This window comes from Archangium sp., assembly GCF_045802675.1.
Lineage (GTDB): Bacteria > Myxococcota > Myxococcia > Myxococcales > Myxococcaceae > Archangium.
The window spans coordinates 56,558-158,357 of record NZ_JBJMQO010000047.1 but is presented as its reverse complement, the minus strand read 5'-3'; the positions used below and the strand labels follow the sequence as shown (position 1 = coordinate 158,357).

At 70.1% G+C, this 101,800-nt stretch carries 73 protein-coding genes and 1 pseudogene (1 of these 74 only partly in view); 38 read left to right on the top strand and 36 right to left on the bottom strand.

Translation table 11 applies throughout. The features are described from left to right. Positions 1–111: 111 nt before the first annotated feature. On the bottom strand, positions 112–732 hold the full coding sequence (locus tag ACJ8AN_RS14905) for a hypothetical protein (protein ID WP_407756007.1): 621 nt from the start codon (positions 730–732) through the stop codon (positions 112–114). A 217-nt stretch (positions 733–949) separates the two neighbouring features. Further along, the gene (locus tag ACJ8AN_RS14900; RefSeq protein WP_407756006.1) at positions 950–3,034 is read right to left on the bottom strand and encodes a neutral/alkaline ceramidase; all 2,085 of its coding nucleotides are present in this window, start codon (positions 3,032–3,034) and stop codon (positions 950–952) included. A gap of 195 nt (positions 3,035–3,229) precedes the next feature. Between ACJ8AN_RS14900 and ACJ8AN_RS14895 the strand changes: the two genes are divergently transcribed. Then, positions 3,230–4,525, top strand: coding sequence for a DcaP family trimeric outer membrane transporter (locus tag ACJ8AN_RS14895; RefSeq protein WP_407756005.1), 1,296 nt, complete (start codon positions 3,230–3,232; stop codon positions 4,523–4,525). On the opposite strand, the gene ACJ8AN_RS14890 is transcribed toward ACJ8AN_RS14895, so the two are convergent. From ACJ8AN_RS14890 to ACJ8AN_RS14860, 7 genes and pseudogenes are all read right to left on the bottom strand, one after another. Continuing rightward, positions 4,519–5,757: an aminotransferase class I/II-fold pyridoxal phosphate-dependent enzyme gene (locus tag ACJ8AN_RS14890; protein ID WP_407756004.1), complete on the bottom strand. Its 1,239-nt coding sequence runs from the start codon at positions 5,755–5,757 to the stop codon at positions 4,519–4,521. The genes ACJ8AN_RS14895 and ACJ8AN_RS14890 overlap by 7 nt on opposite strands. 230 nt (positions 5,758–5,987) lie before the next feature. Next, the gene (locus ACJ8AN_RS14885; protein ID WP_407756009.1) at positions 5,988–6,233 is read right to left on the bottom strand and encodes an effector-associated domain EAD1-containing protein; all 246 of its coding nucleotides are present in this window, start codon (positions 6,231–6,233) and stop codon (positions 5,988–5,990) included. A 1,884-nt stretch (positions 6,234–8,117) separates the two neighbouring features. Next, positions 8,118–8,408: pseudogene (locus ACJ8AN_RS14880) on the bottom strand (hypothetical protein); the annotation flags it as partial. Next, positions 8,408–9,268: a hypothetical protein gene (locus ACJ8AN_RS14875; protein WP_407756003.1), complete on the bottom strand. Its 861-nt coding sequence runs from the start codon at positions 9,266–9,268 to the stop codon at positions 8,408–8,410. The gene ACJ8AN_RS14875 and the pseudogene ACJ8AN_RS14880, both read right to left, overlap by 1 nt. Further along, positions 9,255–10,211 (bottom strand): TRAFAC clade GTPase domain-containing protein, encoded by a 957-nt coding sequence (locus tag ACJ8AN_RS14870; RefSeq protein WP_407756002.1) that lies wholly within the window; start codon positions 10,209–10,211, stop codon positions 9,255–9,257. The genes ACJ8AN_RS14875 and ACJ8AN_RS14870 overlap by 14 nt, the downstream gene beginning before the upstream one ends. Then, a complete protein-coding gene (locus tag ACJ8AN_RS14865) occupies positions 10,208–11,539 on the bottom strand; it encodes a GTPase-associated system all-helical protein GASH (protein WP_407756001.1) in 1,332 nt (443 codons plus the stop codon). The genes ACJ8AN_RS14870 and ACJ8AN_RS14865 overlap by 4 nt, the downstream gene beginning before the upstream one ends. A gap of 74 nt (positions 11,540–11,613) precedes the next feature. Then, positions 11,614–12,948, bottom strand: coding sequence for an effector-associated domain EAD1-containing protein (locus ACJ8AN_RS14860; protein WP_407756000.1), 1,335 nt, complete (start codon positions 12,946–12,948; stop codon positions 11,614–11,616). Between the two features lie 131 nt (positions 12,949–13,079). Here ACJ8AN_RS14860 and ACJ8AN_RS14855 point away from each other — a divergent pair, with 131 nt between their 5' ends. After that, a complete protein-coding gene (locus ACJ8AN_RS14855) occupies positions 13,080–13,859 on the top strand; it encodes a hypothetical protein (RefSeq protein ID WP_407755999.1) in 780 nt (259 codons plus the stop codon). A gap of 18 nt (positions 13,860–13,877) precedes the next feature. On the opposite strand, the gene ACJ8AN_RS14850 is transcribed toward ACJ8AN_RS14855, so the two are convergent. The 5 genes from ACJ8AN_RS14850 to ACJ8AN_RS14830 form a co-directional block, all read right to left on the bottom strand. Further along, positions 13,878–14,978, bottom strand: coding sequence for a hypothetical protein (locus ACJ8AN_RS14850; protein ID WP_407755998.1), 1,101 nt, complete (start codon positions 14,976–14,978; stop codon positions 13,878–13,880). Positions 14,979–14,993: 15 nt separating this feature from the next. Next, entirely contained in the window at positions 14,994–15,458 is a 465-nt protein-coding gene (locus ACJ8AN_RS14845) for a hypothetical protein (RefSeq protein ID WP_407755997.1), read from the bottom strand. A gap of 84 nt (positions 15,459–15,542) precedes the next feature. Next, a complete protein-coding gene (locus ACJ8AN_RS14840; protein WP_407755996.1) occupies positions 15,543–16,370 on the bottom strand; it encodes a methyltransferase domain-containing protein in 828 nt (275 codons plus the stop codon). A 16-nt stretch (positions 16,371–16,386) separates the two neighbouring features. Continuing rightward, the gene (locus ACJ8AN_RS14835) at positions 16,387–17,415 is read right to left on the bottom strand and encodes an alpha/beta hydrolase family protein (protein WP_407755995.1); all 1,029 of its coding nucleotides are present in this window, start codon (positions 17,413–17,415) and stop codon (positions 16,387–16,389) included. 70 nt (positions 17,416–17,485) lie between these two features. Further along, on the bottom strand, positions 17,486–19,387 hold the full coding sequence (locus tag ACJ8AN_RS14830; RefSeq protein WP_407755994.1) for a metallophosphoesterase: 1,902 nt from the start codon (positions 19,385–19,387) through the stop codon (positions 17,486–17,488). Positions 19,388–19,623: 236 nt separating this feature from the next. Here ACJ8AN_RS14830 and ACJ8AN_RS14825 point away from each other — a divergent pair, with 236 nt between their 5' ends. The 5 genes from ACJ8AN_RS14825 (at position 19,624) to ACJ8AN_RS14805 (ending at position 24,395) form a co-directional block, all read left to right on the top strand. After that, positions 19,624–20,349, top strand: coding sequence for a TetR/AcrR family transcriptional regulator C-terminal domain-containing protein (locus ACJ8AN_RS14825; protein ID WP_407755993.1), 726 nt, complete (start codon positions 19,624–19,626; stop codon positions 20,347–20,349). A gap of 73 nt (positions 20,350–20,422) precedes the next feature. Then, positions 20,423–20,974 carry a Tfp pilus assembly protein FimT/FimU gene (locus ACJ8AN_RS14820; RefSeq protein ID WP_407755992.1) on the top strand — a complete coding sequence of 184 codons (552 nt, stop codon included), beginning with the start codon at positions 20,423–20,425 and terminating at the stop codon, positions 20,972–20,974. Continuing rightward, a complete protein-coding gene (locus ACJ8AN_RS14815) occupies positions 20,971–21,381 on the top strand; it encodes a hypothetical protein (RefSeq protein WP_407755991.1) in 411 nt (136 codons plus the stop codon). The genes ACJ8AN_RS14820 and ACJ8AN_RS14815 overlap by 4 nt, the downstream gene beginning before the upstream one ends. Further along, positions 21,378–22,460 (top strand): PilW family protein, encoded by a 1,083-nt coding sequence (locus tag ACJ8AN_RS14810; protein WP_407755990.1) that lies wholly within the window; start codon positions 21,378–21,380, stop codon positions 22,458–22,460. The genes ACJ8AN_RS14815 and ACJ8AN_RS14810 overlap by 4 nt, the downstream gene beginning before the upstream one ends. Continuing rightward, on the top strand, positions 22,461–24,395 hold the full coding sequence (locus ACJ8AN_RS14805) for a hypothetical protein (RefSeq protein ID WP_407755989.1): 1,935 nt from the start codon (positions 22,461–22,463) through the stop codon (positions 24,393–24,395). Between the two features lie 8 nt (positions 24,396–24,403). On the opposite strand, the gene ACJ8AN_RS14800 is transcribed toward ACJ8AN_RS14805, so the two are convergent. Further along, entirely contained in the window at positions 24,404–25,105 is a 702-nt protein-coding gene (locus tag ACJ8AN_RS14800) for a YqiA/YcfP family alpha/beta fold hydrolase (RefSeq protein ID WP_407755988.1), read from the bottom strand. A gap of 328 nt (positions 25,106–25,433) precedes the next feature. On the opposite strand from ACJ8AN_RS14800, the gene ACJ8AN_RS14795 reads away from it, so the two are divergent. The 4 genes from ACJ8AN_RS14795 to ACJ8AN_RS14780 all read left to right on the top strand — a co-directional run bounded on the left by ACJ8AN_RS14795 (position 25,434) and on the right by ACJ8AN_RS14780 (position 32,469). Continuing rightward, positions 25,434–26,231 (top strand): SDR family NAD(P)-dependent oxidoreductase, encoded by a 798-nt coding sequence (locus ACJ8AN_RS14795; RefSeq protein ID WP_407755987.1) that lies wholly within the window; start codon positions 25,434–25,436, stop codon positions 26,229–26,231. 55 nt (positions 26,232–26,286) lie between these two features. Beyond that, positions 26,287–27,078, top strand: a complete 792-nt coding sequence (locus ACJ8AN_RS14790) for a PhzF family phenazine biosynthesis protein (protein ID WP_407755986.1) — start codon at positions 26,287–26,289, stop codon at positions 27,076–27,078. 364 nt (positions 27,079–27,442) lie between these two features. Next, positions 27,443–28,687, top strand: coding sequence for an exonuclease SbcCD subunit D C-terminal domain-containing protein (locus ACJ8AN_RS14785; protein WP_407755985.1), 1,245 nt, complete (start codon positions 27,443–27,445; stop codon positions 28,685–28,687). Further along, positions 28,684–32,469, top strand: a complete 3,786-nt coding sequence (locus ACJ8AN_RS14780) for an AAA family ATPase (protein ID WP_407755984.1) — start codon at positions 28,684–28,686, stop codon at positions 32,467–32,469. Before ACJ8AN_RS14785 ends, ACJ8AN_RS14780 begins: the two co-directional genes overlap by 4 nt. A gap of 18 nt (positions 32,470–32,487) precedes the next feature. Here the strand turns inward: ACJ8AN_RS14780 and ACJ8AN_RS14775 are convergent, their stop codons facing one another. Further along, positions 32,488–33,300 (bottom strand): TIGR02266 family protein, encoded by an 813-nt coding sequence (locus ACJ8AN_RS14775; protein ID WP_407755983.1) that lies wholly within the window; start codon positions 33,298–33,300, stop codon positions 32,488–32,490. A 282-nt stretch (positions 33,301–33,582) separates the two neighbouring features. Between ACJ8AN_RS14775 and cglD the strand changes: the two genes are divergently transcribed. From cglD to ACJ8AN_RS14760, 3 genes are all read left to right on the top strand, one after another. After that, positions 33,583–36,909: an adventurous gliding motility lipoprotein CglD gene (gene cglD / locus ACJ8AN_RS14770; RefSeq protein ID WP_407755982.1), complete on the top strand. Its 3,327-nt coding sequence runs from the start codon at positions 33,583–33,585 to the stop codon at positions 36,907–36,909. Positions 36,910–37,037: 128 nt separating this feature from the next. Further along, positions 37,038–37,790: a YceI family protein gene (locus ACJ8AN_RS14765; protein ID WP_407755981.1), complete on the top strand. Its 753-nt coding sequence runs from the start codon at positions 37,038–37,040 to the stop codon at positions 37,788–37,790. A 45-nt stretch (positions 37,791–37,835) separates the two neighbouring features. Then, a complete protein-coding gene (locus ACJ8AN_RS14760; protein WP_407755980.1) occupies positions 37,836–38,834 on the top strand; it encodes a c-type cytochrome in 999 nt (332 codons plus the stop codon). Positions 38,835–38,919: 85 nt separating this feature from the next. On the opposite strand, the gene ACJ8AN_RS14755 is transcribed toward ACJ8AN_RS14760, so the two are convergent. The 6 genes from ACJ8AN_RS14755 to ACJ8AN_RS14730 form a co-directional block, all read right to left on the bottom strand. Further along, complete coding sequence (locus ACJ8AN_RS14755) at positions 38,920–39,309, bottom strand: DUF2914 domain-containing protein (RefSeq protein WP_407755979.1); 390 nt, start codon at positions 39,307–39,309, stop codon at positions 38,920–38,922. A 25-nt stretch (positions 39,310–39,334) separates the two neighbouring features. Beyond that, positions 39,335–42,673: an ATP-binding protein gene (locus ACJ8AN_RS14750; protein ID WP_407755978.1), complete on the bottom strand. Its 3,339-nt coding sequence runs from the start codon at positions 42,671–42,673 to the stop codon at positions 39,335–39,337. 69 nt (positions 42,674–42,742) lie between these two features. Beyond that, the gene (locus ACJ8AN_RS14745) at positions 42,743–44,500 is read right to left on the bottom strand and encodes a M14 family zinc carboxypeptidase (RefSeq protein ID WP_407755977.1); all 1,758 of its coding nucleotides are present in this window, start codon (positions 44,498–44,500) and stop codon (positions 42,743–42,745) included. A 35-nt stretch (positions 44,501–44,535) separates the two neighbouring features. Next, a complete protein-coding gene (locus ACJ8AN_RS14740; protein WP_407755976.1) occupies positions 44,536–45,135 on the bottom strand; it encodes a head protein in 600 nt (199 codons plus the stop codon). Positions 45,136–45,148: 13 nt separating this feature from the next. Beyond that, positions 45,149–45,697, bottom strand: coding sequence for a hypothetical protein (locus ACJ8AN_RS14735; RefSeq protein WP_407755975.1), 549 nt, complete (start codon positions 45,695–45,697; stop codon positions 45,149–45,151). A gap of 52 nt (positions 45,698–45,749) precedes the next feature. Beyond that, positions 45,750–46,688, bottom strand: coding sequence for an MBL fold metallo-hydrolase (locus ACJ8AN_RS14730; protein ID WP_407755974.1), 939 nt, complete (start codon positions 46,686–46,688; stop codon positions 45,750–45,752). 250 nt (positions 46,689–46,938) lie between these two features. On the opposite strand from ACJ8AN_RS14730, the gene ACJ8AN_RS14725 reads away from it, so the two are divergent. The 6 genes from ACJ8AN_RS14725 (at position 46,939) to ACJ8AN_RS14700 (ending at position 57,014) form a co-directional block, all read left to right on the top strand. Then, on the top strand, positions 46,939–49,437 hold the full coding sequence (locus ACJ8AN_RS14725; RefSeq protein ID WP_407755973.1) for a hypothetical protein: 2,499 nt from the start codon (positions 46,939–46,941) through the stop codon (positions 49,435–49,437). A gap of 99 nt (positions 49,438–49,536) precedes the next feature. Then, positions 49,537–50,934, top strand: a complete 1,398-nt coding sequence (gene sthA / locus ACJ8AN_RS14720; RefSeq protein WP_407755972.1) for a Si-specific NAD(P)(+) transhydrogenase — start codon at positions 49,537–49,539, stop codon at positions 50,932–50,934. A gap of 10 nt (positions 50,935–50,944) precedes the next feature. After that, positions 50,945–51,532, top strand: coding sequence for an RNA polymerase sigma factor (locus tag ACJ8AN_RS14715; RefSeq protein ID WP_407755971.1), 588 nt, complete (start codon positions 50,945–50,947; stop codon positions 51,530–51,532). A gap of 59 nt (positions 51,533–51,591) precedes the next feature. After that, positions 51,592–52,977, top strand: coding sequence for a hypothetical protein (locus ACJ8AN_RS14710; protein ID WP_407755970.1), 1,386 nt, complete (start codon positions 51,592–51,594; stop codon positions 52,975–52,977). Beyond that, positions 52,964–54,322 (top strand): hypothetical protein, encoded by a 1,359-nt coding sequence (locus tag ACJ8AN_RS14705; RefSeq protein ID WP_407755969.1) that lies wholly within the window; start codon positions 52,964–52,966, stop codon positions 54,320–54,322. The genes ACJ8AN_RS14710 and ACJ8AN_RS14705 overlap by 14 nt, the downstream gene beginning before the upstream one ends. A 208-nt stretch (positions 54,323–54,530) precedes the next feature. Then, a complete protein-coding gene (locus ACJ8AN_RS14700) occupies positions 54,531–57,014 on the top strand; it encodes a heavy metal translocating P-type ATPase (protein WP_407755968.1) in 2,484 nt (827 codons plus the stop codon). Between the two features lie 48 nt (positions 57,015–57,062). On the opposite strand, the gene ACJ8AN_RS14695 is transcribed toward ACJ8AN_RS14700, so the two are convergent. Beyond that, positions 57,063–60,344 carry an NAD(P)-binding protein gene (locus ACJ8AN_RS14695; RefSeq protein WP_407755967.1) on the bottom strand — a complete coding sequence of 1,094 codons (3,282 nt, stop codon included), beginning with the start codon at positions 60,342–60,344 and terminating at the stop codon, positions 57,063–57,065. A gap of 47 nt (positions 60,345–60,391) precedes the next feature. Between ACJ8AN_RS14695 and ACJ8AN_RS14690 the strand changes: the two genes are divergently transcribed. The 3 genes from ACJ8AN_RS14690 to ACJ8AN_RS14680 all read left to right on the top strand — a co-directional run bounded on the left by ACJ8AN_RS14690 (position 60,392) and on the right by ACJ8AN_RS14680 (position 69,607). Continuing rightward, on the top strand, positions 60,392–61,570 hold the full coding sequence (locus tag ACJ8AN_RS14690) for an NAD(P)/FAD-dependent oxidoreductase (RefSeq protein ID WP_407755966.1): 1,179 nt from the start codon (positions 60,392–60,394) through the stop codon (positions 61,568–61,570). Between the two features lie 192 nt (positions 61,571–61,762). After that, positions 61,763–68,659: an FAD-dependent oxidoreductase gene (locus ACJ8AN_RS14685; RefSeq protein WP_407755965.1), complete on the top strand. Its 6,897-nt coding sequence runs from the start codon at positions 61,763–61,765 to the stop codon at positions 68,657–68,659. A 135-nt stretch (positions 68,660–68,794) separates the two neighbouring features. Then, positions 68,795–69,607 (top strand): phytanoyl-CoA dioxygenase family protein, encoded by an 813-nt coding sequence (locus tag ACJ8AN_RS14680; protein WP_407755964.1) that lies wholly within the window; start codon positions 68,795–68,797, stop codon positions 69,605–69,607. Between the two features lie 90 nt (positions 69,608–69,697). Here ACJ8AN_RS14680 and ACJ8AN_RS14675 read toward each other — a convergent pair whose 3' ends face one another. The 5 genes from ACJ8AN_RS14675 to ACJ8AN_RS14655 all read right to left on the bottom strand — a co-directional run bounded on the left by ACJ8AN_RS14675 (position 69,698) and on the right by ACJ8AN_RS14655 (position 73,356). Then, the gene (locus ACJ8AN_RS14675; RefSeq protein WP_407755963.1) at positions 69,698–70,159 is read right to left on the bottom strand and encodes an NAD(P)/FAD-dependent oxidoreductase; all 462 of its coding nucleotides are present in this window, start codon (positions 70,157–70,159) and stop codon (positions 69,698–69,700) included. Positions 70,160–71,036: 877 nt separating this feature from the next. Next, entirely contained in the window at positions 71,037–71,588 is a 552-nt protein-coding gene (locus tag ACJ8AN_RS14670; RefSeq protein ID WP_407755962.1) for a YaeQ family protein, read from the bottom strand. Positions 71,589–71,889: 301 nt separating this feature from the next. Then, positions 71,890–72,795, bottom strand: a complete 906-nt coding sequence (locus ACJ8AN_RS14665; RefSeq protein ID WP_407755961.1) for a YHYH protein — start codon at positions 72,793–72,795, stop codon at positions 71,890–71,892. Positions 72,796–72,876: 81 nt separating this feature from the next. Then, positions 72,877–73,062, bottom strand: a complete 186-nt coding sequence (locus ACJ8AN_RS14660; RefSeq protein ID WP_407756008.1) for an RNA polymerase sigma factor — start codon at positions 73,060–73,062, stop codon at positions 72,877–72,879. A 72-nt stretch (positions 73,063–73,134) separates the two neighbouring features. Continuing rightward, positions 73,135–73,356 carry a hypothetical protein gene (locus tag ACJ8AN_RS14655; protein ID WP_407755960.1) on the bottom strand — a complete coding sequence of 74 codons (222 nt, stop codon included), beginning with the start codon at positions 73,354–73,356 and terminating at the stop codon, positions 73,135–73,137. A 102-nt stretch (positions 73,357–73,458) separates the two neighbouring features. Here ACJ8AN_RS14655 and ACJ8AN_RS14650 point away from each other — a divergent pair, with 102 nt between their 5' ends. From ACJ8AN_RS14650 to ACJ8AN_RS14630, 5 genes are all read left to right on the top strand, one after another. Further along, complete coding sequence (locus ACJ8AN_RS14650) at positions 73,459–74,763, top strand: hypothetical protein (RefSeq protein WP_407755959.1); 1,305 nt, start codon at positions 73,459–73,461, stop codon at positions 74,761–74,763. Between the two features lie 95 nt (positions 74,764–74,858). Then, a complete protein-coding gene (locus ACJ8AN_RS14645) occupies positions 74,859–75,941 on the top strand; it encodes a Rieske 2Fe-2S domain-containing protein (RefSeq protein ID WP_407755958.1) in 1,083 nt (360 codons plus the stop codon). A gap of 120 nt (positions 75,942–76,061) precedes the next feature. Continuing rightward, the gene (locus tag ACJ8AN_RS14640) at positions 76,062–76,664 is read left to right on the top strand and encodes a DUF2378 family protein (RefSeq protein WP_407755957.1); all 603 of its coding nucleotides are present in this window, start codon (positions 76,062–76,064) and stop codon (positions 76,662–76,664) included. 165 nt (positions 76,665–76,829) lie between these two features. Then, positions 76,830–79,445, top strand: a complete 2,616-nt coding sequence (locus ACJ8AN_RS14635) for an Ig-like domain-containing protein (protein ID WP_407755956.1) — start codon at positions 76,830–76,832, stop codon at positions 79,443–79,445. 106 nt (positions 79,446–79,551) lie between these two features. After that, the gene (locus tag ACJ8AN_RS14630; protein WP_407755955.1) at positions 79,552–80,415 is read left to right on the top strand and encodes an SDR family oxidoreductase; all 864 of its coding nucleotides are present in this window, start codon (positions 79,552–79,554) and stop codon (positions 80,413–80,415) included. A 2-nt stretch (positions 80,416–80,417) separates the two neighbouring features. On the opposite strand, the gene ACJ8AN_RS14625 is transcribed toward ACJ8AN_RS14630, so the two are convergent. After that, the gene (locus tag ACJ8AN_RS14625) at positions 80,418–81,389 is read right to left on the bottom strand and encodes a slipin family protein (protein ID WP_407755954.1); all 972 of its coding nucleotides are present in this window, start codon (positions 81,387–81,389) and stop codon (positions 80,418–80,420) included. A gap of 119 nt (positions 81,390–81,508) precedes the next feature. On the opposite strand from ACJ8AN_RS14625, the gene ACJ8AN_RS14620 reads away from it, so the two are divergent. The 6 genes from ACJ8AN_RS14620 to ACJ8AN_RS14595 all read left to right on the top strand — a co-directional run bounded on the left by ACJ8AN_RS14620 (position 81,509) and on the right by ACJ8AN_RS14595 (position 89,252). After that, the gene (locus tag ACJ8AN_RS14620) at positions 81,509–81,955 is read left to right on the top strand and encodes a hypothetical protein (protein ID WP_407755953.1); all 447 of its coding nucleotides are present in this window, start codon (positions 81,509–81,511) and stop codon (positions 81,953–81,955) included. Positions 81,956–81,959: 4 nt separating this feature from the next. Then, complete coding sequence (locus ACJ8AN_RS14615; protein ID WP_407755952.1) at positions 81,960–82,556, top strand: hypothetical protein; 597 nt, start codon at positions 81,960–81,962, stop codon at positions 82,554–82,556. A gap of 413 nt (positions 82,557–82,969) precedes the next feature. Then, the gene (locus ACJ8AN_RS14610) at positions 82,970–87,334 is read left to right on the top strand and encodes a DEAD/DEAH box helicase (RefSeq protein ID WP_407755951.1); all 4,365 of its coding nucleotides are present in this window, start codon (positions 82,970–82,972) and stop codon (positions 87,332–87,334) included. 41 nt (positions 87,335–87,375) lie between these two features. Then, complete coding sequence (locus ACJ8AN_RS14605; protein WP_407755950.1) at positions 87,376–88,467, top strand: restriction endonuclease fold toxin-2 domain-containing protein; 1,092 nt, start codon at positions 87,376–87,378, stop codon at positions 88,465–88,467. 14 nt (positions 88,468–88,481) lie between these two features. Further along, positions 88,482–88,841 (top strand): hypothetical protein, encoded by a 360-nt coding sequence (locus tag ACJ8AN_RS14600; protein WP_407755949.1) that lies wholly within the window; start codon positions 88,482–88,484, stop codon positions 88,839–88,841. A gap of 39 nt (positions 88,842–88,880) precedes the next feature. Continuing rightward, complete coding sequence (locus ACJ8AN_RS14595) at positions 88,881–89,252, top strand: hypothetical protein (protein ID WP_407755948.1); 372 nt, start codon at positions 88,881–88,883, stop codon at positions 89,250–89,252. 25 nt (positions 89,253–89,277) lie between these two features. On the opposite strand, the gene ACJ8AN_RS14590 is transcribed toward ACJ8AN_RS14595, so the two are convergent. The 7 genes from ACJ8AN_RS14590 to ACJ8AN_RS14560 form a co-directional block, all read right to left on the bottom strand. Then, positions 89,278–90,045, bottom strand: a complete 768-nt coding sequence (locus ACJ8AN_RS14590) for an HNH endonuclease (RefSeq protein WP_407755947.1) — start codon at positions 90,043–90,045, stop codon at positions 89,278–89,280. A gap of 123 nt (positions 90,046–90,168) precedes the next feature. After that, positions 90,169–91,929, bottom strand: a complete 1,761-nt coding sequence (locus ACJ8AN_RS14585; RefSeq protein WP_407755946.1) for an ABC transporter substrate-binding protein — start codon at positions 91,927–91,929, stop codon at positions 90,169–90,171. A gap of 34 nt (positions 91,930–91,963) precedes the next feature. Further along, the gene (locus tag ACJ8AN_RS14580) at positions 91,964–92,242 is read right to left on the bottom strand and encodes a DUF2160 domain-containing protein (RefSeq protein WP_407755945.1); all 279 of its coding nucleotides are present in this window, start codon (positions 92,240–92,242) and stop codon (positions 91,964–91,966) included. A 6-nt stretch (positions 92,243–92,248) separates the two neighbouring features. Continuing rightward, positions 92,249–93,040, bottom strand: coding sequence for a carbohydrate ABC transporter permease (locus ACJ8AN_RS14575; protein ID WP_407755944.1), 792 nt, complete (start codon positions 93,038–93,040; stop codon positions 92,249–92,251). Then, positions 93,037–93,903, bottom strand: coding sequence for a carbohydrate ABC transporter permease (locus tag ACJ8AN_RS14570; protein ID WP_407755943.1), 867 nt, complete (start codon positions 93,901–93,903; stop codon positions 93,037–93,039). Before ACJ8AN_RS14570 ends, ACJ8AN_RS14575 begins: the two co-directional genes overlap by 4 nt. After that, complete coding sequence (locus ACJ8AN_RS14565) at positions 93,900–94,988, bottom strand: ABC transporter ATP-binding protein (protein WP_407755942.1); 1,089 nt, start codon at positions 94,986–94,988, stop codon at positions 93,900–93,902. Before ACJ8AN_RS14565 ends, ACJ8AN_RS14570 begins: the two co-directional genes overlap by 4 nt. Beyond that, positions 94,975–96,093 (bottom strand): ABC transporter ATP-binding protein, encoded by a 1,119-nt coding sequence (locus ACJ8AN_RS14560; protein ID WP_407755941.1) that lies wholly within the window; start codon positions 96,091–96,093, stop codon positions 94,975–94,977. The genes ACJ8AN_RS14565 and ACJ8AN_RS14560 overlap by 14 nt, the downstream gene beginning before the upstream one ends. 184 nt (positions 96,094–96,277) lie before the next feature. Between ACJ8AN_RS14560 and ACJ8AN_RS14555 the strand changes: the two genes are divergently transcribed. From ACJ8AN_RS14555 to ACJ8AN_RS14540, 4 genes are all read left to right on the top strand, one after another. Next, entirely contained in the window at positions 96,278–98,692 is a 2,415-nt protein-coding gene (locus ACJ8AN_RS14555; protein ID WP_407755940.1) for a S8 family serine peptidase, read from the top strand. 139 nt (positions 98,693–98,831) lie between these two features. Then, positions 98,832–99,449, top strand: coding sequence for a biliverdin-producing heme oxygenase (locus ACJ8AN_RS14550; protein WP_407755939.1), 618 nt, complete (start codon positions 98,832–98,834; stop codon positions 99,447–99,449). Continuing rightward, positions 99,430–101,667: an ATP-binding protein gene (locus ACJ8AN_RS14545; RefSeq protein WP_407755938.1), complete on the top strand. Its 2,238-nt coding sequence runs from the start codon at positions 99,430–99,432 to the stop codon at positions 101,665–101,667. The genes ACJ8AN_RS14550 and ACJ8AN_RS14545 overlap by 20 nt, the downstream gene beginning before the upstream one ends. A 37-nt stretch (positions 101,668–101,704) precedes the next feature. After that, positions 101,705–101,800, top strand: the start of a protein-coding gene (locus ACJ8AN_RS14540) for an ATP-binding protein (protein ID WP_407755937.1). 1,080 nt of this gene lie beyond the right edge of the window; the window shows 96 of its 1,176 coding nt (coding positions 1–96); the start codon lies at positions 101,705–101,707; its stop codon lies off the right edge, out of view.

The window sequence follows — 101,800 nt, the reverse complement described above, 5'->3', positions numbered from 1 at the left end:
CGCCGGGTAGCTCCAGGCGATGTACACGCTCACCCGGCGCCGGCCGCTTTTGTAGGGTCGGGCCTTGTGGTCCTGGTTGTAGGTCCGCGCGACCGTTATGTCTCCCATGGCCTATTGCATCTGCTCGAGCATCTCGGAGAGGGCGGCCTTGATCTTCAGGGCCTTCTTGATCTCGTCGCTCGTGAAATAGGGATACTCCCCGTATTCCAGGAAGCTGGGGCACTGGTGGTCCCGAAGGAACGTGATGAACGCGGGCGTGTTCGTCTTCCAGTCTATCGGAAACCCTTCGAGGTTCTCGAAGGCGGTGTCGAGGCCTGCCTTCCGGAACAGGACGACGGCGTCCTCGGTGTACTTGTCGAATTCCGTGTCGAAGATTCCCTGGTACATGAACCGGGTGTCGTTATCGAAGAGGACCCAGCGCAGGTAGTGGAGCTTGAGGGGGGCGAGGAGGTATGGGTCAGGCTCGAGCGCCTTCGCCAACCTCTCGCCGTAGCTGCGGATTGCCTCCGCCCTGCCCGGCTTGACGTTCGCGATGATGGTGAATCCATGACACGCGGGCGTCTTGGGGTAGATGGGGCCGTACTTCCCCTTTTCGAGGTGGTCGGCCGACTTGGGGAGCGCGACGGCCTTGGGGTTGATCTCCATATGGGAGTGTTGGGCTTGGGGGAGCCCGCTGACAAGGGGCGGCTCTCGCAGGTCGATGGCCTCTTGGACAGGAGGAGTGGGGAGCATCGGCCCAGCACTCGCCTGGCTTTTTGACAGCCTGAGGGACCGCGGCCTGAGGCATTCCCCATTCGTGCGTGCTGGCGGGAGAGCGGTCACCCGTTGGCCAGGGAAGGTGTCAAAGCATTCGAACGGCGCCTGGGCACGGTGCCCCCCGGAAAACAAAAGGCCCCAGGTTCCGGAGAACCTGGAGCCCTGAAGATTGCCAGGACTGGAAGGGAGGGCCTCAGTTGACGGTGAACTCGCGCGAGTAACCGGTGTACGGGCGGATGAGCCCGTCCCAGCCGGACTTCCAGTCCCCGTCATGGCGGATGCGGTAGGTGCCCGGCGTGGCGTCCGCCGGAATCGTCCACTCGGTGGTGACGTGCGAGCACCCGTACGTGGGCGCGCAGTCGTAGCGCTGCCAGCGGTACTTCGTCTCCCAATCCCAGTCGTTGGCCACCGTCACCCACGTGCCGGTGCTCGTCTTGCGCTGCACCTGGAGGAAGCTGCCCTGGCGGCGCAGGTTGTTCTTCGGGTGGCCGCTCCAGAACTCCACGCCCACCGTCTGGCCCCGCGTGTACGAGGCGCTCGCGTCCTTGAAGACGCCGCCGAAGCTCACCCACAGCAGCTTGTCGTCGTACACCACGCCCGTCTGCACCGTGGACTGCTCGTTGCGCAAGTCGCGCGGGGTGGGGCCCGCCGCCACGCTCGTGCCCGTGCGCATCGCGATGGCCAGCTTGTCCACCTCCTGCTGCACCGCCGCGAGCTGCCACGGGCCGAAGTGCGTGGAGGCGCCCTCGTAGTCCTGCTTCGCGTACTCCTCGCGCGTGGTGAGGTAGCCCGCGTACGCGTTGGACAGGCCGGCAATCACCACCTGGTCCACCCCCAGGGGAGACAGCTGCGCGAGCACCTGCTGGCGCAGCCTCCGGCCCGACATGGTGGTGGGCTCGAAGGGCACCGCCACCAGCGCCACGTTGCCCAGCTTCACCACCTGCAGGGGCAGCACCTCGGGCGTCCAGGGGTAGGGCGTCATCGAGCCCGTCTCCAGGACGATGGGCTTCTCCCCCTGGCACGGCGTGGTGGACAGGGCGCAGTTGAAGACGCTCCACGTGTCCTTGAGGCTCTCGCAGGTGGAGCCCTCGGAGCCGTAGCCCGGGCCGTCCTCGGCGCCGGCAATCATCGAGTCCCCGATGGCCGCCGTGCAGGTGGTGTGCGCGAGGCCATCCGCGTACTGCGGCGCCACCGGCACCGCGTCGAACTTCACGTACGCGTGCCGGTAGTCCACCCCGCCCGTCAGCTTCACCGTCGCCGAGTCGTAGAGCGTCTTCGCCAGGGTGTACTGCTTGCGGCCCGACAGCTCCGTGCTCTCGAAGTCGTTGGCGCCGCCCCCGTTGGTGCCGCCGTAGATGTTGGGCGTCACGTCGCCCTCGTTGCTCTGCGCGAAGGCCGCCACGAACGTCTTCTGCGCCGTGTAGCTCGTCCCCTTGAGCTTCTCGAAGAGGTACGAGGCGTACCCCTTGTTGTCGCCGCTGATGAGCAGGTTGTCGTTGCCCATGGACGTGCCGTGCACGGCGAACCAGTTGATGAGGCCCAGCTCGCGCCCGTCATCCCCCTGCAGCCGCAGCAGCGTCATCTTCTTGTCCGTGTCGTAGCCGAACTGCCCCCGCTCGGTGGTGGGGTTGCGCAGGTAGGCCTCGGGCGAGCGGTTGATGCTCGCGTCGAGCAGGTCCCCCGACGCGAGCCGGATGCTGCCCGGCGCGAGGTTGTCGTGGGCCCGGACGATGGACTGGTAGATGCCGTCCACAATGGCGTCGAAGTTCTGCTTGTCGTAGCCGAGGATGGTGAGGTTGTAGAGCGCGTAGTGCGAGAAGCCTCCCGGCCCCGAGTGGGTGTGCGTGGCGCTCAGCAGCACGTTGTCGTCCGTGTAGAGCGTGCCGTACTTCGCGCGCAGCTTCTCCACCACCTGCTGCCGCACGCCCTGGAACACCTGGCCCAGGTCCGCGCTCACGAACACCGCGCGCTTGCCATTGCAGGGCGAGGAGATGATGAAGGCGCGCGCGCGCAGGCGCTGGTGGATGCCCGCCGTCTTCTGGTCCACCATGGCGTAGCCCATCATCCCCAGCTCGGCCGCCGGGCCGGTGATGTCATAGATGCCCGCGCCCAGCTGGAAGCCCTGGTTGGTGGCGCACACGTCGGTGAGCGCGGCGCTCTGCGTGGAGACGGAGGGCGTGGCCTCGTCCGCGGTGGGCTCCGGGTTGCACGCGCCCAGGGAGAGGGCGAGCACCGCGGCCGCCAGCAGGTGGGGCGAGGAAAGAACACGTCGTTGCATGAAAGCTCCTGTTTCGGGGATTCCGCGATTGTCGGCCAGAGGACGCCCTTGTTGCTGGCTTCCCGTGTTGGCGCGGTGCGTTGGGGGGGCGTTTCTGTCCACGACCATGAATCCGCCCCGGGCCGGTGTGCTGGGGGCTCGCACGGCGCGTCATCCTGCCCCGTCGTCGGACCGTGCCGCGAGGGGGCGTGACGCATGGGGAGGCAGAGCCGTCTCGGGGTGCTGCTGGGCGCGTGGCTGGCCGCGGGGAGCGCGCTGGCGCAGTCGAAGGACGTGGCCGTGCCGGAGGCGCCCGAGACTCCGGGCGGCGTGAAGACGCCCGAGACGCCCGAGCCGCCGGGTGGGGAGTCCCCCGAGGAGCCGTCGACGCCCGCGGTGGTGGACCCCAGCCTCGCGGGAATCGTGATGAAGGTGGGCCCCGCCACCGAGGAGGACCTCAAACGCGGCTACGTCTCCTTCCGCGCCCGCCTCAAGGTGGACATCAACTACGACTTCCGGCGCATCCAGAACGAGGAGGACTTCGTGCCCTCCTCCATCCCCGTGGGCGCCGAGCAGCGCGGGCCCAACCTCAACTTCAACGCCCGGCAGAGCCGGCTCTTCTTCGAGGGCGGAAAGCTCACGCTCCTGGGCCCTCTCGTGGGCCACATCTCCGCGGACTTCTACGGCGAGGGCTCCAGCGGCGGCGACTTCCGCGTCTACGAGGCCTACGCCATCATCGGCCCGCTGCTCGCGGGGCGGAAGTGGACCACGTTCATGGACCTGGAGGCCGTGCCGGACACCATCGACTTCCAGGGGCCGGGTTCCATGGCCGCCTCCCGGCGCGAGGTGCTGCGCTACGGCAACACCTTCGGCCCGCTGCTGGTGCAGCTCGCGCTGGAGCGGCCCCTCCCCGACATCACCCTCTTCAACCCGGACACGCAGGAGGTGCGCAAGCCGCTGCCGGACGTGGTGGGCGCGCTCGAGTGGAGCCTCGGCACGGGTCGGCACGTGCGCGTGGCGGGTCTGGCCCGGTGGCTCTCGTACTACGAGCTCGGTGGGGTGAAGCGCGCGGTGCCGGGGTGGGGCGGCCTGCTCAGCGGGCTGTGGACGTGGGGCGAGCGGGGCTCGCGTGTCTCCGCGCAGGTGCACTATGGCTCCGGCGTGGGCGCCTATACGAGCGACCTGGTGGGGCTCGGGCTCGACGCGGTGGTGGCGCCCTCCGGCCAGCTGGAGGCGGTGCCCTCGCTGGGCATGTTCGCCTCGCTCGAGCCGCATTGGAGCGAGCACCTCGCCTCCTCGTTCGTCTACGGCTACCTCGAGGTGTACCCCCGGGCCGCTCAGCCGGGCACCACCCTCAAACGCACGCACTACGTCTCCGGCAACCTCCTCGTCTCGCCCGTGCGCTCCGTCACCTTCGGCGCGGAGCTGCTCTTCGGACGGCGGGAGAACCTGGACGGCGCGGGCGACAACGCGGTGCGCGTCATCTTCTCCACCCGCTTCTTCTACTACTGAGTGAGCGCGCGGTGGACGCGGCCCATCGCCGAGATGAGCTGCTCCACCTCGTCCCAGGTGTTCGCCACGGTGGGCGTGGCACGCAGCACGCCCTTGTCCCTCGGCACCAGCGGGTAGCCCTGAAGCGTCACGTTGAGGCCCTCCTCGAAGAGCAGCTGGCCTCCGCGCTCCACGTTCTCCGCGCCCCCCACGTAGGCGCTGACGATGGGAAAGGCCGTGTCGTTGTCCGTCGGAATGCCCTGCTCCCGGTACGCGTCGAGGATGGCGCGCGTGTACTCGTACAGGGTGCGGCGCCACGTGTCGCCCTCACGCGCGTTGAGCTCCAGCCCGGCGAGCGCCGTGGCCAGTGACGCCGTGGGCACCGGGCCCGACACGAGGTAGCTCGTCACCGTGCACTTGAGGAAGGGCTTGAGCTTGCTCGGACAGGCGATGAAGGCCGCCAGCGACGAGTACGCCTTGGACAGCCCCGACACGTACAGCACGTTGTCGTAACCGAGCCCCAGGTGGCGGATGACGCCGTTGCCCTTGTGGCCGTAGGGGTGCTCGGGCGAGGGGTTCTCTCCCAGCACGCCGAAGCCGTGCGCGTCGTCCACGTAGACAATAGCGTCGTAGCGGCGCGCCAGCTCGATGATGCGCGCGAGATCCGGCAGCCGCCCCGTCGTGGACAGCACCCCGTCCACCACCACCAGCCGTACCGTGGCGCTCGCGCTCGCCGCCAGCCCCGCCTCCAGCGTGGAGGGCTCGTCGTGGCGGAAGGAGGTGAGCGTCGCCCCCATGTCCCTCGCCAGCCGGCAGCCGTCGTGGTTCACCTTGTGCACCACCTTGTCCGCGAAGATGGCCGCCCCCTTGCCCGTGAGCGCCGGGATGAGGCCCATCCCAATCAGGCTGATGGTGGGCAGCACCAGCGCGTCCTCCGTGCCCAGCAGCGCCGCCAGTTGTGCCTCCAGCCGCTCGTACAGCTCGGGGCTGCAGCACATGCGCGCCCACGAGGGGTGCGTGCCCCAGTCGCGCACCGCCGGGCCGATGGCCTCCATCACCTCGGGCCTCAAATCCAACCCCAGGTAGTTGCACGAGGCGAAGTCCGTCAGCCACCGGCCTCGCACCCGCACCTTCCGGCCCCGAATCTCCGTGGCCACGTTGTCGTAGAGCCCACTGCGCTGCAGCAGCTCGTACACCTCGCGGTTCTTCTGGCTCAGCACCCGGTCGATGGCCCGGTCGAAGACGTCGCTCATGAGAAGGCTCCTCGGGTGGCCGTTTTAACCAATGCCCGTCCCGGGTGTTGGGGGTGGGGCGCTGTCCGGGTTTCTGGCTCTTCCACACTTCGTGTGGTTCAGGGGCAGCGAGCCGGCGAGCCTCACTCGTACAGTCGTTCGCATGCACCCAGGATTCACACAAACAGCGGGAGAGCCACGTAACCGGGGCAAGCCCAACAGGCCTTCCATCCTTCCTATGCTCTCCAGCGTCAACGCGTGCTGGCCAGCATCGCCGACAGCTCCTGCAGGTCGGGATTGTGTGGGAACTGGTCTCGCAACTCCTGAACCAGTGCGGCCAAGCCGCCTGGCAGTGAACCGTTCCTCGCGAGAGTCGCAGCTTCTCGCCAGCGAACATCGGGCCTTTCGTAGGTCTTTAGGCGCTTGCGCTCTCCACCTGCGCGTTCCCAGAAATAGTCCAGGAGATCCGGAGCAAGGCCTGCACCCAGCTCGGCCACGCGGCTCACCAGGAGGTTATCTACCGAGCCTGTAGAGGGGTCCGGCCGCCTGTTCCACGAAAGCCTGAAGCGCTCCCAAGTGGGGAGTAGCTCCTGGCACGCCTCCACAGCAGGTCGTAGCTCAGGCACGTTCCTGTAACGGTCGTAGAGCATTCTGGCTGCGCGTATCCATTTCCTCGCTAGCACGGCTTGCCCCACGGAAGCCGTGACCAGTGCCCAGTCAGTGTGCACGAAGCACGCCATCCACTGGATCGCCTCTTCTTCGCTTGGTGGCACGTCCCAGTTCAGGAGCGCTGCAAATACCCTCGCGGAGGGACGTGCCCGGCGAGCCCAGCTCAAGACGGCTTCGGCCAGCGGGCGCTCAACGTTCGGAACCGAGTGGCCCTCCTCGCAGCGTCGGACGAGAGCTTCAGCCACCCGAGGAAGCAGCGCAGCTCGTCCCGTGCTGCTCAACGTCGCCCACAAGGAAGATCGCTCAGGGTGATCGAGAGCGATGCCGGCCAGGCCCTCAGCCAATGAAGCAACAAGTCCTTCCGGCTCGTCTCCGGCGAGAACCGCATCCAGGAGACTCCGCCCGAGTGATTCGCGATTCACACCTGGGGGCCAGTTCGCTCCCCCTGCCCGCACGTGCGCGGCCCACAGCGCTCTCCACCTCGGCTGGCCCGCGTCCAGGGGGCGTAACAGTTCGGGTTCTCGTGCCGTTCGAAGTGCTACCAGCTCGAGGAGCTTCGCACTGGCTGACGAGACCGCTTCCTGGACAACCACCCCCCCCGGCAAGCGTTCGACGAGGAGTGTCAGGCCAGCAGACGAATCGCCCGGAAAGGTCAATTGGGCCTGAAAGGCTTCATGCGGCGAAGACGTCTGCATCGCCGCCCATGCGTGCAACCGGGGCCATCGGCGTTCCACCGCCTGTTGCCGAAGCTGCCGTAGCTCCGTCTGACTCAACCCCGCGCAGGAAGTGACGGCGAGCAAGCGTTGCTCGACTCTTTCGGTCGGGGGAAGAAGCGCCCGGAGGGACTCTGCAGCATGGGGGAGTGCCACCCAATGAAGCGCTGCCGAGGCCCAGCGAGCGTCGAGCTGGGCCAGCCCAGACGCAAGGCTCGCGTGCACCGCCTGTCGCCACCAGTTCTCTGCTTGGCCTGGAGACAGCAACTCCAATATTTGCAACGCCTCCTCGGCAGGTAGCCCTGGGGCTTCGCGGCTGATCCAATCTTTGACCGCGTTCTCGAGGGCCTCCCCTTCGGGGAGATGTGCCAGAGCGAGGTTCGCGAGCGACCGCACAAAGGTGGGCGGTGCCCCGGTGAGGCCCCGCACCAGGGTACTCAGGCCTTCTTTCTTCAGAGCCACTGCGGCTTCAGGCCCGGCAGCCAGGGTCAACATCGTTCGCAGGAGGTTCAATGCTTGCTGTGGCTCGTGAGCCTCGCGCAGCCGATCCAAGCGCTCGGCGGCACGCGCTACTCGGACAATGCTTCCCAGATCCGCCGGTAAAGGGAGGCAGGCCGTGCGCACCTCATCGAACGTCGGATCTCTTTCTCCCACGAGCCATCTGGCTGCGCGGCTGAGCTGGAGATCGGGCGGCACAGTGATCAACCGATGTCCCCTCCACTGGAGAACTCGTTGCGAAGGAACGCCGAACATCCAGGGAGGGGTCACCGATTCGCCACCCTGAGGTGGGCTGATTGCCACCCGCGCGGAGAATGCACGCCGGGCCTCTGGCCAGAGTCGGTCCCAGAGGGCCGCGATGAGCCCCGGCCATACGTCCAGATCCGCCAGAACGGGCGGTCCTGGATTCGGATCCAGCAGCGCCTCTGCCACGGCTCCCAACAACGCGGATGCGGGCAACGGGATCGGACCCTGGCCACTGAGCGTCTCCAGCGCAGGGAGCAGACTGTCGACGGCCCCTACTTCATCGAGGCGCCACAGCAAGACATCGCTGCGCACCATTCCACCCCGGAGGGCCTGTTCGTCCGGTAGCGTCCACCAAAGGGCCCACCAGTTCTCCACCGGTCCACACCCCACGGAGGGCCACCACCGCTCTCCGGGGGCGTAGGAACCAGGAGGTTTGTCGGTCAAGCCCAGTAGCGCTGCGGGCGGGCGGGCTGGATGACCCTCCCACTTCATCAGCCCATGCATGTTGTCCTGGGCGCCGTACCGAGCTCGGAGAGGGCGAATCATCATGCTCCCACGAGCCATGCCAGGGGCCGGCTCAGGTCTGGATCCGGGGTTCCTCCTTCCGGAGGAATGACCCATCCCTGTTTCTCCGGCCCTTCGTCGATGAACGTCTCCGCGGCGCCGTTGCGCTCCAGGGGGCGCCCTAGCGCGGAGAGTCCCCAGATGCTCAGGACGTCGGTGGCCCAATTGCTCTCGATGAATGACGACACAAGGGGAAGGTGATCAGCGAGTGCCTGTCGGGGAGGTGCCCAGACCTTTCCGGGTTCGGCCTTCTCGAACTCGTCGTAGCAGGAGAGCAGTACGGCCAGGCGAGGCCGTCGGATGCGGTCGATCTGGCCCACTCCAGCGACATGCAGCAAGAGCTGCAGGAGTTCCACCCAGTAGGCGTTGGCGTCCCACTCAACCGCGCGTTTAGCGGTATCGCTTCGATTCTCTAAACGCTTGGTCAGCTCACTCAAGGCATCAGGATAGGTGGTCTCGCTCTTGAGGCGGATGAGCAATACCCAGCCCTCCGCTTGAGTCAGGCGCGACCTCCAGGCCTCCGGAACTGCGCGCTGCTCGAAGACCTGACGCAGCTGTTCACCGCCGTAGTCCGGCCAGCGGAGGTCCATGGCGTTGCCGTGCGCGTCCGCAAGAGGCAGCAAGACCTCGGCCCATGTGTCGGCGGAGGTGTGCTGTGCGGCACGGCCTTCTTCCAGACAGCGAAGGACCTCCTCCAACGCACTGAGATTCGACGGCGTGCCCCGGTCATTTCGGAGCCGAAGCAGTCCCGGTCGCCGCCGCACCCGGCCGTAGAGCTGGCCGGCGTAATGGGTCTTCCCGCTGTGCGGACCGCCGAGGAGTACCAACTCAGGAGTGCGCACGGGTCCCCCGAAAGGCTGCGAAGGGCTGGTGCTGGAGAACCGGCTCGAGCACGGGACTGGCTCGGGGAGGGGTCCACGCCTCGCGGAGCACCGCCTCCAGCACGGTCGCTAGCGTCTCCCGTGAATCGGTGCTGCTCTCGACCTGGGTTGCGTGGGGGATGTGCTCGGTCAACGTGCGGCTGAGCGCTTCGCGAATGCTCTCACCGGGCTTGTGGTCCGCCTTGGACCACACCAATACGGTGGGTCTGCGGCCCACGTGATTGCCCAGCCGCTCCAAGAGCTGGCGAACTTCATTCCGAGCCTGTCCTCGCGTGGGACCACTCAGGCGAGCGGAGTCCGCGAGCACCAGGAAGACATCCGCATGCCGGACGATCCACCGAGCTCCATCGGCGTCTGGAGCGTCTTCCTGGATCGACCAGCGGGTGAACCACTCCCCAGGAGCATCCGTGAGCAACACGTCGCGGAACTCATCCTGCGGGCCTCGAAGCGCGAGGTGCAGCAGCCCCGGAACCCGGCTGGTGCCCCGAGGGGTGTGGGGTGGAAACGATGGCGCGCGCGCAGCATCATCGAAGCGTGTCCAGGCCGCCAAGGACTCCCAGGCTCCCATGGTTCGGGAGCCGGCGAAGCGCGCTTCCGCCAGCGTGCGTCCCCGAAGCAGCTGGAGGTAGTTGCCGACCAACAGGGTGGTCTTTCCTGCGTCGTGAGCGCCCAGCACGCCTACCAGGATGGAGCGGCCTCGCGGAACCAGGTTGGAGAGATCCGACAGACCCAGGGCGCTGCCTGACCAAGGAACCCTCGCCGACGTCTCGGGCGGTGAGGCAGCATCCTCGGCCTTGGAGTCGGCTGCGGACCAGGAAGAGCACTCGGAGTAACGCACGTGTCCCAGGGCGCAGGCCTCGCCATCGTGGACGAAGCAGTTGACGTTCGAGCAAGGCCCCATCATCTCTCGCTCCCTGCGAGGCGCACGGCCTGCTCCTGCCGGAACAGGGCGCGCGCGAGTTCTGGGAGGCTCATCGAGATTTCGCCAGAGAGCCCGGCACGCTTAACGGACTTGTCGAGGTCCAACTCCCGATCCCCCAGTGTCAGGATGACCAGATCGCGCAAGCTCAGGCGGCCTTCAGTCGGCGGAGGGCTCAGTGGCTCCATCCAGTTCCTGGGGAGTCGCTCTCGGGACTTTCGGAGTGTACCGAGCAGCTCCGGCAACACCTGTACACGACGGAAGTCTGCTTCGGGGAGCCGGCTGACTGTCTCCGAGAGCAGGTAGCTGACGCTGGCAGGAGTGGGCATCGTGACATGGTCAAGGAGGTCGATGGCCATGACGACCGCGGCGAGGTTGGGCGGCAGTTCCCTGTAGCTGCAACGCACGGACTCCGAATAGAGCGCTTCGGACCACCAGAGGACGTCCAAGCGGAGCCGCGCGGATTTCTGGCGGGCTTCACTGGCCTCCAATGCGTCCTGAACCCAGCGCTGCTGCGAGGTCAGGGCGTTGCCGAGAGTCCCAACGAGTTCGGTCTGGGAGTCATTGACCCGCTGGCTGAGCTGACCCTGGTGCTTGCTGATTGCGGCTGCCAATGCATCGAGTTCATCGGCGAGCACGACGTGCATCCGGTCAGCGAAGTCATACGACCAATTGGGTGTTTGGGCGTAGGGCCAAGTGGGATTTGCATTGGAGAGTGCTGGGGTGTTGTTGCGGTAGCCGGGACCCACTGTCGCCGCGACCCGCAACAGCAGGTCCTGTCGGTTCACCTCATGAGGCGCCGGAGACTGCGCCGCAGGCTTCGCCTCGACCTTGGGTATGGCCTGCCGTTTGTTGGCAGGTATCGAGGGGATCACGAGTGCCAGTTCTTCGGTGCGCGTCGCCACCGCCTCAAGCATCCTGCGCACCGTCGGCTCCTCTTTCCCCATGCGCACGAGTGGTAGCGTGTCGGCGGCAGTCAGCCACAGGATGGCTGCGTTCTTCCCCTCCGCAGCCTGGGCGCAGGCCTCAAGCAGGATGGCCCGGAACAGCTTGATGGGGGGGTTGGTATGCACGGAGTTCATGGACTTCCACTCGTGGACCAACGCTTGTGCCGCCTGCACGATGTCGGGCTCCTCCGCAGGGACGTCGGGATCGAGCCCCGCGAGGATGGCGCCGATAAGCCTTGAGGGAGTGGCACGGAACTCCTCAGCGACCGCCTTGGCAGCGCGCTCCACTTTCGCGAAGCGCTCGTCGTCCCCGCCAAGGTTCTCGATGAGACCTGCAGCCAGCAGATCGGTCAGCAATCCAGTCATTCGAGTCTCCGAGTGAGCACGGCGACCGTACCAGTGGAGGCGGAGTTCCGCAGCACCGCGTTTGAACAGGCCGACTACCCGAGCATCTTGATGTAGCGCAGGAGCACCGTGTTACCGGGAAGGTCCTCCAGGGCCGCTCGTAGCAGTGCCTCGGGACGAACCGAAGCCCCTTGCGTGCTCCGCATCCAGAGCCGCTGCCACAAATCCTGCGGCCGCGAGATGTTCTCCACTTCACTCGCCTTGCCGCCGGCGCGCCCCCAGAGGGCACGAGCATCCTTCACATCTGGGTACTCCTCGGCGAGCAGGAGGATCAGGTCACGGGGCAGCTCAATGCCGGGCCGGTTCGCCCGGGGAGGAGGTGCGTCGGGTTCCCCACGGACTTCCTTGGGCTCTGTCGAAGTCGCCGCATTCCGGCCAGGGAGCAGATCGGCCGAGTTGCGCAGCAGGGTGATCAGGCACTCGGCTGATGCTCGCGCGGCGAAATGGCGGTAGCGATCGTCCTTGAAGGTGTCGCCGTAGTCCGAGACTCCTTTGGCCACCACCACCGGCACATCGAGGAGTTCTCCCAAGGCCCCCAGGGCGCTGGCTTCCATCTCTACCCCCAGTACGGTGCGCATGGAGTCGGCGAGGCGCGGGAAAATGCCTGCATCCTCGGTGACGGAAGGGCCCGTGGCGATGGGAGCGACGTGTACCTGGAAGGCGCTTGGAGGAGGGAGCCCGCGGGGGTAGAGCAGTTCCTGCTCAGCAGCATACGCCCGACCGGTCTCGGTGAGGGTGAGGGGCTTGTCCAGCCACTTGCGCTTCCACAGACGCGGAAGGACGACGCTCCAATCTGGACACGCCGCGTCAAAGTCGGCACTGCGGCGAGGATCCTCGCCGGCCAGGAGCCGCAGCAGGGCCCAATCCTCCTGGTGCTCCAGCGGTAGCAAGGGCCGCTGGGCGAGCCACGAGGCTGTTGCCGGAATGGAGACCTGCTGCATGCGCTGCACCCAGGTGGTGGGCCGCGGGCGATAGGGGAACATGTCCCCCTGGAAGCGCTGCATACCGTCTTCCACGATCAGCTTTCCTGCGTCGTATGACCACAGCCGATCAGCGAAGATCACGTCTCCGAGCACCACTTTGCCCCGGCGTCCGGCGCAGATTCCACTCATGGCGATGCAGCGTGCGGGCTGCTCCTGGATGAGCATGCTCGTGACGGCCTGAGCCCGCTCCCGCCCCATGTGGCTCGCCCACGTGGTTCGAATGCTCAAGGAGGGCCCGGTTGAGGTTGCGAAGCTAGCATCGGCCACGATCCAACCCTTGGGGCCCACGCTCTCCACCCACCCCGGGCCGAGAAGGCCATCAGTGACCGCCAGGACCTGGTCGTACTCATCCTTCAGGGCGCAGATGAGGAGGATATCGAGCATCATGGGCACTGACGTCTATGCCGCTTCAACCGCGATAAGTACAGGCGGAATGGGCTCTGTTGAGGGTACGGGCTGGTAGCCGGATTTCCGGGCCAGCGAATAGACTTTCCCCTCCCTCCGTCTGGGACGACACCATGAACCGCTTCCTCGGCCCCGCCTCCCTCGGCTTGTCCCTCCTGGCTCTCTCCGTGGCCCTCTGGGGCCCTCGCGGTGAGACGGTGGCTCCCGCCTCCCCGCCCTCCGAGCCTCCTACCGCCTCGTCTTCACTGGAGTTGAAGGAGCTCGAACGGCGGGTGAAGAACCTCGAGGACACCTCGCTGAGCCTGTCCAAGCGGATGATGCTGCTGGAGCAGCGGCCCGTGGTGACCTCGGATGGCGGCGTGGTGGCCGTGGCCCCGGGCCTGTCCGCCGAGGTGGAGCAGCTCCGCTCGGAGGTGCGCGGCCTGGTGGCAGGCGAGGCGCTCAACTCCGAGGGCGGGCGCCAGTACCTCAAGGAGATGGTGCGCTCGGTGCAGGAGGACATGCGCGGCGAGCAGCGTGATGCCCGGATGCAGCAGTTCCAACAGGTGCAGGCCCAGGTGCAGGCGGCGCGCACCGAGCGCATGCGCCAGTTCGTCTCCGACGCGAAGCTGAGCTACAGCCAGGAGCAGGAGCTCTCGCGGCGGATGCAGAACGAGGACACCCAGCGCCAGGCCCTCATGGACGCGGTGCGGGCCGGCGAGAAGTCGCCCCGGGACGTCCGCCAGGAGGTCCGCCAGCTGCGCGAGCAGACGGACCAGTCTGTGAAGTCCGTGCTCGATGAGTCGCAGCAGGCGAAGTACGAGGAGATGCGGCGCGAGGAGATGCGCGAGTTCCGTGGCGGCGGAGGCGGACCCGGGGGCTGGCGGGGGCAGGCGCAGGGCGGCCAGCCCTGAGCGGCGCTCCGTCCCGCTTCAGTCTCCCGCGGCCGCCCGCTCCAACGCGCCCCCGGCGATGAGGGTGAGGAAGGCCTCGTAGGACAGGCCCGCCTCCCTCGCGGCCAGCACGCACGGGGCGCTCGGGGCCAGGTAGGAATTGGGCGTGACGTCGATGAGCAGCGGCACCCCGCTCGCGTCCACCCGGAACTCCACCCGGCCCCAGTCCCTCCCTCCCGCGAGCCGGAAGGCCCTCACGCACAGCTCCTCCACCGACTCGCTCCGGCGCCACCGCGAGGCCGGCTGCCGCGTGGGCACCGGCTGCCGCCACCGCGCGTCCTTCTCGAGCAACGGCGCGTCTCCGGACAGCCCCGGCTCGGTGAACCACTTCGCGTCGAAGGTGCGCATCCGCAGGTAGCCCTCGGGCAGGTCCCCGAAGGTCTGCTCCATCACCGGCAGCGCGCGCAGCGGGTAGCCCGCCACCGACACGTAGAATTCGCGGCCCCCCACGTACTCCTCCACCAGCACCGGGCCTCCGAAGCGGCCGAGCAGGTGCCGCGCCCTCGCCCGCACCTCGGTGTCGTTCCACGCCACGCTCGCCGCCTCCAGGCCGATGGAGGCGTGCTCGCCGCAGGGCTTGAGGACGACCGGCGGCTCCAGTTCCAGCGAGAAGCCCTCCGCCTCCGCCGCGTCGTGGATGCACTGGAAGCGCGGCGTGGGCACGCCCTCGCTCGCCAGCAGTGCCTTGAGGGCATGTTTGCTCTTGGTGAGCGCCAGGCCCCGCGCGTCCGCGCCCGTGTAGGGCACGCCCAGCGCGTCGAGCACCGTGGGCACCAGCAGCGCCGCAGCCCCCTCTCCGCCGAGTGTGTCGCACAGGTTGAAGACGAGCGGTGGGCGCTCGCGGGCCAGGGCGTGGAGGGAGTCGAGCGCCTCCGGGCCCAGGGCCAGCGGCGTGGCCGGGTGGCCCGCGCGGGTGAGCGCCTCGGCGATGGGGAAGGCGTCCGAGTTCTGCTTCAGCCGCTCGACGTCCGGCGCGTACGGGTGGAGCGGGTTGTGGCGCGTGAGGACGGTGGCGGCGTCCACGTCGTAGGCGACTCGGAGGGGCGTGGCTCCGCGCACCGGGAGGCTCGGGGGCGACATGGGGTGGGGCGCTCGCTAGTTCCTGGTGGCCGGGGGCGGGGTGCCGCCGTCGTCGCCGCGGATGAAGCGGCTCTCCGTCCGCTGAATGCCGCTGCCCTTGCCGTAGTGGAGCCGCTTTAATAGCCGGCGGCGCTGCTCGGTGTGGTCCGGGGACGTGCTCGCGCCGGAGGGCTCGGGGGACGGGGTTGCCGGGGCCGTTGGGGCCGCCGCCGGAGCCGCCGGAGCCGCCGGAGCCGCCGGAGCCGCCGTGGCCTCGGACTCGGGGCTGGGACGGGTGACGAGGTTCGCCCGCTCCTCGGGGGTGAGCGCGCGGATGCTGGAGCCCTTCGCCGACTCATCGCCCGCGCTGAGCCGCCCGCCCTTCAGCCTCGACGGCGACGCGTCATCCGTGGGAGTCGCGTCGTGCGGATTGGCGGTGTCCTGCTTCGTGCAGCCCACGGTGCCCAGCAGGGCGATCAGCGGCAGTCGGGAGCGGCCCATGTGCAGTCCTCGCTTCACAGGCCGTCGGGCCCGTCACTCGGAGTCGGAGCGTATGCCGGGCGGTGCGGCACCCGCCAGCCCGCGTCAGACCTTCTGTCCCGTCACCTTCAGCGTGTGCCAGGCGATGTGGAAGCGGCCCTCGGCGTCCTGCCGCTCCAGGTTCGCCAGGTGCTCGCGCCCCTCGGCGGCCGTCACCCGTCCCTCCGCCACCGCCCGGTCCACCGAGCCCTGAATCATGTCCCGCACCACTGGATTCAGGTGCTCGAAGGCCTGGCGCACCTCCTCCACCCGCACGCCCCGCAGCCCGGCCGAGTTGAAGAACAGCTCGGGCAGCCGCCTCGCCAGCAGGCCGTTGCGGAACGTGCTCCGCAGCACCTCCTGCACCTGGCGGCTCACGGGGTCCAACCGCTGCGTCAGCTCCGGGTCCTCGAAGTCGTTGGCGGTGACGATGACGTGCCCGCCCGGACGCGTGACGCGCACCAGCTCGGCGAGCGCGCGCGCGGGCTCCTCCAGGTGCTCCAGCACGAGGCTCGCGTAGCAGCGGTCGAACGTGCCGCTGGCGAAGGGCAGCTGGTGCGCGTCGCCCCGCAGGTACTCCAGCGGCAACCCCAGCCCCCGGGCGCGCCGGCCCGCCTCGTCCAGCAGCACCTGGCTGGCGTCGAGCCCCGTCACGTGGCCCTCGGGGCCCACCATCTCCGCGAACCACTGGGTGAAATGGCCCGAGCCGCAGCCCACGTCCAGCACCCGCAGGCCCGGCTCCAGGAGGTGGGCCTGCCGGAAGCGCTCGGGGGCCGCGTGCATGGCGTTGAGCAGCGGCGCCCGCGTCAGCTCCAGGAAGCGCACGAAGAAGCCCGGGTCCGCCGTGTCGTCCACGATGGACCAGGTGTCATGCCAGGCCGGCCGTGTGCCCATGCTGTCCCCCAGGTGTTCAGGTGTCCCCCGCGTGCGGCTCCTCGGGAGGGAGCTCGAGGGCCTCCACGCGCGAGAATGCATCGAGGATCGCACGGATGATGGCCGTCCGCCCAGTCAGGAAGGCGCTGAGGTGTCCTCCGGGCAAATAACGCAGCTCCGCGCCCCGCCAGTGCTGCAGCAGGCGCAGCGTGGCCGAGGAGGGGACGAAGCCATCCCGGCGCGCGGCCACGAGGATGGCCCGGCGCGGGTTGGACAGGGGCGGCAGCGCGGTGGTGGACGCCGCGGAGAGCAGCTCGTGGAGCCGCTGGCGCGCCGCCTCGGGGCCCCCGGTGGTGCGGCCCAGCACCTCCCAGTCGGGTACGGCGGACAACACTCCCTCGGTGAAGACGGGCGCCGAGGAGGGCGAGGCGGCCAGCGGAATGACGGCCGCGGGCAGCGGGAACAGGGCGCCCGCGTAGGCGGCGATGCTGCCCCCCATGCTGTAGCCGGAGAGGCCCACCTTGGGGTGCCCGCGCGCCAGCAGCCAACCGAGCAGCGCCGTGGCCTCCACCGCCGTGGCGCGGAACATGAGCAGCAGGTCCACCACGGTGCGCACCGCCGCGCCCTTCTGCCCCGGCGGGCGGCGCGAGCCGTAATAGGGATTCTCCAGCAGCATGGCGCCCACGCCGTAGCGGGCGAGCTCCCCCGCGATGAAGCGGCGCAGGCCGAAGCCCTCGTCCCCCGAGGCGGCCAGGAAGACGCACACCGGCGGGCGCGGGCCGGCGTCGTGGGGCAGCAGCAACTGGAAGCGCGCCTCCCGGCAGGCCTCCGGCAGCGAGCCCACGGCGGCGGGGCTGGGGAAGTGGCCCTCCTGGACGAGCAGGTGCCCCTCGCGCCTGGGCGGGCGCAGGGCCACCTCGGACAGCTCGGGGAAGGCGAAGCCCTGGGGGCCTCGGGTGAGCTTCTCCAGCAGTGCCTGGGAGCCCCAGCCGTCCTCGAAGAAGCGGGGCTGGCGCGCCACCATGAACCTCGCGGCGAGCGCGTCCAGCCAGTGCATGCGATTCATCCTTCAGACTCCCGGGGAATGCCGCCCATCCTCGCCGCGTCCGGGCGGCATTCCAACCGGAAGTACCGGGCTATTGCTGCTCGTGGGCGAGCGAGTGCGCCGGCTCGGGCGCGTCCGACACCGACTCGAGGGTGTCCGCGGGCGCCGCCGGCTTCTGGCCCAGGAAGGCCGGCTGCCGGGTGGGGTCGTACGTGGGGCCCTGGGGCGCGGTGTCCGTGGACTGCGCCGAGACGCGGGGGGCGGTGGGCGCCGCGGCCGGCAGCGTCTTCGTCAGCGTGAGGGTGTCGCGCACGGTGCCGCCCGAGTCGATGAACTTCGTCACCAGCGTGCCGCCGTCCACCACCACGTCCAGGTAGCCCACGTGCGTGTTGTCGCGGTACGCGGTCCAGCTCGGCTGCGCGCCGGGGAAGGGGCGCAGGGTGGCGCCGCCGCTGCCCACCACCAGGTAGGGGATGCCGCGCGTGCCCGAGGCCGCCACCGCATCACCCTTCATCGCCTTGGAGCGCTCGTAGTTGTGGTCATGCCCGGTGAGGACGAGGTCCACCCCGTACTGCTCGAGGAGGGGGCCGAACTCGCGGCGCATGGAAGTGCTCGAGCCGTGCTCGCCGCTGCTCCAGAGCGGGTGGTGGAAGAAGACGACCTTCCAGGGGCGCGTGGTGGCGGCCAGGTCCTGCGCCAGCCACGTCTTCTCCAGCGAGAGCGAGCAGTCCGGGAGCGAGTAGCCGAAGGGGCAGTTGGAGTCGAGCGAGACGAAGTGCACCGAGCCCCAGTCGAAGGAGTAGTAGCGCTCGCTCCTGGAGGGGTTGTTGGCGGGCAGGTAGAAGTTGTCCACGTACGGCTGGCCGCTGTTGGTGACGTACTCGTGGTTGCCCGGCGAGGGGAAGAGGGGCACCCGGCGCAGCAGGGCCGCCATGGGCTTGAACATGTTGCTCTGGAACTCGGCGTCGGTGCCGGAGGAGTAGGCGTTGTCGCCGAGTGTGAGGAGCAACTCGCCCGCGCGCCCCGTCTGGCCGAGCAGGTTGAGCACCTGCGCCTGGAGCGAGCCGCCCGTGCCGAAGTCGCCCATGGCGGTGAAGTGCACGCGCGTCGTCTCCGGGCCGGTGGCCGTCTGGAAGCCGCGCACGCCGGTGACGGAGCCGCACGCCTCGACGACGTAGCTGTACGTCTTGCCCGGCAGCAGCCCGGTGAGCTTCACCGCGTGCTGCCAGCCGGCCGCCGTGGCCGTGGCCGTGCGGGAAATGTCCGCGCCCTCGCCATAGCGCACCAGGGGCGAGCAGGAGGCGCTGGTGCGGAAGGCCACCAGCGCACTGGTGGTGCCCACGCTCTGCAGGTACGGCTGGCGCGGCAGCGCGGGGCCCGAGTCCGTGGTGGGCACCGAGGGCGAGGGCGTGGGCGTGGTGTCCTCGCCGCAGACGCGCGCCTCGGTGATGGAGGCCCAGTCGTTGAGGGTGTTGCCGTTGACGGTGACGCGCAGGTAGCGCGCCTTGCGCGTGGCGGTGAAGCGGTACGTCTGCGCCGCCGTCGTCAGCGCGCTGTCGGCCGCGTACGCCTGGGTGAAGGTGGTGCCGTCCTCGGAGGTGGAGAGGATGAAGTGGCTCTGCCGCAGGTTGCCCTGGTGCCAGGCGATGGCGGCGCCCGCGAGCGGCTGCGAGCTGCCCAGGTCGAGCGTGAGCCAGGCGCCCTTGCCGGGGCCGCTCCAGCGCGTGACCAGGTCGTCGTCCTGGGTGTTGGCGGCCACGCCGCCGGCGCCGTCGTCACCGCTGGCGCTCGTGGCGGCGGTGGTGAGCATGCGGCAGTTGCTCACGGTGAGGGGGGACGCCGTCTGGGCGGGCGTGTCGGTCCGAGGTGCCTCCGCCGGGGGATGCTCGGGGGGAGCCGCCGCGGGCGGGGCAGAGGAGGGGGCTTCGCACGCCGTGGCGAGCAGGACACCCAGCAGACACGAGGAGGAGAGCAATCGGTTTCGAGTACGCATCGTGGGGGCCCCAACGGGAGGGCTGGACCTCCATTTCCCGAAGGCCCCCGGGCCGCCGTGTGCCCGGCTGCTGGCTTGCCGTCCTTCCCGCTCGCTGTCCGTCCGGGCGGGAGAGCGCCGGACGGGGTGGCCCCCCAGGCCGCGCCGTCCGGGGGGCCGCGCCATTGCCGTACGGTGTACGGAGTGGGTACCGTACGGCGTACGGAAGGGGCCGTCGGCAGCCCGGGGAGCACGGCATGTCCAGGACGAAGGCGAAGACGCGGACGAAGACGAGGGCCCGGGCGGGGGCGCGGGTGAAGCGGGTGGTGCGCGAGGAGCGCGTCCGGGCACCGCTCACGCTCGAGCAGCTGTGCGAGACGGCGCTGCGGCTGGTGGACTCCGAGGGCCTGGAGGCGCTGACGATGCGGCGGCTGGCCTCGGAGCTGGACGTGGGGGTGATGACGCTCTACGGCTACGTGAGCGACAAGGAGAACCTGCTGGAGGGCCTGGCGGAGTACGTGCTGCGCGGGCTGCCGCCGGTGACGGACGCGGCCGGCTGGGAGGCCCAGCTGCGCGCCTGGTTCGTGGCCCTGCGGCGCACGCTGCGCGCCCACCCGAGCATGGCCCACCTCTTCGCCCTCCAGCTGCTCTCCAGCCGCCCGGCGCTCGAGCGCTTCGAGGTGCAGCTGGACGTGCTGCGCCGCGCCGGCATCACCGGAGAGCAGGCGGTGCGCCTGTGGGTGGCGCTGCTGACGCACACCCTGGGTTTCGTCCTCTACGAGGCCCCCCGGCTCCAGGAAGTGGCCACCCTGGGCGAGGAGGGCCGCAACGAGCGGCGCGCCCGGCTGATGGCCCTGCCCCCGGAGCGCTTCCCCCTCGTGCTCTCCGTGGTGCCCCAGCTCGTCTCCACCGCCACCGACGCCCAGTTCGAGCTCGGCCTCGACTGCCTCCTCGACGGCCTGCGCGCCCGTTTCCCGGGGTAGGTCCGCACGCTCCTACCCACTTTAGGGCCCAGCAATTCTCGCTCTTTCTGAAAAAGAGATACAGTGTGGGCCCATGAAGCACAGGTTGCACGGCTTCACCTTGGTGGAGCTGATGGTCACCGTGGGAGTTCTCGGGCTGCTCACGGCGCTGTCCGTGGCGGCGCTCGGGCCGTTGCGGGACAGGTACAACCGGAGGCAGGCGGCGGAGCTGGTCGCCTCGGCGGCGGCGCGGGCCCAACAGTCGGCGCGCGAGACGGGGCGGTGTCACCGGCTCGAGGTCTGGTCGGCGGACGCCTCCGGCACGCCCTTCCGGGTGACGAATGTCGGGGACCCGGGAGACCGGCTGCGCCTGGTGCGCCGCACGACGGTGGACTGTGAGCTGTCCGTCCCCACGGCGGAGGCGGCCGGTGAGCTCGAGCTCGTCGAGTGGGTGCGGATGCCGGGGCGGATTCGCGTCCGGGTGCAGGCCGGGCAGAGCGTGCCGGAGTGGCGGCCGAACAGCCGGCCCACGGGCGGCACCACCGAGCTGCGGGTGATGCCCGGTACGGGCCCGGAGCTGGCCATCCGGGTGATGGCGCAGGGCCCGGTGTGCGTGAGCGAGATTCCCTTGGAGGACTGTCCATGAGTGGCCTGAAGCGGAGAGAGGCGCGGGGCTATGCGCTCGTCGAGGCCATGGTGGGAGGGGCGGTGCTGATGATGGCGCTCGCCAGCGTGCTGGGAGGGCTGTCCGCGGCGAGCGGGCAGGTGACGCGGGCGGTGGTGGAGCAGCGCATCCAGAATGCCCTGGTGGACCAGACGGAGCGGCTGCGCGCCCTGCCCACCACCGACGCCAGATGGGCCGTCGGCACCAAGGCCTGCATCCCGCTGGAGACGCCGGCTGAATGGCCTGTCGAGTGGGTCTGTTCCATCGTCGTGACGGCGCAGCCGGACACCTTCACGGTGGGCGGCTCCCCGTTGACGGTGAACTACAAGCGCGCCCGGGTGACCATCACCTTCGCCCAGCGCGCCCAGTCCCTGGCGGTGCTGAAGTGAGCAGGCGGGTACACGCGCGGCGTGGCTTCACGCTCATCGAGCTGCTGGTGACGGGCGTGGTGGCCCTCATCATGCTGTCGGCCGCGCTGGCCCTGTTCATCCAGGGCCTCAGCGCGCAGCAGAAGCAGCGGAAGATGGCGGAGCTGAAGCGCAGCGCCGCGCTGGTGATGGGGCAGCTCACCACGGAGCTGCGGCAGGCGGGGCTCGGCCGTCCCCGGGGTGTGCGGGTGGGCACGGGCACGGGCGTTGGCAATGTCTTTCCCGCCAGCCTCCTGGTGGCGGAGGACCACCGGATTGGCTTCATCGCGGACCTGGCCCGGCCCAACGCGACCCTCAACGGCTACTCCCAGCCCGCGGGCCAGCAGGGCTCCACGCTCCCCACCCGGGGGCTGGCGGTGCTCAACGAGCTCAACGGCAGCTGCGACGTGGTGGCGGGCTCCTCGTTCTGCACCACCGACACCGCGAGCCAGGCCTTCGACTACGCCACCACGAACAGCGCGAGCAACTGCGCGACCAAACCGGACGAGGCCCGGACGTGCCCCTGGAGTCTCAACCGCTACCAGAAGGAGGAGTACCTCATCGTGGCGGATGCCCTGGGGCGGTGGGTGGAGCGGCAGCTCTCCTCCTCCGGCGTCTACGCGCAGAACACGAGCAGCGGCCGGTTCGCGCTCCAGCTCACCGATGACGTGCCCCCGGAGCTCTTCGCCAACGGCCCCAACCAGGGCTTCGTCTCCACGCCGGACCGCGTCTTCTTCCAGCTCAACGCGGGCCAGTGGGAGCGCAAGCAGTGCTGGGGCTCGGTGGGCGTGGGCTCGGGCACGCCCGCCACCCTGCCGCTGAGCACGCCCTGCACCAGCGACGGCACCGCCTGGGAGCCGCTGGCCCGCGCGGGGGGCACCCCGGTCTCGGCGACCTTCACGTACTGGAAGGCCGATGGCACCAAGCTGGCTACCCCTGTGGCCGCCACGGCCCTGAAGGACATCTACCGGGTGGTCATCCGGCTCGAGCTCCAGCGCTACCAGAGCAGCGGCAAGCCGCTCAGCCACGTGGCCTACGGCTCCATCACCTTGAGGCAATAAATGGACTCCTCCCTGCATTCGGGCCGGGCCGGGCGCGGGCCCGCGGGCTTCACCCTGCTGGCCATCCTCGTGGTCCTGGCCGCGCTCACCCTGGTGGTGGGCATGGCGCTGCAGCGGGGTGAGGACGAGCGGCGCAGTGCCATCCTGGTGCGCCACGAGTCCCTCGCCCTGTCCGCCGCCGAGTACGGGCTCGACCGGGCCCGCGGCTACGTGAGCTCCATCCTCGACAACGAGGCGGACCTGGACAAGGCGTTGGACCCCCTGCTGAACAGCAACTGCGTGACGCTGCCGCAGTTCGACTCCGCCGCGGGCATGGCGGATGACAACCTCCCCACGCTCGCCGGGGGGACGAAGGTGGACCTCTCGGGAGCGGACCGCCCCTTCATGCGCTTCCCCTATGACGCCGACGGGGACGGCACGCCCGAGGGCGCGTACCTGGTGCGCATCGACGACAACGACGACGACGCGGACGGCCCCGTCTTCCGGAGCACCACCGACAACAACATCGCGGGAGCGCTCGACTGCCGGGAGGGGCCCGTCATGCTCACGCGCCCGGCGAGGAGCAATCCGCTGAGGGACCGGGACCGCACGGTGGTCGTCACCGTGGTGGGCATCGCGCCGGGCACGGACGTGACGCGGGCGCAGGCGCGCAAGGTGCTGCGGGCGCGCCTGGGCAGCCCTCCCGCCGCGGGCCTCATCACCGGGGGCAGCATCGAGCTGAAGGGCGCCTCGCACGTGTGCGGCGCCTACGCCAACGTCTCCGTCAGCAACGGCGGCTTCGACGACGGCTGCGTGTGCGGCAAGAACTGCCATGGCGGCCCCGCCGACCAGTCCTGCGGCAATGGCAATGCCTGCACCGTGCAGACCTCCACCTCCACCTGCAGCGCCGACTTCGGAGGCGGGGGAGGCTCCTGCATCCCGGGCGTCGCCGTCCCCCCGCCGCCCCGGGTCGAGGTGTGGAGCAAGCTCAACGCGCCCCCGGCCTGCACGGCCGCTCCGTGCATGCCCTTCTACTACCTGCGCGCGGACAAGTACCTCGGGGGAGGCAGCTCGGATAAGGCCCAGGTCTACATGTGGAACTATTCCACCGCGGGGTGCTCCAACCCGCAGGCCTTCGCCCGCATTCCCTACCCGGGCGAGCCCCTCTCCGTTCCCGCCCTCTGCTGGAAGCTCGTCTACAACGGCAACACGTCCTGCTCGAGTCCTGGGGACAAGGTGCGCATCAAGGACGACGCCACGCTGGATGCGCTGAATCCTCCCGACCTGGGCGCGGTGTGCGCCTCGGCGCCCGTCGTCTGGAAGGTGAACGCGACCGCCGCGGCCACCCCCACGAGCTTGTGTGACGATACCTCCACGCTCTACCCGGATGTGGGCGACAACCGGTACAGGCGCAACTACCGCACGGGCGGCTCCGTCTCCTACCTGCCCGACACCTCGCCCACCCGGGCTCCCATTCCCCACGGTGTCTGGCTGGTGGATGGCAACCTCACCTTCAAGTCCGACACGCCCGGCTTCACCGCCGTGGGCGCGCAGCCCGCGCAGGGGGCCGTCACCCTCCTGGCCACCGGCGATATCTCCCTGGACAACGGCACGGTGCTCTCCCTGAAGCCCGCCCACCGGGACGTGTCGCTGCTGGCCGGGAGGGATTTGCTGCTCGGCAACGGCAACACCAAGCTGCTCACCTGCGGGGACCCCTCGGCGCTGCCGGCCAACTGCCCCAGCGCCGCCATCATGGTGTACGAGCAGTTCTCCATGGGCTCCAACACGCACCTGCAGGGGCAGCTCGTGGTGCAGAACGCGGGCACCTGCTCGAGCACGGTGTCGGGCAAGGCCATCGAGACGGCGGGTAACTCCACCATCTCCGTGCCCGCCCTGCCGCCCATCTCCGGCTCCAGCGGCGCGGCGGTGCTCAGCTGGAGCGAGTCCTCGCTGTAGCGCGTGCGCTACGGCGCTGGCGGGCCGAGGAAGGGCCGCAGGAAGTCATCCGCCTCGGCGGCGATGCGCTCGAGCGAGGCCACCAGCTCGTGGCCGTCGTCCACCTCGACGAGGCGCACGTGGCGCCTGCCGCGGGCCCACTCGCGCGAGTAGCGGATGTCCGTGGTGGTGTCCTGGCGCCCGTGGAGGAGCAGCGTGGGCACGCGCACGTCCGGCCAGCCGCCCGAGCGCGCGTCCACGGTGTCGAGGTCGTGGATGAGGCCGAAGTGCACGCGCGTCTTGCGCTTCTCCGCGTAGTCCTGCGTCTCCAGCCAGCCCGTCTCCCGCCAGCGGCGCAGGCCCTCCTCGCCCACGGTGCGCCGCAGCTGCTCCGGGGCGCGCAGGGCGGGCGCCAGCAGCACCAGCGCGCACACCCGCGCGTCCTCCTCCGCCACGCGGCAGGCCGTCAGCCCGCCCAGGCTCGAGCCGAAGACGATGGCCCTGTCGTGCTCGCCGCCGATGGCCGCGCGCACCGTGCGCATCATCGCGCTCAGGCTCAGGTGCTCGAGCGAGGGCTGGCGCAGGTTCAACCGCTCCAGGTGGATGCCCTGGCGCGCGTAGTGCCCGGCGAGCGCCACGCCCTTGGCGGACTGGGGCCCGGAGGCGAAGCCGTGCAGGTAGAGCCAGCGGGGCGCGGTGGGGGCCGGTGGGGGCAGGGGAGCGGCGCTCATGGCGGCGCACTGTACCCGCCCGAAATGATGAGGGCCCCGGGTTGGTGGGAAACCCGGAGCCCTCCAATCCGCGTCGGCTACCGGCGAGACACAGCATCGGCCGTGCCAATGCCCAGGTGCCCGGACTTCCCGGCACACCGCGTCGTGGGCCCGGGCGAGGTGGAACACGCGGGCGCGGCGGGAGTGTAAAGCCCCCTGGCAGCCGGAGCGCCAACGGGCTGGACTCCCTCTGGAAACCCGCGGGGCATGGGCGTGTCCGGAAATGGGACGCCACCGCCGCCAGGTGACGCGAATCAGGACACCCCTCTCGTGGTATGCCCCGGCGCCTATGACGACGAATGCACCCGTGGCGCTCATCACCGGCGGCTCGCGAGGCGTGGGCCGCGCCCTCTCCCTGAGACTCGCCAAGGCGGGCTACGACCTCGTCTGCACCTACCGGCGCGACGCCGAGGCGGCCGGGTCGCTCTGCCGGGAGGTGGAGGCGCTCGGCCGCCGCTGCCGCACCGTCATCGCGGACCAGCTGGAGCCGGCCAGCCTCCATGCCGCCTTCGACCTGGTGCAGCAGGAGTTCGGCGGGCTGGACGTCTTCGTGGCCAACGCCGCCTCCACCGCCTTCACCCCGCTGATGCAGATGAAGCTGCACCAGATGGACAAGACGTTCAACGTCACGGTGAAGAGCTTCCTCCTGGGCGCCCAGCGCGCCGTGCCGCTGATGGAGGGCCGCAAGGGCCGCATCGTGATGGTGTCCGGCATGGACTCGCGCATGCCGCTGCCCTTCCACGGTTTCCTCGGCGCGATGAAGGGCGCCATGGAGATTCTGGTGAAGTACCTGGCGGCGGAGCTGGCCTCCAGCGGCATCCGCGTCAACGCGGTGAACCCGGGCTACATCGACACCGACTCCAGCCGCTTCTACATGGGCGAGGCCTGGGAGGCGCTCGAGACCAAGGTGAAGGACAGCGTGCCGGTGGGCTACGTGGCCAGCGCGGATGAGATCGCCAAGTCCATTGAGTGGCTGTGCTCCGAGGGCTCCTCGTACGTGAACGGGCAGACGCTGGTGGTGGATGGAGGCCTGGAGGTGAACTACGCCATGCAGTTCGCCAGCGCCCTCACGCAGTCCACCAAGTGAGGCACCGGGCTGGCTTCGCACGACTCCTCGGGTTGAGGTAAGAAAAGGTCACCCCATGTCCTCCCGTCTGCGCCTCTACCAGGTCGATGCTTTCTCCTCCCAGGTCTTCGGGGGCAACCCCGCGGCGGTGTGCCCGCTCGACGCCTGGCTGCCGGACGACGTGCTGCAGGCGATTGCCGCGGAGAACAACCTCTCCGAGACGGCCTTCGTGCTGCGCGACGAGGTGCGCGGCTGGCAGATCCGCTGGTTCACCCCCACGCAGGAGGTGGACCTGTGCGGTCATGCCACGCTGGCGGCGGCCTACATCCTCTTCACGCGGCTGGCGCCGGGGCTGGAGCGGGCGCAGTTCAACTCGCGCTCGGGGCCGCTGGTGGTGACGCAGCAGGAGGGGGAGTGGATGGAGATGGACTTCCCCTCGCGGCCGCCGGAGCCGTGCGCGGTGCCCGAGGGGCTGGTGGAGGCCCTGGGGGCCACGCCCAGCGAGACGCTGCTCGCGCGCGACCTGCTGGCCGTCTTCGACACCGAGGAGCAGGTGCGGGCGCTCGCCCCGGACATGATGAAGCTGGCCCAGCTGGAGCTCTTCGCGGTGACGGCGACGGCGCGGGGCTCGGAGGCGGACTTCGTCTCGCGCTTCTTCGCGCCGCGGGTGGGCGTGCCGGAAGACCCCGTGACGGGCTCGGCGCACTGCACGCTGGTGCCGTACTGGGCCCAGAAGCTGGGCAAGAAGCAGCTGCTGGCGCACCAGGTGTCCCATCGCGGCGGCGTGCTCCAGTGCGAGGACCGCGGCGAGCGCGTGGGCATCGCCGGCCAGGCCGTGCTGTACCTCGAGGGCTACATCACCGTCTGAGGTGCGCCTCCTGAGACAGGGGCAATCCGGTCCTCATCGATGAGGAGTGGATTGGGTAAATCCACTGCGCATCGATGCGCAGTGAAAAGGGCAAATCCACTGCGCATCGATGCGCAGTGAAAAGGGCAAATCCACTGCGCATCGATGCGCAGTGAAACGGGTAATTCCCGCCCGCGAGCCCCCCGCGCGGCACTTTTTACAGCCAGCCCCGCCTCCGCCCGTCCACCGACGCGTTCTCCATGTAGGTGTGCTCCCGGGATTGGCGCCGCGCCCGCCAGCGGGCACACTGCGCGCCGCCTGAACGTGCGAGCAGGAGGAGACCCACTCCCCGTGCTCGTGACGGACACAGGAGGGGAGCGCACGGATGCGCCTGCTGCACACGTCGGACTGGCACCTCGGGCATACGCTGTACGACACCTCGCGCGAGGCCGAGCACGCGGCCTTCCTCGAGTGGCTGCTCGACACGCTCGAGGCCCAGAAGGTGGACGCGCTGCTGGTGGCCGGCGACATCTTCGACACCGCCAACCCCAGCGCCGAGGCCCAGGCCGCCTGGTACCAGTTCGTCGCCCGAGCCCGGCGCCGCTGCCCCAAGCTGGACGTCGTCGTCATCGGCGGCAACCATGACTCGGCGGCGCGGCTGGACGCGCCCGACCCCCTCTTCTCCGCGCTCGACGTGCGCGTGGTGGGCGGGCTGCCCAAGAGCCAGGGCACGCTGAACCTCGAGCGCCTGCTTGTGCCCCTCAAGAATGCCCAGGGCAAGGTGGGGGCGTGGGTGGCGGCCGTGCCGTACCTGCGGCCCGCGGACCTGCCGCTCGTCGCCGAGGAGGCGGGGGACAAGCTCGTCGCGGGCGTGCGCTCCGTGTACGCCGAGGTGCTGGAGGCCGCGCGCTCCCAGCGCAAGCCGGGCCAGGCGCTCGTCGCCATGGGCCACTGCTACATGGTGGGCACCGAGCTGTCCGCGCTCAGCGAGCGCAAGATTCTCGGCGGCAACCAGCACGCCCTCCCGGTGGACCTCTTCCCCGAGGACGTGGCGTACGCGGCGCTCGGGCACCTGCACAAGGCGCAGCGCGTGGGCGGGCGCGAGGGCGTGCGCTACAGCGGCTCGCCCCTGCCCCTGTCGCTCTCCGAGGCCCCCTACGCGCACCAGGTGCTGCTGGTGGAGCTCGAGGGCGAGCAGCTCTCCTCCGTGCGGCCGCTGCACGTGCCGCGCCGGGTGGAGATGGAGCGCGTGCCCAAGCGCGACGCCGCCGAGTTGAAGGCCGTGTTGGCCGAGCTGGCGGAGCTGCCCGCGCTGGAGCCGGGCACGCCTGACTGGCGGCGTCCCTATCTGGAGGTCCGTGTCTCACTGGAGCGCCCCGAGCCCGCGCTGCGCCGTCAGGTGGAGGACGCGCTCGAGGGCAAGGCCGCGCGGCTGGTGAAGCTCACCCCCCACTACACGGGCAGCGGCAACGCGCTCGCGGAGGAGCGGCCGGGCCTGTCCCTCAAGGAGCGCACGCCCGAGGACGTCTTCCGCGCCCGCTACGCGCGCGACTACTCCGAGCCACCCGAGCCGGTGCTGCTCGAGGCCTTCCACTCGCTGCTGACCCAGGTGCAGGAGGACGCGTCGTGAGAATCCTCGCCATTCGCGGCCGCAACCTGACGAGCTTCGCGAACGACTTCGCCCTGGAGCTGGACCAGCCGCCGCTCGACAAGCTGGGGCTGTTCGCCATCACCGGCGCCACGGGCGCGGGCAAGAGCACGCTGCTGGACGCCATGTGCCTGGCCCTCTTCGATTGCACGCCCCGGCTGGGCGAGCGCGGCGGCGTGCCGGTGGGCCGCGCCGAGGAAGAGGTGGAAGCGCGGCTGCTGGCCAATGACGTGCGCGGCGTGCTGCGGCGCGGGGCGGGCGAGGGCTTCGCCGAGGTGGACTTCCTGGGCAAGGATGGCCGGCGCTACCGCGCGCGCTGGTCCGTGCGCCGTGCGCGCGGCCGCGCCGAGGGCCGCTTCCAGGCGCAGGAGATGAGCCTCACCGACGTGGCCGCCCAGCAGTCTTTCGGGCGCACCAAGTCCGAGGTCCTCAATGCGATTGAGGAGCGGCTGGGCCTGTCCTTCGACCAGTTCCGCCGCTCGGCGCTGCTGGCGCAGGGCGAGTTCGCCGCCTTCCTGCGCGCGGACGCCAACGAGCGCGCGGAGCTGCTGGAGCGGATGACGGGGACGGAGGTGTACAGCCGCGTGTCCATGGCGGCGCACCAGCGCCACAAGGAGGTGCAGGAGGAGCTGGACGGGCTGGCGCGAGGCGTGGCGGCCATTCCCCGGCTGCCGGACGAGGAGCGCGCGGCGGTGGAGGCGCAGCGCTCGCGCGAGGAGACGGCGCTGGCGGAGGCCCAGGCGACGCAGGCGAAGGCGGAGCAGTCGCTCCTCTGGTACTCGGAGCGGGCGCGGCTGGTGGCGGGGGAAGCGGAGGCGGAGCAGGCCCGTCAGGGCGCGGCGCGGGCGCTGGAGGCCGCGGAGCCCCGGACGGCGGAGCTGGAGCGGGTGCGCGCGGCGGAGGAGCTGCGGGCGCCGTTGAGCCGGGCGGACGAGGAGTCCCGGAGGCTGGCGGCGGCGCAAGAGGCGCTGGCGGCGCGGCGCGCGGAGGTGGAGAAGGCGCGGGCCTCGGAGCAGGTGCGCGAGGAGGCCCGGGCGAAGGGGGAGGCGCGCAGGAGCGCGGCGGTGGAGGCGGAGGCGGCCGCACGGCCGGAGCTGGAAAAGGCCGTGGAGCTGGACGCGACGCTGGCGCGCGAGCGCGGCAGTGCCCAGGAGGCCTCGCGGAAGCTGGAAGCGGCACGCGCGGCCGAGCGGCAGGCCCGCGAGGACGTGGCCCGGGTGGCGGAGGAGGCGGCGGCCGCTCGCGCGCAGGCGGAGGCGGCGCAGACGTGGCTCGGCGAGCACGCGCTCCTGGAGGCGCTGGCCCGCGAGTGGCCCCGGTGGGACGCGGAGCTCACCCGCTACGGCCGGGCCGCGCAGGAGGAGTCCCAGGCGCGCGAAGGGCTCGGGAAGGTGCGGACGCGGGCCGGCGCGTTGGGCGCGGACGTGGAGCGCCGGCGAGAGGAGCGCCACAAGGCCGGAGAGTCCGTGGAGGCGGCGGAGGCCGCCGTGGCCACCGCGGAGGCCGTGCTGGGCGAGGACGCGGGGGCGGAGCGGCGGACGCGGCGTGAGTCGCTGCTGTCCCGTCAGGAAGGGCTGCGCGCGTTGACGGAAGCGCGCAAGGGCGCGAGCGAGGCGGTGCGCGCGGAGCTGGAGGCCGCCGAGGAGGCGGGCAAGGCGCGGGCGGAGCAGGCATCTGCGGCGGCCGAGGCCGAGTCCGCGAAGGTGCGCCGCATCGAGCGCGAGGCCGCGTTGAAGGAGGCTCGCCGGGCGCTCTCCGAGGCTCGGGCGACGCTGGGCTTCGCGGAGCACCGCGCGGAGCTGCGCGAGGGCCAGCCCTGTCCGCTCTGCGGCGCCACCGAGCACCCCTACCGCCAGCCGGGAGGCGTGCTGGAGGGGCTCGCCACGAAGGCGCAGGCGCGCGTGGAGGTTTTGGAAGGAGAGCTGACGGAGGCGACGCGCGCGGAGGCCTCGGCCAGTGCGCGTGCGGCGGCGGCGGGCCCGCGCGCCACCCAGGCGGAGGCCCGGCGCGAGGCCGCGGCGAAGCGGCGCGTCCAGCAGCGCGAGGCCTGGAGCCAGTCCCGCGCGAGGCTCTCGGGCGCGCTGCCTCCGGAGGACGTGGAGGCCCAGGGCCTCGAGGCGTGGCTGGAGGCGGAGCTCGCGGAGGCGAGGGCACGCCTGTCCGCGCTGGCGGCCGAGGAGGCGGCGGCGGAGAAGCTGGCCCGAGCGGCGAGGGAGGCCCGGGCCGCGCTGGCGCTCGCGCGTGAGCGCCAGGCGTCCACGGAGAAGGCCCTGCGTGACGCGGAGGAGGCCCAGCGCCAGAACGCCGAGGCCCAGGCCGCCGCCGAGCGCGAGGTGGCCCAGGCCGCGCGCGTCCGCGAGGAGGTGCTGGCCGGGCTGGCGGCGCCCTTCAAGGACTGGCCGCGCTGGCGGGAATCGCTGTCCGCCAACCCCGCGGGCTTCCGGGCGAGCTGCGCGAAGCAGGCGGCGGAGTGGAGCGCCCGGGAGCTGGCGCGGCGCGAGGCGGAGGCCCGCGAGACGCACGCACAGGCGAAGCGGGCTCCCGCCGAGGCCCTCGCCACGGAGCGCCGCACCCTCGTCGAGGACGGTGCACGGCAGCTGGCGCGGGTGGAGTCGCTGCTGCGCGAGACGCAGGCCGCGCGCGCGTCCGTGCTCGGCGGCCGTCCCACCGCCGAGGTGCGTGCCGCCCTTCTTCGCGAGGTGGAGGAGTCCTCCCGGGCCTTCGAGTCCGTGCGGGCCGAGGCCGAGAAGGCGAAGCAGGCCGCCGTCGCCGCCCTCGCGCATGCCGAGGCGGCGGTGCGGGCCCATGAGTCGGTGAGCACCGCCCGGGCCGAGGCCGAGGCGGCGCTCTCGGCGTTGCTGTCGGAGCGGCGCCTCACACTGGAGGCCGCGCGCGCCCTGCTCGCGCGGGGGGCCGCCTGGTGCGAGTCCGAGGAGCGTGCGCTCGCGCAGCTGCGCCAGGCGTACGACACCGCCCTCACGGTGCTGACGGAGCGCCAGGGCCAGCGCACCCGGCACGAGGCGTCCGGCCTGCCGTCCATCGCCGAGCCGGAGGCCGCGGCCGCGTGCGCGCGGGCCCGCGCGGACACCGAGGCCCTGCGTCAGTCCGTCGCCCGGGTGAAGGCCACGCTCGAGCAGGACGACGAGGCCCGCCGCCGCCACGGCGAGCAGGCCCGGCTCCTGGAGGAGAAGCAGCGCGCCAGCGGCGTGTGGCGCACGCTCAGCGAGCTCATCGGCTCGCATGACGGCCGGAAGCTCAAGGTGTTCGCCCAGAGCCTCACCCTGGACGCGCTCCTGCACTACGCCAACGCGCACCTCGAGGAGCTGGCCCCGCGCTACCGCCTCATGCGCGTGCCCAGGTACGACCTGGACCTCCAGGTGGTGGACCGGGACATGGGCGACGAGGTGCGCGCCGTCTCCAGTCTCTCGGGTGGGGAGGGCTTCCTCGTGTCGCTGGCGCTGGCGCTGGGGCTCGCCTCGCTCTCCTCGGAGACGACGCAGGTGGAGACGCTCTTCATCGACGAGGGCTTCGGCACGCTCGACCCGGAGACGCTGGAGATGGCCCTGGCCACGCTCGACGCGCTCCAGGCCACCGGCCGGCAGGTGGGCATCATCTCCCACGTGTCCGGGCTCGCCGAGCGCATTGGCGCCCAGGTGCGCGTGGTGAAGCAGGGCGCCGGGCGCAGCCGGCTCGTCGTCATGGGCGAGCCGGGGCTCCCCGGCCTCATGGCTTCCGAGGCACGGCCCATGGCCTCGGTGGGGTAGGGCGCCGGGGAGGGCGCCTCAGCGCTCGGGCGTGCTGGCGAGGCTCGCGAGGTAGCGGTCCAGCGTCTCGGCGAAGGTGGGGTCGTCGTTGAGGAAGGCGAGCCCCACGCCGCCCCTGTAGGGGTCGTCCACCACGTGCACCACCAGTGCGTCGCCCTGCAGGCGCCCGCCGTTGGGCAGCCGCACCTGGACCGTCACCACGCTGTCCACGGGCGGGCGGTGCGCCGTGCGCACGAAGAGGCCCCCATTGGAGATGTTCGTCGCGTGCTCGCGCACGAAGTCCAGCTCCGTGCGGAACTCCATCTCCAGCTTCACCGTGAAGCGGCGTCCCCGGCGATGCGTGTCGAACGTCTCGTACGCCGCGGTGCCCTCCTCGGGGGGCGTCTCCTCCGGAGCCTCCTCGGGGGCCGCGGGCTCCGTGGCCGGCGCGGCGGCCGGAGCGTTGGCGGCATTGTCGAAGAAGGCGATGGGGACGGTGGTGGGCCCCAGGGGCGGCCCCTCCGGAAGGGGCTCGCGGATGGCGAGCTGCTGCAGGTGCCCGTGCAGCACGATGGCGGCGGCCTCGAAGTCCTCCATCTCGTGGGTGTCCGGGCCGGTGAGCGAGCGGGCGCGGAACGCATCCCGGTCCGGCTTGGGCAGGCGCCACAGCTCCACCAGGGTGCCGCCGCTCTCCCGCACCTCCTCGGTCAGCGCCTCCACCGCCGAGCGCGGGTAGCTGGCCACCTCCACCTTCAGCTCGAGCGTCGCTTCTGCTTCCCGTAAGGCCACGACGATGCCTGGCGGTTTCGGCGAGGGCAGCAACGCCCCCAGCCCCTCCACCAGCTCCCTCACCCGCTCTGGACGGGCTGAGCCATTCCACAACGCCGCGAGACCGAACACAGGCACGTCGCCGGACAATAGCCGAGCCCGTGTGCCGGTGGGTCAACCATCGTGAGTTTCCGCCACCGGACGCCCCGCGAGCAGGCGAGCGCAAGGACTGGGGAGCCCCCTGGAGGGGCTCCGTGCGCTCCAGAGCGGTGTCCGGGCCAGCGCATAGTCACCCACCTGGGCAACGGGGGCGCGCGTTCCCAGCTTCGCGGCCGAGTTCTACCCCCCCTTCCGCGAGGCGGAGACATGAGAGTCCATTCCCGATTCCTCGCGGCCGCGTTGCTCGTGGCCGCGTTCGTTACGGGTTGTGGTCCTGACACCGCGGGCCCTGATACGGGGCCCATCAGTGGTGGCGGTGGACAGACCGAGGAGCCGCACACCGGCGGCGAGCCTCCCGTACCGCCGCCGCCTCCGCCCCCCGTGGAGGACCCCTTTCCGGCGCCTCCGGGTCCGAGCAGCCCCGACAACCCGAGGCTCGACTCCGACTGCGACGGCCTGACGGACGCGGAGGAGTGGGGCAACGTCCATCCCGGTGGCCTGCGGACGGATCCGGACCGGTGGGACTCCGACGGGGATGGTCTGCGCGATGGTGTCGAGGCGGGCCGCACCGCCACCGTCAACGCGAACGCCGAGTGCAAGCGCCTGTTCATCGCGGACGCGGACCCGTCGAGCCGCACGAATCCGGGCGTCGCGGACACGGATGGCGACGGGCTGAAGGACGGTACCGAGGATCGCAACCACAATGGCCGGATGGACCCGGGCGAGACCGACCCCGCCAACCGGGACTCGGATGGTGACGGCCTGCTGGATGGCGAGGAGGACACGAACGAGAACGGCCAGGTGGACCCGGGCGAGACCGACGGGCGCAAGCGGGACACGGATGGGGACGGCCTCTCGGACGCTCTCGAGCTGAACGTCACGCACACCGAGCCGCTCAACGCGGATACGGATGGGGACTCGTGCCGGGATGGTGCCGAGGACCGCAATGGAAATGGAGTGAAGGACCCGGGCGAGACGGATCCGCGCAACGGCGCGGACTGCGGCACGAGCGGCCTGTCGGACACGGACGGCGATGGCGTGCCGGACCCGGTCGAGGACGTGAACCGCAACGGCGTGAAGGACGGGAGCGAGACGGACTGGCGCAACCCGGACACGGACGGGGACGGGCTGAAGGACGGCGTGGAGGACCGCAACCGCAACGGGGTGGTGGACTCCGGTGAGACGGACCCGCGCGTGAAGGACTCGGACTGCGATGGCCTGCTCGACGGTGCGGACCAGGGCACCTTCAAGGGCGAGGACACGAATGGCAACGGCGTGCGCGACGTGGGCGAGACGGACCCGGCCAACCGCGACACGGACGGAGACGGCCTGCTCGATGGCGTGGAGCGCGGCATTCCCGCGGGCTCGGCGCCCCTCACCACCTGCGGCTATCCCGGCGATGCGGACCCCAGTACCACCACGGACCCGCGCAACGCCGACTCCGACGGAGATGGCATCGCCGATGGCGCGGAGGACTCGAACCAGAACGGCCGGAAGGACCCGGGCGAGCTCGACCCGCGCAACGGCGCGGACGGTGCCAGCACCACGCCCGCCGGCCAGGCCTGCGCGGCGCAGAACCTGCGGCAGGTCTCCTTCAAGGAGGACGGCGGCGGTGACCTCCGTCTGGCGCTCCGGCCCTCCTTCCAGGAGGTGAAGCCGCTTGTCGTGGGCGGCAAGAGCCGGGGCTTCGTCGGCTATGACGACACGAACAAGGTGGCCTTCATCGCCTTCAAGCGCCCGCGGGCGGGCACCTCCACCACGGTGGTGGGGGACGAGCTGTACGTGCGTGGCCAGTTCTCCCCGTCGGTGACGGCGGGCACCACGCAGACGTTCACCACCTGGGATGGTTTCCCCGCGCTGCAGGCCTTCTACGACCAGGGCGCCACCACCAACCTGCGGGACTACACCAACGCGGTGGCCAATGCGCTCGTCGGCTCGGGCGCCGGGGTGCTCTCGGGTGGCGCGGCCGTGACGGGCCCGTACAAACTGCAAGCGCAGTACGTCCACCGCTCCAACTCGAGCGTGCTGGTGGTGCTGGCCATCACCCCGCAAGGGCGCTTCGTGGAGCCGGGGCTCTTCGTCCTGGGGGACACGGCGGGCGGCACGGCGCTGGCCCAGTTCGGTGACGCGGACGCGGTGCAGTGCGAGACCTTCACCGCGGGCAACGGCATGGCCGACTTCCTCTTCGTCGTGGACGACAGCGGCTCCATGGCCACGTCCCAGGGGGCCCTCGGCAACGCCGCCGCGGCGGTGGCGGACCGGCTGGGCAACTCACAGCTCGACTGGCGCATCGCCATGGTGACGACGTCCTATACACAGACGGGCTACGGCATTCCCAGCGCTGGCGTGTTCCGCGGCTTCACCCGCGACATCAACCAGTTCAAGGCGTGGCTGCAGAAGGACGCCCCGTGCCCGGACCCCAGCCAGTTCTGCTGGGTCGACATCAACGGCTCCAGCGACGAGATGACCCTGGCCAGTGCGCGCGCCGCGGTGGATTACATGAACAGCGCCAGCGCGCCCTCGACGAAGAAGTACCGCCCCGGGGCCCGGCTGGTGGTCATCCTCCTCACGGACGTGCGCGACACGGGCGACACGACGCCGGTCGGCGCGTACATCGACTACTTCAAGGGGACCAATCCCCTGGGCCAGCTCATCCAGATGCACGGCATCATCTGCGACGCGGCCGGCGGCGAGTGCTACCCGGGCGAGCCCGTCAATGACCCGCGCCACCTGGACGTCATCCAGGCCACCGGGGGCGTCGTGGGCAGCATCCGCAGCCCCACCTCCATCGACACCACCCTCAAGACCATCGTGGACAGCGTGATTGCCTCCACGGGCTACCGCACGCTCAAGCCGCCCATCGGCGCCTCGGTGCGGGTGGCGGTGGAGTCGGTGCAGGACCCCTCGCGCTGCACGGCGAGCGACCTGCCGCGCAGCCGCACCAATGGCTTCGACGTGGACGGTGTCAGCCAGGCGCTGTCCTTCTACGGGGCATGCCGGCCGTCCGCGGCGGGCACCACCAAGGCCGCCGTCTCCTACCGCTACTGGAGCGACCGCACGCCGGACCCGGACGGCAACGCGCCGCCGTGCTCGACGGACTCGGGCTACTACGACGCGAGCGACCCGGACTTCTGCAAGGGCCACCTCACGTGCAACCGGCAGACGAACCAGTGCGAGTGCCCCTCGGACTGCGGCGGGGGCGGCTCGCCGGGCGAGGTGTGCGACACGGGCAAGGACGTGTGCGACTTCACCTGCGCGGCGGACTGCGGGGGCACGTGCGGCAGCTTCCAGCTGTGCGACGCGTCCACGTGCGGCTGCCAGTGCGTGGCGTCCGCTACCTGTGCTCCGGGCTTCACGTTCGACCCGGCGGCGTGCGGCTGCGTCTGTGACACGGCGGCGCTCCACTGCGGTCCTGGCTACCAGGCGGATGCCAGTGCCTGTGCCTGCGTCTGCCAGCCCGACTGCGGAGGTGCCTGCGGCGCCGGGACGGTGTGCAACGCGAGCACCTGTGCGTGTGAGGCGGTCATGAAGTAGGCCCGCCGCGAGGCCCCGCCGGGCCAGGAGAGGGACCCGGCGGGGGTGGGGGAGAGGGCGCTTCCGGTTGTTGCTAGAATCGCCCGCGCCGGGACACCGGCCCTCCCCCCCTCACGGAGTCTTCATCCATGCAGCGCCGTTTCCCCCTCCTCGCGACCGCGACCCTGCTCGGCGCGGTCTCCCTCTCCGCTTGTGGCACCACCCCCGCCGAGGACCGTCAGCGCGTCACCTTCCCCGCGCGCTCCGACTTCCCCGTGGGCTCGCTCGGCCTGGAGACCCTGCCCTCCGGCTCGCGCACCTTCACGTTCGATCCAAACCTGGATAACAGCCACCTCTTCGTCCAGGTTTTCAGCGCCTCGCTCGGGCATGACCACGTGGTGCGCGCCACGAGCTGGTGGGGCTCCATGCGCTTCGACCCGGCCTCGCTGGACGTGTGCGAGGTGTCGGTGACGGTGGACGTGGAGGGGCTGGACCCCGAGCGCGACGAGATGCGCGACCTCACCGGCATGGACCGCGTCTCGCGGAGTGATCGCGACACCATCCGCGAGCACTTCCGCGGCGAGGACCAGCTGGATTTCGAGCACCACGAGGCCATCGAGTTCACCTCGAAGGCGTGCGCGCTCACCGGCCAGAAGGGCGAGGGCGGCTACCCGGTGGTGGAGGTGACGGGCGATATGACGCTGCGCGGCGTGACGCACGAGGTGCGGCTGCCGCTGGAGGTGGCGGTGGACGAGGAGCGGATAGCGGCGCGGGGGGTGCTGACCACGCGCCACTCGGACTTCGGCTTCGAGCCGTTTTCGATGGTGGGCGGGCTCTTCAAGAACAAGGACGAGCTCTACTTCGTCATCGACGTGCGGGGGACCCGGGTGGCTGGGAAGTAAGCCGCTCGGATATAACGGGCCATCCCCTCTTCCCAAGGACGTGAGATGAAGAAGGTTCTCTTGGCGGCTCTCGCCGTGGTGCTGGTGGGGGCGCTGGGGGCGGCGGGCTTCGTGGGGCTGCTGCGGCCCCGGGTGCGCGCGGCTTCCACCCAGAAGGTGGAGGCCTCCCCCGAGAAGCTCGCGCGGGGCCGCTACCTCGCGGAGAACGTCGCCGTCTGTTTCCACTGCCACTCGCAGGCGGAGAGGACCGTCTTCGGCACGCCGCCCAAGCCCGGCACCCTGGGCGGGGGCGGCATGTGCCTGGGGCCCGAGCAGGGCTTCCCCGGGACGATGTGCGCCTCCAACATCACGCCCGACGCCGAGACGGGCATTGGCGGGTGGACGGATGGGGAAATCATCCGCGCCATCCGCGAGGGCGTGAGCCGGGATGGCCGGGCGCTGATGCCCGTCATGCCCTACAGCCTCTACCGGGAGCTGTCCGACGCGGACGTGGAGGCTGTCGTCGCCTATGTGCGGACGATTCCGGCCATCCGCAATCCCATCGCCCTGCCCCAGCTGGAGTTCCCCCTCAACCTCGTGGTGCGCTTCCTCCCCGAGCCCGTGGAGCAGCCCGTGGCCGCGCCCGCGCGCTCGGACACGGTGGCCTACGGCAAGTACCTCGTCACCGTGGGCGGCTGCGTGGAGTGCCACACGCCCAAGAACGAGCGGCATGAGCCCGAGCCCGGCAAGTGGCTCGCCGGCGGTCAGGAGTTCGACCTGGAGAATGGCGCGGTGGTGCGCAGCGCGAACCTCACCCCGCATGCGACGGGGCTCGGGGGACTCAGCCGCGACGTCTTCATCGGGCTCTTCAAGCGCCACGCGCTGCCCGAGGCCCGGCGTCAGGTGGAGCCGCGCTTCAACACGGTGATGGCCTGGCTCTCCTACGCGGGGATGGCGGAGGAGGACGTGGGGGCCATCTACGACTACCTCCAGACGGTGCCGCCGGTGGACAACTCCATCACGTCCTGGGCGGCCCCCCGGGTGGCGGCTCCGGCTCCTCCGTGAGCCCGCCGCGCTGAAACGAAACGGGTGTCTCCCCTGGCACAGGGCCCAGGAGAGACACCCGCGCCGCGCCCCGGGGACGGGGGGGTTACTGCACCGTCACCTGGAAGCTGGCGGTGCCCAGCTCGGTGCCGTCCGGGCTGACAATCTTCGCCGTCCAGGCGCCGGAGTCACCCTCGCGGAACGTGCGGTAGGCGTGCGTGCGGTACGCCGCGCGCGGCACCTTCAGCTCCGTCTTGGACACTTCCTTGCCGTCCTTGGACCAGACGACGTTCACGGTGCCGGGCTCCACGCCGGTGAGCCTGGTGGCGGCGTAGATGCGGGTATTCGGGGCGACGGTGAAGCTGTCGGAGGCGCCGGTGATTTCGTACTTCTCCACGCCGGTGCCGACCTTCACGTCGGCCGTGCCGGCGGCGAAGGCGGTGGTGGTGAGCAGCAGGGCGGGCAGCAGGTACTTCAGCCAGGAAGTCTTGGACATGGTGTTCCTCCGCGGTGAGGGACACCTACGCTAGTCCATCTCCCTGACGCGTCGAGCTTTCCTCCCGGGAGCTCCCGGGCCACTCCGCCAGCAGCGTGTGGTGCGTGGGGATGGCCAGGAACAGGTGCCGCAGCCGCTCGTCGCGGATGCGCTCCGCCCACTCGCGCAGCTGCCGCTGGGCCGTCTCCAGCACGCCCTCCGCCCGCGAGTCCTTTTGAGCACGAAGGACTCGGTAGCAGATGAACCAGAGGGAGAAGGGCTCCTCCACGCCCAGCAGCGGGCCGCGCTCCAGGTGGGCGAGCAGCTCCTCGGCGTACCCGAGCGCTTCGGGGAGGGCCCGGGTGGCCAGCGCGACGGAGGCCAGGCCCGCCACGGACTCCATCTCCAGGTGGGGCATGTGGGCCTGGGCGCGGAGCGTGCGCGCGTGCTGGTAGGCCTCGCGGGCCTCGGGCAGGCGCCCCAGCGAGGCGAGCGCATGGCCCCGGCTCATCCACGCATAGCCCTGGTGGCGGGTGCTGCCAATCTCCTGGGCGAGCCGCAGGGCCTGCTCGGCGAACTCGAGCGCGGCGAGCAGCTCCCCCTGGTGGAAGCGGATGAGCGCGAGGGTGCAGAGGTCCGAGCACTCCCAGAAGCGGTAGCCGATGACGCGGCTGAACTGGAGCGTCTGCTCGAGCGCGGCCCGGGCTCCGGCCAGGTCGCCCAGGTTCTTGAGCACGTAGCCCAGGTGCCGCTGGGCCGAGGACTCCAGCCACCGGTCCCCCATCGTCCGGCAGAAGGGCAGCACCCGCTGCACGTAGGCGAGGCTGCCGTCCAGGTCCCCCGTCTCGTGGATGACGGCGCTGAGGTTGAGCAGGCTCTCCACTTCAATCTGGGGCAGCCGCTCCGTCTCGGCGAGCGACAGGCTGCGCTCGAAGTGGTGGCGGGCGTTCTCGAAGTCCCCCTGGTGGTGGCGCAGCATCCGTCCCCAGCGCAGGTGGCCGAGCGCCTCGCTGCCCACGTCTCCAATCTCCTGGGCCAGGAGGATGGCCTTGCGCACGGCCTCCTCGCCCGCCGCGAGCTCGCCCACCTCCGTGGCGTAGAGGGCGCGGCGCAGGGCCGCCTCCACCCGCCGCCACGGGTCGCCCAGCTGCTCGGCCAGGGCGTCCATGACGTCGAGGTCCTGGCGCTGCGCGTGCCGCTCGCCCATGACGGCGTGGACCTTCTCGTGGGCCGCGACGATGGCGTAGTGCTCCACGGGGTCCGTCTCGGGGGCCAGGGCGAGCGCCCGCTCGAGGAAGGCGCGCGCCTCGGCGTTGGCGAAGAGGGAGAGGGCCTCCTCGCCCGCGCGCCGCAGGTAGATGGCCGCGCGCACGCCCTGGCCGCTGGCCTCCAGGTGGTCGGCGATGAGCCCCAGGTGCTCGCGGGAGCGCTCGCCGCCGCGCGCCAGCAGCCACTGGGCCACGCGCCCGTGGAAGGTGCGCCGCTCGCGCTTGAGGACGCTCTCGTAGGCCACCTCGCGGACAATGGCGTGCTTGAAGATGTACTCGCGCGTGCCGGCGAAGGCGGGGCTGCTCTGCTCGAAGATGAGCTCGCGCTCCTGCAGGGCGCCGAGGGCCTCCTGGAGCCGTGGGGGCGGGTTGCCGTTGCCCTCCATCCACGCGAGCGCCTCGTCCCAGAAGAGGCGGCCCACCACGGAGGCGCGCTGCAGCACCTCGCGCTCGTGGGGGGGGAGGCTGTCGAGCCGGGCCTGGAGCACGCCGCTGAGCGTCGGGGGCACCTTGAGGGTGGTGAGCCGGCCCGGCTCCACGCGCCAGCGCTCGCCCTCGGGGAGGATGACGCCCTCCTCGAGCAGCATCTGGATGAGCTCCTCGAGGTAGAACGGGTTGCCCTCGGCGCGCGACAGGACGAGCTCGTGGAGGGCCGGGGGGATGTTCTCCACCTTGCGCAGCAGCTCCTCCACGAGCCGGTGGCTGTCCTCTTGCGAGAGGGGCCGCAGCTCCAGCCGGGTATGGAAGGGCACGCGGGCCCAGTCCGGCCGGCGCTCGAAGAACTCGGGCCGCGCGGTGCACAGCACGAGCAGCCGCTCCGGGGCCAGCGTCTGCAGCAGGCGCTCGAGCAGGTCCAGCGCGCTGTCGTCCGCCCAGTGGATGTCCTCGAGGAAGAGGACCATGGGCTCTCGGGCGAGCAGGGCGCGGAAGTACTCGCTGAGCGAGGCGAGGCCGCGGGCCCGGAGGCTCTGCTCGTCGCTGGAGGTGCCCTTGAGCAGGGGGCTGTCGCTGAAGTCGTAGCCGATGAGCGAGCCGGCCAGGTGGGCGTGGAGGTTGGAGCCGTGGGCGCCCAGCGCGTCGTGGAAGCTCTCCTCCAGCCGGGCGCGCACCACGCGGGGCTGGTCGCTCTCCTGCACCTGGAGGTGGAAGGAGAACAAGTCGCGCAGCAGGGCGTTGGGGTGGCGGCGCATCTCCGGGCTGGCGCGGCCGCGCAGGCAGCGGGGCGGGGAGGGAATGGACTCGAGCCAGGTCTCGAATTCGCCGAGCAGGCGCGACTTGCCGATGCCCGCCTCGCCCGTGAGGGTGAGGCGCTGGCTGCCGCCGCCGGAGAGGACGGCGGACAGGGCGGAGCGCAGCTGGAGCGACTCCTCCTCGCGGCCCACCAGCCGGGCCCAGATGCCCTCCAGGCCGCGGCCCTGGCGGCGGAAGGCGCGGGGCCGGGCCGCCGTCACCCGGTACACCTGGAGCGGCTCCTGCTTGCCCTTGAGCTTGAGGGGCGCGAGCGGCTCGGCCTCGAAGGCGCCATTCACCTGGCGCCAGGTGCCGTGGGAGATGAGGATGCCGCCCTCGGGCGCGGCCTGCTCCAGGCGGCTGGCGGTGTTGACGGTGTCGCCCATCACCGTGAGCTCGCCGAGCGTGCCCACCACGCCCAGCAGCACGGGGCCGGTGTGGACGCCGATGCGCATGCGCAGCCCCTTGGCGGCGCCGCCGGACTGGAAGGCCTCCAGCTGGGCGTGGATGTCGAGCGCGGCGTGGAGGGCCTGCTCGGCGTCGTCCTCTTGCGAGCCGTCGGCGCCCCAGATGGCCATGACGGCATCGCCGATGTGCTTGTCGATGCGCCCGCCGTGTTTGACGATGGCCGCGTCGACGTGCTCCCAGAGGAGGTTCATCAGCTCGCTGACGTCCTCGGGGTCCATCCGCTCGCTCATGGAGGTGAAGCCGCACAGGTCGCCGAAGAGGACGGTGACGTGGCGGCGCTCCAGGGGGCGGGAGGCGAGGACCGCGAGCCGTGAGCGCAGGGCCCCGAGCGCGGCCGCGGTGGCCTCGTCGCCCAGCGTGGGGCGCTGGGACTCCAGCACCTCTATGGCCCGAGCGAGCAGCTCGCGTTCGTTCCTCATCATCTTCTCGGCGCCCTACGTTAGGTGGGACGAGGAGTCCGCTTCAACCCACGCGGAGTGAGGAGGCCGCTAGCGCACGGACTGGAGGCCGGCGGGGGCCGAGTCGGTGCGGAAGACGGGGTAGAGGTCGAGGCGGGCGTCGTGGGCGGGGTGGCGCTCGTAGAAGAAGCGCAGGCGGGCGCGGGGGTTGGAGGCGAAGTCCTTGTCCTTCAATTTCTCCTCCCACTCGGCCTTCACGGCGGGGTTGTGGGCGAGCAGCTCGCGGGCGAAGGGCTCCAGCACGTAGTCCTCGACGTACTCCTTCTGCTCGAAGTGGTTGTTGAAGAAGCCCCAGGCGAGCAGCGAGTCCGGCCCGAGCGGCTCGAGCAGGTGGGCCAGCAGCGGCGCGGCCTTCTGGGCGGCGGGGACATAGAGCGTGCCGGCGGGCAGGCGCTGGGACTCCTGCTTCCACTCGCCCTTCACGGAGAGCCCCTGGCGGCCCTCGAAGGAGACGGGGCGGAACTTCGCCTCGGTGGCGCGGAACACCTGCACCGGGGCCGAGGCCACCTCCTGGCCGAGCCGCTGGAAGCGCAGCCCGTGCGCGGTGAGCTTCTCGGCCACCCACGCCGCGTGGGCCGGGGGCACGAGGTAGCCGCCCGTGGGCAGCGAGGCGGTGAGGGCCGGGCGCAGCTCGTCGTAGTAGGGAATGGTCCACACCTGGGGCTTGGAGTCGTCGTAGCGAATCCAGGACTGGGTGGTGAGCTCGGAGGGGGTGCGCTCGTAGGCGTAGCCGCGGAAGGCGATGGGGTGGTGCTTCGGGGTGTTGTCCCAGAGGAGCACCACGTCGCGCACCTTGCCGGACTCGGCCTCGGCGTCGGCGGCCTTGCGCGCGGCCTGGAGGGCCTGTCCGTCGCGGGCGACGAGCCGCAGCAGGCCCTCGAGCACGTGGCGGGTGGTGGCCACGCGGTGGGCGTAGGGCTTCCACGAGTGCGTCTCCACGAGCATGCCCCAGCGCCGGTGGGCGGCCCAGTACTGGTGGCTGAAGCGCGGGGGCGACACGCCGTAGCTCACCCCCGAGGCGGGGTCATCGTTCTCGCGGAAGGAGGGGTAGAAGGCGAGGGGCAGGTGGCCCTGGGACTCCAGGCCGGTGAAGAGCTCCTCGCGCAGCTTCGTGCCGAGTGCCTGCATGGGCTCGGGGCCCACGCGCTGGGGCTCGAGCTGCACGCTCACGTCGTGCTCGAATTTGGCGCCGTCGGTGACGTGCAGGTCCACGTAGAAGAGGGGGTCCCACGTGTTGAGGAACGTGAGGAGCGCGACCATCTCGGGGGCATCGGCCTTCACGTAGTCGCGGTTGAGGTTGAGGTTCTGGCCGGTGACGCGCCAGCCCATCTCCTCGGGGCCCACCTGGTTGGGGCGGTTGTTGGGGCCGAAGCTCTCGTGGCCGTCCACGTTGAAGACGGGGACGAAGACGGCCGTCACCTGCTTGAGGACGCCCGGGAGGGCCTTGCCGTCGAGCAGGTCGCGCAGGAGCCAGAAGCCGGCGTCCTTGCCATCGATTTCACCGGCGTGGATGCCGCCCTGGAAGAAGACGACGGGGCGGTCCTTCTTGGCGGCGGCGGCGGGCGAGAGGGTGCCATCGGCGCTGGCGACGAGGGCGAGCAGGGGGCGGCCCTCGGGGGTGGTGCCGAAGGAGTCGCAGCGCACCTTGCCGGGGTAGCGCTTGGGGAAGGCGGCGCAGAGGGACTGCACCTCGGCGTAGCGGCCGGTGCGGGTCCAACCGCTCTGCTCGGAGACGGTGGAGAGGGGGGCCTGGTGGAGCGTCAGGGCGAGGAGGGCGGGCAGGAGCATGGCTCCCCGCTACTGAGCACACCCACCGCCCTGGCTCAACCCTGACGAGGGGTGGAGCCCTCCGTGCCCGGGTTTTGCTCTGGCTCCTGCGCCGGAGGCAGGGGGTAGAGGGCACGGTGGTCGATGAGGCGGTGGTAGATGGCGACGTGGTGCTTGCCCGCGATCAGGATGAAGACATTCCGTGGCGGCTCGGGCTGGTTTTGGAGCCATGCATTCGCCTCCTCGCGAGTGTTGAACGAGGCGACCGGGGCCGTGGGGATGCGGCGTGCGAGGTCCGCGAGATAGGGCTCGATGGCGGGGAGCTTCACGAGGCTGCGGATGTCCGGCTGCCTGCGATGCGCGACGAGGTGGTATTCGTCCGCGATCAGCACGTGGGTGCCATGGGGTGGCTCGGGGTGCTTCGCGAGCCAGGTGTCCGCTTCCTCGCGTGTCTGGAATGAAGCCACCGCGTAGGGCGGGTCCTCCTTGCCGAACTGGAGATAGTCCTCGAACGAATGGCTCCTGCCGGTCTCCGAGATGTACATGAGCGCCGCGGCGGCGATCCTGAAAAGCTCCTTCTCTTCCGAGGAGGGAGTGTTGTTGATCGTCCGGCCGAGAAGGCCCTGCACTTTGAGGAAGAGCTCGTCGATGTTCATGGCGGAACCGCTCTCACGAGGCGATGAGGAGGACTGGCGCGAGCACGACGGCCCCCGCTCCAGCGGAAACCACGACGAAGACCACTCCCGCGATGACGACCGTGCTTCCCACCAGGAGCGCCTTGCGGTGGCGCTTCAACCAGTCGACCGCGGCATCTACGGCTGAAAACTCCTGGGGGCGGAGTTTCTCCAACTCCTTGCAGTCCATGTAGGACGGCAGGCATTGCTTGTTGCAGTAGTCCTCTCGCCCGCCGAGCCCACGGTTGTACTCGTATTGGTTGTACTCCGGGGGAACGGGGCGCTTCATGCACTCGCGGTGGCAATCCACGAGTTCCTGGTCACAATCGCGCGGACGGCCTGAGACGAGCACGATGCGTCCGGGAACGCCTGGGTCTCCCGCGCGGTGCCTGTACTGTGAAAGCTCCAGCTCCTCCGCGCGCTGCCATTCGTGAGTGACCTGACCGTCAGGCAACTCCCCGAGGATGAGCACGAGGTGAGGGAGCGCTTCAGCCTCGGCGGGAGCGGTGTGGCGTGCCGTGGCACAAGAGACGAGCAGCAGCATGCCGAGGCTCAGGGCAATGAGTCGTCCTGCTGAGTTCATGCTGACCATCTTATTACGGGCCGTGCCGCACGGTGAGGCTCTCGCCCACGGCGAGCACGTGGAGGGGCTCGCGGGGGAGCTGGCGGCGGTTCCACTCGGCGTCGAGGCGCTGGGGCGGCTCGTCCAGGGGCTCGTCGGTGAGCTTGAAGGTGCCCCAGTGCATGGCCAGGAAGCGCCTCGCCCCGAGGTCCTCGTAGGCCCGCACCGCCTGCTCGGGGTTCATGTGCTGCTTGTTCATGAACCATTCCGGGTCATACGCGCCAATGGGCAGCATCGCCGCGTCCAGCTCCGGGAAGCGCCGGCCAATTTCCTGGAAGCCCTCGAAGTACGCGGTGTCCCCCGAGTGGTAGACGCGCGCGCTCGAGCCCTCCACCACGAAGCCGCCCCAGAGCGTCTCGTTGACGTCGTTGAGGCCGCGGCGGCTCCAGTGCTGTGCAGGGACGAAGTGCACCGTCACCGGGCCCACCTTCGTCGAGCCCCACCAGTCCAGCTCGGTGAGGGGCAGCGCGCCGTGCGAGAAGTAGCGCGACATGCCGAGCCCGGTGATGACGGGCGCGCCCACTTGGCGCACGGTGGGCATGTCCAGATGATCGAAGTGGTTGTGCGACACCAGCGTGGCGGCGACAGGCGGCAGCTTCTCGAGCGCCACGCCCGGGGCCACGTTGCGGCGGATGAAGCCGGTGATGGTGTCGCGCAGCGCGGGGTCGATGAGCAGCGACACGCCGTCGAGCTGCACCAGCCAGCTCGCATGGCCCAGCCAGGTGAGGCGCGCGCCCTCGCCGGGGGCGGGCGGGGTGGCCAGCACGGCGAGGTCCGGCTCCACGCGGCGCACGGGGGCATGATCCGGGCTCTTGCGGCGCTTGCCCGCCAGCTTGTCCCCCACCGCCCACTTCAAGACATTGGTGAGGGGGTGCGGACCGCTGCCATCCAGGTTCTTGAAGCGCACCGGCATGGGACTCTCGCTCGGGCCCGAGGGAACGCGGGGGCCCCTGCCCTGTCTTGTTCCGTGCGCCCCCTGGGATGCAAGGGGCAAGTGGGAACGGGTGTGCCCACCCAGGGCACGGCGGGACTGTCCGGTGTGAACGGCGGGGCCTCTCATCTTTCGAGTGCTGACCAGATGGGAGCGCGCCCCCCGTGCGCGGGCGCTCGGGGATGAAGAGAAATTCCCAGTGAGGGTAGGGGAACGGACGGGGTGGAGAGTCATGCGGCTTGGTCGCTTGCTGGTCGTGGTGTGGGTGTGGGGAGCGGCTCTGGTGCAGGCGGGGTGCGTGGGGTGTGGGGACCTGCCCGTCACGTACGGTGGCGCGGGCACTCCGGCCGGCAACTGCGCCGGGGGCCAGAGCAATGCCGACGGGACGTGCGACACCGGCGGTGACACCTGTCAGGGAGACTCCTGCGCGCCCGCGCCGACGCCGCCGAGCTGCTCGGATGGAAAGCAGAACGGAGCCGAGACGGGCGTGGATTGCGGTGGCGTGTGCCCCGCGTGCTCCGGAGAGCAGGCGTGCACGAGTGACGCCGACTGCCCCTCCCCCTCCTCGTGCCTCGCGGGCGTGTGCGCGCAGTGCACGGACAGCGCCTGGTGCGCGGACGGCCTCGAGTGCCGCGCGGGGGCCTGCGTGGCGGACGGCTTCGCGCCCCGGGTGCGGATGGCCTTCATACCGGGGAGCACGGTGCTGCGCGTGCGCTTCTCCGAGCCCATGCTGCGGGACGACTCGGCCGCGGGCGTGCTCAACCCCGACAACTACTGCGTGGAGGTGGCGGACGAGACGCCCGAGGTGTGCACGCCCTCGGACGCTTTCTGGCTGGGCAGCGTCCTCACCGAGGTGGATCCGAGCACCATCGACATCCAGCTTCCCTTCGCTCCGGGCGGCGGCCGGTACACCGTGCTCGTCTCCAACGTGGTGGACCGCGCGAACCACGCGCTGGGCTCGCCGCGCCACGCGGACTTCGAGGTGGACGCGCCGCTGCAATTGCTGAGCGCCACGGCCCAGGGGCCCCACCGCGTGCTGCTCACCTTCTCGCGGCCGGTGCTGCCGGGGACGGAGGCCGCGGGGAGTGCCGGGTGCGCCTCGCCCTCCGCCTGTGCCACGCGCTACCAGCTGTCCGGCGCCACCGCGCTGGGGGACGTGCTCTCCGCCGAGGTGCTCCCCGCCCCGCGTGACAACGAGGTGCTCCTCACCCACGCCGGCTCCCAGCGGGCGGGCCAGTACACCGTCGTCGCCTCCGGGGCCCTCGCTCCCGCGGTGGGCGGCGGGAGCCTCGGTGCCGCGCCGATGGACCGGGCGATGTTCACCGGCTCGGGCGCGCTGCTGAGTGGCTTCCAGGACGGGCCCGTGCTGGTGGACCCGTTCGCGGATGGGACCGCCTTCACCTCGCTCGCCGCGTACCGCGAGCGCCTGGTCCTGGGCACCAACGCCAACGGCGCGCGCGCGGTGGGCATGGACCCGGACGGCTTCCGGCCCGAAGACATCTCCTTCCGCTTCCGCCGGGACACCCAGAAGCTCTCCGGCTCGCGCGGCTCCAACACGGCGGGCTCGCTCTTCCCGTCCATCGGCTTCGCGGGCTGCCAGGGCAACACCTTCCAGTGCGGCCCGGACAACGAGGACGGCCGCGCCCGCTTCGCCTCCGGCACCCTCGAGGGCTCCGAGTGGTTGATGATTTCCGGCACGCGGAGCAACGGGAGGCTCGGCTACGTGTACCTGTCGCGCGATGAGGACGCGACGTTGGATGTGAAGTACGTGGACCTCGGCCAGGCGCTGGACGGGACGTCGGCCCGGAGCCTCTCCGCGGCGGGCTTCCTCGGGGGGCGCGCGTACCTCGGCATTCCCACCCGGGGTGGCCCGCGGCGGCCCGAGCTCCTCGCGCTCCTGCGGGCTCCGGCGGCGGACGCGCAGGGCCTGGATGCGAAGGGCAACGGCGCCAACGGTGGGGCGTGCAAGCCCTCGGCGCATGACGTGTGCAACCTGTCGGCGCACCGGATGCCGGGCATTGGCGCGTCGGGCTCTCCGGCCAATGCCGCGCCCGTGGTGGGCATCGACTTCGTCGCCGGATTCAACGGCAAGCTCTACCTGGGCAACAACGGGGGCCTCATGCGCGCCACGGTGGAGCAGCCGCTCGACTACGAGAGCTCGCCCGAGCACTGGGTGTCCATCACCCCGAGCGCGCCCGAGTACCGCGCGAAGGAGTCCATCACCACCGACAAGCTGGTGGAGCTCGAGCCGGCGGACCGGGCGTGGTCGCGGATGGTCGTCTTCGAGGGCCACGTGTACCTGGGCCGCAACACCACCGCGGGCCCGCAGCTGTGGCGGTGTGACCCGGGCCGCGTCTCCGCTCCGGCGCCCGCGACGGCCGAGGACTGCGACGCGGGGGACTGGGTGCTCGTCGCCACCAACGGCCAGGGAGACGGGGAGCTCAGCCAGTTCGACAACCCGGACAACACCCGGCTGACGCTGCTGGCCGTCAACGGGGGCCACCTGTACGTGGGCTACGACAACGCGGTGCAGGGCGTGAGGCTGTACCGCTCGGGGGCGGGGGCGCCCGCGAGCCGCTCGGACTTCGCGGCCCAGGGGCTCGGCCAGGCCCCGCTCCAGACGCGCTTCGGCGAGGCCGTCACCGTGGGCACCGGCGGCGCGAGTTACCTCTACCTCCCCACGAGCGGGGGCTCGGGGACGCCGGTGCGCCTCTACCGGCAGCGGGACTGAGGCCGTTTGGCCCACGAGTAGACAGGGAGGCGGGCCCGCCGCGCCTTCGCCGGGTGATTTGTTCGCGCTGGGCGGAGGCCGGGTGAAATATCTCCGGCCATGAGCGTGCGGCATTTCGACATCGTGGTGATTGGCTCGGGGCCGGGGGGCGAGGGCGCCGCCATGAAGGCCGCCAAGGCCGGCAAGCGGGTGTGCGTGGTGGAGCAGCGCCCGCTGGTGGGCGGTGCCTGTACCCACACCGCCACCATCCCCTCCAAGGCCCTGCGCCACGCGGTGCAGCGGCTGGTGGACGTGCAGACGGACCACCCCGAGCTGCGCGTGGAGCTCGCCAACCGCTGGAAGCTCAAGGACATGATGCGCACGGCGACGTCGGTGGTGTCGCGGCAGGTGCAGCTGCGCACCACGTTCTACGAGCGCAACCGGGTGGAGCTGGTGGTGGGGCGGGCGCGCTTCCTGGACGCCAACACGGTGGAGGTCAGCGAGCCCCGGGGCGCCAGCGAGCTGCTGTCGGCCAAGGCCTTCGTGCTGGCCACGGGCTCGCGGCCCTACCGCCCGAAGGACGTCGACTTCGGGCACTCACGCGTCTTCGACTCGGACACCATCCTCGGGCTGCGCGAGACGCCGCAGACGATGATCATCTACGGCGCGGGGGTCATCGGCTGCGAGTACGCGTCCATGTTCCGCATGCTGGGCGCGAAGGTGGACCTCATCAACACGCGCGAGCGGCTGCTGTCCTTCCTGGACGACGAAATCTCCGACGCGCTCAGCTACCACCTGCGCGAGCAGGGGGTGCTCATCCGCCACCAGGAGTTGATGGACAAGGTGGAGACGCGCGAGGACGGGGTGGTGCTGCACCTCAAGAGCGGCAAGCGGCTCAGGGCGGACCTGCTCTTGTGGGCCAACGGGCGCACGGGCAACACGCAGGAGATGGGGCTCGAGGCGCTGGGGATTCAACTGGACTCGCGCGGCAACGTGCAGGTGAACGACGCGTACCAGACGGTGGTGCCGCACATCTACGCGGTGGGGGACGTGGTGGGCAATCCGTCGTTGGCGAGCGCCTCGTATGACCAGGGGCGGTTCGCCGCCACGCACATCGTCGAGGGGCGGCTGGAGCACAAGCTGGTGAAGGACATGCCCACGGGCATCTACACCAGCCCCGAAATCAGCAGCCTGGGGCGCACCGAGCAGGAGCTGACGCGGGAGGGGGTGCCGTATGAAGTCGGGCACGCCTTCTTCAAGAGCCTGGCCAGGGCGCAGATAACGGGCCGCACGGTGGGGATGCTCAAGCTGCTCTTCCACCGGGAGACGCGGGAGATTCTGGGCATCCACTGCTTCGGGGACAACGCCTCGGAAATCATCCACATCGGCCAGGCCATCATGGCGCAGGAGGGGCCGGGCAACTCCATCGACTACTTCATCAACACCACGTTCAACTACCCCACCATGGCGGAGGCGTACCGGGTGGCGGCGCTCAACGGGCTCAACCGGCTGTTCTGAGAGGCACGGCATGCGGGACGAGGAGGGAGTGGGGGAGTTGAGCCCGGCGGTGGTGGAGGCGCTGGTGGGCAATCACCGTCGGTTCCTGGGCTTCCTGGAGCGGCGGGTGGGCAGCAGGGCGCTGGCCGAGGAGCTGCTGCAGTCCGCGTATGTGAAGACGCTGGAGAAGGGCGGGGAGCTGGAGGACGGAGAGGGCGCCGTCACCTGGTTCTACCGGCTGCTGCGCAACGCGCTGGTGGACCACTACCGGCGGCAGGGGGCGGAGGGGCGGGCGTTGGAGCGCGAGGCACGCGAGGCCTCGGAGGTGGGGCCCGACCCCGAGCTGACGCGGACGGTGTGCGCGTGCCTCCACGACTTGCTGCCGACGCTCAAGCCCGAGTACGCGGAGCTGGTGCGGCAGGTGGACCTGGAGGGCCGGAGCGTGCCCGAGGTGGCGCGGGAGGCGGGCATCACGGCGAACAACGCGGGAGTGCGGCTGCACCGGGCGAGGCAGGCGCTGAAGAAGCAGCTGGAGCGCAGCTGCGGCACGTGCGCCGCGCACGGGTGCCTGGACTGCACGTGCGGCCAGCCGGGTGGGGGCTGCAAGACGCCCGCGTGACGAGGGCGGTGCTCGCGAGGCATTGCCCGGCAGGCCCCGGGCCCTGAGACTGTCGGGCCATGAGCCGCTGGTTCCGAGTGGCCGCGTTGGTGGCGCTGAGCCTCGTGCTCGGAGGCAGCCAGTGCGGCGAAGAGACGGAAGTGCCGCTGGAGGAACTGCGCCGGGATGTGGCGCCGCCCTTCGACTACGCCCTGTACAGTGACGCCGCGGGGCGTCTGCGCGGCAGGGGCTCCGATCTGCTTCTGGTGCACCGCTCCGAGCACCTGGAGCGGGTGTACGCGGACGCGCGGCGGGGGGACGCCCGTGCGCGAGTGCTCTTCGGCCAGTTGGAGGCGCAGGTGGCGGCCAGCGGGCAGGTGCTGGCGGGCCAGGCGCTGGGGCTGGTGTGCACCGCGCTGCCCGCGTGCACGGTGCGCTGGGAGTTCCTCAACGAGGTGATTCCCTCGCGCGAGGCGGGGGGAATGCGGCTGCGGCACGTGCTGGCGACGAGCTTCGAGCGGGCTGCCCGGCTCAAGGGCGTGGAGAACGCGGTCATTACCGCCGTGCTGAGCGTGCTGTTGGTGGGCGTCGTGGTGGAGGCGGCGGAAGGGCGCGCGGCCGGGGAGGAGGCGCGGATGGGGCTCGCGGAAGGGCGGAAGCTGGCCGGGGAAGGGGCGCTCGCGGAGGGCCTGTCGCTGGAGGACGCGGCGGCGCTGAACACTCGCCTGGACGAGGCCGAGTCCCTGGAGACGGGAGCCCGCCACCCGGCCCGGCTAGAGTCGCTCGTCCGCTACCGGCCCTCGGTGGACAAGCCTCCCAGTGGCTTCGAGGCCCATCACGCCCGGTGGGTGGACTACGTAGGGTATTGGGAGCGGCGCTACGAGGAGCTCGCGGGGACCCGGCAGCGTCCCGTGGGAGCGCCCGCGGCGAAACCGCCGCTGACGTGGGAAAGCTACGAGGCCTTCCTCGGCCGCTTTCAGCGGGCGATGGCGTTCCAGCGGGACGTGGCGCAAGCGTTGCGGAGCGAGGTGGGGCTCGCGATGGGGCAGCGGCATCTCCTGCGAGGCCTGGAGCAGCCACTGGTGACGGAGAACGTGGGGCTGATACACGAGGGCCGTGCTTCGCTCACCTACGTGGACCAGTTGGTCGTGGACGAGGCCTCGCTGCGCCCTGGCCAGACGCCCGTGGTCCACTCCTTCAGCAACAAGCAGCGGGGCTTCACGTCCATGAGTAGGGATAACGCTGTTCGGCAGCTCCAAGCCGATGCCCGGGAGGCGTGGACGAAGTACGGTGGAGAGGTGGAGATCCGCAGGCCCGGACACCCCCTCTTTGGGCGCAAGGTCACCGTTTCCCGTGTCCACCTCGTCTACTACGAAGAGAAGGGTCTGGAGGCCGAAGTCAAAGGAGCCCTTGAGGAGGCGTCGAGAAAATCCAATGTCGAGCTTCACTTCCATGCACAACAATGATTGGAACAAGCGTGACAATCTCACCCTGCGGCTCTATTCACCCGCCAATCCGCTCGACTGCGGGCAGGCGGGATTGGACGAGGTGCTGGACTTCGTCGAGTCCCTGGATGCGCAACTGCGGCCGGATATCGTGTACCTCTCGCGTCGCCGGAAGTACTCGCGGCAGATCGTGCACGAGCGGCTCGACGAGCGCAGGCTTGGCAATCATGTCGGTATTCATCTCTTGCGCTCCCGGGCGCCGGACGAGTACCTGGTGCTCAGCTTTGACGACCAGCGCATTGAGGATACCCGCTCCGACCTCGATCTTCTGATCAGACCTTTTGCCTTCCTGCGTGAGGCGGGCCGGGTCGAGGAACGAGCCCAACTGATCGTGTCCCTGGTGCGTGCCTTCGCGCGGCGCTTCCCCATCTCGTACGGGCTGGCGCACAGCTCCACTGACTTCCACCTGGGCAGTGACCCGCACCGCACGAATCACAAGCCGCCCAAGCGGGTCTACGAAGCCTATTGGCTCAACGTGTACGGCCCGCGCATGGTGGAGGAGCTCGGCCGCGAGCGCGTGCTGTCGACCCCCGCGGCCCACCTGGAGGAACTGCCCGGTGGCGCCGTCCTGTGGCTCTCGCGGCCCACTCCCGTGGACTTCGACTCCGAGGAGGCCCGCGTGGCCCAGGCGCGCGCCCTGGTGCACCTGCGCCCCGAGCTGAAGCTGGAGGAGACCCTCGCCACCCTGCGCGAGCGCTCGCGCGTCTTCGTTCCCGTCCCCGTCGAGTTCGAGCCCGACGTGGCCGACATCCTCTGGTGGACGGTGGAGGGCGGGGGTCTGGAGAAAAAGCGCGAGAACGTGGAGCGCTTCAATCGCTATCGGCCGCCGCCCGTCACCGAGTGGCTGCCCGCCTCCCAGGCCCCCGCGCCCGATGTCGACGACGTGAACAAGGAGATCGACCTCTACGAGAAGGTCTTCATCAAGAGTCTCATCACGAAGTTTCGCAAGGAGGTCCCGATGATCGTGAAGCGCCCCATGGAGGCGCTTCCGCGGTTGGATCTCCACCTCTGGCATTCCGGCTGGGGGCGGCCCGTGACACCTGACGGCTGGCCGACGGACGCGGACAAGGAGCCACTCATCGCCTACCTGGGCGCGTGGTTGGGACTGCAGCTCGTGCACAGGCTGGGGGGCCGCTGGGTGCCGCGCCGCAAGCGGGAGGAGACCGCGGTGGTGATTGGGGACAGGGCCTGGCTGCCCTTCCTGCGCGCCCGCCATGCCCTTCAGGGCCGCGAGGCTCCGCTCGACTATTCCTGCACGCAGCTCTTCCGCGTGGCCCAGCGGCTGGCTGTCGAGCACCACCACTGAACGGCGGCTGCACCCTCCCATCAAGTAGAGTTCCATCCGGGAGCGCCCCACCGGGACCCAGGGCCCCACGGCCTTCTCCCTCGCTTGACCAGCAGGCGGCCCTGGTGTCCTACCTCGGCTGCCAGCGCGAACCGAGGCCCGCCGCATGAGCACTGTAAGGGTCTGACGCTCGCTCCGTTAGCCCGGACGAAAGGAGCAGTTCCCTCTCATGGCTCACGAGCACAGTCACTCGCACGATTCCCATGCCGGCCACTCGCACGGCCCTCCCCCCGGCGCGGAGGGCAAGGTGCTGGACCCGGTCTGCGGCATGACGGTCGACCCGGCGAGCGCCAGGGGCGGCAGCCACGTCCACAAGGGCGCGACCTACCATTTCTGCAACCCCAAATGCCGCGAGCGCTTCGCCGCCGAGCCCGAGAAGTACCTCGGCGCGAAGGCGGAGCCGGAGCCGGTGGCGGCCCCGCCGGGCACCACATTCATCTGCCCGATGGACCCCGAGGTCCGCGAGGAGCACCCGGGGGCGTGCCCCAAGTGCGGCATGGCGCTCGAGCCCGAGCAGCCGGTGACGCTGGCGGCGCGCACCGAGTGGGTGTGCCCCATGCACCCGGACATCGTGCGCACGGAGCCGGGGGCGTGCCCCAAGTGCGGCATGGCGCTCGAGCCGCGCACGGTGCTGCCCGAGGAGCAGCCGGACCCGGAGCTGCTGAGCATGACGCGGCGGTTCTGGGTGGGCGTGGTCCTCTCGCTGCCGCTGCTCTTCCTGGGCATGTCGGAGATGATTCCGGGCGAGCCGGTGCAGCGGGCCTTCGAGCCTCGTCTGCTGGCGTGGGTGCAGTTCGCGCTGGCGACGCCGGTGGTGCTGTGGGGTGGCTGGCCCTTCTTCGAGCGCGGCTGGGCGTCGGTGCGCAACCGGCACCTGAACATGTTCACGCTCATCGCGCTGGGTACGGGGGCGGCGTACCTCTTCAGCGTCTTCGCCACGGTGGCGCCGGGGCTGCTGCCGCACGCCTTCATGGGGCATGGGGGCGCGGCGCCCGTGTACTACGAGGCGGCGGCGAGCATCATCACGCTGGTGCTGCTCGGCCAGGTGCTGGAGCTGCGGGCCCGCCGGGCGACCTCGGGGGCGCTGCGCGCGCTGCTGAGCCTGGCGCCGGCGGTGGCGCGGCGCCTCCGGGAGGACGGGCGCGAGGAGGACGTGTCGCTCGAGCAGGTGAAGGTGGGGGACGCGCTGCGGGTGCGGCCGGGCGAGAAGGTGCCGGTGGACGGGGTGGTGGTGGAGGGGGAGAGCGCGGTGGACGAGTCCATGGTGACGGGCGAGTCCATGCCGGTGGAGAAGGGGCCCGGGGCGCGGGTGACGGGCGGGACGGTGAATGGGACGGGCGGGCTGGTGATGAAGGCCGAGCGGGTGGGGCGGGACACGCTGCTGTCGCGAATCGTGCAGCGGGTGAGCGAGGCGCAGCGCTCGCGGGCGCCCATCCAGAAGCTGGCGGACAAGGCGGCGGCGGTGTTCGTGCCGGCGGTCATCGCGGTGTCGGGGGTGACGTTCGCGCTGTGGGCGCTGCTGGGGCCCGAGCCGCGGCTGGCGTACGCGCTGGTGAACGCGGTGGCGGTGCTCATCATCGCCTGCCCGTGCGCGCTGGGGCTGGCGACGCCGATGTCCGTGGTGGTGGGGACGGGGAAGGGGGCGGGGATGGGGGTGCTCATCCGCGACGCCGAGGCGCTGGAGCTGTTGGAGAAGGTGGACACGCTGGTGGTGGACAAGACGGGGACGCTCACCGAGGGCAAGCCGAAGCTGGTGACGGTGGAGGCGGCGGAGGGGGTGGACGAGGCGCGGCTGCTGCACCAGGCGGCGAGCCTGGAGCGGGCCAGCGAGCACCCCTTGGCGGCGGCGGTGGTGGCGGGGGCGGAAGCGCGCGGGGCGGTGCCGGAGGCGGTGCGGGACTTCCGCTCGGTGACGGGCAAGGGCGTGACGGGGCGGGTGGGGGACGCGGAGGTGGCGCTGGGCAACGGGGCGCTGCTGGAGTCGCTGGGGCTGGACGCGGGAGCGCTGCGGCCGAGGGCCGAGGCGCTGCGGCGCGAGGGCCAGACGGTGATGTTCGTGGCGGTGGACGGGAGGGTGGTGGGGCTGCTCGGGGTGGCGGACCCGGTGAAGGCGACCACGGCCGAGGCGCTGGCGGCGCTGCACCGCGAGGGCGTGCGGGTGGTGATGCTGACAGGGGACAGCCGCACGACGGCGGAGGCGGTGGCGCGGCAGTTGGGGCTGGACGAGGTGGTGGCGGAGGTGTTGCCCGAGGGGAAGGGGGACGTGGTGAAGCGGTTGCAGGGCGAGGGCCGCACGGTGGCGATGGCGGGGGACGGGGTGAACGACGCGCCGGCGCTGGCGCAGGCGGACGTGGGCATCGCGATGGGGACGGGGACGGACATCGCGATGGAGAGCGCGTCGGTGACGCTGGTGAAGGGGGATTTGAGAGGGATTGCGAGGGCGCGCAGGCTGAGCCGGGGGACGCTGCACAACATCCGGCAGAACCTCTTCTTCGCCTTCGTCTACAACACGCTGGGGGTGCCCATCGCGGCGGGGGTGCTCTACCCCTTCTTCGGGCTGCTGCTGAGCCCGATGCTGGCGGCGGCGATGATGAGCCTCTCGTCGGTGTCTGTCATTTCCAACGCCTTGCGGCTGCGCACGCTGGACCTGTAGACTCCGACGAACGCGGCGCACCCGGGGATGGGACGCCGGCCCTGCTTCCTAGCGGTGCTCCCAGAGGACGCGGCCCGGGTCGATGCGCGCGGGGAAGCGGGCCGTTCCCTGCGCCAGCGGAGTGAGCACGCGGGAGCGCCCGGCCTCTCGCGTGATGGAGAGGCCGAGCGTCTCGACGATGTGGTGGCTGTCGTATGCGTGGACGGTCACCTCCCACGAGCCGGGCAGGGGCGCCACCTCCACGTCCCCGACGATGCGCACGTCCGCCTCGACGATGGCCTGGTAACACGCACGCCGGCCATCCTCCGCGTCGGGGAACTGCTTGAGGAACACCATCTTCATTCCGCGCTCCTCGGCGTCGAGCGCCCCCCGCAGCACATCGAGCCCCCCAAACCAGGCGAGCGCCGGGTTGTCCCGGAACCCCGCGAGGGTCCCGAGCGCCCGCGCCATCGTCTCGCCCGCGCGCCAGAGCTCCCGGAGCGGCCCCTCGCGGCCGGTGTCGGTGCGCCGCGCCGCGATGAGCTGCCGATGCTCGATGGGCTGTCGGGGGCCCAGGGTGGGAATCACCCACGTGTCCAGGGTGAACAGGGGGGGATCCTCTGCCCGGCGCGGCATGACCAGGGTGCCGAGATCCTTGTGGAACCCATGGAACAGCCGGCCGTTGGTGAGTGCCAGGTCGTTGTCCACCCAGAGGTAGGGGGTGTAGGTGACCACCCGCTCGGGCCGGAAGAGGCCTCCGTCCTCCCGCCCCGCCACGAGCGGGACCCAGATGCCAAAGTCCAGCTCCGGCACGCTCGTCACGGGCTCGGGAAGCGGATGGTTGATGACGCTCGCGCAGTAGAGCACCACGACGGGCGCGAACGGCCGGTAGCGGATGGGGCCTCCCAGGTTCAGGTGCGCGTCACAGAGCGCCTGGAGGCGCTGGGGATTGGCCCGGAGCGCGAACAGGCTGACGTCGAGGTCGAGGGCGACGGGCGGGATTCCGAGCAGTGCCCCATCTCGCACCACCATGCGCGGGAGCGAGCGGGCGGCCCGGCTACTGCCGGCGCTGGAGGGGGGCGGAGGGCTGGAAGGAGGCATCCGCCGCCGGGCCAGCGCCGCGACGGGGGGCTCCGCGCCTCCACGGCGGCTCACGTCGAGCTCCGTCAGCCAGTCACCCAGCGCGGGCCGCACGGCCGCGTCCACTGCCGCCGCGGCACGGTTGCCGGACAGCGTCGCCGCCTCGAGGCACCCGATGCTCAGGCTGGTCAGTGTCCAGTCGCCCGCGAGGACGAGGTTCTCGTACCCGGACTCGTCGGGACGGAGGCGATAGCGGTTGGTTCCGGGTGCGGCGATCACGTAACGGTTGGAGGGATTCGGAAAGGGAGACACGAACTGAGCGCCGAGGCGCGCCGGGCCGTCGCCATTCCCCGGGTCGTGGAGCCAGTACCAGTTGAATTCCCGGTCATCGTGCCGTGTCGTGGCCCTGGGCCAGAGCGCCCACGCGTGGTGGCCCAGCCAGCGCTCCAGGTTCTGCGTGGCCCGGGCCCTCATGCGGGTGGGGTAGTCGCTCGGCCCCCGCGGAGGGACGGGCTCCTCGTCGTCCAGCCGGGACGTCAGGTACGCAAGCGAGCCCGGGCGCGAGCGCCCTGGCCACTGCTCGCGCTCGAGCAGGTAGGTCATGTCCGCCCACGAGTCGAACGGGGTGGCGAAGGGAATGACCATCGGGCTCGCGCCGCGCCAGCCCAGCCGCTCGAGGTCCACGTCGAACCAGAGCTGCGCGGACTGGGTCGCCACGGTGTGCACGTTCTCGACCATGGCGCGGAAGCGAGGGTTGCCCTCGTCCGCGAGCAGCTCGCCGCAGACGTCACGCAGTGCGCCCAGCGAGATGCCGAGGACCACGACATCGAAGTCGTGGCCGGCGTGCAGCACGCGCCGCTCGACGGCGGGCCACGCGCCCCACCAGTCCTCGAGATCATGGCCTCCGGCGCGCAGCGCCTCGCCTTCCTCGAGCTGGTCGTACAGCGGATGGGTGGGCCAGCAGGGCAGGCCCTCCACGTCGTAGAGCGGACGGTAGGTGCCGCCGCGCACCGTCGCCTGGCGATCCACGACGAGCCGCGCGACGCGGCGGCGGTCCTCGGACAGCTCCAGGTGGTCGACGGTGTGGAAGAACTCGAAGCGCACCCCCCGGCGCGCGAGCACCTGATACAGGGGGGCGAAGACGGTCTCGCCCATCCCCGCCGCCATCTTGTAGAGGATGGCGCCCTGGTAGGTGAACGCGAGCCGCAGCAGGGAATAGAGCAGCGTGCCCGCGCCCATCTCCCGCCCGCCGCAATAGGCCGCCGCGTGGAGCGCTTCGATGAGCGTCGAGCTCACGGTCTCCGGCCGCGCGCCGTGGCGGCTCAGCCATTGCCGGAAGCTCTCCTCGTCCAGGGCGAACCAGTCACGCGGCCCCGTCGCGAGGCCATCGGCGATGAGGCCCCGGGCAATGCTCAGGATGAGATCGATCTCCATCCCCACACTGAGGTGGTCGGCATCATCCTTGAGGTGGCGCCAGAGGCTCGCACCGACGACATCCAGGAGGATGAGGACCTCCCGCCTGCCTTGCTCACGCTCGAGGGTGGGCTGCCTCCCGGTGGCCGCCGCGATGAGCCTTGCGAGCTCCAGGCCGAGCAGGGACAGCGTCAGGTCCTGGAGCGACTGCGCGGCGCTCACCGCCGAGGACAGGGTGCGTCCCAGCACCGCCCGTACCGCCTTCTCCAACGCCTCCTTGACGGCCCCGGCGGACCGCCCCAGCCGCTCCACCCGCTGGCGCAGCCCTGGAAGCTCCGCGCCGAGCGCCTCCCGCAGGCGTGACGCGAGCTTCCCGTCCAGCGCGCCGAGGAGCGCCAGGAGGCGGGCGTCCGCGAAGCGGAGCAGGCGGGTGAGGTATTCCCAGGGCTCGGGCATGTGGGTCCCGGTTCCGGGCAGGCCCGCGTTCCGCGCGGAGGTCATCGGGCGGAAGGACCACCCGTCCCCGTGCTGCTCCGGCAGGACGATCAGGTCATGCGGGAGGAAGGCCTCGCTCAGGGTGGAGAGCGGGGCGCGCGCGGGGCGGCCAAGCTCTTCGTAACACTCACGCATCATGCGGAACGTGTTCTCGTAGAAGCCCCAGAGCACGTGTAGCCCGTGCTCCTCGATGCGGTGGTGTGCGTCCGGGTTGCAGCCCGAGGCGCCTTTGCCTCCGAGCCGAAAGCCTGTTTGATAGACGGTCACCTCATAGCGATCTCTCCACCCGGGCAGGCACGTCAGCTCATACACGGCGGAGAGGGAGGCCATGCCGCCTCCGAGCACGGCGATTTTCCTTTTCACCGCGTGACCATCCCCAGAGCGCGTTCACCCTGTCAATGGAGGGACCCATGCCGCGGACGTATGACGTCGCAATCGTTGGTGGCGGTCCGGCGGGCGTCTCGACAGCGCTCTTCCTGCTGCATCGGCGGCCCGAGCTCGCCCGGCGCATCGTCGTCCTCGAGCAGGCCACCTTCCCCCGCGACAAGTTCTGCGCGGGCGCCATCGGTGCTCGCGCGGATGCCTGGCTGTCCGAGATTGGCGTCCAGGTGGACGTGCCCTCGGTGTGGGTCGACGGGATGTCCATTGCCGTCACCGGGGGCACGGCGCGGAGCCGCCTGGGCCGCATTGGCCGCATCGTGCGGCGGATGGAGTTTGATCACGCGCTCGTCCGCACCCTCATGGCTCGTGGCGTCCAGGTGGTGGAGGGGGTCCGGGTGACGGCCCTCACCCCGGGGCCTGACGCCGTGCGGCTGGACACGTCGGCGGGTCCGTTTCTCGCCAGGGCCGTGGTCGGGGCGGATGGGGTGGGCAGCATCGTGCGGCGCAGCCTCGGCCTGCCGTTCGGCGGCTTGCACGCCCAGGTGGCCGAGGTCGACACCGAGCCTGTCCCGGGTGACCCGCCGCGGGACGTCCTCCATTTCGACGCCTCGGACCGCTCATTCACCGGGTATGCCTGGGATTTTCCCACGCTCGTGGAGGGCAAGGCCCTGGTGTGCCGTGGCGTCTACGTGCTGGGGATGGGCAGGGTGCCCGAGGCGGATGCCACCCAGCTGCTCGCCGGGCGGCTCTCCGAGAGGGGCCTTCACCTCCAGGACTACCGCGTCAAGCGCTTCTCCGAGCGGGGCTTCGAGGTCCACCGGCCCTTCGCCGCGCACCGCGTCCTCCTGGTGGGCGAGGCGGCGGGGATTGATCCCATCTTCGGGGAGGGGATTGCGCAGGCCATTGCGTACGGAAAGCTCGCGGGAGACTACCTGGCCACCCGGCTGGGCCGCCGCGAGCTGCGCTTCGATGACTGGACACGGCACGTCGCGCTCTCGGCGTTGGGGATGGATCTCACCTCCCGCGGCATGCTCGTCTCGAAGTTCTACGGAAAGCTCCGCCCCGTGGTGGAGCGCCTGCTGCTGGCCATGCCCGACACGATGCACCTGACCATGTCCGTGTTCGCGGGACGCCCCATCACGCTGGGGACACTCGCGCGTGTCGCCAGCGCGAGTGGCCTGCGCCTCGCCGGGAAGTGGACCCGCTGACGAGGTCCGCCCGCACCAGGCCCGCTGCCCGGCCGAGCAGGCGTCGAGCGCCAGCCAGGGGGCTTTTCCCTCGGGTCTTGGGTAGGTTCCCGAGCCTCGACTCCCCGTCAACACGCCCATCACCGAGCGTCATGCCGGCCGCATTGGGGCCCGGTCATGGCGCTGCTCGCACCTCCTCCTGGATTCAACACCTTGTCCCAGACCCCCGAGCCCTCCACCGTCCTTGCCCGCTTCGACCAGCTGCGTGCCGAGCATCCCGGGCTGCCGCTCTACACCTGGGTGGACGAGCATGGCCGCGATCAGGCCACGCTGACGTTCGCGCGGACGTGGGAGGCGGCGGCGGCCGTGGCGGCGCACCTGACCTCGCGGTGCGGGCTGAAGGCGGGGGATCGGGTGCTGCTGGTGTACCCGCCCTCGCTCGACTTCGTCGTGACCTTCGTCGGCTGCCTGATGGCCGGCCTCGTGCCGGCGCCCATCTACCCGCCCAATCCGCTGAAGCTGAAGCAGGACCTGGCGACCTTCCAGGCGATCGTCACGAACTGCCAGGCCGCGGCGGTGCTGACCAACAAGGAGTACGCGCGCGCCAGGCTGTTGGGCGGGCTCAAGGCCTTCGTCGGCCGCGAGGGCGTGCGCTGGCCGGACCTGCCGTGGCACACCGTGGAAGGGGTGAAGCCCCGGCACCCGGCCGCCGCGCCCGCGCACGTGGCGCGGTCCGGCGACGTGGCCTTCCTGCAGTACACCTCGGGCTCCACCTCGACGCCCAAGGGCGTCATGATCACTCACGCCAACGTGCTCGCGGAGGCGGCCGCCAACGCCCGGGATCTCAACCTGCGCGCGTCGGTGCGCTGCGTCTTCTGGGTGCCGCAGTACCACGACTTCGGCCTCATCAGCGGCATCCTGAGCGCGCTCGCGGGCAACGGCCATCTCTACATGATGAGCCCGTTCACCTTCGCGAAGCGGCCCGCGGTCTGGCTCGAGGTGATGAGCCGGGTGAGGGCCACGCACTCGGCGACGCCGAACTTCGGGCTCGAGCTCGCGGTGCGCAAAACCACCCCCGAGCAGCGGGCCGCCTGGGATTTGAGTGCCCTGGAGGCAATCGTCTGTGCGGCCGAGCCCGTGCGCGCCTCGAGCCTGGAGTCCTTCCACGCGGCCTTCGCCCCCTCCGGCATGCGCCCGGGCGTGGTCTACCCCTCGTACGGGCTCGCCGAGCACACCGTCTCCGTGACGGTGGGCGGCAAGCGCGTCTTGAAGGTGGCCAAACGTGCCCTGGAGGAAGGCCGCGCGGCGCTGGCGGCGGACGCGGAGGACTCCCTGCCAGTCGTTGCGTGCGGCCGCGTCTCGAAGCCCGGCCTGCGCGTTCGCATCGTGGATCCCCAGACCCGGGTTCCGCTCGCCGACGGCCGGGTCGGGGAGATCTGGGTGGACTCGCCCACCAAGGCGGCGGGTTACTACGGCCGCGAGGCGGAGAGCCGCGAGATCTTCCAGGCGCGCGTGTCCGAGCCCTCCGATGAGCGCGGCTACCTGCGCACGGGTGACCTCGGCTTCCTCTGGGAAGGCGAGCTCTACCCGACGGGGCGCTGCAAGGATCTCATCATCGTGCGGGGGCGCAACTACTACCCCCAGGACCTCGAGGACGGGCTGCGCAACGCCCATTCCGCCGTGCGCCCCGGTGGGTTGCTCGCCTTCTCCGCGCCGGACGCGGCGGGGGAGGAAGGCCTGGTCATCGTGGCCGAGCTCCAAGACGGTGCTCGCGAGCCCGCGGAAGCGGTGGCCAGGGCGCTGCGCGACCGGGTGATGAAGGACCACCAGCTCGCATGCGCCGCGGTGGTGATTGGCCAGCGGGGCACCGTGCCCAAGACCACGAGCGGCAAGCTGCGCCGGCAGACCTGCCGGGCGGATTTCCTCTCGGGAGCCCTGGAGCGGGCTTCGAAGACGCTGCACGTGGCTCGCTTCGCGGCCGAAGGGCTTGCGTCTCCGGCGCCTTCCGTCGCTTCGCCCGAGCCCGCGGCGCCCGCCCACGATGCACGGCTCCAGGGGCTCGATCCGTCCTTCGAGCGGCTGATCGCCGACGTCGGCCCGCTCTTCACGCGGATCAGCCAGGCGCGGGGGGGACGCGCGTTCCACAAGCTCGCGACCACGCTCGCCGGGCAGCTCGAGGTGGTCGCCAACCCCGCCTTGCCCGCGCACGCCTTCTTCGTCCCGGGGCGGAAGCTGCCCGTGCTCGTGCGCCATGCCAACGGCGTGCAGGACGACGACGCGGGGATCGACAACCGCGGCGCGACGCTGCGCGTGCTCGACCCCGCGCGGCCCGAGGCGCTGGACGCGCCGAAGCTGGATCTGCTGCTGACGACGGGGCGCTGCTTCCTCCAGCGCACCGCCGCGGAGTTCGCGCGCTGGATGGCCGCGACGCCCGAGGCCCGCGATGCGTGGATCGCCCGCGAGCCGCGCATCGGCCAGGCGGGCTGGGAGATGTTCCGCAAGGCGAGCTCGTACGCGTCGCTGTACTACTACAGCAAGGTCGCGAGCCATTACGTGGCGGCGGACGGCGCGCGGCACTACGCGCGGTTCCGGCTCGTGCCGGCCGAGAGGACGCCCGAGGACGGCTTCGTGACACCGGACGGCCGGGCCCTGCCTCCTGACGTGATGCCTCGCGAGCCGGGTGACACGCGGCCCAGGGACTTCCTGCACACCGAGCTGCGCGAGCGCATCCGCGCGGGTGGCGTGGACTACGTGCTCCAGGCGCAGGTGCGCCCGGCCACCGGTGAGGCAGGGGCCGACGACGAGGCCCTCGACTGCACGCGCCCGTGGCCGGAAGAGGCGCATCCCTGGCACGACGTGGCCACGCTGCACCTCGAGCGCGTGCTCGAGCCCACGGCGATCGAGCCGTTGAGCTTCAATCCCGCCAACGCGCCGGCCGAGCTGGCGATGCCGCTCTCGTCGAGTCCCGATACGGCGGCCTCGCTCAACCACCTGCGCTCGATCGTCTACGACATGTCGGCGGGTGCCCGGCAGCGCCACTCCCCCGCGTCCGTGGGCGCCCGTCCCCGGCGGGTCTGTGTGATTGGCGCGGGCGTCTCGGGGCTCACCGCGGCCCGCGAGCTGGAGAAGCTCGGCCACCGCGTCACGGTGCTGGAGCGCGAGCGCGAGGTGGCCGGCAAGTGCGGCTCGGTTCAGCTCGACGGCCGTTGGTACGACTTGGGTGGACACGTGTGCACGGCCCGCTACGTCACGCTGGCGCGCATGGCCGCCGAGCTGGGCCTCTCCACCATGCCGGTCACGCCGGCCAGGCCCTTCGACCTGGCGACCGGACAGCTTTCCCGCGAGGACGACTCGACGGCGCTGGCCCGCCACTGGCTGCGTTATGTCCAGACCCGCGACCGCGACTTCCCCGGCATCATGGCCCCGGGTCTCGCGCCCGTCGCCCGGGCACTGGGAGCACCGGTGGGGAAGTGGCTGGCCGCGAACGGGCTGGAGGACTTCGCCCGGTCCACCGGCCTGATGTACACGTCGTGCGGCTACGGCTTCATGCAGGATCCGGAGCTCCCCGCGCTGTACTTCCTGAAGTTCGCGGAGCTGCTCGTCGGCGCGCCGCCCAATGCCCCGCTGCCGAGGTTCTGGACCATCGAGCACGGCTTCCTGAAGCTCTGGAAGACGGTGGCCGCGGGCCTGCGCGACCTGCGCTTGAACACCCAGGTGCGCGCCGTCGAGCGCACGCCCGCGGGTGTCCGCGTGCACACCGCGACGGAGAGCCTGGAGTTCGACGAGCTGGTGGTGGCGACGCCGCTGCACGACGTGCCGCCCTTCCTGTCACCCACGCCGGAAGAGCGGGCGATCTTCGGCAAGGTGCGTCGCTTCGACTACTACACCACCATCGTCTCCGCGGAGGGCCTCCCGGAAGACGCCTTCTTCCTGCTCCAACCTCACGCCGATGCGCCCGGCTGGGAGGGACGAGCGGTGGCGGTTCACCAGCGCTACCCGGGCGACGGCATGGCCATCGCCTATGCCTACGGAAAGCCAGGCCTGGACGGAGAGGCGATCGCGCTGCGGCTGCGCGAGGACCTGGGCCGCATGGGTGGCCGCATGGGCAAGGTCCACACGCAGGTCCGGTGGGACTACTTCCCGCACTTCACTTCCCAGGACATCGCCGACGGCATCTACGACCGGCTCGAGGCGTTGCAGGGCCAGCACCACACGTACTACGTCGGCTCGCTGCTGAACTTCGAGCTGGTCGAGGCCAACGTGGCCTACGCCACGGCCCTGGTCGAGCGTCACTTCTCGGCGCGGGCAAGCGCCCCCTCCCTTCGGGTCCCGGCCGTGACGCTGTCTCCAGGTCCCGCGCTCCAGGTGGCCTCGGGAGCCATGCTCGGGACGGTGCAGCGGCTGGTTCAGGAGGAACTGGGGCTCTCCGCGTCACCGGGCCCCGACACCGTGTTCGCCGAGCTCGGGTTCGACTCGCTGCGCGCGATGACGCTGTTGCAGCGGGTTTCCGCCGAGACGGGCCAGCCGCTCACGCCGAACGTCTTCTTCGACCACCCGACCGTGGAGCAGCTCTCCGCCCACCTGGCGCGCCTGGCCCAGGTCCCGTTGCCGTTGGCTCCGGCCTCGGGCAGCGCTCGCGACGCGGTGGGGCGGCTCGCCGCGGGGCTGGCGCGCGTGGCCGCGGCCCCGCTGCCCGTGGCTCCCGCGGGTTCCAGCGTCTGGCTGGCGCCCGTGCTGCCGGCGTCCCGGATGCGCCTGTTCTGCTTCCACCACGCAGGTGGCTCCGCCGAGCTCTTCGCCCGCTGGCCCGAGCGGTTGCCGCGGGACATCGAGGTGCGGGCGCTGCAACTGCCCGGCCGTCTGTCCCGAGCCCACGAACCCGCCTGCACCGACATGGAAGCGCTGCTCGACGCCCTCGAAGGCGAGCTCGTCCCGCTGCTCGACCGGCCGTTCGCCTTCTTCGGTCACAGCCTGGGGGGGCTCGTGGCGTTCGAGCTCACCCGCCGCCTGCGCCGCGCCGGGCACCCCCTGCCCTCCCGCTTGTGGCTGTCCGCGATCGCCGCGCCGGAGCCGGGCAAGCCGGTCCGTCACGCGAGCGACGAGGAGCTCGCGCGAGCGGGCGCCTGGCTCTCCGAGCTGACCCGGTCCGACCTGCGCATCTTCCGCAGCTGGCAGCCCGTGAGCGAGGCGCCGCTGGAGGTGCCCATCACGGTCCTGGGCGGGAAGGAGGATCTGCTCGCCACGCCCCAGGAGGTGGTGGGATGGCATCACCAGACCCGCGGTGATTTCGAGGTCCAGCTCCTTCCCGGCGGCCACCTCTTCCCGTTGACGCAGGAAGCGGAGCTGGTGGAGCTGGTGGCGCGGCGGCTCGCGGAGGTGCCCGTGACCGCCGGGGGGCCGCGCCAGCCGGTGCTCGCGGCGGGCACCGGCGAGGACGCGGCGGCGCTGGAGCGCTTCGCGACCCGCTGGCGGACGGAGCCCTCGAGTTACGAGGGTCCGTATGCCCGTTACAACCTGGCCTGGGTGGCGCGTTCGAGCGGCCCGGATGGCCGGCCGCTGTTTCCGGACGCGCTGGAGGCGCTGGTGGCGGACCTCGCGTCTCCGGCTCCCGGCCCCACCGCCCTGCTGCCGGTGAGCGACTACATCACCGCGCTGGCGATGGCCAACACGCTCCTGCGGTGGAAGGCCGATGAGGAGAGCATCGCCCGGGCGCTCGAGCGGATTTTCGGCGCCGTTGCGCGGATGGGGACGCCGGCCCGCCTCGAGCCCGCGAGTCCCTATGGGCGGCATTTCCAGTACCACGGCCTCTTCGCGTACTGGCTCTCCGCCGTGCTCGAGACCGAGACGCTGCTGTCGCACGCCGGTGGCCGGCTCGATGCGGCCCGGGCCGGAGCGCTCGAGGCGCTGATCGCGCCTCACCGGGCCAGCGCCGCGAGGCGGAAGTTCGATGGGCTGGAGCATGACCGCTGCTTCGCCAACAACGCGGTGGTCCTCGGGTTCGCCGAGCACTTCCCGTTGCAGGCCCTCCAGACGCCGGAAGCCCGCGCGCACGCCCGGCGCGGGGTGGACCTGCCGCCGGCCGCCGCGCGTCATGTGGAGGCCACGGGTGAGCCCGCCTTGCTCGCCCGCATGCGTGGGCTGCTGGCGCGTCCGCTCGGAGGCCTGTGGCCGACGGCCCGGCTGCCCGAGGTGGCCTTCTCGCTGTATTACCTCGCGCGGGCCGGCATCGACGTTCAACGCCACTTCGCGGAGGAACTGGCGTTCCTCGGCCGTCACCTCGGGGAGGACGGCCTCCCGGTTTATGAGGGGGCCGCCGGGATGGACTGTGACACGACCGCGGCGGCCGCCTGCGCTGCCTGGACCAGCGGCTTGCCGGTGCGCTTCGACGTGGAGCGGCTGCACGGCCACTGGGTCGAGTCCCGGCGGTGTTATCTGGCGTGGGACGGGGAAGCCACCCCCTCGGTCAGCACCGAGATCCACGTCCTGGAGGCCACCCTGGCGGCCGCGGGAGTCTCCCGGGACCGGCAGCGGGAGGTGTGGCAGCGCACGATCCGGCTCCTGGAGGAGCGGCCCTGGCGTGAGCCGTTCCACCTGTCGCCCTTCTACGTCTGGGAGCTCGTTGCCAGCATGGGCTTCCGTCACGCCCACCGGTTCCCGGAGGCGCCGACGAGCGTCCATTTCGAGGCGCTCGAGCGCATTCTGGAGAGTCAGGCGGCGGATGGCGGCTTCCAGAGCGCGTACACCGACGCGCCGAATCAGGAGGAGACGGCGCTGGCGCTCACCGCGCTGCGCTCGGCCCTCGGGGCGCTTCCTCCCGGCGCCTTGCGCCAGCGCGCGCGAGCCGCGGCCGAGGCCGCGAGCGCCTACCTGCGGCGCGCCAGCTCGGACGGAGAGGGCAGGCATCCGGCGCTGTGGACCGCCAAGGTGCTCATGGCGCCGCCCCACCTCATCCAGGCGGTGGTGCTCTCGAGCCTGAGCGGGTGGGAGCGCGGCGAGACCGAGGTGCTTCGCCAGGAGCCCCAGCCCCGGACGCGGGTGGAGCTGGAGCTCGAGGCGGCCGAGCTGCGCCAGAAGCTGGAGGCCCTGGAGCGCGAGCGGATGGCCACGTAGCCCGACCGAGTCCAGCGCCGGGGCGCTGCCGTCCGCGTCCTTCCTGCCGTAGTTCACAGCCAGCCAGCTCTCCGGAATGTCCTGGCACCCGTTCCAAGGGGGTGAGGTACCTGGAAGGTCCGCGCCCCGTGTGAGATGGTCCAGTTCCCCCAGCAGTGCGAGGTGACGGTGTTGCGAGCAGGCGCCGAGCGGATGGATCTCAGCGCGGCGCTCGCACGACTGGACACCGAGGGCTACGCACTGCTCGGACGCGTGCTCGGGGACGAGGGGCTCACCGCGTTGCGCGAGCGCTCGGAAGACCTGATGCTCGGGCGCGTCCCCGACCCGGGGCTCTTCTTCCAGCTGGACGCCCGGACGGGACATTACGAGGACAAGGGGCTCGGCTGGCGAGGTCCTTCGTTCGCCTACCGGAAGATCGAGCGGCTGGAGAAGGACGAGCGCTTCCTCGCCTGGCTCTCCAACCCGCTGTTCGAGCGGGTGGCCCGCGCGCGCATCGCGGGCGGCGTCGTCCTCTACCGAGCCATCCTGTTCAACAAGGGGGACACGGGAGGCGGCGCCATCCCCTGGCACCAGGATGGTGGAACGCTCTGGGGACTCAGCCAGGAGCCGGAGCTGCAGATCTGGACCGCGCTGGACGACGCCCCGGTGGAGGGTGGCTGCCTCGAGGTGGTTCCGGGAAGTCATCGTCAGGGCCTCGCCCGGCCCATGGGTGGGGTCATTCCGGAGGACCAGTTGCTGGCGCACAGGGCCGAGGCGCGTGCCGTCCCCCTGCCCGTCCAGGCGGGCGAGGTGGTGTTGCTCCACAACCAGCTCTGGCACCGCTCGGGCCCGAGCCGCGAGGGGCACCGGCGGCGCGGCTTCTCCATCTGCTACATGAGCGACGCCACGCGCTGTCTGCGCAAGAAGCGCGCCCCCCGGGAGTTCTTCCGCGTCTTCGAGGGAGGGTAGCGGCGTGGCCTTCAACAAGGGCTACTGCGGGTGCCCGCGTTCGAGGTCCCCTCGTCCGGAGGCAGTCCCCCCACACGCCGAAGAGGGGAGCTACCCGCTCGGATGGAGAGCGGCATTCACCCCGTGCTCCATCCCGCCGTGGCGCCTGCGCCAGAAGCGGTGCTCGGGCCAGCGCTGCTCCTGCGCGAAGTAACGCGCATGGGCACGCGCATAACCGAGCACCTCCCGTTGGTGGAGGGCCTCGTACCGCTGGAGCCCCACACCCTCCTGCTTCAGGAGGAAGTCCGCGGCGGCGTACGAGGCCACCACTCCGGAGCGGAGGGCCTTGACGATGCCTTGCGCCGAGAGCGGGTCGAAGGCGGAGGCCGCGTCACCGACGGCCAGCCAGCCCTCGCCATGCACGGGCCGGAGCATGTGTGAGCTGGCGGGGCGCGCGAGACAGGTCTCGGGAATGGCCGTGTCGCCCACCACCTGCCTGACCCAACGGGACTCGTCCAGCAGCCGGGTCCATGGCTCCAGGTCGAGCAGCCCCAGCTCCCGCCCGAGGTCCACGTGGGCGGGTGCCCCAGAAGGGGGTGACCCTGTCCCAGAACGGCGTTTGTTGCACGACGACGCCCGGCCATGGCGGGTCCTCGCCCATCGCCGGGAGTGAGACGAGGGTATCGGGTGCCTTCCCGCTCTTCTTGTAGCCCGGCACCGCCATGGAGCCGTTCAGGCAGCCACGGTACCAGTGGATGGCGTCCCGGACGGGCCGATGCCAGCGTTGGACGTAGAAGGCCCCGGCTCGGGTGCTGATCTGCAGCCGGCGCGGATATCCCCCTTTGTCAGGAGGATGGTCAATGTTGGGATTGCGCTCCAACGCGGGTGGAAGAAGTTCCACGATGCCCAACAGGTGCACCGCATCCCTTCTGCCGGGCGCGGCATGGGCGACTGTCGTGATCTCGGCGATCACATAATCGTCCTCGCACGATGGGGCCTCCCTCCTTGGGCATCCGCCGGATGGAAGAGGAGGCGGTCCAGTACAGGAAGTGCTCGTCCACCTCGAGGTCTCGCGCCTGGTCTCCCTTCACGAGGAGTTGCACACCTCGTCTCCTCGTCGTCGCCGAGGGAGCCCGTGGTGGGTGCCGCGCCAGTGCCTGGCAGCCAGGACGTGCTGACGGACGCCGGGAGTCCGGAGCCCTTCACCAAGGGATGGCTCGCGGGCACCATGCCCGAGGGGCAACGCGAGCTGGCTCGGCCGTTGCCGCGAGAGCCCTTCAAGGGGCAGAAGCGCCCGCCCTGCACCCGCTACACCGAGGTGGAGCTCGTGGGCGCCTGCTGGGCACCTCATGAGCTCAAGGCACCGTGCCCGGACGATCTCCACGAGTACCAGGGCAAGTGCTACCTGCCCTCGTTCAGCGCGAAGCCGCCGCCCCAGTCCCTCGGGGCTTCACAGGCTGGCGCGGGTCAGCGGACCGTCGAAGCTCTGCCCCTCGCACTCGGCGTAGAGGTGATCTCCGACGAGGGTCAGCGACAGCTTGATACGCCGCGAGTCGAAGCCGGAGAGCGCGCGCAGCAGCCCGGCGTCGACCGCCGCGAGCTCGGCCTTCGCCACGCGCATCGCCTTCACCTCGCGCGCCTCGGTGAGGAACGCCTCGAGCCGCTGGGGAGACTCGAACAGCACCGACACCTTCGCGTGCGGGTTCTGATCCACCGCGCGCTGGAGCTTCAGCGGGTCCGCCTTGCCCACGCGCACCCAGCTCGTGACCAGGCCGGTGTAGTCGCGGCACTCGAGGTCTGGCTCCTCGGGCTCGCCGAGCCCCTTGCCGAAGGCCAGCCGCTCCTCCCACAACCAGCAGAACGCGAGCACCCGCAGCCAGACGCGCTGCATGGTCTCGGACGGGTGGCGTGCGACCTTGAGGCTGAGCTGCGGCTGGTCGATCGCGCGATCGACGTGGCTCAGGGCGATCTGGAAGTCGTACAACGTTGGAGCGAGGGTCATCGAAGAGGTTCCCGGGCCACCCAGGGGGGTGACCCGCGAGCTATAGCGTAGGGCAGGCCCGTGAAGGAGCCTGCCCGCGCTTTCCTGCTTCGCCAGCATGGAGGTGGGCCTCGACCAGAGCCCCACTTCGCCGCCCGTGCACGTCAGCCGCTGGCTTCATACCCAGGTGGCCAACAGGGCCCCGGGTTGGGAGCTGGCCTGGAAGCTGCTCGCGCGGGTCGTCCCGCCCCGTCTCCCTGGCACTGGAGGTTGAGCGCATCAGGGGTTTTTTGACTCCCTCCCCTGGCTCCGCGTCCCGCCGTCAGTTGCACCCGACGCAGCCGCCGGGCGTGCCCCGGTAGGTGCCCGTCGTGAGGAACCACTGCTTCTGGCCCAGCGTCCCGCTGTTCGTGCTGGTCTGCTCGTGGACGTGGTAGTGGTAGACGGGCGTCGTCGGGCTGTCCGCGGTGACGCCGGTGTGGCCGCCCACCGAGTCCAGCGCCGGGGCGCTGCCGTCCGCGTCCTTCCTCCCGTAAATGGGGTAGCCGTCGCGCATGACGCCGATGAAGCGCGCGTCGTCGTAGGAGAGCGCGTAGGGCTCCGAGTGGTAGTGGTAGACGCCCGTGTTCTGCGGATGGGCGCCGCACCGGTCGAACGTCTTTGCCTCCGCGTAGATGTCATCGCCGGGCGCCGCGAAGTTGCCGAAGATGGGCACGCCGTTGAGGGCCAGCCCCACGATGGCGCCCCGCATCCCCTGCATCGTCGTGTCCTGCGCGAGGGGGAAGTCGAGGGTGTAGCTCTGCGCTGAGATCGAGTTGGGGTTGTGGATGCTGCCCGAGTACGTCTCGTAGCAGGCGTTCGCCGTGGAGAAGTAGAAGCTCTTGTAGTCCGGTTGGCCGTCCGCCTGTGCCCGCACCATCTTCAAGCCATTCGTCGTCGTGGACGAGAGCGAGACGCGGCAGGAGAACTGGAGCCAGTAGCCCGAGAGCCCCTGGGCCTTGCGCTCGGCCTCGCAGGCGCTGGTGTCACGCGTGAGGACATGGCACCCCGAGGGGCTGACCGCGGACGTCTCCGCGGTGTTCGCCGTCAGCGTGCAGGTGCCCGCGTTCGAGCTCCCCGCGCCGGGGCTCGTCGTCCCCGGGTCCTCCGGGTCCGAGCCCGTCCCCCCACACGCCGCCAGGCCCAGGCACATCCCCACCGCGGCCATCCGATTCCAGGTGCGATTCATTGCGAGGTTCTCCGCTGCTCCATTCACGAGCGCATTCCCTGGGACCCGTGGAGAGGAATTCCGGGCAACCGCGGGCCCGCTTCACGCGAGGGCGGGGGCCGCCACTTGCGCCGCGGGAGGCACCAGGAGGTCGCGCAGCTTGCGCCGGGCGCGGATGAGCCGGGTGCCCACGGTGGCCTTGGGGATGCGCAGCCGCGCGGAGACCTCCTCGTAGGAGCGGCCCTCGAGCGCGTGGAGCCGGTACACCTCGCGGAAGTCCTCGGGCAGTTGCTCCAGCCGGGAGCCTCGAAAAATGCCTTGGAGGCGCCTGTGCCAGCCGTGCCAGCCGTGCCAGCGGGGCTACCGCATGTTGTTGATGGTCTGCATGGCCGAGTCGTTCTTCATCGCCTTGGAGATGAAGGCGACGGTCTCCTGCTGCTTCTGGAGAGCGAACTGGGCCATGGCCCGGTCCCGGTCGGCGCCCGTGAGGCCAGCGAACAGGGCATCGTCCTTCGTGATGGACCCGGTGGAGTGACTCAGCGCCTTTTGGACGGCCGCATCGGCGGCCCGGGTGACACTCATGGACATCCTCCGGACACAGGTCCTTTCGAGGATTATCGCGAACCGTCCAGAAAGGTTGCGTCCCAAGGGTCCAATGCCCAGCGTCCCGGGGCGAGGTGGGCGATGCGCACTCTCTTCCTGTCCCTGGGCCTGCTCCTGGCCCTCCCAGCCGGAGCCCGAGCCCAGGAGGAGGAGCCCCCGGGGCATGGGGAGCACGGCCACGCGGGGCACGAGGCCCGCGAGGTGCGTTCACTCCGGGACATCCCCCTGATGCGCCGGGGCTCGGGCACCTCCTGGCAGCCGGATCTCCTCCCGCCGTCGATGCTGCACGGAGAGGCGGCGGGGTGGGGCCTCATGTTCTCGGGCGTGCTCTTCGGGGGCTACGACGTGCAGGGCGGCCCGCGGGGGGACAGCGCGGGGGCCGGAATCGGCTGGCTGATGCTGATGGCGGACCGGGAGCTGCCCTCGGGTCAGCTCGTGCTGAGCGTCATGCTGAGCCCCGAGCCCTTCACCGCCGGGGCCGAGGGCGGCTACCCGCTGCTGCTCCAGACGGGAGAGACGTACCAGGGCGAGCCGCTGCACGACCGGCAGCATCCGCATGATCTCTTCATGGAGCTGGCGGCCTCGTACACGCACTACTTCTCGGACACCTGGGGGCTGATGCTCTACGCGGCGCCCGCGGGCGAGCCGGCGCTGGGCCCGGTGGCCTTTCCGCACCGGGTGTCGGCCGGGTACGACCCGCTGGCGGTGCTGGGGCACCACTGGCAGGACGCCACGCACATCTCCTTCGGGGTGGTGACGGCGGGGCTCGTCACGCCGATGGCGAAGCTGGAGCTCTCCTGGTTCAACGGCCGCGAGCCCGATGAGAACCGGTATGACCTGGACCTGCGGGTGCCGGACTCGTTCTCGGTGCGGCTGTCGGCCAACCCCACGGCCCGCGTGAGCGCGCAGGTGTCCTACGGCTACCTGCGCAGTCCCGAGGCGCTGGAGCCGGACGTGTCGTTGCACCGGCTCACCGCGTCGGCCACGTACCATGCGCCCTTCGGGAGCAACGGCTTCTGGGCGACCACGGCCGTCTTCGGCCGGGACGTGGAGGGAGGGGAGGCGCCCACCGACGCCTTCCTGCTGGAGAGCAGCCTGGACCTGGACGGGCACCACGTCGTCTTCGGGCGCGCGGAGCTCGTGCGCAAGACGGGGCACGACCTGGTGCTCCCCGAGCCGCTGGAGCACGAGGTGTTCGACGTGGGCAACCTGGTGCTGGGCTACGTGTACAACCTCGGCCCGTTCGGACCGGTAAGGCCCGGGGTGGGCGTGCGCGGCGCGCTGAACGTGGTACCGGCGGGGCTCGAGCCCTTCTATGGCAGCCGCACGCCGGTGGGCGGCATGGTGTTCGTGCGCGTGGCGCCGGTCATGTCCGGACACCCGTGACGCCGGCTGGCGGGATGACCCCCCCCCCGTTCCCCCGGAGCCCTCTTCTCCGAGGACGTTCCCCAGAGGACGGGTGTCCCCTAGACTGCGGCGCCATGTTCTCGTCTCGTGAAGAAGCACGCGGTGGGGCCGCGCCGTCGGGGCTCGTCTCGGTGGTGCGGTTGCCGCAGAGCTGGTTCATCCTCTGCGCCTCGCGCGAGCTGGGCCGCAAGCCGCTCGCGCGCACGTTGCAGGGCACGCCGCTGGTGCTCTTCCGCGACGCGGCGGGCAAGCCCGCGGCGCTGGTGGACCGCTGCCCCCACCGCAACGTGCCCCTGTCCATGGGGCGCGTGGTGGGCGGCCAGCTCCAGTGTGGCTACCACGGCTGGCGCTTCGACACCTCGGGCCAGTGCCGCGCCATCCCCGGGCTGGTGGGCGAGCCCGAGGCGAAGTCCCGCTGCGCCACCTGGCACGCCACGCGCGAGCAGGACGGCTTCGTCTGGGTGTTCTCCACCCCCGGCGTCGAGCCCGCGCACGAGCCCTACCGCTTCCCCCTGCTGGACGCCCACGGCTACAGCACCGTGCGCCGCACCCTGCGCGCGAAGGGCTCGCTGCACGCCGCCCTGGAGAACACGCTCGACGTGCCCCACACCGCCTTCCTCCACGGCGGCCTGTTCCGCACCGAGAAGAAGCGCAACGAGATTGACGTGGTGGTGCGCCGGGGCGCGGACCGCGTCGAGGCCGAGTACATCGGCGAGCCCCGTCCCGAGGGCCTCGTGGGCAAGCTGCTGGCCCCCGGGGGCGGCGTGGTGCAGCACTTCGACCGCTTCCTGCTGCCGTCCATCGCCCAGGTGGAGTACCGGATTGGGGATGACAGCCACCTGCTCGTCACCTCGGTGATGACGCCCGTGGACGACTGGGACACGCTGGTGTACGCCGTCGTCACCTTCCGCATGCCGCTGCCGCACTGGCTGGTGAAGCCGTTCCTCACCCCGGTGGCGCTGCACATCTTCGGGCAGGACGCCAAGGTGCTCGCGCGCCAGACGGAGACCATCCGCCGCTTCGGCACGGAGACGTTCGCCTCCACGGAGGTGGACGTGCTCGGCCCGCCCATCCTCCGGCTGCTGCGCCAGGCCGAGCGCGAGAAGGTGGCCGCCTCGGCCGAGGTGCAGGAGACGCGGCTGAAGATGCAGGTGTGAACGGAGCGCCTGCCCGGCAGCGGACATTCCGGGACTTCCGGTCTCACCGACTTTCCACCAGCGCACACAATTCCAGGAGGGGCATGGCCTGGAGTCGGAGGGAATTGTCACCTTGGGGCCATGCCCTCCTCGCTGGCCCACGAGAAGCTCGTCTTCGCGCAGTCGGTGGATGCCCTCTTCGTGAGGGCGCTGGGACCGCACCTCACCCGGGAGGGACGGCGCCGGCTGCGGGACGCGGGCCTGGACTTGAACGAGCCCTTGAGGCCGGCCTACGGGCTGGAGCAGTGGAAGGCCTTCCTGAGGGTGGCGGCGAGCGACGTCTTCCCGGCGGCCTCGCCGAGGGAGGCGTGGTTCGGCCTGGGCGAGCGCTACCTGCAGGGCTTCCGGCAGACCTCGCAGGGGCGCGCGAGCATGGCGCTGGTGACGCGGCTGGGCCCTCGCCACACGCTGGAGCGGGTGCCGCACAACGTGCGCGCGGGCAACAACTTCAACGAGGTGCGGGTGGAGGAGCTGGGCACCCACGCGGCCACGCTGTGGATGAAGGACGTGGGGGCGGACAACCCCTTCTTCGCGTGCGGCTTCCTCGCCGAGACGCTGCGCGTGGCCGAGGCCGGAGACATCTCCGTGGACCCGGTGTCCTTCGATGGGACGGCGGCCACCTTCCGGCTCAGCTGGACGCACGCCGCCACCCGGGCGGCCGCGGTGGGGCTGACGCGGCGCTGAAGCCCGGGGTGACGGGGATTCCACGGGAGGTGCCTTCCACGCGAGTGCACCCCCACTGGACTCCGTGCAGCCCCAACGTTTTCCAGTCTCATTGAAAACAGTCTACGCTTCCCGTGTTCCCGGCTCGGTGGGCTCGTCCGCCGAGCGGAACGCGGGTGAGTGGACATGAGCGTTGGAAACCAGTCATTGCGTGCGAGGTGGATGGCACCGCTGCTGGCCTGCGTGTTGGCGGCCTGCGGCGGTGGCGCTCCATCGGTCAACGTGGGGGGACCGGACGGGACGGTCGACTCGCCGCCGGACTCTGGAACGACCTCGCCCGGAAAGGACGCGGGGACGGGCACGGGCACCGGTGACGCGGGGACAGTCGATTCCGGCACGTGCCCCGGCTCGGTCACCTGTTCGGGCTCCGACGCGGGAACGGGCACCGGCTCCGATGCGGGGACAGAGGTGGGCTCCGACGCGGGCACGGGCACGGGCTCCGACGCGGGCACGGAGGCGGGTTCCGACGCGGGCACGGAGGTGGGTTCCGACGCGGGCACGGGCACCGGCTCCGATGCGGGAACGGAGGTGGGCTCCGACGCGGGTACGGGCACCGGCTCCGATGCGGGAACGGGCTCTGGCTCGGACGCGGGGACGGGCCCCGGCTCCGACGCGGGCATGGACGCGGATGGTGGAAGCGGCCCCGGTTCCGACGCGGGCATGGACGCGGATGGTGGAAGCGGCCCCGGTTCGGACGCGGGCACGGGCTCGGATGCGGGCATGGACGCGGACGCGGGAAGCGGCCCCGGTTCAGACGCGGGCACCGGCACGGACGCGGGCACTGGCTCGGACGGAGGCGTCGCGCCGCTGAGCGCGAGCTCGGGTGGGGACAAGGTCATCTGCGCCGGCCAGTCCGTCTCCATCGGTCTGCCGGCCAGTGGCGGCATGGCTCCCTACGCGTATGCGTGGAGCGCGAGCCCCGTGTGCACGGGCTGCTTCGACAGCACCACCGTGGCCTCGCCCACCGTGACGCCGCCGGTCTCCACCACCTTCACCCAGGCGGTCACCGACGCCCTGTTGCAGTCGGCCTCGGCGGACACGCTCGTCACCGTGCTGCCGAACCCGGGCAGCGCCGGGGCGGGTCTCTACCTCGACTCGGGGGCCTCCACCGTCATCGGGCCCACGCCGGTCTCTGGTGCCTCCTACGCCTGGTCCTGCAACCGCGCGGACTGCGCGCTCTCGGCCACCAACGTGGCGCAGCCGGTGGCGGCCCCCACGCGCTCGACGACCTATACGCTCGACGCCACCAGCGGGCCGGGCTGCTCCGTGCGCAGCACGATGACCGTCCAGGTCAACCTGCGGGCGGACACCGTGCCGCAGGACGGAGCGCTGGCCTTCCCGCTGAATTCGGACCTGCTCGTCCAGTTCGACCAGCCCATCGCCCCGGCCACCCTCTCCACCTCCACGGTGCAGCTGGTGGATGCCCTCTCCGGCTCGCCGGTGGCGATCTCCTTCTCCTATGACGCGGCCAGCCGGCAGCTGCGGGTGAAGCCTGTGACCAGCCTCGCCTCCGGGACGGACTACACCCTCACCCTGGTGGGCGGGCCGTCCGGCATCGCCTCGGATGACCCGGTGCTGCCCAACCTGTTGCCCTCGGACGTGCAGGTGGACTTCACCACGGCCACGGCGGACACCACGCCTCCGGGTATCTACTTCCGCAGCCCGGGTGTCGGGGCCCTCAACGTGGCCAACAATACCACCGTCGCGGTGACGTTCACCGAGGCGGTGGACCCCACGACGGTGACGGGCGCCAACTTCACGCTCACCAGCCCGGCCGGGAGCGTGACGGGCTCGGTGCGCTACGACCCGGCGACCTGGACGGCCACGTTCACCCCGTCGGCCTTGATGGCGACCAACACCCAGTTCACGGCGTCGGTCGCGGGCATCAAGGACCTGTCGGGCAACGCGATGACCACGGCCACCGCGGGCACCAGCTGGTCCTTCACCACGGGCGCGGCGGCGGACACCACGCCGCCCACGGTGCAGACGGTGGTCCCGGCGAACGGGTCCTCGGCCGTGGCCTCCTCGGACCCCATCGTCGTGACGTTCAGCGAGCCCACGGACACCATGACCCTCTTCACGGGCATCCGGCTGTTCCAGGTCTCCAGCGGCACGTACGTGGCGGGCACCATCACGTATGACCCCACCCAGCGCATCGCCACCTTCACGCCCACGGTGCTGCTCGGCTCGCTGACCACCTACGAGGTGCAGGTGAACGGGGTGAAGGACCTGGCGGGCAACGCCATGGCGGCGCCCTTCACCTCGCGCTTCACCACGCGGCGCACGCTCTTCGCGGACAACTTCGAGGGCGGCGCGGGCGCGTGGAACCTGACGAGCACCACGGGCGTGCCCTGGAGCCTCACCACCGCCAACTTCCACAGCTCCAACCACAGCCTCACCGACAGCTCGGTCGGCAAGTACGCGGCCAACGTCACGAGCACCGCCGAGCTGGCCTCTCCGCTGAACGTCTCGGGCCTCACCTCGGTGTCGGTGCAGTTCTGGATGAAGGTGCGCACGGAGAAGAACAAGGACTTCGTCTACGTGGACGCGAGCGTCGACGGAGGCGCCTGGACGCAGATTGGCGCCGGGAAGTACGCGGGCAACCTGGCGTGGGCGACGCGCTCGCTGAACCTGACGCTCTCGGGGAACTCGACGCTGCGCATCCGCTACCGCTTCACGTCCAACAACACCAAGTTCTTCGACGGCGTGTACGTGGACGACATCATCGTCCAGTCGCCCTGAGGCGAGGCCGTCCCGGCGCGGACCTGTGTTCCGCGCCCGGGGCGGCTGGCCTTCCGGGCCGCGCGGGCCATAGGCTGGGGGCTCCGAACATCACAGGGGAGCACTCATGCCGCAGTCCGAGAAGCCCATGCAGGGCAAGGTTTGTCTCGTTACCGGTGCCACGTCCGGCCTGGGGAAGGCCACGGCGACGCAGCTCGCCGAGCTGGGGGCCACCGTGGTGCTGGGCTGCCGGGACCGGGCCAAGGGCGAGGCGGTGAAGGCGGAAATCACCTCCAGGACGGGGAGCACGTCGTTGGAGCTGTTCCTCGCCGACCTGTCCTCGCAGAAGTCCATGCGCCAGGGCGCGGAGGACTTCCTCTCGCGCCACTCCAAGCTGCACGTGCTGGTGAACCAGGCGGGCCTGTACGTGAGCGAGCGCCAGGTGACGGAGGATGGCCTGGAGCGGATGTTCGCCGTCAACCACCTGGCGTACTTCGCGCTCACCCATCACCTGCTCCCCGCGCTGAAGGCCGCCGGCTCGGCCCGGGTCGTCAACGGCTCGGGAGGGGCCGAGGCCATGGGCAACATCCACTTCGACGACCTGCAGGGAGAGAAGAAGTGGAGTGCCTTCCGGGCGCTCACGCAGTCCAAGCTCGGCAACTTCCTCTTCACCTACGAGCTGGCGCGCCGGCTCGAGGGGACGGGCGTCACGGCGAACGTCATGCACCCGGGCGGGGTGAAGACGGAGCTGGGCAAGGGCGCCGGAGGGCCCTTCGGTGTGATGCTCCGGTTGATGCGGCCCTTCATGGACACGCCCGAGAAGGGGGCCGAGACGCTCGTGTACCTGGCCAGCGCGCCCGGGCTGGAGGGCGTCACGGGCGGCTACTACGTGAAGAACAAGCCCGCGAAGTCCTCGGCGCGCTCGCATGACGGGGAGCTGGCGGCGCGGCTGTGGAAGGTGAGCGCGGGGCTCTCGGGCCTGCCGGCCTGAGGTCACGTCCCGGGCGGCGTCTTGCCGGCGGACAGCGCCTTGGCCAGCTCCAGCACCTCCACCGGCACCGCGAGCAGCACGGTGTTGGAGGGGGAGGAGCCCAGGCCGTCAATGGTTTGCAGGGTGCGCAGCTGCATGGCGCCGGGGCTGGTGGCCATGGTGGTGGCGGCGGCGGCGAGGTTGATGGCGGCCTCGCGGTCGCCCTCGGCCTTGGTGATGGTGGCGCGCTTCTCGCGCTCGGCCGAGGCCTGGCGGCTCATCATCCGCTTGAGGTCCTCGGGCATGTTGATGTCCAGCAGGCGGATGGAGTCCACGTGGATGCCCCAGGCGCGGCTGCGCTCCTCGACGGCCTGGGCGATGCGGGCTTGAATCTGGTCGCGCTCGGAGAGCAGCTCGTCGAGCGTCATGCTGCCGATGACGTCGCGCAGGCTGGCCTGGGCGTACTGGCTGATGGCGTAGCGGTAGTCCTGGACGGTGACGACGGCGCGCTCGGGGTCCTGCACGAGGAAGAAGATGACGCCGTCCACCTGGACGGGGACGTTGTCGCGGGTGATGACCTGCTGGTGGGGGATGTCGAGCGTGAGCAGGCGCGTGTCGATGAAGCGCGCGAAGTCCATCACGGGGAAGACGAAGAGGACGCCCGGGCCTTTGATGCCATGGAAGCGGCCGAGGCGGAGGATGACGGCGCGCTCCCACTGGGCGGCCACGCGGACGATGCGGCTGACGAGCCCCGCCGGGAGGGCCGCGAGCGCCAGGCCCACGGGGAAGGCCACGCCCATGCCGGCGGCGCCCGCGAGCGCTCCGCCGATGAGGGTGAAGAGGCCGGTGAGCACCAGCCACACGACGAGGAACACCACCAGGCGCAGCGGCCGTCCGAGCGACACGTGCTCACTGACCGGCTGCGCGTACTTGTGCCGCACGACGTTGGCGTACTCCGCGGCCTGTTTCACCTGCTCGAGGTTCATCTGGCTCATGCCGGAACCCTATTCCGGGACGCCGTGCGCGTCGCTGCCGATCGGGATAACGTTTCGGGCGCTTCGCTGACCCCTTGAGCCGAGGTGGCGTTGTGGGCATCTCACGGCGACTCACGCGGATGTTCGCACTCCTGAGATGGCTCGGGGTGGTTCTGCCCCTTCTATCGGGATGCAGTATCAATCAGTACCAACCCGGCCACTTCCAATTCACCACCATCGTCGAGAAGGCCGAAGCAGGGCCAGGTGGCTGGCGGGCCGCGTGCATCCATGCGACCGTCGTCAACAAGTCGACCCTGGAGCCTTATTTCTGCAGGTTCGGCGTGGGAATGCCCATGGAGACCCAGGAGGTTCCGTTGATGTCCGTGCCGCTCGCCCAGCGAATCGCCGCCGATTGCGCCAACGAGGCATTGAGAGAGGTGATCGCTTCCCCCGCCTCTCCACTTCCTGGCCTTGTCTGTAGGCAATTCATAAACACCTTCGACGTCATTCTGGATCGCGCTGTGCCTGGCTCGAAAGTGTCGGTCCAGTGTGAAAAGAAAACAAAGCCCATCCGAGTTGATTTCTAAGCCCATGCCCATCTCAGCGGAAGAGTTGCTTTCTGTCGTTCGGAACTACTGGCGTTCGGACCATGAGTTCGACGGCAAGATGGAAAAAAGCCCCGAGACAGAGAGGTTCCAGGACTTGTGGGAGCAAGAACTCAAGAAGATGGATCAATGGCGCGTGCTCATTCGCGAGCTCAGGGCCGCGTTTCCTCAATTCCACGTCGGCAATGCCACGGCCACATGCATTTCCTCTTTCCGCTGTACTGTGTATACGGATCGACAGCCCATGGAGGGGAGCCATGAAAATGGGCTGCGGGAGCGCCGCTGGGGTGTTGTTGGTTGCCTCAGCATCCTGGCACCTGTCTATACGGTCCATGGCGTGCAGCACGAATATCAAGGCAAGAAGTTCATCGCGGGTAGGGCCTTTTTCGATCCGCTTCCGCCCGAGATGCAGGCGCTCGCGGAGGTCGTTGGCAGGAAGATCGAGGCGATGTTCGGGGCCGAGGCCCTTCCGCGCGAGATCGCCGAGAGTCGAATCCCGCTCATCGTGGATCTGGTGGAGCCGCCTGCTACCACGCTCTTTGATGCGCTCTTCGTGACTCGGCCTGAATCCGTGCCTTTGTAGGCAACATCGAGGGGCCTGCAGCGCGGGACCGTCCCTCTTCGGCGTCTCGAACGCGGAGCTCAAGCCTCATGCGCGGCGCTACCCATCAATCCCACCATGCTGTCCTCGCGCGTGACATTCCGAGGTTTGCTGAGGTCCGCGCCCTGGTCCTCCAACACGCTGAGCGCCCGGTGGCCACCCACCCCCGGCCTCGACGTCCTTTCAGGAAAGCACGGGTCCCCCAGGGCTTTGACGTGGCGCGGCTCGACGGGGCTCCCCAAGTGGAGGCGGGGCGACAGTCCTCCGCCGGGGCTGTACGTTGCTGTACGCGTGTCCGGCCTTTGCTCAGCGTGTGGGGACGGGTGCTGGCCGAGGGAGGGGGCGGGCGCGTTGACGCACCTGCTAAACCGGTGTTCAGTCTGAGAGAGAGCGCCATGGCCCCCCAGATTGCCCTCGAGTTCGTCGCGTCCCAGGCTGCGTCCCAGGCGGTGCACCCCGCCCTCGCGCCCTTCCATCCAGTGGTGCAACGGTGGTTCGCCGAGCGGCTGGGCGAGCCCTCGCGTCCCCAGGTGGAGGGCTGGCCGCTCATCCAGGCGCAGCATGACGTGCTGATCGCCGCGCCCACGGGCAGCGGCAAGACGCTCACCGCGTTCCTGGCGGCGCTCGACAGCCTCTTCCGCCTGGCGCTGGAGGGCCAACTGCCGGACCGGACGCAGGTGCTGTACGTGTCGCCGCTGAAGGCGCTGGGCAACGACGTGCAGAAGAACCTCCTGCAGCCGCTGGAGGAGCTGATGCAGCGGGCGCGCGCCGCCGGGTACTCGCCCCAGGAGTTGCGGGTGCAGGTGCGCACCGGGGACACGTCGGCGTCCGAGCGCTCGCAGATGGTGCGCCGGCCGCCGCACATCCTCATCACCACGCCCGAGTCCCTCTACCTCTACCTGACGGCGGACCGGGCGCGGGCGACGCTGAAGCACGTGCGCACGCTCATCGTGGACGAAATCCACGCGCTGGCGCGCGACAAGCGGGGGAGCCACTTCGCGCTGTCGCTGGAGCGGCTGAAGGCGCTCACGGAGCTGAGGCCGCAGCTCATTGGCCTGTCGGCGACGCAGAAGCCGCTGGAGGCGATCGCCGCGTTCCTCACGGGCGAGAGGGCACAGGAGTGCCGGATGGTGCAGGTGGGGCACCAGCGGCCGTGGGACTTGAGGGTGGAGATACCGGACGCGGAGCTGGGCTCGCTGGCCACGAACGAGATGTGGGGCCAGGTGTATGACCGGCTGGTGCAGCTGGCGGGGGAGCACCGCACGACGCTGGTGTTCGTGAACACGCGGAAGATGGCCGAGCGGGTGGCGCACGACCTGGGCGAGCGGTTGGGCGAGGACAAGGTGGCGGCGCACCACGGCAGCATGTCGAGGGAGCTGCGGCTGTCGGCGGAGGAGCGGCTGAAGTCGGGGCAGCTGTCGGTGATGGTGGCGACGGCGTCGCTCGAGCTGGGCATCGACGTGGGCAACGTGGACCTGGTGGTGCAACTGGGGAGCACGCGCTCCATCGCGGTGCTGTTGCAGCGGGTGGGCCGCGCGGGCCACTACAAGGGAGGCATCTCCAAGGGCATCCTGGTGGCGCAGACGCGCGACGAGTTGATGGAGTGCGTGGCGCTGCTGAACGCGGTGCGCGAGGGGGACCTCGACGCGGTGCGGATACCGGAGAAGCCGCTGGACGTGCTGGCGCAGCAGGTGGTGGCGGCGTGCGCGTGCGAGGAGTGGGACGAGCGGGCGCTCTACAGCCTGTTCCGCCGGGCGTACCCGTACCGGCACCTGACGTACGAGGAGTACGAGAAGGTGCTGGAGACGCTCTCGGAGGGCGTGTCGCTGCGGCGGGGGAGGGCGGGGGTGCACCTGCACAGAGACAGGGTGAACCAGCGGCTGAAGGCGCGGCGGGGCGTGCGAATCACGGCGCTGACGAATGGAGGGGCAATCCCAGACACCTTCACGTTCAACGTGGTGGCCGAGCCCGAGGGCAAGGTGGTGGGGACGCTGGACGAGGACTTCGCGGTGGAGTCGACGCCGGGGGACATCTTCCTGCTGGGGACGACGGCGTGGAGGATTCAGCGGGTGATGGGGGCGTCGGTGATGGTGGAGAACGCGCACGGGCAGCCGCCGACGGTGCCCTTCTGGCGAGGCGAGGCGCCGGGGCGCACGGACGAGCTGAGCGTGCACGTGGGGCGGCTGCGCGAGGAGCTGACGGGACGGACGGACGCGGCGCTCTTCCTGGAGAAGGAGCTGAAGGTGCCACCGGCGGCGGCGGACGCGCTGCTGGCGTACCTGCGAGCGGGGCAGCAGGTGCTGGGCGTGGTGCCGAGCCACACCACCATCGTGGCCGAGCGCTTCTTCGACGAGGCGGGAGGAATGCAACTCATCCTCCACGCGCCGTTTGGGAGCCGGGTGAACCGGGCGTGGGGACTGGCGCTGCGCAAGCGTTTCTGCCGCACGTTCGACTTCGAGCTGCAGGCGGCGGCGACGGAGGACGGACTGCTCTTGTCGTTGGGCGAGCAGCACTCGTTCCCGCTGGAGGACATCTTCGAGTTCCTCAATCCGGAGAACGTGGAGGAGGTGCTGGTGCAGGCGGTGCTGCAGGTGCCGCTGTTCGGCACGCGCTTCCGGTGGAACGCGACGCGAGCGCTGTCGCTGTCTCGTTTCTTCGGAGGCAAGCGGGTGGCGCCGAACCTCCAGAGGGCGAGGAGCGAGGATTTGCTGGCGGCGGTGTTCCCGGCGCAGGTGGGGTGCCAGGACAACCACGGAGGGGCGGACGTCGAGCTACCAGACCATCCACTGGTGAAGCAGACGATGGAGGACTGCCTGCGCGAGGCGATGGACATCGACGGCCTGCGCGAGGTGCTGAGGAGGATGAAGGACGGGCGCATCAAGCTGGTGGCGAGGGACGTGCCGGAGCCGAGCGTGTTCGCGCACCAGATGGTGAACAGCCAGCCGTACACGTTCCTGGACGACGCACCGGCGGAGGAGCGGCGGGTGCGCAACGTGGTGCTGCGGCGCACCTTGCCGGCGGAGGACGCGGCGTCGTTCGGAGCCCTGGACGCGGATGCGATTGCCCAGGTTGTGCGCGACGCGGCGCCGCCGATGCGGGACGAGGACGAGCTGCACGACGCGCTGCTGCAACTGGTGCTGTTGCCCGAGGAGGACGTACCCCAGCGCTTCGTCCCGAGCCTCATGGCACAGCGGCGGGTGGCCTGGCTGGAAACGGGAGCGAGACGCTTCCTGGTGCCCGCGGAGCGCCTGAGCCCCATCCGGGCGCTCTTCCCCGAGGCGCCCATACAGCCCGCCCTGACCCCGCTGCCGGGAGACAAGCCAGTGGAGAGGGACGCGGCGGTGTCCCAGGTGGTGAGAGGGTGGATGGAGCTCCTGGGCCCGACGACAGCGGGGGAACTGGCAGCCCTCACGGCGCTGGACGAGTCCGAGGTCTTCCTGTCGTTGCACCAATTGGAGGCGACGGGAGGAATCCTGAGAGGGCGCTTCCGTCCTCAGGTACCGCAAGCAGCACCATCGGAGACCTCCGGTTCCACTACGGCCGTGGTGGAGTGGTGCGATCGGCGGCTCCTGCAGCGAATCCACCGGATGACGGTGGGCCGTCTGCGCAAGGAGATCGAACCACTCAGCGCACAGGACTTCATGCGCTTCCTCTTCCGGTGGCACCACTTGGAGGAGGTGGACGCGCTGAGAGGCTCGACGGGCCTCTCGAAGGCAATCACCCTGCTGCAAGGCTACGAAGCCCCGGCCTCGGCGTGGGAGCGCTACCTGCTGCCCGCGCGGATGAAGGGGTACCTGGGAGACCTGCTGGAGCGGGCCTGTTACTCGGGAGAGGTGGCGTGGGGCCGGCTGACGCAGAAGGAGGCGAAGCCGGTGCCCGGCCCGAAGCGCGGAGCCCCCGCGACGCCGCCGGAACCCGAGGCCCCACGGTCTCGAGCGGCGACGCCGAACCGGAACGCGAGCCTGACGTTCGTACGCCGCGAGGACCTGGACTGGATGCTGTCGGCGGCGAGGCCGAACGCGGTGTTGTCGGACGGAGGCGTCTGGGTTCCACCGGACTTGTCGAGTCCAGCGAAGGACGTGGTGACGGTGCTGGAGCAGCGAGGCGCGTGCTTCTTCAACGACCTGTGCTCGCGCTCACGCCGCCTGCCCGCGGAAGTAGAGGACGCACTCTGGGAGCTCGTGGCGCGAGGCCTCGTCACGGCGGACGCGGTGCAGAACCTGCGGGTGCTGCAGAGCCCGGCGCAGCGCAAGCGCCAGAAACTCTTGCAGCGAGGAGGACCGGGCCGCTGGAGCCTGCTGGTGCCCTCGGAGCCGAAGGCCGAGGACGAGGTGCGTGAATCGCTCGCACGGCTGTTCCTGCAGCGGTACGGAATCGTGTGGAGGGACCTGGTGATGCGCGAGTCCCTGGCGCCCACGTGGCGCGAGCTGCTGTACGTGTACCGGAGGATGGAGGCGCGAGGCGAAATCCGGGGAGGCCGCTTCGTGTCAGGCTTCGTGGGAGAGCAGTTCGCGCTGCCGGAAGCGGTGGACGTGGCGCGAGCGGTACGTCGTCAGAAACCCTCGGGAGTGCGAGTGCAGCTCTCGGCGGTGGACCCGCTCAATCTCACGGGCGTGGTGACGCCGGGCCCACGAGTGCCAGCCACGGTGGGCAACGTGGTCACTTACGTGGACGGAGTGCCGCAGGGCTTCGACGCACAGGGAGGCGACGAGGAAGGGGAGGGCGAGGACAGCTCGGGCGAGACGGCACAGACCAACTGAGCCCATGATGGGCCAGTTGTCTCTGCCCGAAGGAAGTCCACATGAGGGGCCTGGCCCTTTGTCTGTGCCTGCTGTTCGCGTTCTCCGCTTCAGCCAACTCCATCGAGGATGCTCTCTGCAGGACGACCTCCGAGCTGGTGGCTCGGATGGCGCACGAGGAGAAGCTGTGCCGCTCGTTCTCGCGAGCGCTCGCGACGCTTCCGGCGACGATGACGGATGACGTCAAGGCGCTGCTGACGCCCGAGAACCTTACTCTGATGGGGACGATGACGACCGCATGGCTCGGGTCTCAGGGCGTCCCGATCGTGGGCCAGGTCGTGGACGGTGCTCTGCTCGTGCTGGGGGTGGCACTGCTGGCCAGTCAGGCAGCGGATCTCACCCACTACCTGTGGACCTACGTGAACCGGGCCAGGACAGCCCGGAGCACGGCAGAGCTAGACGAAGCGGCCACATACCTGGCGCGAGCCCTGTCATTGGTGGGCATCAACGTCGTGGCCTTCATCCTGACGAAGAAAGCCATGGCCGATATGCCTCGTGGGCCACCGTCGCCGCTCGGAGAGTTCGCATTGCCCGGAGGAGGCCGCGTCCTCGTGGCGGCAATGGAACGAGCACCTTCCTCGGCCAGTGCTCCGGTGGTGTTGATGGTGGGAGGTTCGGGCAGCGGGCGCAAGCCGCCTGAGCGCGAGGGACGCCCGCCCAAGAAGCCAGACCCTGCTGCCTTCGAGAAGTGGAGCCGGCAAGCCGAGCGGAGGCCGGCTTTCGAAGACCCGGAGGGAGCTTCTGACTTCCAGAAAAAGCACGCGGGAATGGAGGAGGTCCTGGTCGAGGGAGGAGGAAAGGAGATCTGGGCGGATGGAGTCCGTGCCAGCGATGCACACCTGCTCGAGGCCAAGTACATCGAAAAGCCCGCGACGAGCCCCTTCATCGAAGGGTCCGCATGTGACGGGGACATCAGGCAGATCATCCGAACGAAGATGGTAAAAGAGTTCGAACGTTATGCTGCGGTCATCTTGGACCCTGCCACTCCTGCCGTAGGACTCGAAGTGATTGTCAATGACGCACGCGCCCTTCCTTACTTCCAATCGCTGCTGAGTGAACTTGGTATTCCCGGTAGAGTCGTGGTCAAGCAGTGAGCAGGAGATGCGGGATGAACTACTTCATCATCGTCAAGACGGGGTGGTCCTTTGCTGCCGAGGAGTTCTCGACGCAACTGCGTAAGCGGTGGCCGCTGGTCCGGCTCAAGGAGATTCAAGATCCCGGCGATAGCGAAATCCTGGAGTTCGTTGTGCCGATGGAGAGTTCAAAAATCTACGGCTCGCTCAACAGAAAGGGCAATGCCGTCATCTTCATTGGTGGTTTCCAGGATTGCTCCAGATTCGCGCAGTGGTGCCGCTCGCTCATCCCATCAAGCGAGAAGGTCATCTTCTGTGACGAATCAATGAGCATCAACTTCGTGCTGGAGCCGAGTATGACTCCAGAAGAAATAGTCCAAGCAGCCCGCTCATGAGGCGTGAAGAATTGACGGACTGTCTCGTAGAGGTGTCTGATGAGTTACTTCATCATCCTGAAGACGGATTGGGTTTTCAATGCTCGTGAATTCTCCCGACAGTTGCTCATGCGGTGGCCAGCAGCCCGGATGAAAGAAGTGCGGCCAACGACAAAATACAGTGATCTTTTGGAATTCGAGTTCGCGATGGAAGAATCAACGCTCTACGGTTCTCTCAACTGGGAGTGCAATGCGGTCATCTTCCACGCGCGTCTCCAGGATTCCGCGACGTTCACCCAGTGGTGTCGTTTGCTCATCCCACTCTCTGAAATGGTGATTTTCTGCGACGAGACGATGAGCATCAACTTCGTACTGGAGCCCGGTATGACTCCAGTCGAAATTGTTCAGGCAATGAGCGCCCCCGAGTACTGAAGATAATGAGCCAAATTTCTTATGACTAGGTGGAGGACTTCCACAGCAACCGCAATTCCTCTGTGGTGAGCATGTTGTTGGGGTCTCGATGAATCATTCGATGGCAGTTGGAGCACAGAGGCACCAGATCCTGCACCCGGTTCTTGGTGGGCCCTGCTGAAACTGGAACCTCATGATGCAACTCGATGAAATTCTCACCGCGACCAGGGTAGATTTGCGAGAAATCAAACCTGCAAACACAACAACGCAGTTTCCCATTTAGCTTGACTTCCCAATACGCCTTTGCTTTTCCGCGGAGATTTGAGCTGCGCTCGGCTTTGAGGTGTTTGCGCCAGACTTTTTGGCCTTCCTCGTACATATCAGCGAAGTCTCCAGATGGAACGTCGACAAAGTCATCTTGGGTTAGTTTCTTCCAGCCAAGGCGTGGGAATTTCCCCTTGAGTAGAAGGTCGGCTGAATCGATGGGTTTATAGGTGATTGCAAGGCCAAATCCTTGATCTGGGATGTTGGCGAGCCATGGTTTGTTGCCAGATGTTTCCTGTTGAATCAGGGCTCTGACTTTTTTTGAGAACTCAGTCTTGCTTTTGTAGGAGAATGCGTCGCCTCGAATTAATTGCAGTACGGTGAAGCATTTTCTGGTCTTTTTGTTGAAGCCGTAGAGGCGAAGTCCTTCTTGATTCTGTATGACTTCGATTGGCCAGTGCTTTCGCTTCCAGGCAGACCATAGATAGCTAGTGCCCTTCAGGTCGGGCTCATGAGTGATTGCGTAGGAGGCCTTGAGTTTCTGTGTCACTTGAAACGCACCTGGGTGGAGGGTGGAGGAGTTGCTGGAAGACGAGGAGGCGAAGGATGAGTGCAATAAACTGCCTGTGAATTAAGCGTCATCCGCACGCCTCCCCGTACACTGCGAGTGCAGCTACTTCACGCGCCCTTCCTTCCAGGCCTGCAGCAACTGCTCATAGGGCACCGTTTCTCCCTTGGGCTTCTCGTTGGCGAGCTTCGGATGCGGAGCTCCCGGCGCGTCCAGCCAGAACTTCGCGTCCTTCACCGGGTTGAGCTTCGGCGGGCAGTTCTGCATTCCCGCGCGCTCCAGCCGTCCCATCACGTCATCCATCTGCTCGGCCAGCGAGTCCATCGCCTGCTGCGGCGTCTTCTCGCCCTCCACCGCCAGGCTGATGTTCTGCCACCACAGCTGCGCCAGCTTCGGGTAGTCCGGCACGTTCGTCCCCGTGGGCGTCCACGCCACGCGCGCCGGGCTCCGGTAGAACTCCACCAGGCCTCCCAGCTTCGGCGCCACCTTCGTCGCGTGCTCCGAGCGCATGTCCGAGTCACGAATCGGCGTCAGTCCCACCAGGAACTTCTTGAACGAGGTGCTCTTGGCCACGACGAACTGCGCGTACAGCCACGCGGCCTTGCGGCGCTCCAGCGGCGTGCTCTTGAGCATCGTCCACGAGCCCGTGTCCTGGTAGCCCAGCTTCGTGCCCTCCTGCCAGTACGGGCCGTGCGGCGAGGGCGCCATGCGCCACTTCGGCGAGCCGTCCGCGTTCACCACCGACAGGCCCGGCTTCGTCAGCGGCGCGGTGAAGGCCGAGTACCAGAAGATCTGCTGCGCGATGTTGCCCTGGGCCGGCACCGGGCCCGCCTCGGAGAACGTCATGCCCGCGGCCTGGGGCGGCGCGTACTTCTTCAGCCATTCGATGTACTTCGTCAGCGCGTACACCGCGGCCGGGCCGTTCGTCTCTCCGCCGCGCGTCACCGAGGCGCCCGCCGGGTTGCAGCCCTCGACGCGGATGCCCCACTCGTCCACCGGCTTGCCGTTGGGCAGGCCCTTGTCGCCCACGCCCGCCATGGACAGCCACGCGTCCGTGAAGCGCCAGCCCAGCGACGGGTCCTTCTTCCCGTAGTCCATGTGGCCGTACACCTTGACGCCATCGATCTCCTTCACGTCGTTGGTGAAGAAGTCCGCGATGTCCTCGTAGGCCGACCAGTTCACCGGCACGCCCAGCTCGTAGCCGTACTTCTTCTTGAAGCGCTCCTTCAGGTCCGGCCGGTTGAACCAGTCCTGGCGGAACCAGTACAGGTTGGCGAACTGCTGGTCCGGCAGTTGGTACATCTTCCCGTCCGGGCCGGTGACGAAGCTCTTGCCCATGAAGTCGTCCACGTCGAGCGTGGGCAGCGTCACGTCCTTGCCCTCGCCCGCCATGAAGTCCGACAGCGGAATCACCTGCCCGTAGCGGATGTGCGTTCCAATCAGGTCGCTGTCATTGACATACATGTCATAGATGTTGCGGCCCGACTGCATCTGGGTCTGCAACTTCTCGATGACGTCGCCTTCCTGGATGAGGTCGTGCTTGACCTTGATGCCGGTAATCTCCTCGAAGGCCTTGGTCATCGTCTTGGACTCGTAGACGTGCGTGTCGATCGTCTCCGAGACCACGTTGATCGTCTGTCCGCGGTAGGGCGCGGCGGCCTCGCGGAACCACTTCATCTCCGCGAGCTGCTGCTCACGGGAGAGGGTGCTCGGCTGGAACTCCTGGTCCACCCACTTCTCGGCGGCCTTCTCCAGGGCGGCGGTGTCCACCTGCTGCGGCTGCTGCGCGGTGGCGGTGGGCTGCTGCGTGCCCTCCGCCGGTTTCGACTCCTTCTTGCACCCGACGACAGGGACTGCCAAGGCCAATGCCAGCGTCCAGCTCAGTGTGTTCTTCAACGGGTTACCCCCAGCGTGCAATGAAGACCATGAACAACAACGACAGACCTACGGCGAACCAGACAGAAGCATCCGTGAGCCCCACCCACGCCAGGTGGATGAAGGCGCTGCCCATGAGCCCGACGAAGAGCCGGTCTCCGCGAGTGGTGGCCATGGGCAGCAGGCCCCGGCGGGGCAGGGAAGGGGAGCGGATTCCCCAGACGGTGTAGACCGCGAGCAGCAGCGCGATGACGCCGAAGAAGCTGGCCGTCGGCGCCGTCCACGCCATCCATTCCATGTCCATGGTGGCTCACACCCTTCCCAGGGCGAAGCCCTTGGCGATGTAGTTGCGGACGAAGTAGATGACGACCGCGCCCGGCACGAGCGTCAGCACTCCGGCGGCGGCGAGCAGGCCCCAGTCCATGCCGGCGGCGCTCACCGTGCGCGTCATGGTGGCCACAATGGGCTTGGCGTCCACCGACGTGAGCGTGCGCGCGAGCAGCAGCTCCACCCAGGAGAACATGAAGCAGAAGAACGCCGTCACGCCCACGCCCGAGCGGATGAGGGGCAGGAAGATGCGCAGGAAGAAGCGGGGGAAGCTGTAGCCGTCGATGTACGCCGTCTCGTCGATTTCGCGCGGCACGCCGGACATGAAGCCCTCGAGAATCCACACCGACAGGGGCACGGTGAAGAGCATGTGCGCGAAGGCCACGGCCCAGGGGGTGTCGAACAGGCCGATGCTCGAGTAGAGCTGGAAGAAGGGCAGGAGGAACACCGCCGGGGGCGACATGCGGTTGCTCAGCAGCCAGAAGAAGAGGTGCGAGTCCCCGAGGAAGCGGTAGCGCGAGAAGGCATACGCCGCGGGCAGCGCCAGCAGCACGGAGAGCACCGTGTTGATGCCCACGTAGGTGAGCGAGTTGATGTAGCCGTCGCGCCAGGACGGGTCCGTGAAGATGGTGATGTAGTTGGCCAGCGTGGGATTGCGCGGCCAGAGCGTGAAGCCGCCGAGGAGCTCCTCGTTCGTCTTCAGCGACATGCCCACCAGCCAGTAGATGGGGATGAAGCTCAGCAGCAGGTAGAGGGGGACGGCGAGGCGTTTCATTTCGCCTCCTTCGTGCTCGTCATGGCGGTGTAGAAGACGTAGCTGAACAGCAGGATGACCAGGAAGTAGACGAGCGAGAAGGCCGCCGCCGGGCCCAGGTCGAACTGCCCCACCGCGAGCCGCGTCAGGTATTGGCTCAGGAACGTGGTGGCGTTGCCGGGCCCGCCTCCGGTGAGGACGAAGGGCTCGGTGTAGATCATGAAGCTGTCCATGAAGCGCAGCAGCACCGCGATGGTGAGCACGCCGCGCAGCCGGGGCAGTTGGATGTAACGGAACGTGGCCCAGGCCGAGGCGCCATCGATGCGGGCCGCCTGGTAGTAGGCCTCGGGGATGGCGCGCAGGCCCGCGTAGCACAGCAGCGCCACCAGGGGCGTCCAATGCCAGACGTCCATCAACAGCACCGTGAGCCAGGCATCCAGCGCGTTGGCCGTGTAGTTGTAATTGAACCCGAGCCCGTTGACGGCCACGCCGAACAGGCCGATGTCTCCGCGGGCGAAGATCTGCCAGATGGTGCCCACCACGTTGAAGGGGATGAGCAGCGGCAGGCCCATCAGCACGAGGCTCACGGATGCGGCGCGTCCCTGTCTCGGCAGCACGAGCGCCAGCGCCACGCCGAGCGGAATCTCCAGCGTCAGCACCGCCAGCGAGAAGCCGAGCTGTCTGCGCAGCGCTCCGTGCAGCTCGGGGTCTCGCAGCACCTTGCGGAACCACTCGGTCCCCACGAAGACGCGCTGCTCCGGCCCGAGGATGTCCTGCACCGAGTAGTTCACCACCGTCATCAACGGGATGACGGCGCTGAAGGCCACGGCGACCAGCACCGGCAGCACCAGCAGCCAGGCGCGTTGGTAGGTGGGCTTGTTCATGGGATGGCTCGGCCTCCGGCGTACAGCGTCGTCCAGCGCGGCGGCAGCTCCAGCCAGCACGCCTCTCCAGGCGCGAGCCGCTCGTCCTCGGGCAGCCGTACCTTGAGGGTTTTTTCCCCCAGCCGCGCCGTGGCCAGCTTGTGCCGGCCCAGGTCCTCCACCTGTGTCACCTCGACTCGCACCGAGGACGGGGTGCCCTCGGGGACGCGCCGGAGGAACTCGGGACGGATGCCGAGCAACAGCTCGCCCCCGGCGCTCCTCGCCCGCGCGCTCACTCCCGCGTCCAGCGGCAGCCGCTGTCCCTCCACCACCACCGTGCTGTCTTCCACCGTGCACGGCAGCAGGTTCATCCCCGGGCTGCCGATGAAGTAGCCGACGAACGTGTCCGCTGGGCGCTCGAAGAGCTCCTGGGGCGTGCCCATCTGCACCACCCGCCCCTGGTTCATCACCACCACCCGGTCCGCGAGCGTCAGCGCCTCCACCTGGTCGTGCGTCACGTACACCAGTGTCACCTTCAACTGCTCGTGCACCTGCTTCAGCTTGCGGCGCAGCAGCCACTTCACGTGCGGGTCGATGACCGTCAGTGGCTCGTCCAGCAGGATGGCCGCCACGTCCCGGCGCACCAGTCCGCGTCCCAGGGAGATGCGCTGCCGCAGGTCCGCCGAGAGGCCGCTCGCGCGCATCCGCAGGTCCGGCGTGAGCTCCAGCAGCTCCGCCACCTCCTCCACCCGTGCCCGCGTCTCCTCGCGCCCCACGCCCCGGTTGCGCAGCGGAAAGGCCAGGTTCTCGGCGACGCTCATCGTGTCGTAGATGACCGGGAACTGGAACACCTGGGCGATGTTGCGCCGCTGTGGCGGAGCCTCGGTGACGTCCACACCGTCGAAGAGCACCTGCCCCCGCGTGGGCCGCAGCAGGCCGGAGATGATGTTGAGCAGCGTCGTCTTCCCGCAGCCCGAGGGCCCCAGCAGCGCGTACGCGCCACCGGCCTCCCAGACGAGCTCCAGGGGGCGCAGCGCGTAGTCCTGCTCGGACTCGGGCGCGGGCCCATAGGCGTGGGCGATGCCGCGGAGCTCAATCCTGGCCATGTGCGGGCTCCTCGGGGGTGAAGGGGGGCGCGGCCACCAGCCGGCCCTCGGGTCCGAACACGAACATCCGCGAGGGCGGCACGAACAGCTCCACCGGTGCGCGGTACGGATGCCGGTGCACGCCCTCCATCTGCGCCGTGAGCTCGAGCCCTCCGTGCGCCGCGTGCACGAGCGTCTCCGAGCCGCTCACCTCTTCCACCTCCACGTTCGCGGGGATGCGGACGTCGTCAGGAGAGGCGCGCTCGAGCCGCACGTGGTGGGCGCGGACCCCCAGCCGGTAGCGGCCGGGCGCGAGCCCTCGCAGGTGTCCGCTCAGCGGGAAGGCCACCTCGGGCGAGAGGCGGGCGCCCGCGTCCGCGGAGACCTCGACGTCCCACAGGTTCATCTGCGGATCACTGAAGACCTGGCCCACGCGCTCGGTGGCGGGCGCCTGGTAGACATTCAAGGTGGGCCCCACCTGCAGCAGCCGTCCCTCGTGGAGCACCGCGGTGCGCCCGCCGAGCAGCAGCGCCTCGGTGGGCTCGGTGGTGGCGTACACCACGACGGCGGGGCGGTTGTGGAAGAGCTGGCGGATTTCGGTGCGCAGCTCCTCGCGCAGCTTGTAGTCGAGGTTGGCCAGGGGCTCGTCCAGCAGCAGCAGCGAGGCGTCCTTGGCCAGCGCGCGCGCCATGGCGGTGCGCTGCTGTTGTCCGCCGCTCAGCTCCGCGGGGAGCCGATTCAGATAGGGCTCCAGGCGGAGCGCGGCGGCCGTGTCGCGCACGCGCCGGTCGATATCCTGCTTGCTCAGCTTGCCAGCCAGCCGCAGCGGTGAGGCGATGTTCTCGTAGACGGTGAGCGAGGGGTAGTTGACGAACTGCTGGTACACCATGGCCACGTCGCGGCGGCGCACGTCCACGTGCGTCACGTCGGTGCCGTCCGCTCGCAGCGTCCCCGAGGTGGGCTTGTCCAGCCCGGCCATCAGGCGCAGCAGGGACGTCTTTCCGGCACGCGTGCGGCCGAGCAGGACGTTGAAGGTGCCAGGTTCGAGCCTCAGATGGATGTCCGCGAGGTGTGTCTCGCCATCGACGACGCGAGTCACCCTGTCCAGCTCGATGCCGTGCCTCACCCGGTGTATCCCCTCGCTGTGCTACGCCGTGAGTGACCGCCGCGCGCATCGTAGGGAGAAGGCTCGGGCCGGGTCCAGGAAAGGCGAGCGGGGAGGCTCGTGCTACAGGGGGGTGGTCTGGACGCCCCGGCCCACGGGGCTCTAGCGTCGCGGGTGGACCGCTTTCGTGTCCGAGGAATCTTTCATGATCCGTCGTTTTGCTCTGCTGGGGTTGTTGGGCCTCACCGCCTGTCCTTCGACAGATGAGCCGACCCCCGATCCTGTTCCCAAGGGGACGGTGAAGGGGACCCTGACGCCCTTCCGCTCCGCTTCCGCTGAAGCCTCCCGGCCCGCGCTGCTGCGCGACCCGGCCTTCCGGCAGCGGCTCTCACAGTCCATTTCCAAGGCCGTCGCCGCGAAGCAGCTGGCCGCGAAGCGCGCGGAGCTCGCCACCACCGGCTCGGCCGAGGCCGAGGCCGTCCCCGGTGACGTCGTCGTGCGCTTCGAGGAGTCCCACCTCCCCGAGGCCGCCGCGCTGGCCCGCGTGAGCCTTCCCGGCTACCGCGCGGTGCACAAGGGCTACATCACCGAGCATCTGCACCTCATCGGCTACGAGCCCGTCGAGCTGCGCGCCATGTCGGCGGGCGAGACGGTTGACCTGGCCCGGCTGGTGGGGAAGATGAGCGGCGTGCGCTACGCGGAGAAGAACCTGCGCTTCCACGCCTTCAAGACGCCCAATGACCCCGGGTACTCGCGCCAGTGGCACTACCCGATGATGAACCTGCCCGCCGCCTGGGACATCAACAACGGGATCGGCGTCACCACCGCCGTGGTGGACACGGGCATCGTCAAGCACCCGGACCTCGACAGCCGCGTGCTCGCGGGTGTGGACATGATTTCGGATGCCAGCTCGGCCGGGGACGGCAACGGGCGTGACTCCGACCCCGCGGACATGGGCGGTGACGAGCCCAACGGCGGCTCCTCGTACCATGGCTCGCACGTGGCCGGCACCATCGGCGCCGTGTCCAACGAGGGCCAGGGCGTGGCCGGTGTCACCTGGAGCGGTGGCCTCGTCCCGGTGCGCGTGCTGGGCCGCAACGGCGGCTCGTTCTCCGACATCGCCGCGGGCATCCAGTGGGCCGCGGGCATCCACGTGGCCGGCCTGCCCGACAACCAGAACCCCGCCAAGGTCATCAACATGAGCCTCGGCGGCCAGGCCAGCCCCAGCCAGGCGCTCCAGGAGGTCATCGACACCGTGACGGCCCAGGGCGTCGTCATCGTGGTGGCCGCGGGCAACTCGAACATTCAGGGCAGCCTGTTCTCGCCCTGCAACCAGCAGAACGTCATCTGCGTGGGCGCCACGCGCTTCAACGGCAAGCGCGCCAGCTACTCCAACTACGGCGGCGCCGTGGACGTGATGGCCACCGGCGGCGAGACGGCCGAGGACCTCAACGGCGACGGCAAGCCGGACGGCGTGCTCTCCACCATCGTGGACGAGAACAAGCAGCCCATCTGGGCCTACTACCAGGGCACCAGCATGGCCTCGCCGCACGTGGCCGGCATCGTGTCGCTGATGAAGGCGGTGAACCCCAACCTCACCGCGTCGCAAGCGGAGCAGCTCCTCAAGGCCACCGCGGACACCTCCAGCCAGTGCACGGAGGGCTGCGGCGCGGGTCTCGTCAATGCCCAGGCCGCCGTGCTGGAGGCCAGGCGGCTCTACGATGGAAGCGCTCCGTCCATTCCGGCGAAGCTCGGCGTGGGCTCCACTCAGCTGTCCTTCTCCGGCAGTGGCACCCAGCAGCTCACGGTGCGCAACGTGGGCGGTGGCACGCTGCGTGTGACCGCGACGGCCTCGGGCACGAAGGCCTCGGCGCTGTCCTTCCCCAGCGGCAGCACGCTGGACCTGGGGCCCTATGGCTCGAAGTCGCTCTCGGTGGCCGTCAACACCGCGGGGCTGGCCAACGGCAGCTACTCGGCCCAGGTCTCCCTCGCCAGCAGCGCGGGGAGCGCCGACGTGCTGGTGAAGTTCCAGGTGGGCTCCACCCAGGACAAGGACGCCATCATCGCCTTCGCCTACCAGGACTCCCAGGGCGAGTGGCAGGTGGATGATGACGCCGTCGCGCTGGCGTCGTCCTCGAAGGGTTATGCCTACAGCCTGTCGCTCGAGCCGCACACCTACTTCGCGCTGGCCACCATCGACGAGGACGGAGACAGCGAGCTCTTCGAGGACGGGGAGCGCGTGGGCTTCTGGCGCGACACCACCTCCATCGAGCCCATTCCCCTGACGGCGAACCAGACGGTGAGCAACGTCAGCTTCACCCTCGTTCCCTATCAGTCCGAGGAGGCGCCCCCCTCGGCGTCCGTCATCGGCCAGCCCTGCACCAGCGGCAGCCAGTGCGGCTCCGGCGGCGTTTGCGCGACCAATTATCCCGGGGGCTACTGCACCCAGGAATGCAGCGTGACGAGCTGCCCGGTGGGCTCGGACTGCTACGCCCTCACGGACGGCAGCGCGTACTGCTTCGCCACGTGCACCGGCGTGGGGACGCAGGGCTCCTGCCGCTCGCAGTACGTCTGCACCGACGACGGCACCGGCGGTGGCGCCTGCTTCCCCCAGCCGTGACGTAGTCCTTCAGTCCAAGAGGACCCGGGCGGGGAGGGGCGTGCTCCATGCCCCCCTCCCCACCGGGCTGGCGGAAGGTTGACACTCGGACGTCACGAACGTTCCCCCGCTCGTCCCGCGTGTACATCCTCCGAGGGTCTTGTTCTCCCCCGAGCCTCGTACCCTCCTGCAGACGTTGAAGGCGGAAACCCGCCCCCATCACGAGCGCGCCGAGCGCGTGGTGCGTCTGCTCTCGCCCGACCTCACCCTGTCTGGATACCGGCGCCACCTGGAGGCGCTCCACGGCCTCCATGCCCCGCTCGAAGCGCTCCTCGCCGAGAGGCTGGAGGGGCTCGCCACCGAGCTGCGTCTCGAGGAGCGCTGGAAGCTGTCCCTGCTGGAGGAGGACCTGCGCGAGCTCGGCCATGATGAAGCCTCGCTGGCGCGGCTGCCCCGGCTCGCCCCTCCGCCCTCCCTGCCGGGAGTGCCCGAGGCGCTCGGGGCGCTGTATGTGCTCGAGGGTTCGACGCTGGGTGGCCAGCTCATCCATCGCCAGCTCACGCGCCACTTCGAGGGCGTGTCCGCGGGGGGCTTCGCCTTCTTCCGGGCCTATGGTGAGGCGGTGGGGCCCATGTGGAAGGCCTTTGGCGAGGCCCTGCTCCGCGTATGCCCCGACCCGGCGCTCGCTCCCCGGGTGGTGAGGGGCGCCCAAGACACCTTCGATGCCTTCGAGGTCTGGCTGCGTGAGGTCCATGGTGATGCGTCCTCCCGTCTCTGATGCGGACCTGTCGCAGTGCGAGCGCGAGCCCATCCACCTGCTGGGAGGCATTCAACCGTTCGGGGTGTTGCTGGCCTTCTCGGAGCCGGACCTCACCCTGCGGGTGGTGAGCGCCAACACCGGGACGCTGCTGGGTCGCCCGGCGGAGGCGCTGCTTGGCCGGCCGCTGGCGGAGGTGCTCCACCCTTCCTCGCTCATCATGGTCGAGCGGGCCCTGGCCCCGCCCGTCACCGGCACCCTGCGCATCGAGGCCGCGGGCCGCTTCTTCATCGGTCTGCTGCACCGCCGCGACGGCCTGGCCGTGCTGGAGCTGGAGCCCACCGTGGAGGCTCCCGGCGAGGAGGAGGCGCTGGGGCTGGTGGACCAGCTCCTCTCGCCGCTGGCGCGCGCCCAGGGCCCGCAGGGGCTGCTCCAGGTGGCGGCGGAGGCGGTGCGCGCCCTTACCGGCTTCGACCGGGTGATGGTGTACCGCTTCGACGCGGACTGGCACGGCGAGGTGCTGGCGGAGAGCCGCGACGAGACCATGGACAGCTTCCTGGGCATGCACTTCCCCGCCAGCGACATCCCCGCCCAGGCGCGCGCCCTCTACACGCGCAACACCCTGCGCCTCATCGCCGATGCGCGCGCCGCGCCGGTGCCGCTGGTGCCCTCCATGCTGCCCTCGCTCGGGCGCCCGTTGGATTTGTCGGAGGCGGCCCTGCGCAGCGTGTCCCCGGTGCACCTGGAGTACCTCGCCAACATGGGCGTGGGCGCCTCCATGTCCATCTCGCTGCTGCGCGAGGGGCGGCTGTGGGGCCTCGTGGCGTGCCACCACCGCACGCCCCTGCGGGTGCCGGCCGCCACGCGCCGCGCGTGTGATGTGCTGGCCCGGCTGGTGTCGCTGCAGCTCGCCTCCGAGGAGCGCGCCAGCGTGTCCGCCGAGCTCGCCCGCCGTGCCCGGTCCCAGTCGCTGCTGGTGGAGCGGCTCTCCGCGGAGGCGGGGACGCTGTCCGCGGCCCTCGCGCGTCAGGCGGACCTGCTGCTCGGCCTCACCGGCGCGGGCGGGGCGGCCCTGCTGCTCGGCGAGTCTCCCATCCTCGTGGGCGCCACGCCCACCGCCGGGGAGGTGGGGGAGCTGGCCGACTGGCTCGCCGGACAGAGCTTCGACGGCACCTTCCACACGGCGCGGCTCGCGCAAGTCCACCCACCGGCCGCCGACTACACGGACGTGGCCAGCGGCCTGCTCGCGGTGCGCCTGGACGCGACGGCGCCCCGCTTCGTCCTCTGGTTCCGCCCGGAGGTGGCGCGCACCGTCACCTGGGCCGGCAACCCTCGGAAGCCGGTGGTACCCGGGCCCGGCGCCGCCCGCCTCCACCCGCGCGCGTCCTTCGACGCCTGGCAGGAGACGGTGCGCGGGGCGGGCCTGCCCTGGAGCGCGGAGGACCTGGCCACCGCGGTGAGCTTCCGGGGGGCGCTGGTGGGCGTGCTGCTGCGCCATGCCGCCGCGCTCGCGCGCTCCAACGCGGAGCTGGATGCCTTCAGCGCCACCGTGTCGCACGACCTCAAGGAGCCGCTGCGCGGCATCCAGCAGTACGTGGGCTTCCTCCTCGAGGACCATGGCGACGCGCTCGGCGACGACGGGCGCAAGCAGCTCGACGAGGTGCGGTGGCTGGCCGGGCGTACCCAGGCGCAGATGGACGCCCTCTTCGAGTACAGCCGGGTGGGGCGTGTGGAGTTGGCCTGGGGCCCGGTGGACATGCAGGAGCTGGTGGACGAGGTGCTGCTCACCGTGTCCGCCCGTCTGCGGGAGAACCATGTGGAGGTGCGCATTCCCCGGCGTCTGCCGCGGGTGGAGTGCGATCTCGTCCGCCTCCAGCAGGTCTGGGCCAACCTCTTCACCAACGCCGCCAAGTACCACCAGGCGGGCGAGCCGCGTTGGGTGGAGGTGGGCTTCCACGCTCCTGGCGAGCCGCTCGGTGCTCCGGCGCGGCGTCGGCCGGATGAATACGTCTTCTACGTGCGAGACAACGGCATCGGCATCCCCGAGCGATTCCACGAGGACATCTTCGAGATGTTCCGCCGGCTGCACCCCGCCCATGCCTATGGGGGTGGCAGTGGGGCCGGGCTGGCCATCGCCCGGAGGCTCGTCCGGCTGCACGGGGGCGAGCTGTGGGTGGAGTCCGAGCCGGGCCAGGGTTCCACCTTCTTCTTCACCCTGGGCGAGAGGTCTCGGGGATGAAGGATGCGCGGCTGCCGGGGTGGGAGGAGCCCCAGGGATGAGCCTGCGTGTGCTCCTCGTCGACGACAGCCTCGCGGACCAGCGGGCGCTGCGGCGGGCGCTCGAAAAGGATACGGAGACGCAGTGGGAGGTG

Excerpts from the sequence above, each read along its gene's own strand:
- ACJ8AN_RS14905 (WP_407756007.1), bottom strand. The coding sequence starts at position 732 with ATGCTCCCCACTCCTCCTGTCCAAGAGGCCATCGACCTGCGAGAGCCG.
- ACJ8AN_RS14900 (WP_407756006.1), bottom strand. The coding sequence starts at position 3,034 with ATGCAACGACGTGTTCTTTCCTCGCCCCACCTGCTGGCGGCCGCGGTG.
- ACJ8AN_RS14895 (WP_407756005.1), top strand. The coding sequence starts at position 3,230 with ATGGGGAGGCAGAGCCGTCTCGGGGTGCTGCTGGGCGCGTGGCTGGCC.
- ACJ8AN_RS14890 (WP_407756004.1), bottom strand. The coding sequence starts at position 5,757 with ATGAGCGACGTCTTCGACCGGGCCATCGACCGGGTGCTGAGCCAGAAG.
- ACJ8AN_RS14870 (WP_407756002.1), bottom strand. The coding sequence starts at position 10,211 with ATGATGGGGCCTTGCTCGAACGTCAACTGCTTCGTCCACGATGGCGAG.
- ACJ8AN_RS14865 (WP_407756001.1), bottom strand. The coding sequence starts at position 11,539 with ATGACTGGATTGCTGACCGATCTGCTGGCTGCAGGTCTCATCGAGAAC.
- ACJ8AN_RS14860 (WP_407756000.1), bottom strand. The coding sequence starts at position 12,948 with ATGATGCTCGATATCCTCCTCATCTGCGCCCTGAAGGATGAGTACGAC.
- ACJ8AN_RS14855 (WP_407755999.1), top strand. The coding sequence starts at position 13,080 with ATGAACCGCTTCCTCGGCCCCGCCTCCCTCGGCTTGTCCCTCCTGGCT.
- ACJ8AN_RS14850 (WP_407755998.1), bottom strand. The coding sequence starts at position 14,978 with ATGTCGCCCCCGAGCCTCCCGGTGCGCGGAGCCACGCCCCTCCGAGTC.
- ACJ8AN_RS14845 (WP_407755997.1), bottom strand. The coding sequence starts at position 15,458 with ATGGGCCGCTCCCGACTGCCGCTGATCGCCCTGCTGGGCACCGTGGGC.
- ACJ8AN_RS14840 (WP_407755996.1), bottom strand. The coding sequence starts at position 16,370 with ATGGGCACACGGCCGGCCTGGCATGACACCTGGTCCATCGTGGACGAC.
- ACJ8AN_RS14835 (WP_407755995.1), bottom strand. The coding sequence starts at position 17,415 with ATGAATCGCATGCACTGGCTGGACGCGCTCGCCGCGAGGTTCATGGTG.
- ACJ8AN_RS14830 (WP_407755994.1), bottom strand. The coding sequence starts at position 19,387 with ATGCGTACTCGAAACCGATTGCTCTCCTCCTCGTGTCTGCTGGGTGTC.
- ACJ8AN_RS14825 (WP_407755993.1), top strand. The coding sequence starts at position 19,624 with ATGTCCAGGACGAAGGCGAAGACGCGGACGAAGACGAGGGCCCGGGCG.
- ACJ8AN_RS14820 (WP_407755992.1), top strand. The coding sequence starts at position 20,423 with ATGAAGCACAGGTTGCACGGCTTCACCTTGGTGGAGCTGATGGTCACC.
- ACJ8AN_RS14815 (WP_407755991.1), top strand. The coding sequence starts at position 20,971 with ATGAGTGGCCTGAAGCGGAGAGAGGCGCGGGGCTATGCGCTCGTCGAG.
- ACJ8AN_RS14805 (WP_407755989.1), top strand. The coding sequence starts at position 22,461 with ATGGACTCCTCCCTGCATTCGGGCCGGGCCGGGCGCGGGCCCGCGGGC.
- ACJ8AN_RS14800 (WP_407755988.1), bottom strand. The coding sequence starts at position 25,105 with ATGAGCGCCGCTCCCCTGCCCCCACCGGCCCCCACCGCGCCCCGCTGG.
- ACJ8AN_RS14795 (WP_407755987.1), top strand. The coding sequence starts at position 25,434 with ATGACGACGAATGCACCCGTGGCGCTCATCACCGGCGGCTCGCGAGGC.
- ACJ8AN_RS14790 (WP_407755986.1), top strand. The coding sequence starts at position 26,287 with ATGTCCTCCCGTCTGCGCCTCTACCAGGTCGATGCTTTCTCCTCCCAG.
- ACJ8AN_RS14785 (WP_407755985.1), top strand. The coding sequence starts at position 27,443 with ATGCGCCTGCTGCACACGTCGGACTGGCACCTCGGGCATACGCTGTAC.
- cglD (WP_407755982.1), top strand. The coding sequence starts at position 33,583 with ATGAGAGTCCATTCCCGATTCCTCGCGGCCGCGTTGCTCGTGGCCGCG.
- ACJ8AN_RS14765 (WP_407755981.1), top strand. The coding sequence starts at position 37,038 with ATGCAGCGCCGTTTCCCCCTCCTCGCGACCGCGACCCTGCTCGGCGCG.
- ACJ8AN_RS14760 (WP_407755980.1), top strand. The coding sequence starts at position 37,836 with ATGAAGAAGGTTCTCTTGGCGGCTCTCGCCGTGGTGCTGGTGGGGGCG.
- ACJ8AN_RS14755 (WP_407755979.1), bottom strand. The coding sequence starts at position 39,309 with ATGTCCAAGACTTCCTGGCTGAAGTACCTGCTGCCCGCCCTGCTGCTC.
- ACJ8AN_RS14750 (WP_407755978.1), bottom strand. The coding sequence starts at position 42,673 with ATGAGGAACGAACGCGAGCTGCTCGCTCGGGCCATAGAGGTGCTGGAG.
- ACJ8AN_RS14745 (WP_407755977.1), bottom strand. The coding sequence starts at position 44,500 with ATGCTCCTGCCCGCCCTCCTCGCCCTGACGCTCCACCAGGCCCCCCTC.
- ACJ8AN_RS14740 (WP_407755976.1), bottom strand. The coding sequence starts at position 45,135 with ATGAACATCGACGAGCTCTTCCTCAAAGTGCAGGGCCTTCTCGGCCGG.
- ACJ8AN_RS14735 (WP_407755975.1), bottom strand. The coding sequence starts at position 45,697 with ATGCTGCTGCTCGTCTCTTGTGCCACGGCACGCCACACCGCTCCCGCC.
- ACJ8AN_RS14730 (WP_407755974.1), bottom strand. The coding sequence starts at position 46,688 with ATGCCGGTGCGCTTCAAGAACCTGGATGGCAGCGGTCCGCACCCCCTC.
- ACJ8AN_RS14725 (WP_407755973.1), top strand. The coding sequence starts at position 46,939 with ATGCGGCTTGGTCGCTTGCTGGTCGTGGTGTGGGTGTGGGGAGCGGCT.
- sthA (WP_407755972.1), top strand. The coding sequence starts at position 49,537 with ATGAGCGTGCGGCATTTCGACATCGTGGTGATTGGCTCGGGGCCGGGG.
- ACJ8AN_RS14715 (WP_407755971.1), top strand. The coding sequence starts at position 50,945 with ATGCGGGACGAGGAGGGAGTGGGGGAGTTGAGCCCGGCGGTGGTGGAG.
- ACJ8AN_RS14710 (WP_407755970.1), top strand. The coding sequence starts at position 51,592 with ATGAGCCGCTGGTTCCGAGTGGCCGCGTTGGTGGCGCTGAGCCTCGTG.
- ACJ8AN_RS14705 (WP_407755969.1), top strand. The coding sequence starts at position 52,964 with ATGCACAACAATGATTGGAACAAGCGTGACAATCTCACCCTGCGGCTC.
- ACJ8AN_RS14700 (WP_407755968.1), top strand. The coding sequence starts at position 54,531 with ATGGCTCACGAGCACAGTCACTCGCACGATTCCCATGCCGGCCACTCG.
- ACJ8AN_RS14690 (WP_407755966.1), top strand. The coding sequence starts at position 60,392 with ATGCCGCGGACGTATGACGTCGCAATCGTTGGTGGCGGTCCGGCGGGC.
- ACJ8AN_RS14680 (WP_407755964.1), top strand. The coding sequence starts at position 68,795 with ATGGTCCAGTTCCCCCAGCAGTGCGAGGTGACGGTGTTGCGAGCAGGC.
- ACJ8AN_RS14670 (WP_407755962.1), bottom strand. The coding sequence starts at position 71,588 with ATGACCCTCGCTCCAACGTTGTACGACTTCCAGATCGCCCTGAGCCAC.
- ACJ8AN_RS14665 (WP_407755961.1), bottom strand. The coding sequence starts at position 72,795 with ATGAATCGCACCTGGAATCGGATGGCCGCGGTGGGGATGTGCCTGGGC.
- ACJ8AN_RS14655 (WP_407755960.1), bottom strand. The coding sequence starts at position 73,356 with ATGAGTGTCACCCGGGCCGCCGATGCGGCCGTCCAAAAGGCGCTGAGT.
- ACJ8AN_RS14650 (WP_407755959.1), top strand. The coding sequence starts at position 73,459 with ATGCGCACTCTCTTCCTGTCCCTGGGCCTGCTCCTGGCCCTCCCAGCC.
- ACJ8AN_RS14645 (WP_407755958.1), top strand. The coding sequence starts at position 74,859 with ATGTTCTCGTCTCGTGAAGAAGCACGCGGTGGGGCCGCGCCGTCGGGG.
- ACJ8AN_RS14640 (WP_407755957.1), top strand. The coding sequence starts at position 76,062 with ATGCCCTCCTCGCTGGCCCACGAGAAGCTCGTCTTCGCGCAGTCGGTG.
- ACJ8AN_RS14635 (WP_407755956.1), top strand. The coding sequence starts at position 76,830 with ATGAGCGTTGGAAACCAGTCATTGCGTGCGAGGTGGATGGCACCGCTG.
- ACJ8AN_RS14630 (WP_407755955.1), top strand. The coding sequence starts at position 79,552 with ATGCCGCAGTCCGAGAAGCCCATGCAGGGCAAGGTTTGTCTCGTTACC.
- ACJ8AN_RS14625 (WP_407755954.1), bottom strand. The coding sequence starts at position 81,389 with ATGAGCCAGATGAACCTCGAGCAGGTGAAACAGGCCGCGGAGTACGCC.
- ACJ8AN_RS14620 (WP_407755953.1), top strand. The coding sequence starts at position 81,509 with ATGTTCGCACTCCTGAGATGGCTCGGGGTGGTTCTGCCCCTTCTATCG.
- ACJ8AN_RS14615 (WP_407755952.1), top strand. The coding sequence starts at position 81,960 with ATGCCCATCTCAGCGGAAGAGTTGCTTTCTGTCGTTCGGAACTACTGG.
- ACJ8AN_RS14610 (WP_407755951.1), top strand. The coding sequence starts at position 82,970 with ATGGCCCCCCAGATTGCCCTCGAGTTCGTCGCGTCCCAGGCTGCGTCC.
- ACJ8AN_RS14605 (WP_407755950.1), top strand. The coding sequence starts at position 87,376 with ATGAGGGGCCTGGCCCTTTGTCTGTGCCTGCTGTTCGCGTTCTCCGCT.
- ACJ8AN_RS14600 (WP_407755949.1), top strand. The coding sequence starts at position 88,482 with ATGAACTACTTCATCATCGTCAAGACGGGGTGGTCCTTTGCTGCCGAG.
- ACJ8AN_RS14595 (WP_407755948.1), top strand. The coding sequence starts at position 88,881 with ATGAGTTACTTCATCATCCTGAAGACGGATTGGGTTTTCAATGCTCGT.
- ACJ8AN_RS14580 (WP_407755945.1), bottom strand. The coding sequence starts at position 92,242 with ATGGACATGGAATGGATGGCGTGGACGGCGCCGACGGCCAGCTTCTTC.
- ACJ8AN_RS14575 (WP_407755944.1), bottom strand. The coding sequence starts at position 93,040 with ATGAAACGCCTCGCCGTCCCCCTCTACCTGCTGCTGAGCTTCATCCCC.
- ACJ8AN_RS14570 (WP_407755943.1), bottom strand. The coding sequence starts at position 93,903 with ATGAACAAGCCCACCTACCAACGCGCCTGGCTGCTGGTGCTGCCGGTG.
- ACJ8AN_RS14565 (WP_407755942.1), bottom strand. The coding sequence starts at position 94,988 with ATGGCCAGGATTGAGCTCCGCGGCATCGCCCACGCCTATGGGCCCGCG.
- ACJ8AN_RS14555 (WP_407755940.1), top strand. The coding sequence starts at position 96,278 with ATGATCCGTCGTTTTGCTCTGCTGGGGTTGTTGGGCCTCACCGCCTGT.
- ACJ8AN_RS14545 (WP_407755938.1), top strand. The coding sequence starts at position 99,430 with ATGCGTCCTCCCGTCTCTGATGCGGACCTGTCGCAGTGCGAGCGCGAG.